Source organism: Acetobacter aceti (assembly GCF_002005445.1).
GTDB classification, from domain to species: Bacteria; Pseudomonadota; Alphaproteobacteria; order Acetobacterales; family Acetobacteraceae; genus Acetobacter; species Acetobacter aceti_B.
Map to the genome: position 1 here is coordinate 1,613,142 of NZ_CP014692.1, position 115,343 is coordinate 1,728,484.

Here is a 115,343-nt window from a genome sequence, read left to right on the forward strand (position 1 = left end):
ACTCCCATCAAGCATATTGTTGTGATCTATCAGGAGAACGTCTCCTTCGATCATTATTTCGCAACATACCCCAAGGCGACCAACCCGACCGGTGAGCCGAGCTTCCGTGCGCAGCGCGGCACGCCGACGGTGAACAACCTGCAGAACAGCAACCTGCTGCAGCAGAATCCTAACACCAACACAGCCAACGGCACGGGTGCAGCGCTTCCGTTCCGTCTGGATCGTACCCAGGCCAGCACGGCCGACCAGAATCATGCTTATACGGCCGAGCAGATGGCCTATAACAATGGCGCCGCAGATCTGTTCCCGCTTTACACGGGTTCTGGTTCGTCCGGTGGTGTCGGTGCTTTTGGAACAACTGGTCAGGTTCTTGGTTATTACGACGGTAACACCGTAACTGCTTACTGGCGTTATGCTCAGCGTTTTTCCATGAGCGACAATGCCTTCACTGATACCTATGGGCCGTCCACACCGGGTGCGCTTGAAGTTGTGTCGGGGCAGACCAACGGCCTGAAGCTGATCAAAACCACGCAGAAACCGTCGACAAAAGAAAATCCTTCCTCCTATATTTCTGATGGTCAGGGTGGATGGACGATGATCAACGACATCGATCCGGCTTATGACGTCTGTTCGTCCAAGAACAATCAGGTCATGATGACGGGCCGTAACATTGGTGACCTGCTCAATGAGCGCGGCATCACATGGGGCGGCTTCATGGGCGGCTTCGACCTTGATCTCAGCAATACCGACGGATCGGCAGGCTGCAAACGTACGACTTATTCCACTATCGTGTCCCAGAATGTGACGGATTACATCCCGCACCATAACTGGTTTCAGTATTACGAGAGCACTTCCAACCCGCAGCACGCCCGACCTCACTCAATCAAGTCGATCGGCTACACCTATATTCCGGGAACGTCGAAGAAAGACCCGGCGAATCACGAATACGACCTGAAGGATTTCTACAAGACTGCCAAAGAAGGCAACCTTCCAGCTGTTTCTTTTGTAAAGATGCCAGCCTATCAGGATGGGCACGCCGGCTATTCCGATCCTCTTGATGAGCAGGTTGGCGTGGTTGATGTAATCAACCTCCTTCAGAAGCTGCCAGAGTGGAAAGATACAGCTATCCTGATCTCTTATGATGACTCGGACGGCTGGTATGACCACGCTTATGTTCCACCGACACATGGTTCGTTTGACTCATCAGTTGATCAGTTGAACGGCGCCGGTATCTGTGGTTCGGGTACGGCTCCAAAAGGTCTTGAGGGCAAGCCTGTCAATGGGCGTTGCGGACCAGGAACGCGTATTCCTCTGCTTGCAATTTCTCCTTGGGCGAAGACGAACCACGTCAGTCATACTCTTGTGACGCAGGCTTCCATCATCCGCTTCATCGAAGACAACTGGCTTGGCGGCAAGCGTCTTGGCCAGGGATCATTTGATGCGACGGCTGGCAAGATCGACGATCTTTTTGACTTCAACGGTCGTTCCAACACTGAAAATCTGATCCTTGATCCGGATACAGGTGACATTCGTTCAGGACAGATGTCAGGCCACAATCACAACGGTTCGTCTTCACATGGTGATGATTCTCCGTTTGGCGGACACGGTCACGACTCTTCCTCCAACGAGAATTCTTCAAATAGCGGCCTTTCCGGTCTTCTGGCTGCAATCTGGGCGTTCCTTTCGCAATATGTCTGATCTTTCTCGTTCGATGCAGCCCGTTCTGGGCTGCATCAGTTTGCTTACGCTCTTATGGGCGACACCTGTTCTGGCTCAGGCCGGAACGGGTTCCTGTCTTCCTGCGTCTGACGGCAGTAATCCCTGTCCTGTGGAGATGCTGAAGCCAAAAGTGCAGCCGCTTTCGCAAATGGCTTTGATCGGCAAGCAGATATTCAATGATCCGCTTCTGTCCGGCTCAGGAAAGCTTTCCTGCGCTTCGTGCCATGAGCCGACAAACCATTATGCTCCATCGGGAGATTCTCCTGTTTTCTCCGGTGGAATGCAGCTCAACAAGCAGGGCAGACGGGCAATTCCAACGCTGACCTATGCGGAAAGACGTCCGAATTTCAGTATTGGTCTGGATGATCCTACAAGCGAGGCGGCTCCTGCTATCGTCGCGAATGTGGGTGGTGTTGAACGTGGGGGTAAAAGTGCCGCCAATAACGCTGCATCTGCCGGAAACCTTGTTCCACAGGGTGGACTTTTCTGGGATGGGCGGGCCGACACCTTGCAGCAGCAGGTGCTTGGTCCTCTTTATGATCCTGCCGAAATGGCTTCGTCACCAGAAAAGGTGATAGAGCGGATCAACGCTGCTCCCTATACTGCCGACCTCAAGCAGTTGGCTGGTATTGCTGGTCAGGCGTCTCCAGGATTCCTTCTGGCGGAAGCAATGTTTGCTCTCGCTAGGTATCAGATCGAAGATCCTGCATTTCACCGATATAACAGCAAGTTTGATGGGTGGCTTGAAGGCAGGGAGAAGCTCACGCCGATTGAGCGGGCTGGCTATCTTGCATTCAATGATCCTCAAAAAGGGAATTGCGCGGCCTGTCACGTCGATACAGTCTCAGGAAACCGACTGCCTCCAGTCTTCACCGACCATCAGTATGAAGCTCTGGGCGCTCCAAGAAACATGCAACTCGCAATAAATCATGATCCTGCCTATTATGATCTGGGTGTATGCGATCGTCAGCCGGATGGACGAACGAGCCTCAGCCTGTATTGCGGTATGTTCGCGACACCGACCTTGCGAAATTCAGCAACACGCCATGTGTTTTTTCACAATGGTGTTTTCCATTCCTTGAAGGATGTTCTGGATTTCTATGCTTTGCGTGATCTGGAACCGGCCAGATTTTATCCGATAGGAAAAAACAAAAAGATTCAGAAATACAACGATCTTCCAGAAAAATATCGCAAGAATCTCGATACGATGGATGCGCCATTGGACCGTAAGACTGGTGAGAAACCAGCCATGACAGAGGATGAGCGGGCTGCCATTATCGCATTTCTGAAGACGTTAACAGACAGGTAGTCTGTTAACGCGACAGAGGTGGCCCCGGCTTTTTGGACTGGGATGTAAGCTATAATCCGACCTGAGAGAGGGCGGGTTTTATGGCAAGGTTACGCGCAAGAGATATGCGGCGGAGTTCAAAACACGAGTTGCGCTGGAGGCGCTCCGCAGGGAACTGACGCTGGCGGAGCTGGCGTATAAACATGGATGCATCAGACGATGATCGCCCATGATAACGAAAGGCGTCCGCATACGGCGCCGACTGGACGTGCGTCCGATGAGGTGTATCATGACGGGTCAACGCCCTTTGGTCCGGGGTTAATCCAGGACCAAAGGGACAACAGCAGCACTGTCAGAATGGCGGCATAACAACAGCCGGATATAGCTTATTTAACCCCAAAAACTGTCCAAAAGGATGGGACCATCTCAATTTGGAAGTGAAAAACATAATGTCTGAAGGAAATAAGGCCAACACGATACCTACATTTCATGATGGATACCTAAATGGTATAATATTAAATGATAACATTGTGACATTACACATAAGACGTGTTGACGGTGACGACTACGAAGTCAGAATGTCTGAGGTTGAGCATCTGCGTCTCGATGATTTTCGACAAGGAAATATTATTCTCGACCTTAAGGTATGGAGCGGCAGACAATTTTCTCAATATGCAGATATTACAAAATTATATGAGCCTTATCATCCGTCAGCAGACCAAAAATATCACGACCAATATACGATTCTTTTAAATAAAATTACGGTAGAGGTCGAACGTGGTGAAAAAAGTTTTGTCGTAATTACCCCGTCTTATGGAGCAGAATTGTATGCGCTTTGTAAAACAATAGAATATAAACGTATTGTTGTACTTTAATAGCGATATTAACTTAATTTTTATCTATTTTTGTTAATTTTATATGTTCTTAAATCGGAGATTTCTGTATGATTAGACAGTCAGTTAACTCCATTTTTGCTGTTTCTGCTTTTATTGTGCCAGGAATTGCTTTTGTTTCTGGTTACCTTATCGCAGGATGTTTTCTTATTTTTCAGGCTTTTTTCTGTTACTATTACGCGAAAAGAAACCATCAAAATATCAATATTAGAAATCGAATTCTAAAAGTAATGGACGATAAAAATTCTTTTTTTGTTATTGTGTTCAGTGTTCTTGATGTTACTTTCCGCGTGTTTTTTATGCGCCAAAACAACCTCCTTTCATTTTCTTGCGATATTTTTGAAATTTCACTTATTGGAGTTTTATGCTTTGCTATTGTAGATGGAAAAACCACAAAAAGGGTGCAACGGTCATTCGAATAACTTCGAGATTTGAAAAGATTCGGGATATTTAATTCTGTTGATTGTTTTTCTCAGGTTTTTTGTCCCGATGTTATGTAGATAAGTCGTAATGCCTTGAGATTTTTTGAGCTATCACCAATATGACCAAGGACAGCATCAATCCAGACTTCTCGAATAGTATTGTCTTCGTTTCTCAGGATGGTGGATACGCTATGGCGGAATGAGTGGAAGACAGTATCTTCCGAAATGCCCGCACTGATTTTGTGTCTGCTGAAAGCCTGTTGAAACTTTGGGGATAGCAGATTCATTCTGCCGGAAGGTTTCAGGTCTTCAAATACAAACGTCTTACCAGCGTTCCTCATACGTTCTACGTGTTTAATAAGTCCTACCTTAACCAGTTCAGGATGGACGGGAACAACCCGCTCGCCTGCCTCGCTTTTAGGAGAGAATGTGACCTTCCTTCCATCTACCTCAACGGGGAGATGTTCGCGGATATACATCATCCAACCGTCATCAGTATGGACGAAATCCTCACAACGAAGGTGACAGATTTCTCCCTGTCTCATTCCGCTATAGGCAGCAATTGAGGTGATAAAGGCATATGTCTGTCGAGAGACAGCACTGCGTCCAAAACGATGATTGGTCAGTTTGAGAAGATTTTCCTCGCTCCAGTCCGAAATCGATCGAACGGAATCTGTTTTTAATTTAAATCCTTTCCAGACGTTTCGGCTTACCTGTTCAATGGGGAGCATGTAATCCCAAAAGCCTGAGATGAACGTGACCCGCTTCTCGACGGTAACACTGCTCATTCTCTCGATTTCTGTTCCTGATTTTTCTCTGAAGTCCGCAGCGGCAATCGCATCCTTAACGGGTGTATAGTGGATACTTTTACCATAATTTTTCGGAATCTTTTTCAGGATTTCAATAAATTCAAATGCGTCTTTTCCGCTGTATTTCGCAACGGGTTTATCTCCGATGATTTCCACGAACATAGCGAATGTATTTCGCAGAACTCTCACATCTTTCTCGTTCTTATAATCCTTGCTCTTCTTTTCCAGATACGACTCACTCACCTCAGAAAATAACGGACTGGCTGGAGCCACGGGAGCAGGAGAGGGGAGGCCGTTCGGCGTGTGATTATTCAGGACAATCTGAGACAGGCTGGACGCGATATTGGTTACTTGCCTGAGGGTTTCAGTCAACTCGTGCGCTGACTGACGGGATTCTTCCAGCCGTCCCTGCTGGTGAGCATTTTTCAGGCCCAGACGTTGAATTGTGAGAGCAATGTCTTCCAGTCGGACGGATTGGTCCTGAATGAATCTCCTGAAACGCTCATAATCGGACAGGCTTGAAAGCAGATGCTGCAATTCCTGTTTTTTCGACAGGACGGCCCGAAGCGTATCTTGTCCAGCGATTACCTCGTCAGCCGCCTGCAAGGCTTCTTCGAGAGTAGCAATATATTCTTTGTCCTGACTCATCTGACGGCAGTCTTCAAAAATGGCTTCGACCTGTCCGTAGACCATACCACCCCGTGCCGTGGCCGTAACCCGATTGGACGTTTTCAGAGAGAACCAGACTTCCTGCTTGCCGAGCAGGGGACGAATGGCAAAAGGAACTTTTCTGCGAAAATGGTAAGCCCCATTGACCCTGTGTAACATCTCCGACCAACCTCTGGTGGAGAAGGAAGTGGAGAGCTTCTCCACCGACCCTCTCGGATAGTGGACATTTTCTCCAATGATTTCAATGGGTTATTGAGACGAATGGCTGGGGGGGGGGGCTGGAGCCTCCTAGTGGTTCACATATAACTATTTGAAATCATTTAAGAAAAGTCTGAAAAACCCATCGGTGAGGACGTGTCCCCATTTTTGTCCCCATCGGTTCAATATGCTCAAGCAAAAACATGGCTCTTTTCATTTTCGTAAAATTGTTCCCAAGGCATTGCGGAAGACGCTCGGAAAGCGGGAAATCTGGTTGTCTCTGGGAACCAATCGGAAGCGTGAAGCTCTTTCGAGAGCGTGCTACATAAACGGATATGTCACAGAAATTTTCGAGCGTGCCGGAAGAATGACTGAAAAGTGGAATATCTCTAATTATTTCAGTGAATTAACAAGAATTATTAGAGAGAACAAAACAAGCTACAGAGACGAAATCATCGAACTCAGATCAAAGTATCTCGTTGATGCACCGGCTCCGATAGTGGCCGGTTTCGTATCTCAAGTCTCAGAACGACACCAAAATACATTAAATAAAATTAATGAACTTGCGTCGGAATTAGAGCAGGCGAAAAAGGAGGGAAATCCCGAAAAAGAAGTCACGCTCTTGGGTATGCTACGGGATGCAATCCAAAGAATTCCCACTCCCGGAAGCGTTCCAATGCCGGTGATGGCGGTTCAGCCAACGCCAGAACCACAGGAAAAATCTGAATTATTTTCCAAAGCTTCCACACAATATATCGAAATCAAGCGGGGAAGCGTCGGCGTCGAAGAAATCCAGCAGATTCAGACAGCTTCAAAGCTTTTTCTACGATTTATGAGGGACAAACAGCTTCACGAATACACAAGAAAAGACGCAAGGAATTTCATCGAACTGATAAGAAATCTACCGGTCAGATATGGTAAATCGCCCGGAGACAGACAAAAAACACTCTCTCAGATCATCGAAGAAGCCAAAAAACAAGACAACGAATACGCAACATTATCGACAAAAACTATCAACAGACACATACGAAATCTGGCGAATATCTGGAAATATTCAATATCTTCTGATGATTTGGAAGACAAAAAAGACAACGACATATGGACAAATCATATCATCACGCCGGTAAGAGAGGAACTCACAGACAGACGGCCATTCACAGACAACGAGTTAAAAATATTAGAAAATACCCCATGGCAACCTCGTGTCCATATCAATACCGTGCGTCAGATTTTGGCCGTTGCCTCTTACACCGGCATGAGGCTTGAAGAGATTTGCAGACTCAGGCCATGCGATATCGAGAAAATAGACGGAGTTTGGTGTTTTAATATCCAGACGCATAAAGACGAAAAAGGTCGCATAATTTGGGACCCAAAAACCGAGGCGGGTGCAAGAATTATCCCACTTCATCCATTCCTGAAATCTCCTGACCTGGGATTGATTGAAAGGGCAGAAAACTGCCGAAAATCAGGAAAAGATATGATCTTTTTCGATCTGTCATATGATAAATCACGGAAAAAATATGGCGTTCAATTCTCAAAAAGGTTCTCAGATTTTAAGACGTTAGCAGGGCTACCGGCTGAAACGGTTTTCCACTCGTTTAGACACATGGTGAGAACAAAGCTCGGTCATCGGACAGGTGGTGAAAAATATCCGACAGAGTGGATTGATCAGATTTTAGGACATGAATCGGCAGGGCAGGGGTCAAGATATAACCAAGGAACAACAGTTCAGAATCTATATTCAGTCGTAAAAACTCTGAAATATCGGGACTGGAACCCTATGAAAATCATGAGAAAATAGCAGAAACGAAAAAAGCCAGGAGATTGTCCCGGCTTTTCTCTTAATTACTGTGCTATAATGTTAACGACCAAGAAAACAACGGCACAGGCTTCTTTATATACTTATAATAGCATAAGTCTCCGCCGTCAATAAAGTTCTTTGGCGAAGGAGAATATGAATTATGAACAAATCGAGATAGTCATACGACAAAACCACCCCCGCATTTGGCAGGACTTATTATCTCTTCATTACACATATAAAAATCAGATAACAGCAAAAACCGCAGAAAACTGCGCCTGTCATGATGTCCATGAGGTAGCCGAACAGGTCGCCGGATGGGTCATATCATGCCCTGAAGATGTCAGGGACAGCTTTTCTCTGATGTCTATGACATATGACGAAATCAAAGAACGTCAACGAATCACACAGACAAAACTAACCCGCAAAGCGAACTTGTTACGTAGAAATTTCAGACGATATCTGAACATCCGACCCGATCAGGACCAGTTCCAACAGCAGTTCAATAGAGATAAATTAGAGTCTGAAAAGACATATATTGTCCGGTATGATTCCAAATCGGATAACACAGGATGGACAGCACATGATGCCAAGAAACGCGAACAGCGGAAACGATACAGGATCAATCATGACATCGCGGAACATTTAGACGATTTTTGTCTGAACTTCCTGAATTATTCCGGACTTTTCCTGTCTCTGACACTTCCGTCTGAATATCACGGCTGTTCATACGAAGAGGCAAAGGAAGAGATATCGAGACGTTGGACAAACATTCGCAGACGCCTGAAATATCGTAATATTCTTCATCTCGGGATGTCTGTCATTGAGTTGCAGAAGGATGAAACGCCACACTATCATATTCAGTTATATATCAATCCATCCGAGAGAGAATATGTTGAATCAGTCATATTGCATGAGTTTCCGAACGAGCAGGGCAGGCAGTATAATGCCATTCAATCAATATGGGATGCCATTAATTGCATCGGATATTGTCTGAAAGACTCAGGGAAAACAGATAATTACGTGAGCTTTATCGGACTGACAAAAGATATCAAATCAAGATACGATAACGTCTATCACAACAGAAAACATAAAGACTTGAGTGACTGGCGGATATCAAAATCCCGCCGCATGATGAAAAAGAACCAGTCGGATGGGCAGATATTATTGATGATCCGTGGGTTCTCTGACGACAAGCTGAACTCATTGAGTTCCAGACATCCTGATATGACTTATATCAGGAATGATATCCAGCGCCTGCAAGTGTCTTATATCCATGCTCTTCACTTCGGAGTGTTCAACAACGTCTGTAATTCTAATGAACAGATAGACACTCGTTGTCATGCAATCAAAATAACGGCAGTTTTCTCACGTTTTTATACTTTTGTCACAACTCAGGTATATGTATACCAAGAAGGTATATTACCTGTCTGCTACTTCTGGGAATGTGAAAAATCGAGAGGTCAGCCTCCTCCTTCAAAGAAGGAAAAGGCTTAATCAAACTCATGCAGAGACATCATAGCGATAATTTCAGCAGATTGGCACAAAAATCATAAATATTATTGGAAAGGTGCGGAATCTCATGAAAATTAATAATAATGATAAGCTGAAAAAATACAATTAAATCAGAAACATAAGGAAACCTACCGGAACAATCCTGTGGGACACGAGATATAATAGAAAATTATCTTTTATCATACGAAAACGCAAGAGAACGCCCTGAATGTCTATACTTTTTGGCTTTCTCTTGCTGTTCTGATTGCTTCAATTCTCTCATCTGTTTCATTGCGTGGACTGGGTTCTGTAGGGCTGTCTGCAATAGATCAATATTCTCAGTTTTATTTATATATTCAATTAATTCATCAAAATTTTTCTTCGCTTTCAAATAACTCTGAACAGTCAAGTCAGAAGCCCATTCTTTCCGCGTTCTTTCACGTCCAGAAACATACAAATCAGACATATAATTGAGAGAATAATTGAAATGATCATCATTATTCAAGATATCAAGATTATTGAAATTCTCTCTGTCATATTTTATATTTTTGAGTGCATCATTGAATTCTTGAAGGGTTTTTCTTGTCGAAGAGCCATTAAACCACGACGTTTTTGCCTTATGATATTTATTTCTGAGCGGTTTTAATATGTTTTCGTGTTTCTGACGAACAAGAACGGGATTGCGACTATCTGGATCAGAGAAAGGCTCGGGCTTAATATGACGCCATCGGGCCATGAATTTTTGTTCAAGCTCCGCAAGTTTTTTGTGAAATGCTTCCTGCCCGGCAAGAGCCTGCTGTATCGTCTGACGCGCTTGCATTCTATCGGAATTTTGTCTGTTAACCGCCGTTTTTTCATCCCGGCTCATCGCTTCTGTTGTCTCGCTCGTATCATTAGCAAGATCAGCATGAATGTGGCTGACAGGCTCGGGAGAAGGAGCCAATTTCCGGGGCGCTGAAGCTGGTCTGTTTTCACGACTTGCTTCAGGTCCATTTTTACTAAAAACCGTCTGTAGGGGTTTCTCAGAAGAAGTTTTCGGTTCAGACGTTACAGACTGAACCGGTGTCAAACTGGCTTCATAAGCATGATATTGCTGATTAAAATCAGATTTTTTCATATCGAAAAGACGATGGGCAGAACCGAGAAACTGATTGTCATGATTCACAATGATGTATGTGTCTTCTTTGTCTCCCTTTCTGATTTTCAGATTATCCAGTCCTTCAATCATCTGGCCGAATGTTTCCGATGTGACACGTAAGTCTTTCAATGTCTGGCGGATTTCATTCAGATTGATGCCATTTGCCTTCGCACGTCGAAATTGCCTCTCTGAATATGATGCATCCGGGGTATTTTTGGGATCTAATGATGGTGTGTTTCTTCTGATGGTATCAGCATATGATTTCCGGCCTGCTCGCTCTAAGTCGTTGATAACAGATAAATTATGCTTGCCAACAACATGAACGTGACCAAAATCAATTTCAGCAATGCGGGCAATTTTCTCTTCTCGTATCTTTGAAAATGATGAATCCATAATTTTCCCATTTGCCAACACTTCGGGAAAATATACATGATAATGGTGAGATGAAGCTTTGTTATCTGCTCGTTGTTTATCATGCCGGATAATGGTTGCCGTTTTTGGGTCAGCTTTGAATTCATGAGCATACATACGAACGACATCAAGCGCCTGATTGTCAGTCATATCTTCATATGATGATATCTTTACGTGCCTGACTGCATACTGAGAACCGACCGCTTTTGCTCTACCCAATTCTGATTTTACGTCAAATTCAAAACCTTGAAGAACCTGAATATCGTCATTATCAGAACCATGGAAAACATGACGACAAGTCGATGACATGCCTTGCGATGATGTTTTCATGCGTGCCGATTTAATTATCACCGGAGTTATCTCCGGATAGTAGCAATTATGCTATCAATATCGGATAGAATTTTAAGACATTGTTTCATGTTGTTCTGTGTATCGTTAAAACTCTGACCAGAATTCAGGCGATGAGCAATCTGATTCAGATTGTTGCCTATCCGGCTGACTTCTTCTCTTGTCGTTTTCAATTCCGTGAGTAACGAAATCTTATCAGCCTGGAGCATTGGAGCAGAGTTCATCAGCGACCTGAAATAGTTTGCAAGGGTCTTATATCCCGCACTCCGGGCAGATGAATTCCAGCGTTGCAATTCATCTCTGGAAGATCGGACGGATAGACGGGTCTGTGTTCTGTTCAAATTCGGCTTCATAATAATTATCCTCAAATTGTAGAATTCTATAAGCAGGTCCACGGGTGCAACCCTGGCCAGATGGCATTGGATAGCCCTGAAAGGGGTAGCCGGATGCCATCTCTGGCAATACAATTGTAATACAGATTTCAGATGATGGCTGATTAACGGAATAAAATTAATTTAATACATTAAATTATAAGAATTATACCGAAATTATTATTGTGTTAATTTCTTCAATACACAACCTGACTGACCATAATTAAATTAATCAAGACGGGTATTAATGATACCTTCCGAAACCAATTCCTGAACCCATAGGCCAGTAGATTTCAACTTCCACCATTCTTTTCTTCGTGTATTTGGGAGCCATCACGGGCTACGTGACCGGACGCTCTGCCACTGGTCTCAGGCTTCCTACCATTGGAAACATCCTTCTGTTCGTCGTTGTCCTGATACTGGCCGATGGTCTTCTGTGGCTGATGACTTTCAATTACGTCATGCTTGCCATAGCTGTGCTTTTCACCCGATACGCATCGGCATCTCTTTTTAAATCACGAAATAGCCACGCCATCAGCTTTCAGTTTTTTAACAATCAGTTTTCTCAAACTCAGGAGCATGTTTTCAAAATTTTCATCGTCAGGCGTGAAAGCACAGCCCATTTTTATCATTCTTTCTTCAGTAATACCTCTTCCGTCATTCATCATTTTATCAATTTGATTGACAACAGCGATAGCATAATCATTTCCACGGATACAATTGACTATATTTTGATACATTACCTCATCTTCTTCATCATATTCATTGGATAAGTCATAGTCTTCATGAAAATAGGCACCAATAACATTAGATAATTCAGGGTATAATTTATCATCATCTTTACTCCGCAACATCTGGAAAAGACGTGATAAGAAGGTATTTTTTTCCATTGACATTAGTTCCTTTCAGAGTAATTTTTACTTTTGTTGTCTTCTCAAATACTGCGCTACCACGTTTTACTCCATAACCAACACTGTAATCTTCAAAAAAATTAATCCCTTTATTGTCGTATGTTAATTTTAAATCAGTCTGACACCCTGATTTTATCCATGCATTGATTTCTGATTTATTTTTCCTGAGTGCTGCTGACGTGAAAATTTCAGCCTCTTTTAGATTTCGGTATGTTCCAGCCCCTGGGACTCCTTGTTTTGTTATTACCTTTCCACTCTTCTTTGTCTTCTGATAGGATTGCACTCTGCCTAAAAGATACTCATCACTCTTGCCAACGTGTCTGGCAATAGCATGACTTTCCAACGCCTCTTCTTCCTGTAGGTCAATCAAACCACCACGAACTCGATAGATTCTGACCGCTTTCAGGTAGCCCGCTATCGAAGTCGGGACGGCTATGTCAGCAATCACACCAGCCATTCCGGCCACTTCAGGTCGGCACCCAAGGGCTTCACACCCTGCTTTTACCGTGCCGTAAGACAGCGTGTTCGCAGTTTCTCCGGTCCATGCCTGTGCGACACCGACATAGAAATCATCAGCACCATGTCCACCCAGAAGACTACCGGCAACCTTAGTCAGTAGCGTAGGGTCTGGTAGAGCAACCAAAGCAATCCCGGAAACTATCTGGACAGCCCCGGCTATGATTTCCAGAGTGCCAACAGCCCTGTTGAAAAATCGGCCCCCAATAGTCTCGGGTTCACTGATGGATTTCCCCTGTAAAATCGCTGAAAGCTGGATGGGAGAGAGGACTATTTTCAATCCATTCTCATCGTCATCAGGAGACGCATCGTGAGCGTGGGAAGCAGACATACTGACACATAATCCTTTTGCTTTTTTTTAGCCTATCAACACCAGGAATGCCAACGAATACTGGTTACGCCTTCCGAAACCAGTCCCAACAATTTCGTTCCGAAAATTGTTAGAACCTATCGGTCGATGAATTTCCCTTGAATGTCGTGATGTATCTACGTTATGAAAATGTATCTACACGCGCAATCCGGGAGGATGATATGCAGGTCTCGAAATGGGGAAACAGTCTGGCTGTCCGCATTCCCAGTCACATGTTGAAGGAACATGGTATCCAGGAAGGCGACAATGTGGAGATTACCATCAGACGGGTAAAATCACGCAAGGAAGCCCTGGCTGATCTGAAGGAACTGGGGAGACAGTTGCCTGCGGATTTCCGTATCGAACGGATTTCTGATGCTTCTTGATTCCAATATCATTCTGTATGGCATCATTCAGGATGACAGAAAGACGCCCATTGCTGACAGACTGATGGAGCAAGGTGGCTTCCTCAGTATTCAGACACTGAATGAAGTCACGAATGTCCTGAGAAAGAAAAAGAAGGACTGGGAGTTCATCAACAGGCTTCTGGAAGACCTGTATATCTCCTTTTCCGTTCTGCCTGTGGATATCGAAGTCCATAAGGCAGGCGTGAAGATAGCCGGACGTTATGGACTGTCCACCTATGATTCCATGATTATTGGATGTGCGTATGTGAACGGGATTGAGACCGTGTTGTCCGAGGATATGCAGGATGGACAGGTCATCTTCGATGTCGTGAAGATCATCAATCCGTTCTCATGACTAAACGGATGATGATTTCAAATATTGATATCCTATAAGCCCGGAAAACATTTACTAACCCCTTTATGTGACTCACAAAATTATTCACGCTTGGCGAAATGTAATTTCACTGGCCCACTATGGTAGTCCCATAAGAATACACAGCATTCCCGGAATCCGTGTCCCTTTTGAATTATAATCAGTCACAGGGAACGGTGAGAACCGTCATCTCTATGATTCAAAAGGAACGAAAAGGATGCGATATGGATACGCACGGGTAAGCACGACTGACCAGTCCCTGGAACTCCAGGAAGAAACACTCCGGAAAGCAGGATGTGAAATCATCCGGGGAGAGAAGGTTTCCGGTTCATCACGTCATGGCAGGAATGAACTCGATATTCTGCTTGAATTTCTGCGCCCTGGTGATTCCCTTGTCGTTACCCGGATTGACCGCCTTGCGAGATCAATCAGTGATCTTCAGGACATCATGAGAACGCTGGAACAGAAGAATGTCTCACTGGTCTGCACAGAACAACCCATCGACACCAGTAACGCGATTGGCAAAGCTTTCCTGAACATGCTCGGAGTCTTTGCACAGTTTGAAAATGAACTCCGGCGGGAACGACAACTGGAAGGAATAGCCAAGGCAAAAGCCAAAGGCGTTTACAAGGGTCGGAAACAGATGATTGACCATGACAGGGTGAAAGCCCTGAAGGCCGAAGGGCTTGGTGTCGCTAAAATCATGCGACAGACAGGCATTTCAAAAACCCATGTTTACCGCATTATCAATGAGAATTCCGAGAAAAATCACGCTTAAGAATTTCGTGCTACACAAAATAATAAATATCGTGTTACACAAAAATCAGAATTATGTGTAACACGATATTCCTATGTATATACATGATGTTTCGCGCAATTTTCACAAATATATCACACATTTCCGCGCAGGATTTGCCTGTCATCTGGAAAATTCACAACATGGATAATGATAGAAAATAGCTGGTTTCTGCCATATTGTTGGCATCATAAAGAAAAATTCCAAGTATTTTCTTCGCGCAATTTTCATGCAAAAACAACACTGTTGCGCGCAATCCACATTTTTATGTTTGCATAATACAAATAGAAATCGAATATTGTGTCACACAAAAATATCGAATTTCGTGTAACACGAAAAGCAGGAATTCTGTGTCTCACGAAATTCCATGTCATACAGTGTATGACAAAGTACCTGCCTATGTCTGACAGTTTTTACGAATTTGTCTGACAGGATTCCGTATTATGTCCGACATTTTTCATGAATTGTCATACATTTCATATTTTCTGTAATACAGTTTATTTTTATTTGTGTGTTACACAAAATATATGATATAGTTTATTTATTATAGGAATTTTATTATGAGAAAAAGGGGTCGTCCACCAATTCATTCCCGAGCCATGACAAATCAGGAACGTCAGCAACGCAAGGCACAGAAACAACAGCGTGAATGGACTGACGCCATTTTTGCGCTTTCTGAACTGGGTGGCATCATTGAAAAAACAGGCATGCTGAATCTATCCGATGATGATGTGACGGATAGACTTGCTGAAATCCAGAATGAAATCAGGGACTCTGTCTATGGTTTCCGTGCGATAGCCCTGCACAGGTCGATGTCTGCACCAAAGGAAACAGAAAGCTGGACGCTGGTGCCCTGAATGTATGACGTGTCAGGGAAAATATCGGACATTACACATATAATGTCATACATAAGGCGGAGAATGTATGACAATGATAGAGGATAGTAATACAGAACGAGGTTCATGGAGCATTCGGGGCATCTCCCCCGATGTACGACAGGCTGTAGGAATACAGGCAAAAAAAGCTGGCATCCCGGTTGGTCAGTATATTGAGCAGGCTATCCGGGAAAAGATAAAATCAGATAGGTCCAGCGGTCGCTCTCTGACTGTGACAGGGAAAACATCTGTCAGCCTTCAAGATACCAATGAATTCATTGGTATGATTGCCAGACTGGCAGATGCTGGTGTGGAAATTCCGCCAACGCTGTCAAGGAATGCTGTTTCATTACTGAACCGCGTTGGGCGGGATGTGAAGAAGGGAAAAGCCAGTTATTCAGAGATAACTTCACCCTGAAGCTTCCCTTTGTCATCACGATGAAAGCGGTATTTCGACGTGTGAGGTTCATTCATGACCATCACGTTCACCGTGCAATCCCAGACATTCTTGAATCCTTTGGTCGCTGAACAATCCAGACTCTGGATATCCAGCGCCTTTTTTATTTTGTCTATGGTATTATCCCGCTCCAGCTAACTATGTTTCTGAAAAGGATTCACGGAGTAAACTTCGGAAATGGATTGCATGGCCATAAAATCTCTGACCTCATCTTTACCGGGAGCATTATCGCCACACGCGGTCAGACTGACGAGCATGGTCAGTGCTGTGGCTGTTCGAGTTATCTTCATTCTGATTTCTGTTCCTATCAGGGGAAACTGTGTTTCACTTTTCAAGTGATTTCAGAAAGTCAGGATTGTTCCTGACTGCTGTTTCAATCACGGCCAACGCTTTTTTCTGATTTCTTCTGACCAGAAAATTCAGGTGAATGAAGGCGATAAAAGGCGTGATAACCGTAAAAACAACGATATCTGCGGGAGTAGCGTGGACAATCACAAGCATCAGGATACTCACGATCACCAGACCGGCCAGATAGGACAGAAACAGCTTTCTCCATCCATAACGATTGATGACTCCAGGCAGGCCCTCATCATTCGTCCATCCGGTTGCGGTCGTCAGATTACGCACAAGAAGATGACCCGTTGCGTTAGCTCCTTTTACACTTCCCCAGACGACAGCGATCTTTTGTCCTTCCCGAAGTGGATAATTTCCGCTGATCTGACGTTCATGTCCTGACGGAGTCACCACCCAGAATGTCTGGTTCTGCGTGGTGGTGGTTGTCACTTTTGGTCCCTGAAACTGGTAGTTACCGCCCCCGAGGTGCGTAGCCGTGCCATTTCCAGATGACGTAACGCTGGTCGTGGACCAGTTCTGAAGTCCCCGGACCTCTCCCTCGATTCCATCGATCCAGAACGGAATTCCGAAAATTTCGATGTTCATCTGACTACAGATTCGGAGAGAGACGCCGAAAACCGGCAGTTATACTGGAAATCATGACGAACAGAGTCCCCGAGAATAAGATATGTTCTCCGGATGTTATCTCTGAATCACCTGATTTTGTTACACTGTTCTTACAGCATCCACTGACCACTCACGGACAGCAGAGTATGAGCAAAAGAACGGAGCGAAATTTATGGAAAGGTATGGATATGCACGGGTGAGCACGGGCAAACAGACAACAGACAGCCAGATCACCGATCTGACGCGGGATGGCGTCTCTGACTGCCATATTATTCAGGAAACAGTATCAGGAGCTACGGACTGGAAATCCCGGCCTTTGCTTCGCAAACTCATTCGGAAACTCAGGACAGGAGATACACTGACCGTAGCCAAACTGGACAGGCTCGGTCGTAATGCTGTTGATGTTCTGTCTCTGATTGAACGGTTGAAAAAACGCGGAATTTCCGTGCGTATCCTGAATTTTGGCGTTGATACTTCCGGCTCTGGAGGGGCGCTGTTTCTCCTGTTACTGGCCGGATTTGCGGAATTCGAGCGCAACCTGATCCGTGAGCGGGTGATCGCTGGACTTCAGACTGCCAGGGAAAAGGGGGTCCGGCTTGGCCGACGCCCCAAACTGTCCAGAGCCAAGATTGCTCGCGCCCGGCATCTGAGAAAACAGGGCTTCTCCATCACTAAAATTGGCCTGATCCTGAATGTCTCCAGGATGACGGTCTGGCGATCTACAAAAGAGGTCACTCCTGGTTCAGACGCCTAACATTTATTGCACAACACGCATAACAATCATGCATTAAACACATATTCCGGAATCAGGTGATTTTGGGACGAATTCTGAACCAGACAAGCAATGCCATTCATTGCTACTGAATTCTCTCCCCACATGTTCTCCTTTTGTGCTATTAAACAATCTATGAACGATTCGCTTTCCGACATGCCCGTCATTGGCAATAACAAAATTGCAAATCTAACCGATGCTCAGCTTCTTATCATCGAACTGGCCACAGACGATCCACGACGAGAAGTAACGGTTTCTGGAAAATTTCCAGAAAACTGTGAATTGACTTCTATCTTAAAAACATATGACTACCGTGAGCAAAAATTGCCATGCTCTATTCGTGGATGTAGTGCCAGACACCATAAGGGATTTGTTGTCCAAGCCGGTTCTGAAAAAGGACTTGTTGGAAAAGATTGCGGAAAAAAGCATTTTGGTGACTCTTGGGATGAGCATCAAAACGCCTACACGGATGCGAGAAACAGACAATCCTCTCTGTTATTAAGAGACAAAATCTCTTCCGTCCTGACAAATGACGCAATTAAATCCATAAGAGCTTGGAGAAGCTATTTCCAAAATGTCGACTCAAAGATAAAGAGTGTCAGAGATTTTATTCCAGATATTTATAAAATTATTTTGAAAAATACAGAGAAAGGGAAGTATTACCTTTTTACCGTAGAAGAAATAGACAAAAACATCCTTCAATATACAGATGAATTACGCTCTCGCGCACCTCAATTTAGAGAAAAAATAATTCACAGATTACCGTCAAGTAATATATATTGTATAATTTTTCGCCAGAAGGCCGAAAAAGGAATTAGTCTTATAGATGATTACCACAACATAATACACAAAAATCCCGTATCAACTTCTGAAATGCAACGTGCAACAAAAAAATTGAGGGATGGAATAAAAATACTAAATGAGATTTTTTCCCTTGTCCCCGTAGTTCAAAATTTTCTCTCTGTAGAAAATTTGAGAGGCATTGCAAGGTGGGCGCAATTAGAAGGTGATGTAGAAAATATATCCATTACTGACTCAAAAAGTATTTCAAAAATCAAAATTGAATGGGGAGAGAAAGAAATTCAAAAAATTATGATACCATTTATTGTGGAAAAAAATCATGAAGTCCTAAATATACTGTCTGAAAATGCTGACGTGCATCATACATGAAGTCGTTGGCCTAATTCCTAAAAGGAAAAACCGTCACGAAATTGAGCAGGAAATTCAGTGTCGGCAGAGCCAGTATACAATGCATATTATCAAACGCAGGCGTGTCAGCTTTATCCCGCGAGAGTATGTGAGGCGAAAGCCTCACATATATAAAAGCAAATCTACAAAAATTTACAAAATACTAAAACAGACAAAAACGGCAGATATCCGCTGTTTTTTTGTGTTCGGTCAATCATATTCGCGATATCATAAGTCTGGATAAATCAAGCGTAAAAACTGCATATCAATGCGTTCAAAACACATAACGAAGAACCGGACGAACACGCAGAAGCAGACTAAACTGTCTCCGTGTTTGTCCCCATCTTGGGTTTTTCGGTCTTCTAAATAATTGATTTTTAAGGGCTTTTATGTGTTGGCTGGGGGACCTGGATACTGGCGGTCTCCACAGATTTCAGATAAAACCCATAAAAAACAAATACCTAGCAACTTCCCTGTCTGCTTGTTTGGAGAAGATTCTGTAGAAGTTCTCCAATGTCTGGGGTAGGATTCTATATGAAAGGGCGATAATCGCCAATCGATAATTATCCAAATATGGGCTTTGACCTACTTTCCAACGGCTCCAATAGCGTCGAAAATATTGCTTTGGATCTCAAGCTGGCCCTGTTCTTTGGCTTGCTTGGCATATTTCCCGATAGTGGAGGTCGGGACACCAGTGGCGCGAGATGCTTGCCGGTAGCTCTTCCCTTGAGCAATCAGGTCCAGACAGAGACGAATACGGGGACTACTCGCGGTAGGGCGTCCTATGGGCTTTCCTGAGCGTGTTCCATGCTTCTTGGCGTATGCGATTCCGAGGTGGATGCGCTCATGAATCATGCCACGTTCAAACTCTGCAAAGGTGGCCATCTGCTGGAATAACATACGACCCACAAGATTATTCGGGTCATACGTCAAACCGTCAGAGATAGAACGAACAATGATTCCGCGCTCTCTGAATTGCTCAATCATTTCACATATATGAATGAAAGAGCGACCAAGCCTGTCAATCTTCCAGATTGTGAGGGTATCGCCATCGTTTAACAGGCTGAGCAATTTGTTTAACCCTGGCCTGTCATCTGTTGAACCGCTGATAATATCCTGAAAAATATGGTCCGCAGAAATCCCGGCTTTTTTCAGGGCGTCAATCTGCTGATTAACGTCCTGCTTACAAGTGCTTACGCGGGCATATCCGTAAACAGTCATCAGTATTTTTCTAGAAAAGTCTGGTCCAGTTCGAGCAATTCCATGACATCTTCAGGGGCAGCAAAATTAGCCTCAAAGCGGAAGCCACTCACGTCTTTTGGAGCGGTGTCGACAGCATTATTCTGAACTTTTTCGCAGGCTTCAAAAATATCTTTATTTGTCACATCGCCATTATAATTATTTTTCTCAATACCGATGGCCCTGAATGTCCGTAAGCCAAACTTCTTTGCTTCAATCTGCCATTTTTGAACAGATTCAGGATTAGCCTGGGCTGTATTCATTGCGATGATAGCGAATGTAAATGCATCCTTCCCATTATTTGAAGGAAGTGCTGATGTAATAAATGCAGTCATAGAAAAATACTCCTTTAGTTCATGCTTTTTTGGTCCTTTTCGCATGGTGATTGATAGACAGGGTTTGGAGACGCCGAACCCTTTGCATTTCCAATATAACAGAAACTGAACAAAAAACAAGTCTTTTATAGACATTTAGTTGTAATTATTCAATAACAGTTTCGTGAAGTTACTTAATATACCATTAATATGCAATGATTACATGATATGTCGCACGAACATACTTCGTCTGTTCTATTGTCTAAGCGCGACTAATAAACGGCTGTAGACAGCCATTTATTGTGTGTAATCAAAAAGAAATTATAGCCTGACAACATATATATAAAATGTGAAGCATGAGCATTTTATGCCAGTCGCTTTACATCGAAAGAGCGTAGCTATTGAGATGATGGGCACAAAGATAAAATATAATATTGTTGTCAACGTCTGAAATGATTTCCGATTTCTATGATATTATCATCATTGTGTTTAATGGTTTTTTCATTTGCGATAGGTGTGATATTGTCACCATACGCTTCATAAAACTGAGCCATTTGCCTGTTTAGTTCTTCATTTATTTTTTTTGTTTTCAATCTCTAGTTTTTTATTATTTTCAATCTCTCCCCTAATACTATTTATGAACATTTTTAAGTCATCATGCGTATAAGGATAATCAGAAGATTCATTTTTCATAATCTTCTTAAGTTCAACAGCGACTTCTCTATCCATTTCGTTTTCTGATTTTTCAAGCTCTTTGATATATTGAAAGGGATACATGTTAATAATCTCATCTGCCATATAATCCCCAGAGAACGACTGCAAAAATGCTTGGAAACTGGGGTATCTTCCATCCATATCGAACTTTTTCATGAAGTTATCGTGCTTCGTGTATGATGCTCTCAATTTTACAAAAGTAAGAAATACGATGGATTTCTTGTCCTGTTTGCTCATGCTGTCGAAAGTTTCTTTATCAACAGGGCTTTCAAATCGTGGATAAGTGATAGGCTCGGGCATAGCCTTGACTTGTCTAATTGAAACACCAAAAAGCAAACGCATGATAGCGTCAATAATAAGCGCAATGACATCATGGTCAATAGATTTATTATATTTGTATATTTCCTTATTTTGTTCTTTTAGATTCTTATAAATGCCGAAAAAAATACTCTTTATCATCTTTTCCGTATGATTTCACACGCTCTTTTATTTCCTGAATATATTCAGGGGTTATCGGTCTAACGTGTGAAATGTCGCGGATTTCAACGGTATTGGAAAAATGAAATTTTATTTTTGCGGACGCGACAACATGCTGAGCATGACGGATATTGCTTTCGTTAATTCCTGCTGGTTCTGTAATATCTGATTCAGGCTCTCTTGTATCTGCTCTATCGGGTTCGGCCCGTCCGTTGGTGTTTTCTGTATCAGTTCCAGAATCTGCGATGTTCCCGCGTGGGCTGATTTCGCTTCTGAGTAAGTCGCTCTCTGCATTTCCATTCTCTTCTTCTGCTCGGAAGACTGGAAACTCTGGGAAGGATTCAAGTCCTTGGTCTGCGTAGTCGTCGGCTTCCTGTTTGGTGGATTTTTTGATGAGTCCACCGACTGCTTTTTTTGTCGATTGTCTAACGGCTGTCTTTTCTTCTTTTCGAATAATCTCATTATTAAAATCCTCCATCATTATAAAAAAATCATTTTGTCTCACGTCTTTAAGTATGCGTGAAACAGAACCGATTTGGGTATTATCTTCATCATATATAATATATGACTTTTTGTTTTTGGTTCCTTGTTCGATACGGAACCCACTGTCAGACATAGCAGAAAGAAAAGCTTTAATGCCATCTGACTGGCTCCAGATATTGTTAATATCTGTTTTTATGTGTGGCATAGACTTGCCTTTTCTCTTCATCTCCTGAAGTTTTCCAGAAGAGTAAGAGGCTCTTGGGCGTTCAATCGCACAAGCATCAGACATTTTGTCTGCATACTCGTACAAACCTTCTGCCCTGAAAGCCTTGGCAACTGCGTGATTCCACTTGCCGGGAATAATTTTCAGACCTTCTTCAATCTCAAACCGTCTGCATACTTTCTCATTGCGGAGCCTTGATGCGCGGTTGTCTAATACCTTTCCGTTATCTTGGATCTCGGGTTCCAAAAGATGATAATGATATTCCCATCCCGCATGATTTTCTCTCTGTTTCCTATGTTCAACAATCGTGGAATTATCAGAAGAGAAGCCATATTCATCACCGAACATGCGGAACATTTTATAAGTCTGCTGAGTGTTTAAAGGTTCTTGTGATGAAAGAGTGAAATGTCTCACCGCATATTTTTTACTCATCCCCGAAGCAATATCAAAAGCCTGACAAACTTCCTCCCTGCTACCCTGGAGGACATTGATTTCCTCATTCTCGTGATGCTTATCAAAGATATGATTCACAAGATTACGGGGACCGCTCTCGGTCTGTATACGTGTCGACTTACCTATCATGGTCCTTTTTCTCCATGATGTATGGTATGGGTCGAATGTCTGTAATAATATCAGACAGACCCAACACGGTTGAACGTATCTCCTTTAATTCCTCAGAAACATCAACGGACTGACCAGAGTTATGACTTCTGGTTAATTGGTTGAGATTATTCCCAATCCTTTGGAGTTCGGTTTTAACATCAGTCAGACCTTGACGAATGTTACCCTTATTCTCTCCTGTCTTTGCATATTCATAAGCAAACGAACGGAGCCAACCAGCTACAGAACTAAAGCCAGCATCCTTGCGGGCTTGTTCAAATAGGTCTCTCTCATCGGAAGAACATCTGATTTTAAGTGTAATATCTCGCATGATGGTTCCTCCTTTCTTATGGGGTTCACGGGGCAAAGCCCCTGACCAGTTTGGTAATTGGTTCGCGTAGCGGGCCACATTTCCAATGACTGGCTAATAATAGAACTATAATAATTACAATAATGGAACCACAAGAAAATAACAAATAAAACACGACTTTATTGAATTAAAGATGTCTGTTTATATATAATTTAATTATCGAAACATTTTAGGAGAAATATTATGACTGTAAGCTTCAGACCCAATACGAAAGACGAAAGCACCTATTCGGTCATTCAGTGGAACTATGATTGCCAGACGAAAACTGCAAAACCCGAAGGTCTGGGAAAGATATACATCTGGGATAAGACCATACCTGAAGAGATACTATCCAGACTGGATGTGGTGGAGCGTGGAGACCTTGAGGCATGGCTGAAGGCTACCAGAGAAGGAAAGGAAATAAGGCACATCCACGAACAACTTATGCTCGTGGAACCGTTAAGCAGAGACCTGATTGCGGGCGTCCAGCGGGGAACGTGGGAGGCAGAAGAACTGACCTACATGATACCCCTGCTGGATAAGGCTCTCCGAGCACTCAGACGGGCTGAGAAAAAGATGAATACACCTTAAAAATCTGCTTTGCTTTTTCTTGTTACTCGGCAGTTAATTCGTTCACATTATCCTCTTCATTGTCAATTGCATCTTCAAACTGGATGGATTTAATTTCTTGTCCATATTTTTCCAAATATGGGCGGAATACAGTTTGAAACTTTTGGATTTCTTCGGCCATCCAGTCAACCATTGCTGGCCAGTTGCTTTTATCATACCCATCATAAGGATGAGCCAGAACAATGCGACTGGATTTCTTGTCGCTCAATCGCTTCCATTCCAATTTCGCACCTAACCTATTTTCTATATCGTCCTTGTGTTCATGTATTTTGTCGAACATCCACTTATTCCAGGATGCAGAGCTTCGTGAAAATGTGAGTTCGACCCGAGCTTCTTTTCTTCCGAAAATCAGACTGTAAGGGCAACCGCTCAATCCAGAACCAGCAGTCAACCAATGGTCATTACCCGGGCTGACATTTGCGTAAAGACCCACACCTTTTTTTCTGAAGGCATCGAGCATGTAGGTCCAGAACTGGAAGCGTGTCTGATGTCGTTCTTTCTGGATACCCTGAACTGTCGCCTCTTCGTTTTCTTTAGAAGAGATGCCAATCATATAATCACTAGCTTCAGGAGGTGGGATTATTTGGTCTATATCCACCAGTATTTCTTGTTCAAGGGAATATGGAGTAAGTTTGAAACACTGGATTACGATGCCACGACTGATGAGCCAAAGAACTGTGGCGGTGACTTCCTTTCTGAAGTAGGAAGCAATAAGCATGATGCGCTGACTGTTTCCTGAATTAAGGACAGCCTCATCCATGTCGTCAATCTCTAGAAACTCACAAACCTTCTCACTGGCAATACCTCCCCCTTCATATCTATTGAGATAGTCCTGATATATCTGGATAATCTGCATCTTTGTGAGACTGGAAACATATGCGGTGTATTTTAAGGACTGCCACACCACATCCCGACCAGAGTCATCCAGCTTGTTCTCGATGATAACCAGGTTACCACTCTTGTCTAATGCAAGAAGGTCAAGCCGTTCCCTCGTGTCGTCAAACCCGTCAAACTCTTTCTGTATGATAAGAAGCTCTTCTCCCAGTGCGTCTGGCTGATAAACAAGCCATTCCTGAATGTGGTCGCGCTCTTTGAAGCCTAAATCACTGAACCTTTTTTTGACTAATGGCTGTATGCGGTTTGTGTTGCGGTCCACCTTAAACACACTGAAGCTCCTGCTACTTTGATGTTGCTACCTTCTATCGGACAGAAGATGTCGACAAGTCAGGGCTAGTGTGAAGGGGCAAAAGTGATATCTTCCGAAATATAGAACCGAGAAAAAACAAAAACACTCTAAAAAGTCATTTAACGCCCGTGAAAAGACGATTCATCCCCCCAGATGATACAAACTATGGAAAAGAAACAGAAAGCCACTCAGCGTGGCTTATTTCGTGTTGACGGGGTATTATCACTCTGATTAAACATCCTACACAAACGTAATTATAGAAATATCTTTTCGTTGGGGCTTTCGCTCCAGACATCTCCATCTATGATACGAACAGATACATTTGTACCATTTTGCCTGCTGGCTAAAATACATCTTATATACTTATTTTCTTTTTTTAGAAGTATCCTATGGTGATTTAAAAGATTGATAATTCCATTGATGGTATCGTGAATAAATTTTACATCTATATTAAAAACTGTTTTGTCTTCTATTCTTTCAAAACCTCCCATGTGCAGTATATCTCCGCACCTTCCGTAGGCTTTTATTAGTTCTTTCTGGCTAATGGCTCCATCTACATCAAATGTATGTTTTATTGTTGTATTTTCATTTTTTGTATCTGTATGTTGATTTATTGGTATGGGGAAAAAATTTTCGTTTATTTTCGAAAGGGTTTTTATAATATCTCCTGCGTGAAACTCTTTTTTTAATTTATTTATTTCTGAGGGATTTATATCTTTATGAACTAACAAAGAGAGTAAGGCTATGGTTTCTATTATCATTCGTATTTGAAGAGCGCAGGATTCCGTTCCTATAATACAATCAAAAATCCCCTCCCTATTATTCATAATGGTTTCCTGAGGTGCTTCGTTAAAACATTTGGCGTATAGCATATTTGCTATAGCAATTTTTCTTGTATGATTTATCCGGAACTTTATTGTTTCCATGAATAAATGATATTTCATTATTGTATCTTGATAGTCCATTTTTTCCTCTGTTGCCGTGTAACTCGGTACGTATGAGACAGAGATTCTTTTTATAATCTTTGGTCAATATGCGGAGCCTCGACTGCTCTTTCCGATGGTCATTCGCATCCAGGTTCCGACGTAACCCCCTCTTAAACAGGTTTCTTATTCCACTCCTCACGTGTGCGTATACTCCCTAATAAGAATCATCCTACCAGCGCGTTCCTTGGTAAGACCCTGATAGACACCGTAATGCGACTCCTTTTTTGCAGGGTCTCAGTCATTAGTTATGCCCTGAGCGCGTAGCTTTAACTTCTGGTTCGTTCCATTTTTTCTGGATGGTTCTGAGTTGAATGCCGGATATTTTTGATAGATTTTTTTGATTTAGCTTCAACTCGGGGTTCCATGACTCAAGAGCCTGAAAGATAAGTGCTTCGGTCTTTTCTCTCTTAATATCGTTAGTGCGATGGGCGGAGAGTTTCTGCTTCTTTTTTATATCAAGCTGAGAGGCTTCCAGTTTCATGATGCCTCGATTGATATGCCTCCCGCTATCTTTCTTGCCATTGTAGCGGTTCTGCATGAACCTGCTGATGCTTTTGGCTATACTGGCAAGCTCCTTATGAGGAAGAGGGTCAGAGAAGGTCTGATTGACGGTCTCGGCTTCATCCAGAAGAGCGGCATAATCAGTTTCATAATGGTCATAGGCATACCATCGAACGAGGTCGAAAACCGCGCAATTCCGTCCTAAAGTCGATGGATCTCCACGCTTTACAAACTGTCTGCGGGTTCCTTTGGAACAGACTTCTCCATAATCGGCTTTCAGATGATTCAGAATGTCCTTCAACTCCACATCCTGCGCACCTGGTATCGTGTGCCAGCATTTCCTCTGGTCATGCTGAAACCATATTGCAGGCGTGTGAGGCTCACCGATGCGTGGCAGATACCCAATTACATTATCCATCATGCCGAATGGATTCTTGACGACTGAACCATGTGGAAGAGGGGTAGCGTTCAGATACTTTGCCATCATCTGGTGACACGCTTCAGCAAGTTCCACCGGCTTCGTATGGCCATTCAGAAGAACGGGTGTCCTGAGTGATATAATCCCCAGAGCCGTGCCTTTGTGCGGGTCCATGACAATATGGGGACGAATACAGGCTGGAAGTTTCTTTATAAGGTTCCAAGCTTCTTTATGGTCAATATCATAAAGTAGGACGTTGCGGGCATCCTTCGAATCAAAGGAAACCCAAGGCAACAAAATGCCCTTGGAAAAATTATAAAAATCAGTGTGACGGCTGATGCTGATAGACCGAAGGTTCTGGGAAGCTCGAATCTTTCTCGGCATTTTCGGAAGAAAATACTGAGCCATACGGGATAACTCTGGAAAGATTTCCTGAATCACCATGAATGAATTCACGAGCATGGAGCAGTCACGCTTCCACCATTTTGGAAGTGTTTCATGCTGTAAATCTTGGCTTGATTGTATGCTTTCTTTTTCTAATACTAATCCCATTATCATTTCTCCCAGTTTAATCTGGAGAAACCATCAGGATTTTTTAAACTTTTTTACTTTATTTTCTTGACTAATTCTTTCATATAATGCATAATCAAAATTACAGCGTGTAAGTTAAGTTAAAAAACTGATGGTTCGCACTTCCAGAAGTTTGTTAGGTCAGATGTTTTCCGCATCTGGCCTTTTTTATTATTAAACATCAAAATGTGGAATAATTGCAAGTATATTATCTATACGATAAAATATATTGGATAATTATCGTCAAACAATTTTTCTGATGCTGTTTAACGTCTTGTCTGTTTTCTTTTATTTCTTGCCATTTATCTCGTTAAACTTGTTTTACGTGGCCCGTTTAACAAGGGAGAACTGAATGGAAGAAAATGAAAAGATATGGGGCGTTCGTGGTGTTCCTGCTGATGTCCGTCAGGCCGTCCTCACGCAATGCCAGAAAGAAGGGACAAAGGTCGGGGAATGGCTGACCATGGCTATCCGCGAGAAAATCAAACGGGACAGGAACCAGAGCAAGGCTGTCGCCCTGTCTGAAGGCATTAAGCCACTGGTCCGGCTTCAGGGCATGGGAATAGATGCTCCTGACAGCATGAGAAAACAGGCAACCACACTGGTCAGGAAATGCATGACATCAGTGAGAAAGGGGCACACAGTTAAACAGGAAGAGGAGTCCGTTTAACCAGATGGCTCCTTTGTTCAACGGTCCTATTCAAACAGCTTCGCAATCTGGAAGCTCTCAGGATAATGAATCCTGTTGATGGTCTTCTTCAGGTTCTTTGCTCCAATCTGATGCAGATAGGTGGTGACGCCCTGAGACTTGCGGGAAGTATCCCCGATATGTCCCAAAACTGCGTCAATCCAGACTTCCCGGATGGTCGCGTCCTCGTTTCTGAGAATGGTCGAAACGCTGTGACGGAACGAATGGAAGACATTCTCGGGAGTGACACCCGCTTTGATTTTATGGCGGCTGAATCCATGCTGAAAATTATGGGAGAGGAGATTGTCCAGTCCTGCGGGTTTCAGGTCATAGAAAATGAATGTTTTTCCAGCCTTTTTCATCCGCTCCACATATTTGATAAGTCCCAGTTTGATTAGCTCCGAATGAATGGGGACCACTCTTTCGCCCGCTTCGGATTTGGGAGAGAACTTCACTTCTTTACCGTTAACCATGACGGGAGGATGTTCCTGAATGTAAATCATCCAGCCATCATCCGTGTGGACAAAATCCTCACATCTCAGGTGGCAGATTTCGCTCTGTCTCATTCCTGAGTAAGCGGCAATCGCTGTCACAAAGGCGTAAGTTGTTCGGGAGAAGGTGCGGGTGGTCCATGGATAATTCATCAGTCTGGTGAGATTTTCTTCTGACCAGTCTTCAACAGCCCGAACTTTTTCCGACTTGAACTTGAAGCCTTTCCAGATGTTTTTCTCCACATGACCGATGGGGCGCATGTAATCCCACAGGCTTCTCAGAAAGGTGACGCGCTTTTCTACGGTTGCATCACTGAGACGGGGAATGTCTTTTCCCGCGTGTTTCTCCTGAAAATCAGCCGAAGCGATGGAATCAAGAATGGGAACAGGAGTGATTGAATTCTTGCCATAATTATTGGGAAGACGCCTCATGGTCTCAATGAATAAATGGGCATCTTTGCCTTTATAGCTGGCAAGTGGTTTGTCTCCGACAATCTCCAGAAACTGAGCAAGAGTCACCTTCATGACCCTGCTGTCTCTCTCGTTCTTGAGTTCCTTGCTCTTGGACTCCGCGTAGGATTCCATAATTTCCGAAAACTTTGGAGTTTCGTCCACGGGAATAGACGGGGAGGGAGGAATAGACTGGGCCTGATTTGCCATCGTCATCATGCCCGTTGCCATGCTAGCAATCTGCTTGATGGCTTCTGTCAGTTCGTTCCTTGTGTCACGGGCTTCAGCCAATCGTCCCTGATTGAGGATGGCCTTGTGATTCAGGTCTTCAATCCGACGACCAATGTCGCGCAATTTCTCTGCCTGTGTCCGAATAAAAGCGGAAAACTCGGAATAATGGGTAAGAGCATCGGTTACACGTCTGAGTTCATGCTGACGCTTCAGGATGGTGATTAAGTCGTCTTGACCCGAGATAATTCCATCCGATGTGGTGAGGGCATCCTCAAGAGTGCGGATGTATTCCTCGGTTTCTGACATATCCCGACAATCCTGAAAAATCTGTTCAACCATCCCATAGACCATGCCAGCCCGAGCGGTGGCCGTGACCCGACTGGTGGTTCTCATGGAAAACCAGATTTCCTGTTTTCCGATGAACGGACGGACCATGAGAGGAACAGCGCGACGAAAATGCCACGCTCCCTGAACCCTTGTGAGCATCAAACTTCAGCCCGATTGGAGAAGTCTTTGGAGAAGTTCTCCAATCGACCCTCGATTAGGGGAAGATTTTCGCCAATGATTTCAATAGGTTATGGAGACGAATGGCTGGGGGACCTGGATTCGAACCAGGGCTGACCGGGTCAGAGCCGGTAGTTCTACCGCTAAACTATCCCCCAGCAGGAGACCGGAACCCGGTTAAAACCGCGTTCCGTCGGTATGAGCGGCCTAATAGCATCGCATTTTTCGCGGCACAACCCCTGTTATCCATTTTATAAAAGATGAAATTTTTTTGCTTGCCGGACCCTTCGGTTTCCTGAAATAGTGTCTTAAATTTGTCTCAACTTTTGTCTCAAAAAGGAACCAGACGATGGACCGTTCAGGCGCCTGGCTCCGAAGCCAGAGGGCGCTCAATACTTCTTCTCCAGCGCCGATTTTTCCTGCACTGCCCAAAATGGACAGAACGAAAGCTGTTCCTGTTAGCCTGCGTCCGGCTGGAGGACAGCAAAGGAGCTATCCGGGCGGGTGGGATCAGAGTGGATCATGCGCCGCTCTTGATTTGGGAACCAACAACTGTCGTCTCATGGTGGCTGCCCGAACGGAAGGAGGCTTTCGTGTGCTTGACAGCTACAGTCGTATCGTCCGTCTGGGCGAAGGGTTGCAACTGACTGGCGAACTTAATGGCGCCGCCATGGACCGCACGCTTGAGGCATTGCATACGTGTGTAGACAGGCTGGGGCGTCATCGTCCGATCCGTTTGCGGGCCGTTGCGACGGAAGCCTGTCGTCGTGCTCGTAACGGGCAGGCTTTTGTCGAGCGTATCCGTCAGGAAACCGGTTTCGAATTCGAGATCATTTCCGGCAAGGAAGAAGCCGAGCTGGCTGTCGAAAGCTGCTCAGCCCTTCTTTTTGATCCAGTGCGCAGACGCTCCACGGATTTCGTCCGGGAGTCCCGGTCTGGGCAGGATTGGGGGCTTCTGCTTGACGTTGGGGGCGGTTCGACAGAAATCGCGTGGGTGCGACTGGATCAGACAGCGCGAAAACACACCCTCGTCGGCTATATCAGCCTGCCGATCGGTGTCATCACACTCGCTGAACAGTTCCCTCATCGTCGCCCGGGCACCTATCGGGCCATGCTTGAGATGGTGAAAGAGCAACTCGAAGCGTTCGAGCAGACACATCAGATCAGCCGTCATATCGAAAGTGACCGTGTGCGCGTAGTGGGAACAAGCGGCACGGTGACAACACTCGCCAGTCTGGATCTGGATCTGCCTCGCTATATCAGGCAGGCAGTGGATGGTTATAGGCTACAGCCTGACAGCGCCAGAAGAGCCATTGGTCGTCTGCACCGTATGGGCATGGAGGGGATGAGAGTTCACCCGTGCATCGGTTCGGAACGGGCAACTTATGTCATGCCCGGCTGTGCGATCTTTGAAGCCTTTCTATCACTCTGGTCCGCCAATGTCGTGGTGGCGGACCGTGGTCTGCGTGACGGATTGCTGTTGCGTATGATGCGGGAGGAGAGTGGCTTGCATTATGGTCGAACCTGGCCACATGTCGGTCATTCTGATGAGCATCAGGTCACACCCGACTGAATTTCAGCCGACCCAACAAGCAAAGTGCAGTCAGACGTGACATCGAAAACTCCACCATCAGGCCCCAGAAAACCCGCTTCGACACAGGCATCCCGTGTGCCGGGACGTCGTGCCGTCAGGGTGACGGCTACCCCGGGCGCCAGGAACAACGACTCCGATAGCGTCGCTGTCCGGTCGGTTCGCTCGAAAACCGTAACCGTGAAGAATACCCGCAAGAAAACAACGGCACAGCAACGCTGGCTGGCGCGTCAGCTCAATGATCCCTACGTGGCGGCCGCCCACAAGCAGGGATGGCGTTCCCGTGCCGCCTTTAAACTGATCGAGATTGATGACCGTTTTCATCTTATCAGACCCGGTCAGCGCGTGGTGGACCTCGGCGCTGCTCCCGGCGGCTGGACGCAGGTGGCAGTGAAACGTGGGGCTTCCCATGTCATTGGTGTTGACCTTCTTCCGGTCGATCCCGTTGCCGGCGCGGAAATTATCGAGGGCGATTTCACTGATCCGGAACTTCCCGGTCGGCTGATCGAGATGCTGGGTGGCAAGGCCGACCTTGTCCTTTCTGATATGGCTCCGAATACCACGGGTCACGCTCCAACCGACCACATGCGGATCATCGGCCTTGCGGAAGGCGCGCTGGATTTTGCGTTCGACGTTCTGGCGGAAGGGGGTGGTTTCATCGCAAAGGTCTTTCAGGGTGGTTCAGAGAAACAGATGCTTGAGCCCATGAAAAAACTTTTCACTTCTGTGCGTCACGTCAAACCACCGGCAAGCCGCAAGGATTCCAGCGAGTTGTATGTCGTGGCGACAGGATTTCGTTCTGAACGGCTGGCGGAAGTCAGGGCTGAGCGAAACGAACGTCTGTGACATGATTTGAAACCATTCCTCTTTTGTCCCGTTGGAAAAAGGACAGAAGAGGAGTGAAATCATGCGAGCAGCAACACCCTGAAAAGAAAATACGTTTCTTACCGAGTTCGAAACATTGCGGGCACGCCCGAAGAAATCGATTGGTGACGGGCGCTGACGCCAGCCTATGTGGGTCATGTCGATAAGACGATCGAGTTGCGTCAGGCTGTGGTTGCAACCGAGATTGTCTGTACCCTGCGTTATCAGATGAACGCCATTGCCGCTTCAGGCATTAATAGCGAGAGCATCGCCGCAGAATTTGCCAAGCATGCGCAGGAAGAACAGACGCATATACTGTGGGCCGCAGAGCGGATTGATCATCTGGGCGGTATTCCCGATATGAGCCCGGCCGGACTGGCGACACGTTCCGCCACCGAATATGGCAAACCCGGTAATCTGGTCGAGATGATCAAGCAGAACCTTATCGCTGAACGGATTGCGGCGGAGCATTACAGCGAACTGATCCGCTATTTCAGCGACAGGGATCCGACGACACGGATCATGCCTGAAAAAACTCTGGCGCAGGAAGAAGAACATGCCACTGACATGCATGACTTCCTCGTGGCGCATGAAGGAACGACGTTTCTGCAAGACTGAGATTGGGCAGACTTTACTCCAGAACGGGTAACGCCTTCTCCGTTAGACGATCTGGTTGATGAGCGGCTTTCCTTCAGCCAGTCGTCTGATATTATCATGCAGAATATTCGCGACACGACTTTCATAAGCCACGGTATCGCCAGCGGCATGCGGCGTGATCAGAACGTTCGGCATGGACCAGAGCGGCGATGTTTCAGGGAGCGGTTCCCGCTCAAACGTATCCAGAGCCGCCATGCCGATCTGCTTCTGCCGTAAAGCCGTGATCAGGTCAGATTCCACCACTACTGAACCGCGGGCGACATTGATCAGACAGGCTGTGGGCTTCATCAGGCTGAGAATTCTTCCGTCAATCAGTCCTCTGGTCTCCGGCGTTGCGGGGCAGGCGAGGATCAGGTAATCCGCATTGCCTACTGCTTCCGGAAGCTGATCGTCAGCAACAGTGGTGATGGCGGGCCCAGTCCCGGCAGTCGCATTTTTGCGGACAACAGTGACCGTCTGGCCAAGTGCAAGACACACAGTCGCCAGCCTCGCGCCGATTGCCCCAAATCCGACAATCACGACATGCGTGCCAGCGACTTCATGACGCCGTTCACCCTGGGTGCGAGCGAGTTTGCGCCAGAAGGACTGGCGCTGGTCGTCTCTGGCTTCCCATAATCTTCTGGAGTGGCTGAACATCAGGGCGACGGCATGTTCAGCGACCGCATTGGCGTTCACGCCTCGTGCGCTCGCCAGATGCACTCCGCGTTCACGAAAAGCTTCCGTGTCATACTGTTCGACACCGGATGTCATGGTCTGAAGCAATTTCAGGTGGGGAGCGAGCGCAAGATAGCCGGGCTCCCAGAGGGTCATCGTCACCAGGATATCCGCATCAGCCAGTGCGGGGACGAGGTCGGTCTTGGTTTTTGCCCAGACACACTTGGTTGGCTCATCCCATGCGTCCACCATTGATTTGATGTCGAACGACGAATGGGCGATGACGATGTTCGGTTTTTCATTAAGCCAGAAAGACACAGGCATTCCCCCGTCATGACACAGGAGATGAGTATCTCTGCGTTATCAGCTCAAACGCAACAGACGTTGTTGCGATCAGCGTTTCCCGGACGGGGTTGTTTCAAGAAAGCATCGCGCCAGACGATCGAATTCCGCGATATCCAGCGTCTCCGCCCGGCGGGAGCCATCAATCCCGGCAGCCTGAAGAAGGCGTTCGCCTCCGATGCCCTTGAGCGATCCACGCAGCATTTTCCGGCGTTGCCCGAATGCTGTCGCCGTCACACTTTCCATGGCACGAAACAGTTCGGGGGATGGTTGCTCGCCATGAGGCGTGATTTCCACAACGGAAGACCAGACTTTGGGGGGAGGAGAGAAAGCGCCCGGCGGCAGACGCATCACCTGTGAACAACTGGCGCACCACTGGGAGATGATTCCCAGTCGCCCATAATGCTCGCTGCCCGGTTCAGCGCAGATCCGTTCCGCGACTTCAAGCTGGAACATCAGCGTCAGCCGTTCCCACTGAGCTGCCTGCCGAAGCCACCCGATCAGAAGGGGCGTCGCGACATTGTAGGGAAGGTTGGCAACAATCCGGCGCGGAGCCGGGCAAAGTGTTGCAAGATCCAGTGCAGTCGCATCGGCCTGAACGATTTTCAGACGGTCAGGGGCTTCAGCAACCAGTTCCTCTATCACGCCAATAGCACGGGAATCGACCTCGATGGCCGTGATGGAAGCGGCCTGACTGTCGAGAAGCGCCCGTGTCAGGCCGCCCGGTCCGGGGCCGACTTCCACGACATGACGACCCTCAAGCGGGCCGGACAGTTCGACAATCCGTTCGGTGATCCCGGGATCGAGGAGGAAGTGCTGCCCCAGAGAGTGACGCGCGGCAAGATTATGGCGGTTGATAACGGAAGAGAGAGGCTCCCGGGGAGAAATATCTGTCACTGATCAGGGCGCCGCCGTCCGCATGTCGATGACGGCGCGGCGGTGCAGGTCACGATCCAGCTGGCGGGCCGTCTGCTCGACACGCTCGTTCAGTAGCTGATCGGCGATCTCGCTGGGAGAACGGTCAGCGAAATTCTTGGTCTTCTTGCCACAGACCATCAGGATGTCGATGCCTTCCTGGGAAACCAGAGGACGCGTGGGTTTTCCGATCGGCAGTCCGGCGAGAATCTGCTGCATCTGGGGATTCAGTCGCTCAAGCTGCAGTTCGCCCGGATTGGACGGGCGTACTTCCCCCATCTGCTTGTTGACGGCGGCAAGTTCGTCACAGGAGTGCACCGTCTGTGTCAGGCGTACCGCCTTTTCCAGCATCTGGCGCTGCTGGTCCGTCGGAGCCTGTGGATTCAGAGGCACGCTGAATGGAAGAAACGCCTGTCTGGCGTCAAGCAGCGTTCCCGGCTGATGTCCGATGACCCGCTTTCCCATGACTGTCGCGATAACATAGCCACCCGCAACCTTGATGGGATTTGAAATGGCTTCTTCAGGCATCTGGCGGACCATTGCGACCACTTCCGGGTCGAGGCTGTCTTCCTGAACCCAGCCCAATGAACCGCCATCAAGTGCGCTCTGCGCCTGCGAGAACTGCGCCGCCACAATGGAGAAGGGCGCTCCACGACGGAGTTCCTGAATGATGGTCTCGGTGAATTTCAGTTCGTTTTCGCTGTGGCGCGGATCGGCAACAGGAACGAAGATCTCGCTGATCAGGTATTCCGGCCGCCCCTGCTGTCTGCTCAGAGCCTCCTGACGCTGGGCGATTTCAAGGGAGGTCATCCTGGATTTTGCGCCAAGCTCCTGGCGAAGAACCTGCATCCAGCCGATCTGGACCCGGATCTGGTCGATCAGCGTGGTCAGGGAGACGCCATCCTGCGACAGCTTGTTGCGGAGCGCGTTGGGCTCCATGCCGTTGCGCTTTTCGATATTGCCGATGGCGTCGGCAATCTGTTCGGGAGAGACGTTAATGTGACGGGACAGGATTTCCTGCGTGCGCAGACGTTCATCGATCAGCTGACGTACGATCTGTGGTCGCAGCCGCTGCATGATGTCCTCACTCAGGGGCAGTCCAGTGGAAAGCACGAACAGGCGACCGCGGTTATCAACGTCGCGCTGTGTCAGCGGCTGGCCGTTGATCACGGCGATGATGGCGTCCTGCTTGCTGCCCAGCGGTTCAAGCTTCGGCGTATCGGCCGCCTGCTTTTCTTCCTGTTCAGGAGAGGAGGCGGACGCATCATCCGTCGCTGCCTGTGGCTGCTGGTGGTGGTGGCGCGGCGTGGCTGCGTTAGCTTGCAGACTGGCGAAAGAACCCAGCGCGACTAAGAGGGCCAGGGCGGAACCTGTCACGGAAAGGCTCAGTCGCATACAGCTTGGTCTCTCACCTGATCGATTGGAGCTGTCATCATTATCCAATCGTGTAAATTTTTGAAGTGGACCCGGGCGGCCAAACAGAAGGTTCATGATTTTATTTGATGCCAAACGCGCCGATTGTCTTGAGCGTCAGTGTGAACAGCACCGTTGAATAGCGCTGCTGGCCGCCGATCTTGGTGTATTGCTTCAGATACATAAGATCGAGCCCGAAGCAGTCATTCATGTAGCCGATATTGCCGCCAACTGACGCGAATTTGTGTCGTGACAGTGCGCGGCGTACGAAAAACGATCCGTGCCAGTTCCGCCAGTTTGCTGAAGCGCCACCACTCAGTTCGTTTGTCGGAGCGTAATAGAGTGAAGGCGGCGAGCCACCGTTGCGGAAGTCGTTCACGTAATAATAGTACGGCGTCACAGGCTCTCTGACATACCCGCCGAAGAAGCTGACACGGGGGAGGTTCCCGGCGTGAGGCAGAGTGACGTTGAAGAGCGCATCAGCGAAGTCCACCCGGCCTGTGTAAGGGCTGATCCGGGTACGTCCCGTAACACTGAAATAGCGGAACGGATCAATCTTCGCACGGGCCACGATATCCGAGAGATGGTGATCAAGGCCGGAATAGGGCTGGCGGTTGTGCTGGACATGCTCCTGGAAGCTTTCGCCAACCAGCATGTCAACGGTGTGACCGTTCCACGTCCAGTTGCCGTGGACGCCGACATTGGCGCGCAGGCCGCCGTCGATCCGGTCTGTGCCCTGATACCGGTTCAGCGCGAACAGTGTTGAATCCGTGAATTCGTAGTTCAGACTGTCTTCGTTGGGCATGCGACGGTTAACGCCCGCTCCCTGATTCGGGGCATAGATCGCCTGCACGATCGGTTCCAGAATCTGGCTTCCGTGGCCTTTCATGAACTGACGGACAAACGGCCAGTTCATCTTGACCGCCAGGGTCGGAACAACCTGACCGGCAGTCGTGCTTTTCATGTAATTATAGTAGTTCGGCTGCTGGTAGAGCTGTGACGCATGATACAGCATGGCGTCCAGCCGCGCCGTGACAAGGAATTTCTGCCCCCAGCTGCTGCGGAACGGCCGGTCCCAGTTCAACTGGACTTCTCCGCGTTGATCGCGCGTGCCCTGATTACGATAGACATAGAAGTCATTGGTGTTGACGGCCAGTCGTCCACCAAGAATATCTGGCTGGTTGAGGAGGCTGTACTCGTAATGAGGCAGTACGAACGGCAGTTCGTTGTTACGAATGACGCCCCGGTTCAGGCCCTGATAGAACTGCGCGTCGAGCTTTGAATAGGAACCTGTGCCGAAGCCTTCGATAAAGGCGTCGGAGTTCAGAGTGTCGCCGCCATAGCCCGGCACACGGTAGTCACGCATGTAGTTTGCGCCCGTTGCGACACGCGCATTGAAGCCGGCGCGCCATTTGGGCGTGAGCGAGAACATCCCTTTTGCAAACAGGTAGCCCTGTATGCCGTGGTCGTCCTGGGAGCCGACAGAGTCACCAAATCCGTTTGTGTAGGCGCCGGACTTGTGCGTGTCGTAGGCTAGGCCGCCCATGACGCGAATTATGCCGAAATTGAACGCTTTTCTATACTGGGCGCTGATCTGCGGGCCTGTCTTGGTGGAGAAAAGGGCCTTCACCGTCAGATCGGAAGAATCATCAATCACCCAGTAATAGGGAACAGTGAAATAGGTTCCGAGATAACGGTCATGAGGTGTGATGCCGGGAATCAGGAAACCGCTGTGACGCTTGGCCGACGGGTCGGTCATGGAGAAGAAGGGAAGATAGAAGACCGGAACTCCCAGAATATCCATGTAGGTATCACGGAAATCGATCTTCTGGTGCTCGATGTCCTGCGTCGCTCCATAGGCCCGGAGCTGCCAGAACGGCGCGCGGGTCGGGTCCTTCGCGCAGATTTCGCAGGCCGTATAGACGGCGCGGGTCATGTCGTTGACCTTGCCGTCCGTGCGCCGCATGCCGTTGGCTGCCAGCTTGGCGTTATCGACCATCATCGCATTCACATGCGTCATGATGCCGTTCTTCATGTCACCGCTCAGCTCGGCATAATGAGAGAACAGAACGGACCCGTCCGGCTGGCTGGAGGCGACATTGCCGGTCGCGGCAATGATCCCTGTATTGCGGTCATAGGTAATCTTGTCGGCCCGAAGAATATGGTCGGACTGCCAGACCTGCACATTGCCGGTCCATGTCACGACGCCCGCATGATCGTCGTAACTGACATGGTCAGCCTGAAAGGTGGCCGGTTCACTCTTGGAGCTGGGATTGCTGCTGCCCGGATTGAAATGCGTGGGAGACGGCCTGAACTGCGCGTGCGCCTTATGCGCGAATAGGCCGCAGGCAAGCGCTACGGAGCCGAGACCCAGACTCACCCACAGGAAACGGTGGCCGATGTGGGCCGTCTCACAGCGCAGGTCTGTGCTTCCCGAACGTCGCATAAGGGCAGCCCTCATGCGCCGCATACGACGCGAAAGCTGTCTCTCGGAACGAGGTGCGGGAAAGGGCAATCAGCCGTCCTCCAGATGCAGTAAAAGCGAGACAGCCAGACAGAGCCCTGCGCCCGTTGGTGCCCAAGCCGCGAGCAGAGGCGGCAAGGCTCCCGAGTTACCAAATTGTTCAGCAACTTTCGAGACCGTGAAGAGCAGAAACCCTGCGCCGACCCCGGAACCGATCATTTTGGCAACACCTCCGCGACGGGTTGGCCTCATGGAAAAGCCCGCCGCCACGAGAGACATGGTTCCTGCAAGGATGGGAAGGGCCAGCAGGGACTCAAAATGCAACCGGTGCCGAATCGAGGAAAATCCTGACCTGTCCAGCATCGCTATGAAATTCGGAAGCGCCCAGACAGACAGGGTTTCAGGGGAGGCGAAGCTTTCCTGCACGCGATTGAGCGTAAGATCGGTCGGCAGGGTGATGGTCCGGGTGGCGCCAGGTAATTCGTAGGGATGAAGCTCGCTGGCGTTGTCGAGTTCCCAGTGTCCCGGAGCAAGATGCCCGGAGGGTGCTTCGATGCGGAGAAGCAGATTCCCGTCATGATCCAGACGGAAAACGCTGATATCATGAATCATCAGAAGTGCGCCGTCGAGATGGGTATCGCGCGAATGCAGGATGGCCACGCCGTGCGCGTCGAGTTCCGTGTCGAGCTGACGCAGCCACAGCGATGCCCCCGCCATGGTGAGGGGGCCGCCGCCTGACCGGAGATACTGCTCGTCCAGCGCTTCTGCGCGTGCGTACATGATCGAGGACAGAGGCGAGACGCCGGCTGTGGTCAGCGCGCCCATCGCCAGTGCGCAGGCGAGGGGAGCCGCCAGAAACTGCCATGCGGAAATCCCCGCGGCGCGGGCGACGATCAGTTCGGAAGAGCGGGTCAGGCGCCAGAAACAGATGATCCCGCCCAGAAGCACGCCGAACGGCATGATCTCCATGAAGAAGTAGGGGATATGCAGGCCCGCGATCTCGGTCACCAGACTGGTTGGCACGTCGGTCTTGGTGGCGACGCGCCTCAGCAGGTCGATAAAGTCGAACAGGCAGACGATTCCGGTCAGAAACGCCGTCATCGACAGGACGGAAAACATGAACTGACGCGCGATATAGATGGACAGAGTCACGGGTACGGTCGTGAAAAACATGATCAGCCTTCCTGCGCCTGCCGGGTGACCACAGCAGTTTCACGACTGGCCCTGATTTCCGGACCGAACAAAAGAGCCGCGCAGATGAAGGCGGGAACAGCTGACTCGAGCACAATCAGCGGGATCAGAGCCATGTTCCGTCCTGCCAGATTCTGCAGCATCAGATTGAGGGCCAGCAGTCCGACAACACTCATGATGGCTCCCAGGGGACGGGTGATGTTTCCGTGACGGGAAAAGGCGCCCCGCAGGATGGCGACAAGAGCGATCATGGCGAAGGAAAAGGCGGTGAACGGGGTGGTGATGCGCCGCCATCCTTCCACGGCCAGTTTGCCCCGGTCGCGTATATTGATCTGCGTCAGATCGGGATGCAGAAGTTCGGCAAGGGACATCTCGGAGGCGTCTCTCGACCGGTTTTCCTGATTCTTGCTGGAGGTCAGATCGATGGTGTTGCGATCAAACAGCAGCATCGTCAGTCGCCCGGTGCGGTGGTCGATTTCCTGGCGGGAGCCATCATACAGCACCACACGCGGCTGATCGTTGAACACCAGCATCGTGCCTCTTTCCGCAAAGATCGTCGCACGGCTGTTCGCCACCCGGTCATCCTCGATCATGATGCCTTTCAGGGAGCCGTCATGTCCGCGTTCGCGCACATAGACCGTCAGCGCGTCCGAGACCTTGGTGAAAACGCCGTCCTGCAACATGAAGGCGGCCATCTTGTTGCGGATCTGGAATTCGTACTGCTTGAACTCGTGATAGGACGCCGGAACGATCCACAGATTGAGAACGAACGTCACGACCATGGCGACGGTCGCGCAGATCAGGCCGGGTCTGGCGAGCGCAAAAGGAGATTGCCCCGCAGCCTGCATCACGGTCAGTTCCCGGTCACCGGACAGGCGGTGATAGACAAACAGCGTGACGACAAAGGTCGTGATCGGCAGCACCACGGCGACGAAGGACGGCACCATCAGGCTCGTCAGTTCGAGAAAGACCCGAAGCGACAGGCCGCGCCCCACCACGAGCGAGACGAAGCGCAGCGACTGGGTCAGCCAGATCAATGCTGACAGGCCGCCAGTCGTGGCGACGAGCGCCAGAAAGAGCTGGCGCATCGTATAGCGGTCAAGAGTGGTGAATTTCAGCACTGGGCAGACGGTTCCTCATGCTCCCGACGCCGGACAGGCGGGGAGACGAAAAAAACGCCTGCCAGATGGTTGCCCACGGCTGGGAACGACGCACAGGTCTGGAGCGCAGGGCTGTCCGGAAAAGAAGCACGGTTGACCATGGGGTCTGTTTACTCCTTCGACGACGGATACGGAAAGGTCTGCAGGAATGAGCCTATAGGATCAATTGTAACGGATTGTCATCTCTTGTGATCAATCTCCACTTCCAGACGCTGGAGCTCCGCCAAGCGAGCCCGTGGAAAAAGCCAGACTCGTCGCGGCGATCAGGGCGGCGAAGTAGGCATCTGATTGACTGATTGTGGCATCCAGCAGGCCGTTCTGGGCGATCGTCGCCTGCGTGATGGAACCGACGCCGCTCCGATAGGCCGTAAAAGCGGCGTTGAAGCTTGTCTGGGCAGCGGTTTTCAGCCGGGTCGAGGCGGTGTAGGCGCTCAGGCTGGTGTGCACGGCGTTTTCGGCAACCACAACCTGACGCACCGCCTCGTTGACGGTCTGCTGCAACGTGGCGTTGGCGCTGTCCGACTGGTTCTCGGCCTGCTTGAGAAAAGCCGCCCGCATCCCGCCGTCGAAAACCGGCACCGAGATGCCCCCCAGAATCAGACTGCTGAAACGGTTGCTGGACAGGTTCAGGGTGGGATTCGAATCATTGCCGATACCCGGCACAGACGAGAGAGCGAGGCGACCGGTCGTGTAGGCGACGTTGCCGGAGACAAAGACCTTTGGAAGAAACTCGCTTTTCGCCGCGGAAACCCGACTGTCGGCAGCCCGCGCCGCAGCATAGGCCGCAAGGACATCCGGACGTCGCGAGACGGCGGTCCTGACCATCTCATCCGTCAGCCGCCCGTCATCCGGCGAAAGAGGGCGACCGGACACATCCAGCGTTGCAACGTCCGACTGGCTCGACACGCCCATGGCTGTCATCAGGGCCAGACGGGTATTCTGGTCCTCTCCTTCAGCCTGCACGACCCGTAGTTCATCCTGCGACGTGATCTGCCGGGCCTGCGTGACATCAACGATCGTGCCCTGTTCCTGTTTCAGGCGCGCTTCCGCGGCAGCCTGCACATGACGGGCGTTGGCGAGCGCTTCCTTCAGAAGACGCAGACGGGTTTCGGCGGCTGCATGCATGTAAAAGGCCGTCGTCACTCCATAGATGATCTTCTGGTGAGCGGCCGTGAACAGAATGTTGGAGGCAACCTGCATCTGCTTGACCGCTTCGATGCTGGCTTCCCGTTTTCCGAAGTCAAAGAGCAGCCACTGCATGCCGAGAGTCTGCACTTCACCCGATCCTGACCCGCCACCGCCATTGTTACGTGTATAGTGGTCGAGATTGCCAAGACCGTCATTGATGAGGGCGCTGATTGGGCCACCAGCACTGATGGATGCGTTCGAATCCGAAGAATGGCTGTGGGTGTAGCCGCCGACCACCGTGGCTGTCAGTTGCGGAAGGTAGATGCTTTTGGCGATCCCGACGGCAAGGGCCGCATCCCGCGCGGTGTTCCAGGCGCGCCGTGTTTCGGGATTGCGGGATTGCGCGACGTCAATCAGTTCCGCCAGCGAGTAGGGATGATCCTGCCGTGCGATCAGTTCGGGAGACTGCGCGTGCTGGAGGACATCCTTGTTGGATGGAAGGGTGAATCCCTCAGGAAGAACCAGCCCGTGGCGCGGGTGGATTTCTCCCTGATCAGAGGGGATGATGGCTCCCGATGCGGACGTTGTGGGAGCCCATGGCCTGTCCGGGTTTTGGGGGGCGGTCGCAAGCTCGGAGGTCGCGCATCCGGTCAGAAAAACGGTGCAGGACAGGGCGAGCGCAGTGCGACGATTCATGAAAGGACGCTTTCCAGATGAGCAAGGCGGGTTTCCGCATGCGGTCGGGCAGCGGGATCAAGCAGAGTGGTGCTGACGATTTCGGCCTCATGAAACAGACCGTCCAACTGTTCGAGATGGTCCATGTCGGCGCGCATGTGGTCCGGTTCCACAAAGGCGTATTCACTCTGCCGCTCGGCAAGTGAGATGGCTTCCTGAACGCTGACTGCGCAGGCGAGCCGGTCTGAAGACGTCACCGCGTCCCGCTGTTTCCCCAGCCGCTGCACGATGGTCTTCAGGCGGGCGTCGATACCGTTAAAGGCGCTGCTGGGCCAGAAACTGGTGAACATCGCGTAGGTCACGAAATTGCCCAGCATGATGCCAAGGATACGATCACGCGCCGTGGCCATGTCGCTTGTCGGTCCATAGCCCTTCAGGTCGGTGAGATAAAAGGCGATACCGATCTGAAACCCGGCATAGGCGATGCGTTCGTCACCCGTCTTGACCCATGCCGCCAGCAGGGAGACCACGAAAACCAGACACAGGAACGATGTGATGTCATTGAAGTGAGGAATCACGAAAACAATGGCGCCGATCCCGATTGCGCCGCCGATCAGCGCGCCGACAATGCGGAGCGTGAGCTTGGAGATCATCTCGCCCATTGTCGGCTGGGCGACGATGAAACAGGTGATGATGCAGGTATGGATACCCGGCCAGTCCAGAATGCTGAAAATGAAATAGCTGAGCATGACCGCCGCCGTCCCCTTGACGGCGAAGCGGGTGTGATCCGGATTGGTGAAAGCATCCGCTGAAAAAAAACCGCTTTTTGGTGCTTTCTTGTCAGTCTTCTCGCTGGTTTTCTCGGGCGGCGGAACGGTGAGTATTTCTAGAATATCCGCCATTGCACGGTATTCAGGCTGTCGATCATTCAGCAGGGGATTGGCGGCGCTTTCCGGGCAGACGCCTTTTTCGAACCGGGTGGCGGAAGCGTTCAGCGCATCGATCAGGAGAACGGGTGGCTCATGGCGCGCGTCTTTTTCCGACTGCCACTTCACCAGTGCCAGAGAAAGAAGCCCTTCGCTGGCGTTGGCCGCCTGCTCCAGACGGGCCAACTCGTTCGATGACCACATTTTTTCCAGCCGCGCCATTTTGAGGGACTTGACCAGCCCGGCGGCTCCTTCACGCAGAAGATCGGTGGCGCGCTCATGCGTGACTTTATCGGCGCTCGAAAGCAGGGTCGCGCTCATGCGCAGACGGGCGGCAATCCCCTGCATGACTATTGTGCGCGGCGATGGGCAGATCAGCAGGCCGATCACCAGCATCACAACGCCGGGTACGGCGAGGAAAAGGTCGACGTAAAGAACGGCCCGGGTAATGATCTCGCCGACCGGCACCTGATCGATGGCGATGAGACCGTATACAACAATCAGGCCGAGCATATAGGCGACCGGCTTCAGCTTGCTGGCCGAGCCGAGGAAGAAGAAGCAGAACGACAGCCCGGCGATGGCGGCTGTCAGAGCCATCGGGTTATCCAGTGTGAGCCGTATCCAGAGATAAACAAAAGCCAGCAGCAGAACGATAAGGATATTGATCGCAATGCCCGCCAGCGCGTTGGTCACACGGTCCTTCTGCCACAGCGCCATGGTGACGAGGGCAGGGACGGCGAGGTCCGGAACCTGCCAGATCTCGCCGACAAGCACAGTCACCGTGCATCCGGCCGCCATACCCAGCGCGTGGCCCTGACGCCCCGGCGAAGGGTTGCACACCATTCGCCACAGACGTGGGAGATCGGGTTTTCTCAGGGAAAACTCCGGTTTAGTGGCAGGACGCGCCATGCCGTATCTCAAAAGTCGCCGTCGCGCCCATCCTGAGCAAAGTCGGGTCGGCATGGTCCAGCCTGACGCGGACGGGGAATCTCTGTGCGACGTGGACCCAGTCCATCTGGCGCGGCACGAGCGGCAGCCCGCGTGCCAGTCCGGCCGAATCCAGCGACATGACGCCGAAGCCGATACTGTCGACCACGCCGTGAATGGCATGCGTGCGGTCGATCATGGAATACACCGTGGCGCAGTCACCGGGATGGACGGTGGCCAGATCGGTCTCACGCAGGTTGCCGACAGCATGCCATTCGTCGTCCGCGATCAGGGTGAACAGAGCCTGCGCCGGGGCAAGGACCTCGCCCGTCTTGACATGCAGACTGGTGACATATCCGTCCGCAGGCGCCCGCACCTCTGTCTGCGCCAGTTCATAGCGCACACGGGCAAGGGCGGCGTTGCTGGCGTCACGGGCGGCAATGGAACTTTTCAGGTCACCAATGGCCGTCGTGGCCGCGACAGACTGCTGTGTCGCCTGCGTCAGTGAAATCTCCGCATTATGCGCCATGACCTGCGCCTGGTCATATTCCTGCATGGGAATGTAGGAATTCTGTGCAAGAGGAGCGAGGCGTCGGACCGTGCGGGCGGTCAGGTCGCGGTTGGTGGTCGCGCGATGGACCTGATCCTGCGCGGAACTCGCTTCGATCGTCTTGATGGTTACCAGACGTTGCTGATGTTCGACTTCGGCCTGCGTCAGAGCCGCGCTGGCTTCCGCCTGCTTTAGTGTCAGTTGGTAAGGTTCGGAGTCGATCCGGTAGAGCAGATCACCTTTATGAACGTGCTGGTTTTCCTGCACATGCAGTTCGACCAGACGGCCACCGACGACAGACGCCACATGCACAAACTCGGCATCGATGGAGGCGCTGTCCGTGGATGGATACGCTGTGTCCTGATGCGAGATGTGAATCCCGAACAGGATGGCGGCCGTCACACAGACAGCAGCGATCACGATGCCCGGTCTGTTCGTATTTTTTTGTTTTTCAGGCGTAGCGGCAGTCTGCATGGGTCAGGGTCCGAATGCCAGCGCCCACACAAGCAGGGCTATGAGCACGCCAAGAGAGACGTATGTAAAGAGGCGGAATCTCAGGATGGCGTCAATCCCGAGCGCAAGGAAAGCCACGCGAAAACAGACGGCGGCCAGAATGCCGATGATGGCGCACATCATCCATGCCGGGAAATAGGCTCCCACCAGAGGAAAGGAGGGCGCGCCACGGAGGGAGCATCCCGTGAGCATGAGGAGGCTGGCGGTTGTTGTCAGCGGCTTCACGCGGAAAGGCCAGAAAGAAGACGTCACGATGATATTCTTTCCCGCATGAAGGGCCGCAGCACCACTCACAAGTCCTTTTCCTGAAGATATTTGCATGAAATGTCTTTTGAAGAACGGCAGATGAATAAACAAGTTCACTGGATGGAAAAAGCCTCGATCAGGCACATGATCGTAACGCAGGCTGCACGCTCCTGTCATAGTCCTGATTGCGGTCTGTTCTCGCAGAAACCGTTATTTTCTTGACAAGAGAAGAGGCGGGGTGTCTTTCATCCGCAGTCGCACGCGGTGGTCGCGGGCGACAGGTAAGGAAAGCAGGCCGGCGGGTGCTTCAGGCACTGCGGGCAAGTCGTTCAGCATCCTGTATGCAGGGCGCAGACATGTCGGGGTCTCGGCCCTGACAGGGAAACAGTTTCTACATGGCTTCAGCCACACAGACAGCCACCGATCATTTTCGCGGTGAAGATTTTGCAACGCTGCTCGATGAAACACTCGGGCAGGATAGCGGCTTTGAAGGATCGGTGGTCAAGGGCTGCGTTGTCCGCCTGACCGATGATTTCGCGATTGTTGACGTTGGCCTGAAGAGCGAGGGCCGCGTTGCCCTGCGCGAGTTCGGCCCTCCGGGCGCTGCCTCGGAAGTCAAACCGGGCGATGTCATCGAGCTTTACATCGAGCGTTACGAAGACCGTGATGGTTCCATCGTTCTGTCGCGTGAGAAAGCTCGCCGCGAAGAAGCATGGACCAACCTGGAGAAGGCTTTCGAGGCCAACCAGCGCGTCAACGGCACGATCTATGGTCGCGTCAAGGGCGGCTTCACGGTTGATCTCGGCGGCGCCATGGCGTTCCTGCCGGGCAGTCAGGTCGATATCCGTCCGGTTCGCGATGTAACCCCTCTGATGGGCGTTCCGCAGCCGTTCCAGATCCTGAAGATGGACCGCGCTCGCGGCAACATCGTCGTTTCGCGTCGTGCGGTTCTTGAAGAGACCCGCGCAGAGCAGCGCAGCGAGCTGATCCAGGGCCTGAAGGAAGGCATGATCCTCGACGGTGTGGTCAAGAACATCACCGACTACGGTGCGTTCGTGGACCTCGGCGGCGTCGATGGCCTCCTGCATGTCACCGACATCGCCTGGAAGCGCATCAACCATCCGTCCGAAGCTCTGCAGATCGGTCAGCCGGTTCGCGTGCAGGTCATCCGCTTTAACCCGGATACGCAGCGCATTTCTCTCGGCATGAAGCAGCTTGAGGCTGACCCATGGGAGAACGTGGCGCTCAAGTATCCGCCGGGCGCACGCTTCACGGGTCGCGTCACGAACATCACCGATTACGGTGCGTTCGTCGAGCTGGAGCCGGGCGTCGAAGGTCTGGTGCACGTTTCCGAAATGTCCTGGACGAAGAAGAACGTCCATCCGGGCAAGATCGTCGCTACTTCGCAGGAAGTCGACGTCATGGTTCTGGATGTGGACAGCACGAAGCGTCGTATCTCCCTCGGCCTGAAGCAGGTTCAGCGCAATCCCTGGGAGCAGTTCGCGGAAGAGCACAAGGTTGGCTCGATCGTGGAAGGCGAGATCCGCAACATCACCGAGTTCGGCCTGTTCATCGGCCTGTCCGCGGACATCGACGGCATGGTTCACATGTCCGACCTGTCATGGGACGAAGCTGGCGAAGAAGCCATGAAGAACTACGAAAAGGGTCAGGTCGTTCAGGCCAAGGTCCTCGACGTGGATGTCGAGAAAGAGCGTATCTCCCTCGGTATCAAGCAGCTTCAGGAAGATCCTGCCGCTGACGTCCTGACGGGCGTGCAGAAGGGCGCGATCGTGACCTGCGTGGTGACGGCGGTTCAGACCAACGGCATCGAAGTCAAGGTCGACGACGTTCTGTCCGGCTTCATCCGTCGCACGGAACTGGCTCGTGACAAGGCTGAGCAGCGTCCGGAGCGTTTCGCCGTCGGTGAGCGCGTCGATGCGAAGGTTGTCTCGGTTGACCGTGCAGCCCGCAAGCTTGCCCTGACCATCCGTGGTCGTGAGCAGGACGAAGACAAGCAGGCCATCAACGAGTATGGCTCTTCTGACAGCGGTGCGTCGCTGGGTGACATCCTCAGCGCAGCCATCCGTCGTCGGAGTGCTGACGCCTGATTAAGGCTATCTTAGTCTGACTATGGAAAATGGCATCTCGATTGAGATGCCATTTTTTTTGTACACGATCGGTAAGTGATTGAAGCGCAGGTCTTTTGCCGGGCAGGTGTTTGCGGTAAAGTCTCAAAAAGAATTGATGTTCGATCTGTGTAGTTATTCAGGGAAGGCGAAGACGGAAACGTCGGCGTAGGTCAATGGCAGTCATATACAATACGAACTACACGCATAATCCGAACTACTACCTTACGCTTGCCTTTGAACGAGCTGCCAAAACAGTGCTTGGTGACAGCAATGTTGTCGTTGCTGATAATATGTCTCTTGCTGGTCTGGCTGCGCAGGGCGAACATGACGTTCTGATCTGCATTGACGGCCAGCGCATCAACCTGGAGTTGATGCGTCGGGTCAGGCCTGCCTTCAAGACAATGATTTTCTGGGCGTTTGAAGACCCGTTCATGGTGTCCTTCAATGTCGATAACATCGGTCTCTTCGACTACGTCTTTACGAACGATCCTTCCTGTGTCGATTTTTATCAGGGCAAGGGGCATTACCTGCCTCTGGCGGCCAGTCTTTCACTGCATGAACGCAAGGTGAAGACCGCAGCCGATCTCGATTACGATATCTTCTTCGCCGGTACGATGTGGCCGAATCGCGTCGAAACCCTTCGTCGTGTCATCACGGCCTTCCCGGACGCCAGAATCAAGCTTGTCTGCCCAGGTAACGAATATCTGCCGCCTCTGCCTGCCGACCTTGTGGATCTAGCGATCCAGCGCCCCATCAGCCATGAAGCCTTTATCGACTTCGCCAATGCCAGCGCGGTGACGCTCACCATGTTCCGTGACTACGCCAGTCATGGTGACGTCGGGCAGGCCACAGCCCCTGGACCGCGATTCTACGAGCTTGGGCTTGCCGGCACGGCTCAGGTTGTCGAAGCGGGCGAGCAGCTTGATGAGCGTTACATCCATGAAGTCGCCGGTGCGAGCATGTCGCGTTCGGTCGAGGGTGTGATCGAGCATATTGCCGCCCTGCTGGCCAACAAATCTCTTCGCCGCAAGCAGGCGACGGCCGCCCAGAAAGCCGTTCTGGATGCTCACCTGTATGATCATCGTCTGCGGAAGATGATGGAAGTGACGGGTGCCGATTTTGGCCGTCATGTCGTTTCCAAAGAAACATCCGTTCCTGCGCGTCGTGGCCGTCTGCGTGTGCTGATGTGCACTCACTCCACAATTCATGAGCAGGCCTGGGGCGGGGTTGAGGTCTATCAGCAGACCATCGCCTCCATGCTGTTGCGTGACGTTGAATTCTTCTACTGGCTGCACCGTGACGGTATGTGCCGCCTGACAGATGCCAGCGGTCGTGAGATCGAGAGCTTTGATGTGCCCGACACGGGCTGGCTCGACACGATGTGCGACGGTCCGGAGGAGATGGCGTTCTCAGCCGCGATCAGTCAGTACAACTTTGACATCGTGCATTTCCAGCATCTGGGGCATCACTGTCTCTCTCTTCCCATCATCGCCAAGGCGAATGGTGTCGGCGTCGTGTTCTCGGCGCATGACTTTTTCCTGCTGTCGTCCCGCTACAACCTGCTGAACCACGAGCTTCGCTATTGCGAGGAAGAGGTGAAGTGGGTGCTGGCCGCCGATATTTCCATGAAACGCTCTGACAATGTCGAGTTCGGTGGCGAGCAGACACGTCGCGCGTTTGTTTCGAAAATGCTTGAGTCGGTGGATGTGATCCTGTTCGGGACGCGACACTCACATGACCTGACCCACGAAATCTATCCGCACCTTGAGAAGAAAGTCAGCCTGACGCTGGGTATTCCTTCTCCGGAACCCACGTCTCCCATCGCGCCAAAAACCTATGAGCCGCTGAATGGCCGTCGCCTGGGTGTTGCCGTGATTGGTAACTTCCTGCGCACCAAGGGTGCGGATGCTGTTCTCAGCATCATCGAGATGGCCAATTCCGATCTCTTCGAGTTCCATATCTTTGGATATGTCCATCCGGAGTATGAAGGTATTCTCAACAATATGCACAAAACCAATGTGCATGTTTACGGGCGTTATTCCGCTGGTGATGTCGAGGCTCTGAAGATCGCGGATGTGGCGCTCAACCTGTCGATCTGGCCCGAAACCTACTGTATTTCACTCTCCGAATCCTGGCAGAGTGGCCTTATCCCCATTGTTACGGATGTTGGTGCGCTTGGCGACCGTGTCGAAGACGGCGTCAACGGATTCAAGGTTCCTATCGGCAGCCCCGCAGACGTTCTGCAGCGTCTTGAACTGATCCGCTGCAGCGAAGCGGTTCGCAAGGATCTGATGGCGAATATCGGACCGCATCTGTGGACTGACGCCCGCGAGTATGGCGATGCGCTGCTTCAGCTTTATCGGGATGTGGCGCCTCGCCGCGACATGGGCAGCAGCAATGTGCAGTTCGATGTGGGGCAGGTGCATCTGCTGCCGCATGCTTCCTGGAAAAATCAGGCTCCGCCGCGCCATATCTTCGATCCACCGACAACGCGTGATCTGTCCATCGAGCTTCCGGAAACGGTCACGGACTGGTATTCGATTCAGGGTGCGGAATATTACATCGACGATGTCTGCCGCCATGTCTTCGCCGAGTATGAAGATGAAGATTTCGTCGCGGCAGGAGAGTTCCACATTCGCGGATGGTATGTGGTGCCGGGTGTTTCCGGTTCCGGGCACCTCTATACGGTTCTGATGGGTGAGGAGGATATCCCGCCGATCTTTATCCCGACGCAACGTGAAGTCCGTTCGGATGTTACGGGTCTGTTCCCTGGCGCGCCCCGCCGTTCAGGGTTTTCCGCACAGGTTGCCCTGCGTGGAAAATGGTGTGAGGGGGTCTTCCGCATCGGCCTCGTCAATGTCGTGCATGGCAAGGGCGCATTCCAGCTGACGTCCGTACAGATCGAGGTTGAGGGCGGCCGTATTGTCAGTATCGCTCGCCTGCCCCCTTCGAACGGTCAGATCCTGCGTGATTTCGAGCGCGTCTCGGAAAGCGATGGTGTGCTGAGAGGCGTCAAGCTCTGTGCGCTCGGCAGCGTGGTTGGCCAGCAATACAAAGGCGAACTGCAATATTACATTGATCACTTCAGCGGCCTGATCGAGGACGGTGGCCACCATGAAAGGGATCTGCCGGAAAGCGACCTGATCATTCGGGGCTGGGCATTCCTGCGTGGTCTTTCACGTGCGGGGCAGGTGTATGTTGTGCTGGTGAATGAGGAAACCGGAGCGCCGATCTTCATGGCCACTTCGCGCCTGATTCGTCAGGATGTGCAGACCATCTTCCACGATGCGCCGCTATGTGTCGGTTTTGTTGGTAATCTGAGCCTGAAAAGAGGCTTCAACGAAACCCTGAATGGCTGGCATCGTATCGGCCTGCTGAACGTGGTCGGCGACGAGGTCGGCTTCCAGGCGACAGGCATTCGCATACTGTGTGAAGACAATCAGGTTCGGACTGTAGAGGAATCGGCGCCTGTCAAAACGGTTGTCGAATACTGTGCTGAAACCGTACGTGACCTTGTTGAACACTGAGCGGTAGTCTGGATAAGCGCCGGCAATGCAGCTCAGTGACGCGATATTTAGTGGTCCAGCCGTTTTTGAATGGCATGGAGGCGAGGCGGCACGGATACCCGCGTGGCATCATTTCGATGGTGACTGGTATGTCGCCACTTATCCTGGCGTGAAGCGTGATCTGGCTGCCGGTATAGGAGCCAATGCGCTCGGTCACTATAGGGCCATCGGTCAGAGGCGGGGCTATGCGCCCAACCGATGGTTCGATGAAGGCTGGTATCGCTCTGTTCATGAGGATGTTGCGGCATCCATCGCAGACGGTGAGATACAGTCCGGCTTTCAGCATTATGTGCAGCAGGGGTACCGTAACCATGCTCCTCACTGGCTGTTTTCTGAACAGTTTTATCGGACCCATGAGCCTGATCTGACAGGGGCAGTTCTCAAGGCGGCAGGTCTTGCGAATGGCTATGACCACTATCTCTCCGAAGGAGATGGAGGTTTTCGTGCAGGCAGCCTGTTCTTCGATCCCTCTGTATTTGGCGCCTCTGTCGCTCGACAGGGGGGAGCGGATTTTTGCGTATTCAGATGTTTTATCGACAATCTGGACGGTGAGGCAGATCGCTTCCGGGCGTCGTGGTATTTCGATCCGGTCTGGTATCTTGAGCGGTATCCTGAAGTCAGGACGCTGATTGCTGACCGGTCCTTTTCCTGCGCCCTGCATCATTATCTGACCAAAGGTGAAGCTGCGGGTTATTCGCCACAGGCGGCTTTTTCCGAAGAATTCTATCGGGAGCGCTATCCGGATGTTGGCGCGTGCGTCGCAGCAGGGCAGTTCCGGTCCGGCTATGATCACTTTCTTGCGGCGGGCGCATTTGAGGGCAGACAGCCTTCACCGGAGATCGCTCTGGTGGATTATGCCGCCAAACCGATGGTCCGGGCCGATGTGGGCTGTGGCATCTTTCGAGATCCGTTCGCACACTGGGTCGCAGCCCAGCACCGGCAGGAGGTCGGCAGCGACGACGGCGTTCTGGACGAAGCCCATTCCAAGATGATGTTCTGCCGGGAAGCGGCTGGTCTTCTGGTGGAAGCCGGTCGCCGAACGCTGGATTTCAGTTACACAGGAACGCCTGCGGTCAGCGTCATCATGGTGCTGTACAACCAGTTTCCCTTGACCCTGATGGCGCTGGCCTCCCTGCGCGACTGCTTTCCCGGCGCGCTGGAACTCATCATCATCGATTCGGGATCCCGTGATGAGACGCGACGGCTGCAAGAGTATGTTTCAGGGGCCACAATCAGGCATCTCGACTACAATGCGAGCTTTCTGCTGTCCTGCAACATGGCGCTCGAAATGGTCTCGGCGGATGCTGTCCTGTACCTGAACAATGATGTGAAGCTGGCGCCGGGAGCCGTGCAGAACGCGCTGGATCGTTTAACGTCTGACCCGAAGATCGGTGCGGTTGGCGGCAAGATCATCCGCACAAATGGACGGTTGCAGGAAGCTGGATCGATCATCTGGCGTGACGGCAGCGCGTATGGCTATCTGCGTGACGCTGACCCCAACTGCCCTGAAGCCAACTTCGTTCGGGACGTGGATTACTGTTCGGGTGCGTTCCTGATGGTCTCGACAGCCATTGCCAGGGCGCTAAATGGCTTTGATGTGGCCTACGCTCCGGCTTATTTCGAAGAGTCCGATTTCTGTGTGCGTATCATCCAGAACGGATACCGGGTGGTCTACGATCCGTTTGTCGTGATTGAACATCTCGAATTCGGTTCGTCCTGCTCAAGCAGTTCGCTGGCGCTGATGCAGAGGAACCGTCGTATCTTCGTGTCCAGACAGGCCGAGTTCCTGCGCGGGCAGTACCCGGCCCATGCAGGAAACGCCGTTCTTGCCCGGTCACGTCCGACAAACGGACTGCGCATCCTTTTTGTTGAAGACCGTATCCCGTTGCGAAGCCTTGGGTCGGGCTATGTCCGGTCAAATGATATCGTACGCAGCATGGCCCGTCAGGGATGTGCTGTGACCGTGTTTCCGGTCGATGCGCATTATCATTCGCTCAGCCGCGTCTATGGCGATTTTCCTGACACGGTTGAGGTGCTTTTTGATCGTTCAGCCGAGGATCTGGACAGATTTCTGGAAGAGCGGGCAGGGGCGTTTGATCTGGTGTGGGTCGGGCGCACCCATAACCTGGCCAGACTGTTGCCGGTTCTGCACAAGAACAGTCGTTATCTGCCGAAAACCGAATTCATTCTTGATACGGAAGCCGTTATCAGTCCCCGTCGCATTCTCCGGGATGAAGTGCTGGGGCTGGCTGAACCGTCTCTGCCGAATGCTCTCGACCTGGCGCTCCGGGAGGAATTCGACTGCGCCTATTTCTGTCAGAAAATTATAGCGGTTACCGACAGGGAGGCCAGATTTATCCGGCGTGCCGGACACCCGAATGTCGTCGTGATCGGCCATTCACTACAGGCGCGTTCCACCAGAAGGAGCTTTTCTGAAAGAAAAGACCTTCTGTTCGTGGGTGCAATTGTGGACGAGGCTTCCCCCAATCTTGATTCGCTGATCTGGTTTGGCCGTGAGGTCATGCCGAAGGTGCAGGCCGAACTGGGAAGCGAAGTCCGGCTGACCGTAGTGGGTTCGCGCTCCCGCAAGGTCGATCTTTCATGCCTGAATGAGTTTGAAGGATTGGATCTTGTCGGCGAAGTGGAAGATCTGGAGCCGTTTTATGATGCGCACCGGGTGTTTATTGCGCCGACGCGCTTTGCGGGGGCATCCCTTACAAAATTCACGAGAGCGCTTCCTTCGGTCTGCCTGTTGTCGCAAGCGATCTTCTGATTGCTCAACTGGGCTGGACGGATGGAGAGGATATTGTATCCGGTGGAGCGCCAGACGCGGGCGTGTTCGCTGATGCTGTTATCCGGCTTTATCGTGAAGAAACATTCTGGAGCCACATCCGTGAGGGAGCTCTGAAGCGGCTTGCGGAAGACTGTGCTCCGGACCGGTTTGACGCTGCGGTGGCGGCTGTGCTGGAAGGCGCACGCCAATGAAAACGCGACGTTGCGAACGAGATCAACCAAGACCCGATAAGGACTGGAGAGACTGATGGCGAAGACAGGCGAATATTCCGGGCGGGTTCTGATCTGCAGTGGCGGACGTTTTGAATCGCAGGCCAATGTTCAGATCCGTGAATCGATCATGGCGGGCTGGGCCGAATGCTTTGGCGAGGAAAATGTCACTGCGGCCAACATCAGCGGCGCGGCGGCGGCGATACGTTTTCTGAAACCGACCGTGGTGTTCGGTATCGGCTCGTATCTGCCGGAAAGCACCTATTTCGGTGAAATCAATCGCGAAGCCAAGAAGATCGGCGCCGCGACCGTTTTCTGGGCGACCGAAGATCCTTACGAGCAGGATGCGAACTATCGCATCGGACAGGACTTTGACGCAGTGTTCTCCTGCGAGCGCTGGGGTTCGAACTTCTATACCCGTGACAATGTCTGGCATCTGCCGCTCGCAGCCTGCCCGAAGCTGCATTATCGCCCGATCGATGAAACCGTTGAGCGGAACATCGACGTACTGTTCTGTGGCGTGGCTTTCACAAACCGCAAGGACATTGTCCGCGGTCTGCTGCCGACCCTGCGCAATCTGAACATCAAGATCATTGGTCCGGGCTGGGGCGAACTGGGCATCGGGTTCTCGGATGCCCGTCTGGAAAAAGAACAGCTCGTGCAGTTCTATCAGCGGTCCAAGCTGGTCCTGAACCTCGGTCGCAGCCTGAGTTTCGAGAACAAGCGATTCCTGATTTCCCCATCCACACCGGGTCCGCGCACCTATGAAGCCGCTGCGGCTGGTGCGTTGCAGGTGTTCCATGAGGATACCTACGAAATCCGGCGCTATTATACGAAAGAGGAAATTCCTTCCTTCTCGAACCGCAAGCAGTTCGAGGAACTGGTCGACAGGTATATCGACAACGGTGACCTCCGTATCGAGACGGCGAAGAAAGCTCAGGCCCGGACGATGGCGGACCACACTTATGGTCATCGTATCCGGCAGGCTCTGGGAATTCTGAAGGAAAACGGCATCCTCAATAGCTGATGCAGTCGAGTGAGGTGGGGACTGCCGCATGACAGGCCCCTGCCATTTTTGTGGCGTAGGGAACCTTTGCAAATTCATCCGATTGGCAAGTTCCGACTGAGCCGGTAACGTGACACTATGGCTGACCAGACCGTTTTCACCACCCCTGATCCTACTGTTCGCGAGCTGCTGGCGACTCACTCGAACCTGTCGCTTGATGTGCGCAGTGGTTTGATGCTGGATGGGGTGCCCCTGCAGGCGATAGCTGACGAGATTGGCACGCCGTGCTGGGTCATGAGTGCTGACACGCTCAGAAAAAGAGCTGCAAAACTGCATAATGCGATGAAGTCGGCGGGACTGTCGGTTTCGACGCATTTCGCGGTGAAGTCGAACGACCACCTCGCCGTGCTGAGTATCGTGTCACAGGCAGGGATGGGCGCTGATGTTGTCAGCGGCGGCGAACTGATCAAGGCCCGAAAGGCTGGCATCCCGGCATCGCGGATCGTGTTCTCCGGTGTCGGCAAAACCGACGCCGAACTGAGGCTCGCTCTTCAGGAGGGCATTGCCCAGATCAATGTCGAAAGTGCTGAAGAGCTGGAGATTCTGTCGGGTGTGGCGTCGTCCATGGGACGTGAGATCGACGTGGCTCTCCGCGTGAATCCTGACGTCGATGCAAAGACGCACGCCAAGATCACCACTGGCGTCGCGGGCAACAAGTTCGGGATTCCATATGATGAGGCTCTTGGACTGTATCGTCTGGCTTCGGAACTGTCTGGATTGAGACCTGTCGGTTACGCGGTGCATATCGGCAGTCAGATTCTGACGATGGAGCCTTATCGGGCGGCGTATGGCCGGATTGCGGAACTCGTGCGCGTGACGCGTCAGGCCGGATTGCCGGTGACGGTTGTGGACTGTGGTGGTGGTCTCGGTATCTGCTACCGTGATGAGGGTGAAGGTTCGCCTGAGGCGCTGGCCGGCGTGATCCGCTCCGAACTCGGTGATCTCGACGTGCATCTGGCCATCGAGCCGGGACGTTGGATTGCTGCCCCCGCAGGCGTTCTGCTGGCAAGCGTGATCCTGCGCAAAAAGGTCACGGAGGGTTCACCGTTCATCATTCTTGATGCGGCCATGAACGATCTGTTGAGGCCTTCGCTGTATGAAGCCTGGCATGGAATTCTGCCTCTCTCGGCGCATGACGCCGTCCTTGCCCCGGAAGAAGCCTGTGTTGTCGGCCCGGTCTGCGAAACCGGCGATACATTTGCCCAAGACCGTAGCCTGCCGCCGCTGCAGAGGGGAGCACGGGTCGCGATCCTTGATACCGGTGCTTATGGCGCCGTGATGAGTTCCACCTACAATGCCCGTCCGCTGGCTGCTGAAGTTCTGGTCGATGGCGATCGCTGGTCAGTGATCCGGCCTCGCCAGAAAGTCGAGGATCTGTGGGCGAATGAAATCCTGTCTGAAGGAATGCGTGTCGAGGCATGAGCATCGCCCCGCCGGAACAGATCAAAAACACAGGTTTGCCTGACGAAACAGAGCGGGCGGCGGATCTCGCTGATGTGCGCAGGAAAGCACGTTCTGTTCTGGTGGTGGAAAGAGTTGCGGTCCTCCTCGCCCCGGCAGCCTCTGTCGCGGGTCTTTATTGTGTCGCCGGGTTCCTGCGTATTCCGCAGACCATGCCTGACTGGCTGCATGCGGTTGTCGAAGTTGGCAGTCTTGGCGCGGTCGTCTGGCTCGGACGGCGTGGACTGAAGCAGTATATCCCGCCGTCCCAGATGGAAGTGGATCGGCGGATCGAGCAGGTGTCCGGTCTGCGGAACAGGCCGCTGGGTTCCATGATGGACCGCTCGTCGGGGGTGGGTTCAGAGATTCTCTGGAGCGCTTATCAGGAGCGGTTGCTGAAATCGTTGGGGCCGCTTCGCTCCGGTTGGCCCGAACTCTCTCGTCTGAATAAAAACCGTTTCCTGCCCGTTGTGGTGCTTGCCCTTGTCGGCACGGGTGTATGGGCCGGAAGCCATGCTCCCGGACGTCTGACCGCCGCCTTTATTCCGGGCATTGACGATCCCGATGTCCCGCTACCGCATGTCGAGGCCTGGATCACGCCGCCACCCTACGCGCTGTCGGCTCCGGTCTTTCTGGCTGACGGGGCTGCGCATGTTCCTGCCGTGCCTGAGGGCTCGGTTCTGGTGTCAACGGTCACCGGCACGCAATCGAGGCCTCACCTGAATGGTGGTTTCAGCCACGAAACCATGCAGGCTCTCGGTCAGCATTCATGGCGGATTCAGGCTGAGCTCGATCAGTCCGGGTCCTTTGTGGTGGGCAGCCGTGGCCGTACGCTGGCTTCCTGGCAACTGACGGTCACGCCGGACGCTCTGCCGCAGGTGGCATGGGGGCCAAATCCCGGTGGAGAAAAGGGCGGTCGTCGGACCCGACTGCCGTACGATGCGCATCACGCCTACGGGCTTGCTTCGCTGGTCGCCGAAATCAGGCTGGCTCATCCGGGGCTACTGACCAAAAGCCGGGTTCTGACAGTGCCTATTTCTCTGAAAGGCCGTCCGATCAGTGCAAAAGGTGTAGCTGGCCCGGATCTGTCGGATGATCCCTGGGCGGGTGAGGAAGTGTCCGCCACACTGGTTGCGACCAGCGTCAGCAAGAAGGTTGCCCGGAGCAGGATTGTCACATTCAGGCTCGGGTCCCGGACGTTCAAGTCTCCTGTGGCGAAGGCCGTGCTTGACCTGAGGCGACGTCTGGCGCTGGGAGATGAGCGTCGTCATGCCGCCGCCGAGGATCTGGCGGCAATTGGAGAGACGCCCGGGCCGATCGATGAGAACACCGGCACGTTTCTCAATCTGACGAGCATTGTCGCTCTGCTCGATAACCGTGACGTGGAGGATGGTGACGCCCGCAATGAAGCCGTGGGACGGCTGTGGGATCTCGCGCTCGATATTGAGGATCAGCTGCGCGGTGGAAAGCAGTCTGCTCAGGCGTCCATTGATGTCCGGGCGGCTCAGGAAGCTGTTTCCGGGCAACTGCGACATATGCGCGAAGACAATGCTCATGGGGCCGAGGATCAGGCGGAACTGAAACGGCGTATGGATGCGCTGCGTGCCGCCATCGACCGCAAGATGCAGGCGCTGGCCGAACAGGCCATACGTGACGGGACCGCCATTCCCGATCTGCCCGGCCTTACGAAATCCGGTGACCGCGCTTTTCAGAAGCTGATGGAACGGTTGCAGGGAGACGCGGCGGAAGGCCACGAGGATGGCGCGATGGACAAGCTGCAGCAGCTTGAGGATTCCATCGAGAAGATGCGCAACGCCACGCCACAGGATATGGCCCAGCTGGCCCAGCAGATGATGGCGCAGCAGAAGCTGAAGGAGCAGGCTGAAAGTCTCGGTGATCTGGTGAAACAGCAGAGTTCGCTTCTGGATCATGCTCAGGCGCGGCTTGACCGGGAGCAGAGGCGGCGCGACCAGAGTGCCGCATCGCAACCCTCCTTGGAGGACAGTGATCTTGGGGCCATGTCCACGTCCGAACTGCTGCGGAAACTTGGCCTCGTGCCGCCTGACGGTGCTGGTGGACCGCCGCAACAGCCTGAGAGCGAAGCGCAGCCTCCCGCCGCTCAGGAACCAGCCCGGCCACCGGATGCCGATAAAAATGACCGGGCCGCTGCGGATGCTGACCAGAAAAGGTCGGATGGAGCTGCCCAGCACGCCCTGATGCGGGCGACTGAAGAACTTGGGAGTGAATTCAAGGAACTTTCAGGGAAGGAGGTTCCTGCGTTTGGCGAAGCTGGCAAGGCCATGAAGGATGCCCGCCATGCTTTGGCGGCGGACAATGATCCGGATGCCGTGAAAGCGGAAACAGCCGCGCTCAAGGCTCTGCAACAGGGACGCAGCCAGATGCGTAAGGCTCTTCAGGGAAAGGGAGGCGGCTCGGGCAGCACGAGTTTCCTGCCGTCCTTTGGTGAAGGCAGCAGTCAGGGCAAGGATGGGAAATCCGGCAGTGGCGACGAGGAGAATGGTGATCCGGGTGAAGGCCAGTCCGGTGACGGGCAGAATGCTGACCGTGATCCGCTGGGTCGTTCTACGGGTGAGGGCGCGGATACCAACCCGAATGCGGGAGATCGTCTGCCTGAGAAGATGTCACGTGAACGGGCGCAGGCTATTGAGGAAGAACTACGGCGCAGGGATTCCGATCGGACGCGTCCGAAAGAGGAACTGGATTACCTGGACAGGCTATTGAAGTCTTTTTGAACTCTCTTTTTTTGTGCTTGCGCGGTCTTCTGAGAGTTTCCAAAAGCGGGCCCTAGTGGCGCTCGATACCGCTGCACGTTTTAGGCCAGACACCAGCGTCTGTGCGGTCGGATAATCGGGTTGATATCTTCCGTGGCGGTGGAACCGGAAAGGTGGATGCGAACGGGCTGGTGATGGAGGCTTCGCTGATGAAAAGGAGAGAGCGCATCACGCACGGCAGATACTGTGCTGGCGATCCCTCAAAGGGAACTGGGGAGCAGGCTGTAGATGAAACGGCAGGGAAGAACTGATGGATACGGATTACGGAAAAAAACGTGCTAGAGCATCCAGCGCGTTCGTCGTCGTTTTTGTGGTGCGAAGGACAGGGGATTCTGATCATGAGGTGCGGCAGGGATAAGGAGGCAATCACCCGATGACGCTTCCTATTATGGGAATGATCATGTTCCCGCTCTGTCTGCTGCTGTGGTCCAGACCGGACCGTCTGCTTCAGCTTATTCTGATCGGTGGTATTTTCCCTGCCGCCGCTGCGTTGATTCTCGGCGGTCTTTGTATTCAGCCGTCGCTGGTGCCGGGACTGGCTTTTCTGTCGTATGTATCCCTGCAGAAAATGCTTGGCGCACGCTATCCCGGGCAAAAGGAAGTGATGTATCTGTCTGCCCCCATGATTTTTAATGGGGCCTGGGCCGTTTTCGGATCTCTGGTCATGCCCCGGCTGTTTCATAATGAGGTGCTTGTCTGGCCTCAGAAAGCTGATGCGGCTGGCGTGCAGGTCCTGCTGGCGCCGAGTTTCGGCAATATCAGTCAGGACGGTTATCTCGTCGTCAATATCATCCTCATGATTTTCGGGGCGCAGTATCTGACCCGGCCACTGATCGACATGAGGAAATTTTACGGTGCGTTCGTGCTGGCTGGCTGGCTGGTAGTGTTTATCGCCTTCTGGCAGTTCGCGTCCCGCATGGCCGGCGTGCCGTTTCCAAAGGAATTTTTCTATTCCAATACGGCGTGGACTGTTCTCGACGGGCAGATGGCGGGTCCGGTACCCCGTATCAACGGAAGTTTCACGGAGCCATCCGCCTGCGCGACGTATCTTGCTGGTGTAATGTTCTCCTGCATCTGGCTGACAATCAAAGGTTATACATTTCCGACCATTAAACCTCTTATTATCGCTTCCACTCTCGGTCTTTGTCTCACCACTTCCACGACCGGATTTGTCACCGTAGCAATCGGTATGATCCTTCTGCCGTTCATGGTGGTCGCAACCGGAGCAGGCCGTCTGCTGGGGCGTCTTGCCCAGTTCGCCATGATTGGTGCTGTCGTCGTGGGGGTCAGCGGTCTGATGGTAGTCACATTTGCACCGCAAGTTGTCGCTGGAGTCCAGAGAGTGAGTGAGGGGACGGCGAGCAAAAAAGATTCAGCCTCTTACAAGGAACGGACCCAGGCGGACACCGATGCCATGGCTGCTTGCATGGGAACTTACGGGCTTGGCACCGGATGGGGTAGCAACCGGTCATCCAGCCTGGTGCCCGGTCTACTGGCCAGTGTCGGTATCATTGGATGCGTTGCTCTGCTGATGTTTGATATACGCCTTATGCTGGCAGCTAAAGCCGCTCTGAATGCTGCTCCTGGGGGAGATTATTCTCTAGTCATAGAAGGCTTCATAGCCGCCATTCTGGGGCGGCTTATTGCTGCCCTTACTTCCGCGCCAACGATCGGCATGCCTGATTTCTATGTCATGATCGCCATTACGATTGCGGCGATTGCCCGTGTGCGGATGATGACCCGTCAGCCTATGGCCAAGGTGGCATCATCCATTGCTCTTGCCACCTGACCCGGCAGGTCGTTTACGCCAGAGGAATCTTTGGCAGGAACGGAGGATCAATACGCCTCATCTGTCCAACACAGAAGCCGAGCCGTGTTTTTGCTTTGATAATGATGTTCTTGAGAATGTACGGGCCTCAGTTCAGATATGTATCGGCAAGCACTTTGTGCAAAGTTAGCAAAGCTGCTTTGGAAGCGCCAAATCTTGCTGAATCGATCACGTGCTTCTGGAGATAGGACTGATATTTCTTTTTGATCAGATCGACAATCAGTCTGTCGGGGTTGTCATTCCGTGCAATGTGAAAATTCAGCAGATTTTCTGCCGCTTTCAGAAACTGTCGGGCCGGGATGTCCAAGTTCGAAAGAGAGTCTGGACTCACCGTATAGAAGTATAGTGCGTCCGGGATAACGCAGAATTTTGCGGCTGTGATATGAGACACGACTGTCCGCTTTTCGGAAGTTTCAGCAATTTCTCTCTGGTGTCGCCAAGCGATGCATCATTCACGATAATGACTTCAAGCGATCCCATTGGCTGATTCAGAATGGAATAAACAGCCTGTTCGATAAAAGCTCCTGTATTACTCGACGTCTTCACGCTTCGCGCCACGAAGCTGGGCACGAGGTTGTCGCCAGCCTCACCGCGGTCAAGCGGCTTGCGAGATATTTCAACGCCGGTCACTGCCGTCTTCGTCGTCGGACGGATATCAACGATTTCAACTTCGTCACCCATGCTGACAACGCCACGCTCGACACGACCCGTGACAACCATTCCACGACCGGAGATCGAAAACACGTCTTTGGTCGGCATCAGGAACGAACGGTCAACCAGACGCTCCTGCTGCGGGATGTAGGAATCAACAACGTCCATTAGATCCTTGACGCGGTTTTCACCAATCTCCGGATCACCATCTTCCAGAAGAGTCATAGGCTGGCCAATGAAGGAAACCAGGCGGTCGCTCTTTTTAACATCGTTCGTGAAACAACACTCCCGTCATGTTCGGTGAGTAAACCACATACTGACGAAAATCTTTACCGCCACAGGCGAGACATGCAAGACTGTGAGGGAAGCAGATTCATTTCCAGACTGGAAGAGATCGTCAACCGGGCGGATGTCTTGCCGGTCATGACTGTCTTCCTGCCCGCGCAATACAAACGCACTTACATGACGAAAACATGAAGCGCTATGTAGTTCAGTAGTTTATTCGGAACAGAAAGCGTGAGGCAACCCCGAAATTTCCGGTTACAGCCGGAAAAAAAGATTGAGTGAAAATATCATGGACTATCGCTTTCTTCTGGCAGCCTTGGGACTTGTGACCTGCGTTCAGGTGGCATGGGCTGACGACAGCCCTGCCATCCAGTCCAAGCTCAACGCGTGTTATGCCGGAACCGGGTCATGTAATATCGATTTTCAGGGAGCGCGTAAGACCATCGGCGCAACGTTGAAAGTTGACCCTGAATACGTCACTCTCCGCAATGCCGTGTTCGACTGTGTGATGACGTCCGGCACCTGCCTCTACGTTTCGGAGGAAGGGTTTCCTCGCGCCCGCCATCCCGGTTCCAACCGCCTGGAAGGTCTTGCGGTTTATGGCAGCAAATCCATCGACGGAATCACCATGAACTATCCTGGCAATGATAATGTGACGAACGCGGCGACGACCCTGTTCAATATCTCCTTGCAGGGATTCAATCATGGCCTTGTTCTGGGGAGTGGGGTCTGGGGCGCGGATATGCATGGCGTTGTCATTGGTAATGGCAATGTTGGCATCTATATTCCACCCGACACAAAAAATGCCGGGGAACTCTCAACCTTTGTCAGCGGCACTGTTTATAACAATGCTGTCGCCGGTCTTGATGAGGAATCGAATGTCGAACTTTCCTTTCTGGGAACGCGCTTCGACTTTAATAATCAGCAGATGCTTCTTAGTGGTCCAACCTCTTTTTCCGGCCATATCGAAAATTTCCAGAACGGCAAACCTGAGATCGTCCTCAAGGCTCTTCCGGGTGTTCCCGCAGGATCGATTTACATGAGTCCCGGCACGACCATTACTGTCGATCAATGGAATGCAGCTTCTCCTCAGCAGCCCTGTTATATACAGACTTCTCTCCCATGGAATCGCATTGTTGTTCCGGCTACCTTGTGGGGCTTCGGCGGAACTCAGGGTGCAGTATGTGGTCCTGGCAAGGTTGTGACGTGGGATCGTCAGGCTCCTGATTTCCAGTAACTGTCGGGCAGGGATGTTGCCGACGCTGAACTGATTTTCCGCCTTGTCCTGCTGCCGCGTATTTTACCGCTGTCTGTGTCGATGGCATGTAAATGGCGTGACCGAGCGGATTTTCCGGCATCTGGTCGCAGATCAAGACAATTCAATACATGGGCACGATTGTCCGGGCGCATCAGAATAGCACGAACGCCCTCCAAAAGCGGGCATGGATCAGGTCATCGGACGATCCCGGCCCGGTTAACTCTAGGCTCAGGACCTATTAATTTATTGAACTGAGCGGTGTGTTGTGATTCACAGTCTTACCGATGGAGGTGAGGCTGTGAGTGACGTGTTTTTGCTGTCTGAGAGGCAGATGGAGCGGATTGAGCCGTTTTTCCCTCTGGCGCACGGAGTGCCACGCGTGGATGACCGGCGTGTTCTGAGCGGGATCGTTTATGTGATCCGCAACGGTCTTCAGTGGAAAGACGCCCCGAAAGCGTATGGTCCGCACAAGACTTTGTATAATCGCTTCATCCGGTGGAGCCGCCTGGGTGTCTTCGACCGGATCTTCGTCGCGCTGACAGAGCAGGCTGGCCGTTCGAAGCACCTGATGATTGATGCAACACACCTCAAGGCACACCGGACATCGGCGTCCCTGCTCAAAAAGGGGCTTTTCCCCGCCATATCGGACGGACAAAAGGCGGCCTGAACTCAAAACTGCATGCCATATGTGATGGACAGGGACGCCCTGTCCGCCTTCATCTGACAGCGGGGCAGGTCAGTGACTTCAAAGGCGCTGATGTTCTGCTGGCGGACCTGCCGGATGAGACAGAGGAAGTCATCGGTGATCGGGGATACGACAGCAATAAGATCAGACAGTCTCTCGCAGACCGGAACATCACCGCCTGTATTCCGCCGAAGAAGAACAGGAAATCAAAGCCACCTTACGGCTGGCATATGTATAAGAAGCGCCACCTCATCGAAAACATGTTCGCAAAGCTGAAGGACTGGCGACGTGTTGCGACCCGATATGACCGCTGCGCTCATACCTTCATGTCCGCAATCCACATCGCAGAAAGCGTCAGCTTCTACCTCAAAGAATGAGTCCTGAGCCTAAGCAGAAGTAGCCATATCCAACCTACGGGTTCATCAGCTTTTTAAACAGTCTTTCTCACTCCTCGTTCAGTCGAAAACCGAACTCCATACCCGAGCAGTACCAGATAGGCGGGAACCGCAAGCACAAGAAAAGCAGCCTGAACGCCGATATATGGCTTGATCAGAACGAAAATCTGAGGCGTGCAGGCCCCTCCTGAAAACATCATCACCAGCAGGGCTGACGCAAGAGGAACATGGTGTCCCGCGTTCCGTATCGTCATGGGAAACAGGGCGGGCATGATCATGGCATTGGCCAGGCCGAGAAGAGCGACGCACAGGACAGACACGTAGCCGGTTGTCAGATAGGCAGCGACGGCGAAGAGAATACCAGCCGCGCAGGACAGGATCATGCAGCGTTCCTGCGAGAGAACGCGTGGAACAAGGCAGAGCCCCACCGCGTATCCGGTCATCATCGCAAAAAGAGTGAAAGCGGTGAAAAACCGCGTCTGGTCGAGCGGCATGCCGAACGCCTGTCCATACGTCCCGATAGCGTCGCCTGCGAGGACTTCAATACCGACATAAAGAAAGGTTGCGACCATGCCGAAGCCCAGACGTGGCGTGATATGAAATCCGGGCAGGGACAGAGCGAGGGGCGCAGGTGAGTCCAGGTCAGGGAGGTTCGACAGGAAAACTGCACAGGCTGCCACACCGAGAAGGGCCGCCATGCCGAGATACGGCCAGTAAATAGCGTTGGTAAAACCGGACAGTATGGCCTCACGCTCAGTCGGACTGGCAGCATGTTGCGCCTGTTCCGCCACACCGCTGATATTGTGCATGACTATGGCGGCCAGAACGATGGGCGCCAGAATGCCGGCAAATTTGTTGCACAGCCCCATTATGGCGATGCGCTGGGCTGCCTGTTCATGTGGGCCGAGCAGGCTGACATAGGGGTTGACCGTCACCTGAAGCAGGGTGAGACCCGCACCGATGACCATCAGTCCGCCCAGTGCGCCGGGGTAGGAGCGCAGGCCGACACATTGTCCGAACAGGGCGCTGCCGATCCCCATGATGGCCAGAGCCAGAGCAAGTCCACTTTTCAGGCCTGTGCGGCTGACGATACGGGCCGCTGGCAGAGCAAAAAGAAGATAGGCGATATAGAACGCCAGCGGCACAAGGAATGCACCGACATCCGAGAGAGAGAACGCCACTCTCACAAAGGAGATCAGTGGTCCGTTCAGCCAGGTGACAAAGCCGATCAGGAAAAACAGGCTGGCAGTGCTTGCCAGAGGAGCCCAGCCAAACGATCCGGCGGGGCAGCGGAAGAGAGAAGCCTTGGGCAAGTGGGTCAGACTGGACACGATGGCAGGGTTTCCAAGGGCTTAAATCAAGGTGAGTGCATAGCGAAGGTTAAAGATGTTATTGGTTTGCACGTATTGTGGTAGGCTGGGGTGAATAGTGGATGAGGTCAGGTTGCGCTGCGACAAGGGAAGTGAAACCCAATGCGGCAGCAGGAATTCTTGTTAGCAGAATCTTTCAGTAATGAAATGATTCGACCTCATTCGGGATGGATTTTCCGGAACATGGCGTGGTCCGGCAGTAGCGTTGTGAAAGAATGCATTGAAATGAAAAATCGATTTCTCGTGACGGGTGGAGCGGGTTACGTTGGCAGTCACATGGTTCTGGCTCTGCTTGATGCAGGCCATGACGTTACAGTTTTCGACAGTCTGAGAACAGGCCATCGCGCCGCAGTTCCGGCCGGAGCACGCTTCATCGAAGGCGACCTCGCGGATCTGCCGCTGCTCGACAAGGTTCTGGCGGATGGTCCCTGGGACTGCGTCTTTCATTTTGCAGCGCTCTCGCTTGTGGGTGAAAGCATGCAGAAACCCATGATGTACATGTCAGCCAATGGTGGACTGGGTTTTGGCCTGATTGACGCCTGCGTGCGTCACGGCGTGAAGAAATTCGTGTTTTCCTCGACCGCTGCCCTGTTCGGTTCGGCAGGTGACAAGCTGATTGACGAGGATACTCCCGTTCATCCCGGCTCGGCCTATGGCGAAAGCAAGCGTGTAGTGGAGCAGGCGCTCTACTGGGCTGACAGGATTCACGGTCTCCGCAGTGCCTGCCTGCGCTATTTCAACGCGGCAGGATGTGACCCGCAGGGGCGGGCGGGCGAGGACCATCGTCCGGAAACACATCTCATGCCTCTGGTGATCGACGCGGCACTGGGTCGCCGGGATGCTTTGACGCTGTTCGGGCAGGATTACCCGACACCGGACGGAAGCTGTGTGCGTGATTATATCCATGTCACAGATCTGGCTCAGGCTCATCTCGCCGTCCTGCCACTGCTTGATGAGAAGAGCGTCACGTTCAATGTTGGAACCGGCAAGGGAAACTCCAATCTGGAAGTGATCCAGGCTGTGGAGCATGTCAGTGGCAAGCCCGTGCCGTGGAAAGCAGGACCGCGTCGGGCAGGTGATCCTGCCATGCTGGTGGCAAGTCCCGCCCGCATCATGCAAGAAACCGGCTGGCAGCCGCGCTTTACGGATCTGAATGAAACGGTCAGGACAGCGCTGGACTGGCGTCTCGCGCATCCTCAGGGCTACGCGGACTAAGCTGTGGCAACCACCGGTCTACATGCAGATGTAAAGCTGCCCGATGTAAAGCTGAGTGAAGCGGCATCCGCCGTTCGGGAGCGGGCCTATGCTCCCTATTCAGCTTTTAAAGTCGGAGCGGCGTTACGCTGTGACGACGGCTCCATTCATGTCGGATGCAATGTCGAAAACGCCGCTTATCCTGAAGGAATCTGCGCGGAGGGCGGAGCCATCGCTGCGATGGTTGCTTCGGGCGGACGAAGGATTGTCGAAATTGTCGTCTGTGGTGGTGAGCGTGGTCCCTGTACCCCATGCGGCGGTTGCCGACAGAAGCTGAGAGAGTTCGGTGCTCCCGGGATGCCGGTTTATATGATTGACCCTGCTGGGCAGGTGCTGCTGGTGAAAACGCTGGGTGAACTGCTGCCTGAGAGCTTCGGGCCTGAAAGTCTGGGTTGATCATCGGGGTGAATAACCCGGACATCCCGCTTATCGCCGGATGTCCGGGCTTTCTGGTGTGCAATTCTGGAGGAATGCTTCCTCCAATTGAAATGCTCTCATGCAATGAAGACAACCTAGCGGGAAAATATTTAAGAATGAGTGAATTTCAGAAGAAGATTTTATGTTTCAAAGGATTTCGAAAGCATTTCCCGCAGTTCATGATCGCTGTTTGCAGCGTCCTGACGACTGTCCTGTGCCAGCATTCCCATGCGGCCGTCCCGCAACGGCCCGGTATCGGCCAGGTTGACCATCGTCAGGCTGTTGACATGACCTCGTTGCCATGGAGCGCCATAGGGAGGGTCCAGACGGAACTGGGTGGGCGTTGCACAGGTTTTCTGGTCGCGCCGACGGTCGTTGAGACAGCGGCGCACTGCCTTTTCCTGCCAAGAACAGGCCGCTATATCCAACCGCAGGATGTCCATTTTCTGCGCGCCTACAGCAAGGGACAGTACGCTGCCCACGCCCGGGCGATTCGTCTTCTGGTGCCTCCAGAATACGATCCTCGTGACGAAGCGCGGACGGCAGCTTTTGACCGGGCGACCCTGTTTCTCGCAGAACCTGCCGCGACCATGAAAGACGTGCTTGCCGTGGCGGACAGTCTCCCTGCACCCGGAACAGATGTGGTTCTGGGAGGGTACGAGCAGGATTTCAGTGAAATTGTGCGCTCCGACATGGGGTGCATGACGGGTAGACTGGCGGTGGATGGTGGAGGCAAGACTCTGATCACACATGACTGTTCGGCCACCAGAGGAAGTAGTGGCGCGCCATTGCTCAGTTTTCAGGACGGGAAGTGGACTGCTCTGGGAATACAGGTTCTGGCCAATTACGGACGCGGGGGAGCGGCGGCGCCTTTATTGCCTCTGGTGGCGGCAGACAGCGGACGCAGATAATCTACACTGTAACGTGATATATATCGGATGCATCTTAGTTATTATTTTAATTGTTAAATCGAGCAGAGCAGACAAGCATGTCTGAACTGGAGCGCAATGGAAAAGTCGCTTCGTTCTCAACTCCATGTATTACGGGAGTCTCTGGTTATGGGTCGTCTAGCCAATCCTGGCCCTCTCGGTCTCGCCGGTTTCGGAATGACCACTATTCTGCTCAACGTCTGTAACGCTGGTTTCGTGCCGCTGAATTCTTCAGTGCTGGCCATGGGACTGGCTTTTGGCGGTTTCGCCCAGATGTGCGCGGGTCTGCTGGAATATCCAAAGGGCAATACCTTCGGCCTCACCGCCTTTACATCTTATGGGGCGTTCTGGATTTCTCTGGTGCTGCTGATTTTTCTGCCGAAATTCGGTCTTGTCGCACCGGCGACACCCGCTGCGATGGCGGCTTATCTCGGCGTCTGGGGAATTTTCACGGTCTTCATGTTTGTCGGCACCCTGAAAGCAAATCGCGTTCTGCAGTTCATCTTTGGCTCACTGACTGTGCTGTTCGGCCTGCTGGTGGCGGGTGAGGCAACCGGGAATGCAGCCATCACGCACTTCGCAGGCTTTGAAGGTCTGATCTGCGGCGCTTCCGCCCTGTATCTTGCCATGGCGGAAGTTCTGGAAGAACAGTTTGGACACCCGATCCTGCCGATTGGTGCGCAGCATCAGCCGGTTGCTTCAAACAATCCGGTTCATTCGGTACGTGTCGCCGCTGAGTAGAATCTTTTAGTTACCAATAAACAGGCAGGAGGGGCTTATGTCCTTCCTGCTTTTCTGTTTTGCGTAAATGTAAAAAATATATTTAGCGTTAAATATCCAGCGGCGCATACTGTTGTTGGTAATTTTTCCGGCAGGTGCTCTCTGGTTTAAAGTCACTACTCTGTCTGGCAAGCAACGTCTGATTCTCACCTCGCAAATTGGAAGCGCCATTTAACGTAACCCGGAACATTTCTGTTTGGACTGAAAGCTTTTGACTTCTCTCTTGATCCTTCATTGTCTTCACGCTTGAAATTTTCCGTCGAGGCTCTTGTTAATCCCGAGTTCTGAATGAGGACAAAAGGCGTGACGGAGTTGCAATCACCGGCTTGAAGACTTCCTTATTTCCGGCTGCTGGTAAAAGACCAAAAAAAGTAGAGTTGCGAGCCAGCTTATATAAAAAAGTGCTGGTATAAATGGCCCAGCAATCCTTCTCGCGAATGGTGATTAAATACGTAACATTTGCAGGGAATTCAGCAGTGGACTGGTTGTTTAGTAAATTGCCTGGACCGGCGTAAGTGCTGTAATTCACACGCGCTACAACGGTTCCGGGTGTCAATTTCCCAACCATGGAACGGCCATTTGTATCGTGATAAAAATGAAGGCCGGAATCTGTCTCGTTAACCTGAAGGCTGCATCCATTCATTGCTCCGGTAAGGACAAGCGTGCCGATGGGAGCATTTTTGGGGACAACACATGTGCCAACGCCACCATACGGAGTCTGGATATAGGGGTAATAATAATCTCCCTTACCTTCCGTTACCTCCAGTTCATATATAGCCAAGCCATTCTTGTCGGCACCGTAATATTTACATTGAACAGAGCATTCTCCACCAAAAGAATCATGGCCATCATTATAAATTCTTGATTGCACGAAATAAAACCCGGTCCTGAAAGCGACGCCTGGATTAGCCCGTAGGTCGTGAAGCATATTTTTTTCCTACCACAATTAAGTTATCATAATTCAATAAAGGTTTTTGTCAAAAATGAGAGGTGTCACTATACATTCATGTAACATTGATCTTCTGCCTCAAGAAGTAAGTCTTGGGACTCTCTAAAAATTTGAATTATTATAAGCAGCAGAGAGAATACCGTTTATTGGTTTTGCCGGTATTCTCATAACAAGGATTGATTACACAAATCGTCCCGGCGCGCCGCGTTGCAGCACTTCGATCCGATACCCGTCGGGGTCGGCAACAAAGAAAAACTGTCCGATCACGCGCCCTTCATGCGCCAGTTCCCTGACTGGTTCAGGCTTCAGATCTTCCTGTTCAAAGCGGGTATGTTCAGATCTGATGTCACCAACCGACACAGCGAGATGCCCGTAGCCATCGCCTCGATCATAGGGACGGTCTCGATCATGATTGACGGTCAGTTCCAGCTCAAAGGTCTGCTCGTCGTTTGACAGATAGATCAGCGTGAAACTGTCGAACGCAATGCGATCAGCCACATGAAGACCAAAAGCCTTTTCATAGAAGGCCAGTGACGTTTTTTCGTCCCTGACGCGGATCATGGAATGGATCATCTTCGCCATGAAGCGTTTCCTGTTTATTTCCTGTGAGTGGAAGGACTCCCATAATCAAAGGTCCGGGATGTCGAAAGCCTGCAACTCCAGAAATTCGCGATAGGGGCCATCCCGCCGTTCAAGTTCGGAGGGAGAGCCGTCTTCCACGATCTTGCCTTTCTGCATCACGACAATGCGGTCAAAATCCTTCAGCGTGGACAGGCGATGCGCGACAGCGATCACTGTGCGGCCCTGCATCAGCCTGTGCAAGGCTTCCTGAATGTGATGCTCGCTTTCACTATCGAGAGCACTGGTTGCCTCATCAAGAATCAGGATCGGTGCGTTCCTTAGAAAAGCACGGGCAATGGCGAGGCGCTGGCGCTGGCCACCCGAGAGCTTCACGCCGCGATCACCGACTTCGGTCGCAAAACCTTCCGGAAGCGCCATGATGAAATCGGTACATTCCGCGGCATCGGCTGCTGCCCGGACATCCTCGTCAGACGCATCAGGCTTGCCGTAGCGAATATTGTCGGTGACAGAGCGGCGCAGCAGGGACACATCCTGCGGTACGACTGACATGCAGCCCCGGAGCGCTTCCTCGGACAGATCACGGATATTCACACCATCGATCATGACTGCACCATCCTGAACATAACGCTGCCGCTGAAGCAGGGCCAGCACGGTGCTCTTGCCGGAGCCGGAACGTCCGACAAGCCCGACGCGCGTGCCGGGTGTGACATGCAGGTTGAAGTGTTCCAGCACATTCGGGCCGGTGGGATAGTGAAAGATGACGTTCTGGAAGGATACCTCCCCCTTGGGGGGAGAAGCAAACCCGTGTGCGTCGGCCTGATCGCGCATCTCGTGAGGGATCAGGATCGTTGAAAGCGTCTCGCCCAGACGGGCCGTGTGCTGCACCGTTTCGACAAGGGCGACAGCCAGATCGCGGGTGCCATGCAGGATCATGAAGCCAAGACCGACCACCATGACCACGTCGCCGACCGTCGCCGCGCCGTTCTGCCAGAGCCAGACGATCCAGACGAGCAATCCTGCTGTCAGAACGGCAGTCAGGACTGCATGGACAAGCCGCAGGATTTCCATGTTGCGCAGCGAAACGCCACGGACCGCCATTTCACTGTCGATCAGTCCGGCCAGTCGTGTCCGCTCGAAACCGAGCATCCCGAAGGTGCGGACGAGCGGCAGATTGCCGACCACATCCTGCATTTCACCGTCCATGTCGGCGGCTGAACCGGCATAGGAAGAGTGCAGTTTTTTGCCGCCTCGCGCCATGCGGAACATCAGGGCGGCGAGAGTGAAGGCGAGAGCGGTGATGACGCTGCCCATCAGGGGACTGACGCTGATCATCAGGCCAATCGAAAGAAGAACATTCAGGCAGGGCGGCAGGATATTCCACGCCAGCAGGCTTTCCAGCGTGAAGGAAGCGCTCCCCGCCGTCGAAATACGGGCTGCCAGAGCAGCGGGCATCCGATCGGAGAAATAACCGGTCGAGTGGCCGGTGAGATAACGGAACAGATCCCGCCTTACGTCGCCGGTGACAGCTACAAACGTCTTGGCGGCGTACCAGCCCGCCACACGCCAGGACAGATTGTCCACCGCGATGATGCCGGCCAGCCAGATGACGGCTGTCCAGACCGGCCGTACGGACGTGCCGGCGACATGCTGGTTCATCGTGTCCACCAGATATCTGATGTACGATGAGGAGAATACGGCGCAGGAGACGGCCAGCCCCACAAAACCGAAGACCATCACGTGCGGAACGGCACGATTTCGTGCATAGCGCATGAGAAAACGCACGGGATGGCCAGCATATTGTGGAAGATCGATGTCGGGGACAGTCGTTTCGCTGTCCTGGCTCACGCGGCTCTGCTCATGCGTCATTTGTCCTGTCAACTTTTGGGTGAGTTTAAGCGTTTGTGGCATGAGTGAAAAGCTCGCACAGCAATACGGAAATCGTATGTCCTGTAGGGTTTAAAGTCAGTGAAGCCGGAAAGGTTCACTCTGATCCGGATGGCGAGTGTCTGAAGAATAACAATAAACATGCGGAGTTACCGGTCATGCGTATCGCCCAGATTGCCCCGCTCCACGAAGCCGTACCTCCCAAACTCTACGGGGGCACGGAGAGAGTGGTAGCCTTTCTCACTGATGAACTGGTGAAAATGGGACATGATGTCACCCTGTTCGCCAGCGGTGACAGCGTGACATCCGCTGCGCTCGATGCCGTATGGCCGCGGGCCTTGCGGCTTGATCCGGCCATCCGCGATCCTATCGCACCGCACATGCTGCTCATGGAACGGGTCGCACGACGGACCGATGATTTCGACATCCTGCATTTTCATATGGACTACTGGCCTTTTACCTATTTCAGCCGCCAGAAGATCCCGTTTGTCACAACCATGCACGGACGGCTCGATCTGATGGAGTTGCAGCCGGTTTTCGACGCCTTCCCACAAATACCCATCGTCTCCATTTCCGACAGCCAGCGTCGCCCTCTGCCACAGGCGCGTTACGCTGGAACCGTCCTGCATGGACTTCCGGAAAATCTGCTCACGCCTCAGCCCGGCCCGAGAAATTATCTCGCCTTTCTGGGGCGCATCTGTCCTGAAAAGGGGGTGGACAAGGCGATCCGTATCGCACGCGCGGTTGGTATGCCGCTGAAAATCGCGGCCAAGGTGGACAAGGTCGATGTCGAATATTTCGAGCGCGAGATTCAACCGATGCTGGGCGACGGTGTCGAACTGGTCGGCGAGATCAATGACGCACAGAAACCGGCTTTCCTGTCAGGAGCGCGCGCTCTGCTGATGCCGATCGACTGGCCCGAACCCTTCGGGCTGGTCATGATCGAAGCCATGGCCTGCGGTACGCCGGTCATAGCCTTCCGTCACGGGTCCGTGCCCGAGGTGATCGAGGATGGTGTCACGGGTGCGATTGTCACGAGTGAAATGGAAGCCATCGCCGCTTATCCCCGTGTCGAAAAACTCGACCCCGTCCGCATCCGTCACGAATTCGAAAAACGGTTCACGGCCCGTCGCATGGCTGAGGATTATCTGGGCATCTACCGGACGCTGATTGAAGAACGGTCCTGAAAGACTGGTCCCCAGAAATGTCGGTTCTGAACAAAACGGACCCTGTGCAATAACAGGAGCCAGACATGTAGAAGTCTGGCTTGTCCTGCAGGGAGGTGTGCAGCAAGGTCACCTCCTCGTGTCGGAACAATGGCTTTTATAGACAGACGAAACAGGACGATCATGAAAAGCCGCCATATCTGGCATCCTCTGAGCTGGTTCTACACCGATCGGCGTCGTGACGATTCCACTCCCGCAACGCCGGGCTGGCTCGATAAATTCAATGATCGTCTGGCAATCCGGATGACCATCATTTTTGGCAGCATCTGGTGCGTCTATGCGTTCATACTGTTTTCGCTCCTTCCGGTCTTCAAACCGCAATGGCAGGACGGCCTGCTTTATGTCAGCAATGCAATCCAGTTGGTGGCGCTTCCGGCTCTGATGGTGGGCAGCGCCATTCTTGCGCGCGGCAATGACCAGCGGGCGGCTGAAGATCACACGGCTCTCATGGAAATCCTCAGCGATGTGCGCGAAGAGGTGGGTCGTCTGCGTGCGATGACGGTGAATATCGCGGAGCAGGAGATACAGAACAGCGAACGCCCGACAGATGTGGTGTCTATTTCTGATGATGCTGTCATCGCCGTGAATGAACCATCATCTCCGGTGACTGGAGGGATCAGGTCTGGTGCCTGAAAGTCAGGTCAGGTTCCGAAAAGGTGAAGCACGATCTCTCTTCTGTGTGGCGTCCGCCGATGCTCGAAAAGGTAAAGGCCCTGCCAGATACCCAGCACCGGCCCGGAATCCATGACCGGAATGGTGAGGCCAGATTGCGTCAGCATTGTCCGCAGATGGGCGGGCATGTCGTCAGGCCCTTCCGTGGAATGCTGGTATCGACCGTGTTCTTCCGGAACGAGGGTTTCAAAAAAAGCGGCGATATCGGCGCGCACTGTTGAATCCGCATTTTCCTGCACGGTGAGCGAGCAGGACGTGTGTGGACACCAGAGCGTCAACAGCCCGGTGAATATGCCTGTTCCGCTCACCCAGTCCAGAACAGGCCGGGTGATGGGGACAAGTCCCTTGCCCTGTGTTCTGAGCGTCAGGCGATGGGTGTGCTGTTTCATGATCTTTCTCCCTGTCAGGTCAGTCGGATGGTGAGGATCAGGAAGACCTGTCCATCCTGTCGGCGGGTCTGCGGGCTGATTGTCGGAACAGCCTTTCTTCTGTCCACCGAACCGGTGCGTGCCGCGGAAAGTCTGGACTGGCTGACGGACCCCGGTGGATGGAGTGATCTGAAGAAACAATGGCAGAAAGCCGGCGTCGATGTCAGCATTGAGGATATCGAGGAACTCTGGTCCATTCCGACCGGTAGCGCCTTGGCCTCCCAGCACTATATCGGTCTGACAGATGTGGCTGTTGCGCTTGATCTGGCAAAGCTTTCCGGAAGCCACGCACGCGACGGGTCCTGGGGTAAATTCGAAGTCAGTGCTCTTGATCTCAGAGGGAAGCCTTTCAGCAACTATCCGCTATATGCCTTCAATCAGACATCATCCAGCGAGTCCGATCCGAACCTGCGGCTATATGAGCTGGCTTACAACTGGACCAGTCCAGATGGACATATCGACACGCGGATCGGCAAGCTGGATCTGAGTCAGGACTTCATGATCAGCACAACGGCGCTGATTTTCCTCAACGCTTCTTTCGGTTGGCCAATGTTGCCGGACAACAATCTATATGGACAGGGACCATCTTCTCCAACCGCACCGCCAGCCGTACGGTTACATTACACTTTTTCAAAAAAATGGCTGGCTCAGATTGCTGTTGCCGATGACAATGCGACCGGCGCTCGATCCTTCATCAATAATACCGATCCATGGAACCAGAATCAGGACCCGGGCGGCACACGTTTCAATTTCAGAACAGGTGCCTTCGTGATCGGTGAGGTCGCCCATAACGTCAATCACGGCGGAAAGACGGGGATATACAAGGCCGGATTCTATGTCGACACCGGGCGCTTTCCGTTACAGGCCAATCAGGATGTCAGCCGACGTGGCAACTGGGAAGTCTATATGATCATGGATCACACGCTCCTGAAGAATACAGGAGCGGGCGAGTTGCAGGGCTTTGTGCGCTGGGAATATACGGGACTGGCAGACCGCAACCAGATTTCCTCTTCGCTGGATGCGGGCCTGGTTCTTGATAGCCCGTTTCATCGCTCCGGTGACAATGTCGGGATTGGTTTCGGTTACGCGGCTCCCAGCCATTACCTGATGCTCCAGCGTCCGGACGGCACGGCGAAGCATCACGGCAATGAATACCATCTGGAGCTGACCTATGCGGCGCAGGTTCTGTCGTGGCTGGCGGTGCAGCCGGATGTGCAGGCGCTCATCAATCCCAGTGGTGGAGCTTATGATAACGGCAGGAAAGTGAAATCCGCGCTGATCTTCGGTCTGCACATGGGGGCGTCTTTCTGACCCCTGAAATCACCCTGATGTTTTTCCCGTGCTGTGCAGACGGTCGCGATGTGGCACAAGTCGGTCCCTGATCTCGATAACGCGCAAGGAACGACATGATCACGCGCCTTTTTCCTGTCTGGGCCGTGCTGTTTTCTGGTGCGGCGCTTGTCTGGCCAACAGTTTTTACGGCGTATGGCTGGGCCGTGACGTCTCTTCTGGCGTTTATCATGGTCACGATGGGCGTGACGCTCACGCCCGGCGATTTCCTGCGCATTGCCCGCAAACCCAGGGCGGTCATTGCCGGGATCGGCCTGCATTATCTCGTGATGCCACTGGCCGCATGGCTGATTGCAACGATACTTTCCATGCCGGAAGATCTGAAAACCGGCATGGTTCTGGTGGGCTGCGTCGCCAGTGGCACGGCGTCCAATGTCATCATCTATCTGGCTGGCGGCGATGTGGCTCTGTCCGTCAGTATCAGCATGGTTTCGACACTGGTCGGGATTGTCGCAACACCGCTGCTGACCCGCCTGTACTTATCGGCGGACGTGGTCGTGGACAGTTGGGGACTGTTTCGCAGCCTGCTGATGATTGTAGCGTTTCCGCTGATCGGCGGACTGGCGATCAACACGTTGTTTCACAAGGCGGTCCGTCGGATTGAACCCGCTCTGCCGCTCGTGGCCATGCTGTCGATCCTGCTGATCATCGCGAGCATTGTCGCCAGTGTGAAACCTTCTCTGGCTGCGGTTGGTCCGCTCGTGCTGATGGGCGTCGTTCTTCACAACGCGACCGGCCTGCTGGGCGGATACTGGGGTGGGCGTCTGCTGGGGTTTGATGAGGCGGTCTGCCGGACGCTCGCCATTGAGGTGGGGATGCAGAATTCCGGTCTCGCGGCGACACTGGGGCGGCTTTACTTCGCGCCGCTCGCAGCCTTGCCGGGCGTGATTTTTTCAATCTGGCATAATATCTCCGGTTCGATTCTGGCGGGATACTGGAATGCGCATCCGGCCAGAAAAACCGAAGGAAAAGGCTGAAAGGGCTGCAACCGGCCTGCGTCAGTGCAGGCCAAGTCCTGACTTCAGGCCCGCTGCATCCGTCTGCATTTCGAACCCGGGATGGCCGGGCTGAAAAAGCACGGCCGATGCAAGTGACCCTGTCACGACCGGGTCAAAACCCGCTGCTTTCACAAGTTCTTCCACGCGCTGAAGCGAAGTCGCGTCATCTCCTGCCACCGGGATGGCCAGACGGGGAGATGGCCTGCCCGCCTCGGACGCCAGCACGCTCATATCGATGGAATTGAAACCGCGAACGACATGCGCGCCGGGGAAATAGCGCTGTGTGGTCAGTCCGGCGCCGTCCCGCTCGGCGACGGACGCGATAGAGCCATCACGGAACGGATAAAAATTGGTGGCGTCAAGAACAGTCTTGTCCCTGAGCAGAGGCGCCAGTTTTTTTCCGACAGCGGGGATGGCGCGATAGGGGACCGCAAGCAGAACGACAGTTCCAAAGTCGGCGGCGTCTTCAGGTGTGCCCGCCGAGGCATTCGGTCCGAGACTGGACGCCAGTTCTTTGGCGCTGCTTAAATCCTGCGCTGAAAACATCACATGATAGCCTGCCTTGATCCACAAACCGCCGAGTGTGCCAGCCACATGCCCGGCACCGATAACGCCGATTGTCGGGAGAGTATCCGCTGCACGGACAGGGCGTCCGGTTGCGGCAAGCCCAGACAGGGCTGTCAGACCAGCCAGAAGAAGGTTGCGTCGCTTCATGCCTGGCGTCACCTTTTTTCCTCTCCGGAACCAGAACTTTTGAGACCGAAAACAGGATCGGACTGAGGAAAGGGCAGGGTGGTCAGGCGGGCCATCTGCTCCGGGGTGGGGGCCTGACGCACAATGTCGAAGTTCTGTTCGGGAGGATAAGCGCCGACAACCAGAAAATCCCTGTCCGAAGAAAGTTTCATGTGGCCGGTTCCCGCTGGCAGCAGGGCAATATCTCCGGCCCGGACTTCGATCTGTCGCCCGTTCGGACCGCCAAGCATCAGATGCGCAGCTCCTCCCGCAAAGCCGAGCACTTCATGGCCTTCTGTGTGGTAATGATGGAAGGAATAGACGCCATTGCGCCATTGAGGAGGCCAACCGTTCTGCTGGAACAGACTTTCAAAATTCGCGGCTGGGTCCGGACCGTCGATGGAGAGTGCGTTGCGGTAGAGAACGACCGGCAGCGACTGATTGTTCGGAACCCAGTCGTTTCTCTGAAGCAGAAAGCTTTCGGTCCTGACTGGTGTGGCCGCCGCCGCTGACCGGACGCCGGTTTTTCCCAGAGACAGCCCCATTCCCGCCAGAATGGAATTGAAGACACGCCGTTCCATGTCGGTCACTCCCGTTCTGAATTCAGAACACCGATATGACGCCCTCAGCTTATGGCCACCAAATCAAATAATATTGTCTGACAGCGGGTATGCCTGGACTGGATGCGGGTCTCAGCCCTGTTTGACTGCGTCGGGCGTCTCGTGCCGACGTGGCATTTCCGGAACACTTTTAGGGTCTATATTACGCAGGAATCGTTCGGCAAGAGCACCATAAAGTGGCTGCTTGCAGATCATTCTGGAAACACCGAAGGCCAGAAACGAACTGGCGAGCAGGGCAAGTGTCACCTGCTGGTTGTCACACATTTCCATGACAATCACGGTCGCCGTCAGTGGAGCCTGAACGACGGCTGAGAAATATGCCACTGTGCCGAGGAGAACGACCGCGCCCGGTGTTGTATGTGGCAGGAACTGCGCGATCCAGCCACCCATGCCCGCTCCCACGGACAGGGAGGGAGCGAACAGGCCGCCGGGGATGCCGGAGCAGTAGGATACGATGGTGGCGATGAATTTCAGCACGAAATAGGAGGCTGGATAATGTTCTTCGCCATGAATGATCGAGCGGGCCTGTGAGTAGCCGGTGCCGTAGGTCATCCCGCCGGAAGCCAGTCCGATGAGCGCAAGGACAAAGCCGCACAGGACCGCGAACGCAATCGGCCGCTCAGCCACAAAACGTCCGGCCCGACCCGGTAGTCCCCTGGACGCACGGATCAGAATGGCGGAAAAGGAGCCGCCGGTGACGCCGCCGAGCAGGCCGCAGGCAATCACGGCCAGCCAGCTTACGCCGAGTGGCACGACGGAATCCGTGTGACCGAAATAGCTGTAATTACCCATCAGCGCGATGGCCGTGACGCCGGACAGCACCACTCCGGCCAGAACTACACCACTGGTCCGCTGTTCGAAGGAGTGGGCGAGTTCCTCAATGCCGAACACGATGCCCGCCAGTGGCGTGTTGAAGGCGGCAGCTACTCCGGCAGCGCCACCCGTCAGGACAAGAGCCCGCCGGGAGATGATTTCTCCCATATTCAGGTAGCGGCCCACGGCGTTCATGATAGCCGCTCCGATCTGCACGGTCGGGCCTTCGCGACCGATGGAAGCGCCAGCGATAAGCCCCAGACAGGTCAGGCCGACCTTGGCCGCGGCTATCCTGAGAGACAGGATACGGTCAACGAGTTTCTGGTCGGAGAGATGCATGCAGGCGATGGCCTGCGGAATGCCGGACCCCTGCGCGCCACGGAAAAAGGTCCGGGTCAGCCATATCGAGAGCGCCAGACCGCCGGGGGTCACAACCAGCATCAGCCACGGGCTGTAGGCGATGATGATGTTGCGCAGATGCGCGGCCTGATCGGCGAGAGCCGCGAAACTGATTGCCGCCAGACCGACTATGATCGAGCCGCCCCAAAAGATCAGCTTCCGCCGCCATTCATCTGTGGTGATACGGGCTGTATCGCGGAAATGTCGGATGCGACCGGTGGGGGAAACCATCGTGTATTAGTCAACTCATGTCTTGCGCCAGAAGTCCGGTGTTCGACTCTGCGCAGTAAAGGGGTATGCGTCACGGCTTACGCCCGACGCCTGCCTATTCCAAGAGTAAACGCCGCCGATAGTTTCATTCCGGCAGGTCAGTGTGAGATTTTAATAACACCTTGTGGCGTGAGCGAGGACGATGCCGCTGTCCTTGGCCTTGTGTTCCGGTTCAACATGAATGTTGATCACACAGCGTCCGAGCGCGTTGCGAAGTCCGGCTTCGATGCGGTCACAGATGTCATGCACGACAGCAACCGTCATGGTGCCCGGTACCACCAGATGAAACTCGATGAAGGTAATCGCCCCCACTTCACGGATACGGATGTCGTGAGCTTCGAGAGCGCCCACGGCCTTTTCCGCAATGACTTCATTGAGTCTGGAGAGAATGGCTGAGTCGGGCGCCTCGTCCATCAGGCCGGATACGGACTGGCGCAGCATCTCCCAGCCTACCCGGAGCACGTTGACTGCGATGAGCGCCGCAATCGTCGGATCGAGCCAGTGCCATCCGGTGAGAGGGATCAGAGCCAGCCCCGCCACCAGTCCAAAACCGGTCCAGACGTCAGAGAGAACATGCTGGCCGCCGGCGACAAGAGCAGGCGAGCGGATGCGGCGACCAATGCGAAGCATGGTCAGACCCCATGCAAGATTGACGGCGGTCGCCACACCATTCAGGACGAGACCGAGCCAGGGAGCATCGACATTCTGAGGATGGACAAAGCCCTCGTACGCTTCACGGGCGATCAGGAGCGCCGTGACCAGCACCATGGCGCTCTCGATAATCGCTGAAAGATATTCGGCCTTGTAGTGTCCGTATGTGTGGTTGTCGTCAGCGGGTCTTTCCGCGAGGTGAATGGCCCACAGGCCGCCGATGGCGGCTGCGACATTGATGACGGTTTCAAGAGCATCCGACTTCAGGGCGATACTTCCCGAGACCGCCCATGCTGCATATTTCAGTCCAAGAGCGACAAGGCTGACGCCGAGACTGACCCACGCAATGAGGTTTTTGCGCCGGTTAACTGTCTCACCTTCCGACTCAGGCATGGATTGCTCCTGTGCAACTGACATCACAGGCGACGGTTTCGATCTGGATCGTCGTGTGGACGATGCCAAACCGCGTGCGCAGCATCTGGTTGGCGGCATCCAGAATCTGGTCGTTACTGCCTGTTGTTCCATCGGTTGTGCGGACCAGATGCGCTGTCAGGGCCGTTTCCGTGGTGCTCATCGCCCAGACATGGAGGTCATGCAGGTCGGTGACGCCGGGCAGCGTGCGGAAAAATCTTTCGATTTCGGTCATGTCGATCCCCTGGGGAACCGCATCGAGCGCCATATCGAGAGAATCCCGGAGCAGCGACCAGGTTGTCAGGACAATCAGCGCCGAAATGAGCAGACTGATCGCCGGGTCAAGCCATTGCAGACCTGTCAGCAGGACCAGCCCACCGGTAATGACGACCGCCAGCGATGCAACCGCATCGGTCGCCATGTGCAGGAAGGCCCCCGGATATTGAGGTCGTCCTTCTGCCCTTTCATGAGCAGAAGGGCCGTTCCGCCATTCACGAGAATTCCCACAGCCGCCACGATCATGACGGTCAAGCCGGAGACGGTTTCCGCAGGATGGAGCAGCCGCAGGACAGCTTCCCAGGCAATGCCGCCGGTCACCAGCAGCAGAATGACCGCATTGGAAAGCGCGGCGAGGATGGAGGAGCGGCGAAGGCCGTAGGTGTAGCGTTCGCTCGGGCTTCTTCTGGTCAGGCTGTGAGCCAGCCATGCGGCTCCCAGAGCAAGAATGTCCGACAGGTTGTGTCCGGCGTCCGCAAGCAGCGCGAGGGAGTGGGAGAGAACGCCCCAGATCGCTTCAATCACCAGATAGACGCTGTTGAGCACCATGCTGACGGCGAAGATCCCGCCGAACGTATCCGGCGCGTGATGATGGTGACCGAAAAGACCGTGATCATGGCCGTCATGCCCATGATCGTGGTTGTGATCATGCCCGCTGCAACTGCTCGCGTGATGGTCGTGAGCGTGCGCTGAATGGTCGTGATCCGCGTGATCATCATGCGTGTGATCGTGATCGTGGGTGTCGTGTGAACACTCTGGGCCATGCATGAAATCAGCGTCCTCGTTTTTCTCTGGTGATGTCAGGAGCAGAGATCCTGCACGCTCGCGGACGGGAGGTTCACGTTTTTTGCCTTCAGCGCATCGCGGACGATACGCAAGGAGTGGGCAAGAACCTCATCGGCAGTCAGCGTATCTGTTTCGATCTTTACGGCGTCATCCGCCATGCGGAGGGGCGCGGAAGCGCGAGTGCTGTCGGCATGATCTCTCGCGATCAGCGCCACTTCGACTGTCCGGACAAGCTGGTCCCGGTCAGGCGCATCGTCACTGCCGCCATTCTGGATATAACGTCGGACGGCGCGTGCATAAGGACTTGCCGTAATGAACAGTTTCACATCGGCGTCCGGAAAGATGACCGTACCGATATCGCGACCGTCGAGCACGGCGCCGTTCTCCCGGGCGAACAGGCGCTGCATGTCCACAAGAGCCTGCCTGACGGCATTGTCGCGCGCAACGAGGGAGGCTGCGGCATCGACATCCGGAGTGCGGAGATCCGTGCGCTGCAGGTCCGCCAGTGAAAGCGAGCGCGCGATGCTCTCTCCCGATGTCGAGGCTGGATCGAGCCCGGCATTGATCATCAGACGCCCCACGGCGCGATACAGCAGACCGGTATCGAGGTGGGGCAATTCCAGCGCTTCAGCCAGACGTTTGGAAAGAGTGCCTTTGCCAGCCGCTGCCGGACCATCCACAGCAATGATGGGTGCCGATCCTGTCACCGGTCTTGTCATGGAGAAACATCCTTTGGTCTGGTGCATCTGCGTTGTGGGCGATACGCGGACGGGACTCTGGCGTCAATCTGCCAGTGGATGTGAGGGCCTGTGAAATGGCGAGGTCGTCTGTGTCGCGTATTTTATATCCGGGCTTTTCCCCCGCTGCCACGCTGAAATCGGAATTTTTGCTCAATCGGTTCGGGAATGCGGGGCAATTGAAGGTATGAGCGTGAAAGACCATATCCAGATGAACAAGGGAGCGCCGCGTGGGACGTATATTGATAACCGTTGGTGCGGCGATCATTCTGGTCGGACTACTGTGGCCTTACCTGCAGAAACTTCCCATTGGGCGGTTGCCGGGCGATATTCTGATCCGGCGGCAGGGCTTCACCCTGTATATGCCGCTGGCGACGGGGCTTCTCCTGAGCCTTCTGTTTTCTTTTATTCTCTGGCTTGCGAGGCGCTGATCTCTGGTAGACGCAGGGAAGGGCTGATAGGGATAAACGACAGACAAGAGACCGGATTTCAGGTTGGGAAGACAATATGATGGTCGCCAGCGATCATGGCCTGCGATGATGAGCACTGAAGACGGAGCGCGCGCGTCTGCATCCGCAACCGGCTGGTCGTGGCGCTTTCGGTGGCGTGCTCTTGCGCTCTGCGGTGCTCTGGCGGCCTGTCAGGCCTCGCCGGTCGTCAGCACCAGACCCACCCCTCATACACTGGTCTACAGCTACATGATCGCTCACGGCATGGCGCGTGGCGCGGTGATGTCCGGCGGCATAACACCGCATAGGCTCACGGAAATCATCGTGCTGGACCATGCGGCTCTTCTGGCCGTGGCGCGGGAGGAAACGTCACCCGGCGACAGTAACATGCAGGCGGCGAACAGCGCGATTGAACGCCTCATTGCCGTGACGGAACCGATGGACGGCGCCCCCTCAGAGCCTTCTGTCCAGACAAGATCAGCAGCAGGGGCGCGCTGAAAATATCAGTGAGCGAAACTGTCTTTTCTCACTGATATCTGGCTGTCTCGTCAGATTTCCTGCTTCTCAGATTTCCTGCTTCACTGCGGGCCGCGTATCCTTACGCAGACGTTTTTCGCCCAGCAGCAGGAGCAGTGGAGCTGCGATAAAGATCGACGATGACGTGCCGACCACAATGCCGAACAGCATCACCCAGGCAAAACCGGACAGACTTGCGCCTCCAAAGAAAGCCAGCGGCAGGGCCGCCAGAAAGACCGTGGTGGACGTTCCCAAGGTGCGGCTCAGAGTTTCGTTGATGGAGAGGTCAAGCAGTTCCCGCAGCGGCATGGTGCGATAGCGGCGCAGGTTTTCGCGGATACGGTCATACACCACCACCTTGTCGTTGGTGGAGTAGCCGAGAATCGTCAGGATCGCCGCGACCATCACCAGATCGAACTCGAAGTGGGTCAGCACGAGAAAACCCACCGTCTTCGTCAGATCAAGCACCAGTGTGACGACCGCCGACAGAGCGAACTCCCACTCAAAGCGGAACCAGATATAGCCGAGGATCATCAGCAGGCTGATGCCGAGCGCCAGCAGACCATTGCGGAACAGTTCGGAGGAGACGGACGCGCCGACGGCGTCAGCCCGCACAATGGTCGCACCCGGCTGAGCCTCGGCGATGGCGTGACGGACTTCATCGACAACCGCATTGGTGTTTGTCTGCTCGTTCGCGCCAAGCCGTATCAGCACGTCATCCGGCCCACCGAATGCCTGCACGCCGTCAGTCTTGATGTTGTGCGCCGTCAGAGCCGTACGGATCCTGCCGAAATCGGCGGGCCCACTGGTTTTGGCTTCCACGACGATGCCGCCACGAAAGTCGAGTCCGAGCGTCAGGCCGGGGTGAAAGAACAGAATGACCGAAGCCAGTGACAGCACGGCGGAGGTTGCCAGACCTGCAAACCGGCCACGCATGAAGTTGATATGCGTATCCTTGCGGACAAAGCGCAGAAGGGGACGTCCGAACATGATACGCCTCTCAGACCGGAAGTGTGGACGGACGGGTGAGGGCATACCAGCGCACCATCAGCATCCGAGAGAGAAGAAGGGTGGAGAACAGCGTCGTGGCGATGCCAATCGTGATCGTGAGAGCAAAGCCGCGCACAGGGCCTGTTCCGAACACGAACAGCATGACGTGAGCCAGAAAGGCTGTGGCGTTACTGTCGAGCACGGTCGCTGTGGCGCGCTCGAACCCGGCCTGCATGGCGGCGAGCGGGGTACGACCACGCTTCAGTTCTTCACGGATACGCTCGATAATCAGGATGTTGGCGTCTACCGCCATGCCGAGGGTCAGCAGCATTCCGGCCATACCGGGTAGCGTCAGCGTTGCCCCGAACAGCGACAGGATCGCCAGCATCAGCACAAGGTTGGCGAACAGGGCGACGTTCGCATACCAGCCGAAACGACCGTAGAACAACGCCATGAAAATGATCACGAGCACAAAGCCGATCAGCAGGCTGAGGGCTCCGGCCCGGATGGAGTCAGCGCCAAGCGACGGACCGATCGAACGCTCTTCCACGACTGTCAGAGGCACCGGTAACGCGCCAGCGCGCAGCAGCAGGGCCAGATCCGTCGCCTGATGGGCGTCGAAGTTGCCGGTGATGATACCACTGCCACCCGTGATGGCCGTGCGGATCACGGGCGCTTCAATGACCTTGTTATCCAGAACGATTGCAAAGCGACGACCGACATTGGCCTGCGTCACGTCACCAAAGGCGCGGGTGCCGACTGAGTCGAGAGAGAAGCTGACAGCCCAGCCACCTGTCTGATCGTCGGTTGTCGCGCCGGCATTGGTGAGGTTCACACCATCAACATCGACGTGATTACGCACGGCGAGCATGCTGCCCGGATGATCGGTCGATGGCAGGAGGGTGTCACCGGGAGGCGCGATTGGCGTGCCGGGCGGCAGTTCATCGACAAGCCGGAACGTCATCTTGGCTGTGGTGCCGAGTAGGGCTTTCACACGCTCCGGATCACTGATACCCGGAAGCTCGACCACGATGCGGTCTTCACCCTGTCGCGTAATCTGGGGATCAACAGCACCCGTGGCGTCGATACGACGTCGGACAATTTCAATGGCCTGAGAAACAGCATCGTGTGTCCGGACCCGCATGGCGCCACTGTCGAGCGTTATGGCGATGGTGTCGTCAGGGCGTGTGGTGACTGAAAATTCGTTTGGAACTGTGCGGGGCAGATCGTCCAGCACTTTCAGATCACGGTCCTTCTCTGAAGGATCGCGAGGCTGAAAGGTGATTTCGGCCCTGTCCGGATTGATCGCAATGTTGCGATAACCAAGATTGGCGCTGATCAGTGACTGCCTCAGTGAATCAGACAGACTTTGCAGGCGGTCGCGAGTGAGGGAGGACAGATCGACCTGAAGGAGAAGATATGAGCCTCCCCTGAGATCCAGCCCGAGATGAATCTCAGGCCAAGGGATGGACGCCGCAGGTTTGCGAACGAAATTGGGCACGCAGAGCAGTGCGCCGAGCAGGCACACAGCAGCCACGGAGAGCAGTTTGATCCGGCTGTAATACATCATTGCGTAGGCGACCGTTCTCCGTCGTGTCCGAAACAGGGAGCTTCTGCCATGACAATGGCTCGATCCTTTTTCGTCCGGTACGTCTTATAAAAGCGCGCGGAAGATGCAAGGCATCAGGTCTGAATGCAACCGGCTGACACGGCTTTCCTGCACCATGAAAGGCCGATGTTTTGCGTCGGCAGAGAGTAAATTTTTCTGAAAAGGTGGGGTAATAATTATTTTATGTTTTATAATCAATGTATTATATGTATTTTTTAATGTGTTTTATATAATAAAACATGTTGTGGCGGTACAAGACATTTCCTTCAATCCTCAGCCCACCAAAACGAGGGGGATGAAAAGGCAACTGTAATTTGATAAATAAATTAAGAAATAAATATAATGTTTTTATTATAAAAGATTATATTTTATATGGAGAATTTTTTAGTTATGTCGCCCGCATAAGCCCGAGACTCCGGTCAAGCGCTGATCGCACACGTTCTGCCGAGTGACGAATGCGGATATACTCACGCCCGGCCTTCGCCAGAGACGCGGCCTTTTCCGGATCGTGGTAAAGTCCGGCGGTGAGCTGCGCCAGACCGGCAGCGCTGCTTGTAACGGAGCTTAGTAATTCCTGAGGAAGGTTCATGCCTTCCGTCGCGATCGGCGTGGCGATACAGGGTATGCCCGCGGACCAGCTTTCCAGAACCTTGCTCTTGATGCCGGCCCCGAACCGTAAGGGCGCGATTGTCAGACGCACAGAGCGCAGGAAGCTGTCCAGGTCCGCGACATGCCCAAGCACTCGCACGCCGGGGATTTCACCCATCTGAATGATCAGGTCCGGCATGGCGCTTCCAACCAGCAGGATTTCTATGTCTGGGGCCTTCTCCCGCAGAAGAGGAAGGATATCGCCGACCAGCCACTTGGCTGCATCGATATTGGGAGCATGGCCATAATGCGCGATAAAAGCGACGCCGTTCCGTCGTTCAAAAGGAAGAGGCGGCTCTTTCAGGGATAGATGCCAGGGAACGACGTGAATGCTGGCCGTCGGCACGGCGGCAGCCAGCAGGTCAGCTTCGACGGGCGAATGGGTGATCACGCTGTGTGACGCCCACGTCGCCATATGTTCCCGCACTTTTTCCTGTCCGGACGCCGTTCGTAGCTCGGGACGATTTTCCGCGATCGCCTGCCGTTCCAGCCGCAGCCACGCAAGATCGGCGACGCTTGAGATCAGGCGCGCGCCCGGCATGTAAAGTCTTGCCAGATCGAGGTATCGACCCGCATTGGACAGACGATGGAAATAGATGGCGTCAAAGCTGTTTGTCTGGGTTCGGAGCAGTGATTCCACTGTCGGGTAAGCAGGAGCATGCCAGCAGGAAAAGTCCTGTTTTTCGAGCTCCCGGATCGCTGCAACGCCGGGTTCCATGACCGAGGCGATAAAGCTGACTTCGTAGTCAAGCGCCTGTGCGGCCTGCATGTGTGAGAGGATGGCGCTGGAGCCGGCGTCGCGGGTAGGGTCTGGCGCACGATCATCGACAAACAGGATTCTGAGCGCGGTGACGCCCGGCTCTGCCTCCTTGCGGCGTTGGGCAAGGCGATGATGTTCCGTTGCCGCCTTGCGCGAATCTTCACGTCCCTGTTGGCCGCGAAGCTGGTGTGTCTGATCAGCCAGAAATTCCAGGGCGGCTTCACGCTGGCGTGCCGTTGCTATTCCCTGCAGAGTTTGCCGGACGTGCTGACGAAATGTCTCGTTGAAACGGCGCGATGCCGGAAAATAGAGAGGTGAGCCGGGTAGAGGCGTATTGGTCTCCGCGCAGAGAACGGAAACCACATGATCGCTGTCCAGTGAAAGCGGTGGAGACAGCATGATATCAAAGCCGTAGCGCCCGTCGCTCAGACCATTATCACGGAGATCCGGTCGGAACTGATTGGCGAGCATGCGATGCTGGAGCGCGTCATCGACCATGATCGCCACGCTGAGGCGCATGTCAGGGTGAGTATCGCTCCGAAGCCAGCCTGCAATCCGGTCGCGACCGACGATATCGATCGAGGCGCGCATCGTGGCGGGTATGGTTCCTGCAAGATGCTCGACAAAGGGCAGAGGCAGGCGGTCAGGGAGCAATAGCACGTTGAAAGAGCTGATGGTGGCGGCAGGAACGGCGTCATCAGGAATCAGGATCGAAAAAGCATGGTGCCCGTCGGCGCTGCCCGGGATGATCAGATCCTCCCGAAAGCGATCGGCCATGGTGTCGGCGATCTGGTTGCCGTGACACACTATGCCGACCTTATAGCGGAGCGATGGATCAGCAAGATTTCTTGCCCAGCCAGCCACCGTCCAGCCTTTGCCGGGTGTGTGACTGATGACGTCGACAAACCCGGCAAAGGCTGATGCAGCTATGACGGCTGATTTTTCTGACACGCTCATGAAGAGCAGTCTCGGATATAATCCTGAAAGTTTTACGAACAGAAACGCTCAGGCGGCATGGCCATGCGTCGCCCTGTTCGCCGGATTGATGAGGCACGCACCCGTGTCCGCATCCTCAACGCGGATCAGTTCCGCCATAACGGGTGTTTCGCAGGTAAAGCAGAAGGCGTGCTGTCCCGAGTAACGTCCATCCTCAGTCAGATCCGCTCTGAAGCAGTCCGCTGTGACGCGACCCAGTTCGGTATCCCGGCTATAGATGACCAGTTCACGTGGCGTATCTGACGTGGCGTCACAGCGCGCCCATCCTTCGATCGTTGTGGATGTCACGGCGTCCACATAACCATTGACGCGGTTACGTTCCATAACGCCGGGAGCCCGCTCCATCAGGCGCTGCCTGATGGCTTCAAGCTGCGGGCCGTCTTCGATCCGGGGCAGGCAGAACCGGGCCGCCTGACGCTTCTCCTCCGGATACAGAACCTCATATTCAGAGGCATTGTGGAACATGGCGCGGCTGTCGTCATCGACAAACGTTTCAGAAGCCGCGCCTTCCGCCAGCAGGAGGTCGTGAGAGTCAAGTTCGATATGGATGTAATCCACACGGCGTGGGGTTCGCATCTGGGTGATGCTGGAGCCATTGATCAACAGGCTGACGGGGATGAGTTTGCCGTCCAGCGCCATCGCATGGAGGGGGGATACCCGCAGGGTACGCCGCGGGAGGTCTCCCTCCAAAGCGCCAGCCTGGATGACGACGGGTAGGATATCCGGATTACCCGCGGCAAAGCGCCCGTCATAACTGCGTCGGCCAATCCAACGAATCGGACGGCTTTCTCCTGAGGCCGTCAGAATGATGTCACCAATCGACAGCGCCTCGATGGGTCGCTCTCCATCCGGTGTGGCGATGAGCGTGCCGGGACAGTAGCAGGGCACGCCGTATGTGATCCGGGTTCCGCCGTCTGGCGCCCGCTGAAAGTAGAAGGGGGAGCCAAACGTGCCGCCCAGATGGATGGACACACTCTGGCTGCCTTCCGTTACGGTCAGAATGCCGTCAGCCCCGATCATTCCGGAATCGACCTCGTTGGCGGCTCCGTTGAATGTCAGGTCGGTAATGACAATCTGGTTGATGGTGCTGACGCTCTGGTTGCCCGGCGTGCCGTAAAGGGAGTTCAGGCCCATCGAGATGACGGATCCGATCGCGTCAAACCCCTGAATCGTGATGGATGCAAGCTGACTCATGGTGATGTTGAGCACTGACTGGGTCGTGTGGCTGCCCGACATGCCGTAAACGGTATATCCCGGATCGCTGTTTGGCAGGAAGGTGAGGGTGCCTGTGTAAAGAGCTCCGTTTTCGAGAGTCAGTGTGCCGCCATCCAGAACGATGTCGGAGGCGGCGCCCCCGGCCTTCACATCGATGATGGCGTTGGCGTGGGCTGTCGTGTGAACAGCACTGCCGCCAGACATGACGATCTGCCGGGCATAGCCATCCGCCCACAGGGGGGTGGTGTGATAAAACCAGCCGAGATGCAGCCCGGTCAGCGTGGTGTTGACGGCTGTGCCGCCATTTTCAACATATTGAAAGCTGTCTGAGATGGCCTGCCCCAAAGGCAGATAAGTATTGCCCGCGAAGGCGACGTTGACGGTTGTGTCACTGGCCAGCCCCCCCGAACCAACGACCTGCGTTCCGTCGATCATCATGTCGGGACCGAGCGTGCTGGCGTTATACCGGCCTGTCATGGTGGTGCCGCTGACTGTGCCGCCAAGGACTGACTGCGTGCCGCCGAGAATGCTGGTCGAGGACGCCATGCCGCCGCTCAGAATTTCTTCAGAACCGTAAAGCATGGTCTGTGCAACCCGTCCGCCGCATTCGACGACTTCGGTGCCATGTACTTCGTTCTGTACGCCAAGGCCATCGACATACAGCCGTCCTCCTGCTTCCACCATCGCGTTGATGGCCACGGAGGCTGCTGGAATGATGGCGGTCTCACCTGTAGCAACCACTGCGCCCACATCGCCGTTGGCTATGACTGTATCAATCTGCGGGGAAATGGTTCCTCCAAACGATAATGTCGCGCCTGTGCCGTTCGTATTTTCAACGAGTGTCAGATTCGCGCTGCTGTAATCGGTTCCACTGTCGAGAAAGATTGTCTCAAGAACAGACCCGCCCGATTCGAGCGTCAGTTGGGAATTATTGCCGAGCGACAGTGACGCGCCTGATGTGACGCCTGAAAGGAAAACACTGTCATTTGCTCCGAAACCGGAGAGGGTAAGGTTTGCCGGAAGGGAGCCCAGTGACAGTGTTTCGCCTCCGGAAGTGGAGAAGATGAACTGGACATGACTGGCTTCAGCGCCATCGGCCACAATGACAGTGCCGCCGGAAAGGGAAACTGTGCCCGAAAAATGTTCGAGAGCGCCCGAGATGAACTGCAACGTCGTGCCGGAGGCGGCCTGACTGATCGTTCCCGCTCCGGAAATCTGGCCTGCGATCGAGCTTTGCCCATCAAAGATAAGCGTGCCATCATTTGTCACAAATCCGCCAGCTTCGACGATGTCATTGACGGCAGTAGCGCCGGAAGCGATGGACTGGGTTCCTCCGGAGGCGATAACAATCTGCCGGGCGGAAGCGCCGCTCAGCAGTGTCTGGCTGCCTCCTGATGCAACCGTCCCGTTTTCGACGGTGGTTCCGCTCCAGACCTGCTGTGAACCGCCATCCAGAATGAGAAAGTTCTGCTCTGTTACTCCCCCCGACGCTGCCGGAGTCATAATCCGCTCCAGAGAGGACGGGCCACTGATCACTGTGCCGGAAGCGCTGCCGCCATTGAGAATCAGCGTGCCGCCTGAGCCTGTTTGCAGTCCTGTGGCGAAGGTTCCGCTGCCCAGCACCAGTGTGCCGGATGACACTGCCTGCACGGGGATCGCAGCATCAATGACATTGACTGTTCCTCCCGTGAAAATCACCGAGGAAACCTGCGCTGATGATATTGTGAGCGTGCCTCTGCTTCCTGCAACGAGAGTGTCGGCCACAGCGCCACTGGAAAGTGTTATTGAGCCTCCGGCCAAGGCTACACCCATGTTCAGCAGGCCGCCGCTCATGACTTTTACTGTCCCGGACAAGACAGTAGCATTCTGCTCTGTGCCGCCGCTGGCCACGACTTCCTGCGCAAAGCCTGCTGTCGTGCCCTGCAATCTGGTGCCGTTGGCGACACCACTCACGACGAGCGTTCCTCCACCAGCCACGGTGACGGCTGACGAAATGCTTCCCGAAGCAATGATTAGGGTCTGACCGCTGAGAACGAAGGCGTCTGTATCAGAGAAGCTGGAGGAGGTTGTCATGACAGCACCTTCATTGACCGGTCTGGATGTAATTTATTGCGGGTGTCGGCGGAGAAAGGCTGATCTGTCTGAGTCAGATTCGTTCTGACCGTGCCGCCAGTTGTTACACACTGTCGCACCAATCGTTTTTGGTTGGCTGTTAAAAGGACGGCAACGCTCGTTAAAAGTCCGTTTAAAAGGGCCTTTTTTCGCGAAAAGAGCATGGAAAATGGATTTTATCCGCATCCGGGACCGGCATTCCGCATGATCATCTGATTACAGAAGTGTCACGCTTGCTTGACAGGGAAATGCAGGGTCGTTAGCAAGCCGATGCACCCACTTGGGAGGTGCAGGTGACCGAGGACAGAACTTCTTTTGACGAACGTCTCCGGGCTGCGCAGAAGCGAGTCGCGGGTAAGCCGATCACTGACCAGAAGCCGGATGCTCAGGACAAATCGCTCCTGTCGCTGGCTGCAAGGGCAGGAAGTGAAATGCTTGGCGGGCTCGTCGTTGGTGTGCTGGCAGGGTGGGGACTGGACCGCTGGTTCCATTTCAGAGCCCTTTTCATCGTGATCCTTGCGCTTCTTGGTGGTGGTGCCGGTATCCTGAATGTCTGGCGGCTGATGCAGTCGCTGGAACGGCAAGAATAAGAAACCGAGCGACCAGGTAGGGTCGGGGAGAATAGCGTTGGCGGGCGGTTCAAGTATCAACGTGCTCGAGCAGTTCGAGCTGCATCCTGTTCTGGGTGGACTGGGCGAGGCTCTGAGCTTCAGTCAGGCGCCTGTTTTCATGGCTGTGGCGTGCGTCCTTGTTCTTGCGTTTCTTCACTTCGGAATGAAGCCGGCGGCTGTCGTGCCCGGTCGCCTTCAGGCGGCGGCGGAAATTTGCTACGAATTCATCCATAATCTGGCTGTGGATACGATCGGATCTGAGGGGACTGCTTTCTTTCCTTTCATTTTCGCCCTGTTTTTCTTCATCCTTGCCGGTAACTATCTCGGTCTCATCCCGTTCTCTTACACCTTCACCAGCCATATCGCGGTGACATTTGCCCTCGCTATCATGGTCTTCCTGATTGCGATTATTGTTTCGTTCAAGGTGCAGGGGTTCAAGTTCTTCGCGCATTTCATGCCTGCTGGAGCGCCTGTGCTGCTTGCTCCGCTGCTGGTGCCGATTGAGATTCTTTCCTTTCTGTCACGTCCTGTGAGCCTGTCGATCCGACTGTTCGCCAATATGGTGGCTGGCCACGTGATGTTCGATATCTTCGCAAGCTTCGTTATCATGCTGGCCGGTCTTGGCTTCATTGGTGATGTGCTGGCGGTTGGCCCTCTCGTGATCAACATTGCGCTGATGGGGCTGGAATTGCTGGTTGGTGTTCTGCAGGCTTATGTGTTTGCGATCCTGACCTGCATCTATCTGAGGGAGGCTGTGTCCCACTAACTGGGGCAGACCCCGTCGGTTACGTTTTTTCGTTAATAGGGAAAATCAAAATGGACCTCGCTTCAGCCCGTGAAATCGGTGCCGGTATCGCTGTAATCGCCCTCGCCGGTGTCGGCATCGGGCTCGGCAACATCTTCTCGACGCTGGTCAGCAGCATTGCCCGTAATCCTGCGGCTCGCCCGCACGTGTTCGGTCTTGGTATGCTTGGCTTCGCGCTGACAGAAGCTGTTGCGCTGTTTGCCCTTCTGATCGCCTTCCTTATCCTGTTCGTCTGAGGACGGAGTAGCTTCGTGCGCAATCCGGTTTCACTGATTCGTCACTCTCTCGTTGCAGGGGTCTCGAGTCTGCCGCTTCTCATGGCGGCGGCGCCCGGCGCGCACGCGGCGGGTATGCCTCAGCTTGACTTCAGAAACCCGCTCCTTGTGGGGCAGGTTATCTGGGGTGCAGGAATCTTTCTGTTTTTTTATCTCGCCCTGCGTGGCTGGGCTTTGCCTAAAGTTGATACGGTTCTTGCCAGTCGCAGCCAGCGTATCAACGGCGATCTCGATCAGGCCCGGGCGGCAAAAGTCGATGCTGACAATGCTGTTCGTGAGCTGAATGAGACAAAAAAGGCTGCTGCTGCTGAAGCTCAGGCTCATCTTGACGCAGTTCTTGATGATGAGCGGAAGCAGGCGGCAATTCGCCTTGCCGATCTGGGCGCAAAGCTGGAAGCGGAAATTGCCTCAGCCGAGAAGGCTGTTGCGGAAGAGCGGTCCAAAGCTCTTGCATCTCTCAAGCCGATTGCATCCGATGTCGCTGAGGCTCTGGTGCAGAAGCTTACCGGAATAAAACCTGATCGCCTTAAGATTGAATCTGCAGTCGCAAAAGTGACAGCCGAGAAATCTGCGCATTCGGCAATCGCGTGACGGGGAGATAACGTCAGTGACAATTTTTCAGCAAGCTGGCTTTTGGTACGCGATATCATTTGTTTTGTTTTTTGTGATCTTTGGTCCAAAGATCTGGAAACCACTTCGGGAACTTCTGGATGCTCGGGCTGACCGCATTCGGATTGAACTTGAAGAGGCTGCCCGTCTTCGGCGTGAGGCGGAGCAAATGCGTGAAGATGCAACGCGTGAGCGTGAGCAGGCTTACGCAGAAGCGAATGCTGTTGTTGAGCAGGCACGCAAGCAGGCGGAAGACATTGCAGCTAAGGCGCGTCTTGAGGCTGAAGAAATGTTGAGTCGTCGTGAACAGATGGCTCGTGACCGTATTTCTGCTGCTGAACGTGCTGCGGTTGAGGAAGTCCGTGCTGCTGCAGTAGATGCCGCATTTAAAAGTGCTCGCCTTGTGATCGAGGAGACTGTGAACGCACAGTCTACTGTCTCCATGATCGATAAGGCGATTGCGGATCTGCCCGCTTCCCTGACTGCCCGCGCAGCCTGATAAGTCTTTGGCTGGAATTAAAGAAATAGCTTCCTTGGAGAATGAAAATTTCTCTGAGGAATGTCCCGTTCTGAGCATTGTTGTAACAGTGCTGAATGAACGGGAGAATATTATTCCTGTCTGTCAGGAATTAGCCGCCGTACTGCCTCATCTCCCTCCCTGTGAAATTGTTTTTGTCGATGATGGGAGTGTTGATGGGACTTTGGGGATGCTGCGCCAGGCTCGGGAAACAGTTCCTGGTCTCGGGGGGCTGCGTATTCTCAAACATGACAGGCGTCGTGGTAAGTCAGGTGCGTTACGCACAGCTATCAAAAACGCGAAAGGTTTCTGGATAGCGACCATAGACGGGGACGGCCAGGACGACCCATCCGAAATCCCTGAACTGCTTGCACTAGGACGTTCTGGTCAAAAAACAGGTCGCGCGCCACTTGTGGTTGGTACCAGACTGAAGCGTAGTGATACGATATGGCGTCGCCTTGCTACACGATTTGCAAATGGTCTTCGGCAGCGTATTTTGGCGGACGGATGTCCTGATACCGGGGCGCCGATGAAGGTTTTTCTACGGGAAGACTTTCTGAATTTACCGCAGTTTGAAGGCTTGCATCGTTTTCTGCCTGCTCTCATGAAAACTTACAAAATCCCGTTGGTATGCAAGCCGGTCAGGCATCGTTCCCGGCTTCACGGTGAGTCCAAATACACTAATTTCGGACGTGCCGTTGTTGGTGTGAGAGACTTGCTTGGTGTCGTGTGGCTAAGAAATAGAACCAGATTGCCTGAAACAGTCGAAGAATGTTGAAAAGCAAGCTGACGCGCACATTTTTCAACCGTTTGCTATTTCTTGTCTTTAGCGCTTTTTTACTTTTATTACCGGGGCGGGCAAGTATACCTCCCTTTGATCGGGATGAGCCTCGCTACATGCAGGCGACAGCGCAGATGCTTGAAACCCGCAATTTTATTGATGTAAGATTCCAGGACAAACCGAGATACCTTCAACCAGCAGGTATTTACTGGCTTGAAGCCGCGGCCGTTGCCCTGACTGGCACATTGCCCGATAGGGCGGTCTGGGCTTATCGCATACCTTCCCTCGTTGCGATGACTGCCGCCACCGGTCTGACAGCCTGGATGGGAGCTATACTATTCACTCCGGCGGCAGGGCTGATTTCTGGAGCCTTGCTGGCGACTTCAGTTCTTGTTGAAGCTGAAGGGCGCATGGCGACGATTGACAGCATGTTGTTGCTGGCTGTTCTTCTGGCTGAATTCTCGCTTCTTCTGGTTCTTGAAGATAGAAGCAAGGATCGTGAGACCCCGATTGTAACATCGTTGCTCTTCTGGAGTGCGCTTGGCTGCGGTCTCATGCTGAAAGGGCCTGTTATCCTGATACCCGGCCTCGGAACGCCATTATGCCTAGCTCTGGTCGAAAAAAACGGAGCTTGGTTGCAGCGTTTGCGCTTTCGGTGGGGTTGGGTCGTCATGCTGGCGATTGTCTTGCCCTGGTGCGTTGCTATCGGGATGGTCAGTCACGGTGAATTTTTCCAGCACTCTGTAGGACGAAATTTTTTAGGAAAAATAGGGCAAGGGCAGGAAGCTCATGGAGCGCCGCCTGGTTTCCATCTTCTTGTCTTTATATTGGCTTTTTGGCCAGGATCATTTTTTGCGGCAGCAGCCCTGCCTTTTCTCTGGGCACGCAGAAAAAGTTGGCAGATACAGTATTTACTCTGCTGGATGATCCCTCATTGGGTTGTCTTCGAGTTAATAGCGACCAAGCTTCCGCATTATGTGCTGCCAATATATCCAGCTATAGCGCTTTTTACTGGCGCGGCATTGTGTTGTTCAGGCGATAAATGGAATTGGCCACAAAATAAATGGGGAAGAATAGTTCTCTTCAGTTATGGCGGTCTTTATCTGGCTGTGGGTATGACGCTCTCCGTGGCGGGAATAATCATCAGTGAAATCGTGCAAGGAAGTGTTCCAGCTGAAGCGTGGTTGATAGCTGTCGGCAGTTTTCCTCTTTTAATTCTGTCTGCGCAAGCGGTCATTAAAATGCATATGAAGCGAGCAGCTATCTATGCGATGAGTTCTGCTGTCCTGATTTATACAGGATTATTTTTGGGAGTTATTCCTCGTTTACAGGCTATCTGGTTGTCTCCCAGATTAACAACATTGGTTGATCAGCATCTTCTTTGTCCAGATACAGAAGTAGTGTCGAGCTCTTTTTCTGAACCAAGTTTTGTATTTCTGATGCATGGACATGTGAAATTTGATAACTCCAAAAATGCCGCTTTGATGTTGGCGAGCAATAAATCCTGTGGTCTTGCTTTGGTCGGACGGCGTGATGAGAAAACATTCAATGAAGCGCTGTTGGAAAAATCAATTCAAGTGATCGAGTATGGACGAGTAAAAGGATTTAATTATTCAACTGGAAAGTGGTTGGATATAGGTCTCTATGGAGTTTCCAGCAGATAATTTCTTATGATTTGTTGTGAGGTTTTCTGTTTTGAGAGAAAGAGCCGAAGGAAGAGGGCGATAGTCAGGGAGGCAACGTCGCACGTGGAGTGGGGCTCTCCGCTGCACGAGGGCTCGGCAACGGGTATCCATGGCGCTCCAGGCTGTTACAGGTGTTTTTGCGTTGCGCGGTAGGTAATCAGGCCTGCCAGCAAGAAGAGCAATGGTGATACGCTCTGCAGATGTTGTGATCTCCCACAGAATTTCAGGACTAATACGACCGGTGGTAAGCAGTCGGGCAGCCTCAACGATACGCATATGGTTGTCCCTTCATTCAGTAGATATTTTTGTATATAGAGATGATCAGAAAAATTGATTTATAAATAATTAAAATCTTCGTATTATGTGTGGAAATTAATCTTCTCACTGTGAAAAATAGGGGGCTGACATCGGTAAGCATTGTTTGCGCCGGTTCACGCGGGCAGTTTATACCAACGGTTATAGTTCCTGACCTGTGTGAGCCCACGTTCTGAGACCGATGGATCGGATGGTTTGTGGCATGGCGGCAAGGTTGTTCCAGGCTGAGCAGGCGGCATCGATGATGTGCTCGATGCCGTTGAAGACGGTATTGGACAGCCAGTTGGCGCGCAGGAACTGCCAGATATTCTCGACCGGATTCAGTTCGGGGGCGCGCGACGGCAGAAAGATCAGGCTGACGTTGCGCGGCATTCTGAGCCTGGGGGTGGTGTGCCATCCTGCTCGATCGAGCAGTACGACAGCGTGGGCGCCTCGTGCCACGCACCGCGAGATTTCCTCGATGTGCAGTTGCATGCCGGCCGTGCCGGTGAACGGGAGCGCCAGGCCAGCGGCCTTGCCGCGCGCCGGACAGATTGCCCCGAACAGCCAGGCATTGTCGTAGCGCTGATCAGCAGGCTGGCGTGGCCGCGTGCCTCGCCGGGCCCATTGCCGGACGATGCCGTTCTTCTGGCCGATCCGGGCCTCGTCCTGGAACCAGATCTCGATCGGCCTTCCCTTCGGCAGATGGCCGGTATGGGCGCACAGGATACGAGGGAAGTTTTTTGAATGCCTCCATGACGCCAGTGTCCTGACCCGGATGGCGCGGCCGGGTGCTGACATGAGAAAAACCAAGCCGTTTCAGTAGAGTAGATACGTGACGCTCATGATAGACGACGCCGAAGCGCTCTTCGATCACACACTGCAGATCGACACGGCGCCAGCGCACCACGCCATCGTGCTGCCGATCCGGACCCGCCTCGACCAAGGCTTTCAATTCGGCTTGCTAGGCGGCATTCAGACGGCAGGCCGGCCCCGCGTGCTGATAGTCGTGCAGGCCATCGGGTCCTTCGGCATTGAAGCGGTGAATCCAGTCACGCAATGTCTGGCGGTCCATGCCGCCCACGCGCGCAGCGTTCGCATGCCGGCTGCGCGCCGCAAGTCGCCTCAGGTCAGAGGCAGAATAGTCATCCCGTAGCTTCACCGCCCTCGTCATCAGCCGGTTCCTCCTCAAATCAAGAGAATCAGAATCGACACCGTTCGTCACTTCACACACGAGTCAGTCGCTACGGCCTTTGGTATTAGCCCATTGAGTAAGGATTTTCAGGAGTTTTGCAGGCGAACAGATGTTGAAGCGCCACCCGCACCCGGCCAGGAAGGGATGGAAGTTCTTGCGTGGTATTCCATTGTATCGCCGCAGATGCTGCTTCGCCTGGCTCCAGAAATTCTCGATGCCGTTGATATGGTTCCCGCCCAAGGCAAGATGCCTGCTGTGATCAATGCGTTCGTGATGAAATTCCGAGACATCCGGTTTATCGTAAGCGTGCTACGTCGTGTCGTCAGTTAAGCAGGCTGATGATTGAAGCGAGCTGAACGGCTGCGAGGAAGATCGATTTCAATGTGTCATAGCGGGTTGCAATGGCGCAGAACTGTTTGAATTTATTGAAGAATCTTTCGATCAGATTTCGCTCCCTGTAGAGAGCGAAATCTGTGTTCCGTTGTGTCGTTCTGTTGCGTCTGGATGGAATGACCGGGGTAATCCCGGGCTCTGTCAAACGGTCGATCAGCCTGTCTGCATCATACGCCCTGTCGGCCAGGAAGGCATCCGGGTCGATGTTTTCCAGCAGCGGTTCTGCCTGGGCGATATCAGCATCCTGCCCCGGTGTGATATCAAGTTCCACCGGATTACCCAGCGCATCGCAGATGGCATGGATTTTTGTAGTCAGTCCGCCTCGTGAGCGTCCGATGGCCTGATCCGTACCCCCTTTTTGAGCGCTCTCGCGCTGTGCTGATGCGCCCGGACAATCGTGCTGTCGATCATCATGTATTCGTTGTCGCGATCTGCCGCCAGAGGGCGAAAGATCCTTTCAATTACACCACTTTCGCACCAGCGGCGCAGACGGCGATGTGTGTTTTTCCAGTCGTCAAAGCGGGCAGGAAGGTCACGCGGGACTGTCAGGAGTTTCGTGTGCGAGGCGTTGTGCACATTGTTGATCAGACGGTGGCGCGCACGAAGTGTTCACCGAAGAGAATGGCGAACTGCGCCTTTGCCATGGACCATTCCCTCGGGGGCATGATCCATTCTTTCTCGGCACGGTTCAAGGCCAGGAAGAGGAGCTTGAGGGCCGCGTCGTCATTGGGGAAATGCCCCCTGGCCCGGACGGCCCGCCTCAGCCTGGCGTTCAGCTCCTCTATGGCATTGGAGGTGTAGATCAATTTTCGGACTTCGGCGGGAAAGGCATAGAACGGAATGACCTCTTCCCAGGCCCGCTCCCAGGACTGGACGATCGCCACGTATTTCCGGCCCCAGGAGCTTTCGGCAAAGGCGGCCAGGGCAATATGCACCGCCTTGTTGCGTACCACGCTTTCGTCGCGGATCTTCACCCGCAGGGCATCGAAGAACACCACGGGATAGACTGCCTTCAACGGCCGACTGTGCCAGGCGGCCACCTCGTCCAGCACGGCGTCGATGATGACGCCGATCAGGTCGGCGAGGTCTCCACCCCATAGATTTCAAGAAGATGGCCCTGGATCTCGCGCACGCTCATGCTGCGCGCATACATCGAGATGATCCGATCGTCGAAACCGGGAAACCGCCGCCGGTAACGCGCGGTCAGTTGCGAATCGAACGTGCCGGCCCGATCGCGAGGGGTGTCCAGCCGCACCCGACCAGCATCCGTCAGCACGGTATTCCGCCCTTAGCCGTTGCGGCAGTTCGGGCACCGGTCGCTGCCTCGCCGTCCAGATGGTGGTCCAGTTCGGCGTTGAGCAACCGCTCCGCCAGCGCCTTCTTCATATCCCCAGAAGGGCGTCCGCGTCCGACATCGTGCGGACCACGCGACCAGCCAGAACCTGGTCCAGGATGTCGTCAGGGATCACGGGTTTCTTGCGTCGGGATATGATGCTTCTCCTTCTCCAGCATTACACCAAACACACGAAATTCAGGATAGGCCCCTGTGTCACGAGCGCCACGTTTCCACCCTGCTGAAGAGACTGGGCTTCAGTCATGTCAGCGCACGGCCCCGCCATCCGGGACAGGACCCGTCCGTCATGGACGCATTCAAAAAACTTCCCGACAATCCTGAAGTCCCACACCGGCCATCTGCCGCGCGGCAAACGGATCGAAATCTGGTTCCAGGACGAAGCGCGGATCGGGCAAAAGAACGGTGTCGTCCGGCAATGGGCCAAACGGGGAACCCGGCCACGCCAGCCGGCCGACCAGCGCTATGTCAACGCCTGGCTGTTCGGGGCAATCTGTCTCGCAGGTGGCAAGGCTGCGGGTCTCGTTCTCCCGTTCACCGGCACGGCCAGCATGCAATTGCATATCGACGAGATTTCATACTCCGTGGCCCGGGGCGCTCATGCCGTCGTTCTGCTCGACCGGGCGTCATGGCATACGACCGCCAAACTCGGACTGCCGCGTAACATCAGCCTGATCTTCCTGCCATCGCGCGCTCCCGAACTGAACCTGGTCGAAAATGTCTGCCAGTTCCGTCGCGCCAACTGGCTGGCCAACACCGTCTTCGATGACATGGACCACATCATTAATGCCGCCTGTAACGGGTGGAACAATCTCGTCGCATTCCCCGACACCATCCGTTCCATCGGCTTCAGAATATGGGCTCATAAAGGTCAAACATGATAGCCGGTGGTATAAAGCTTTCCTTCATCTGTCTGAACTTCAGTAATATCAATGTGAAAGAACCCGATCGGATAGCGCTTGAAGTACTGTCGTTTCGGCTTGTCCCCTTCGACATCAGGCAGGCGTGAAATCCCGTGACGCAGAAGACAGCGATGCGGCGCCGAGCGTGTCAGATGCGGAATGGTGGCCTGCAACGCGTAAAGGCAATCGTCCAGAGGCAGCAAACTATGTCGACGAAAGACCACGATCATCGCTTCGTCTGTCTCCGACAGGACCGTTGAGCGCGGCTCTTTTGGTCCCGTCTTCCGGTTTTCGACAGTCTGACGCTTTCGCCATTTCACCATTGTTTTGGGTTGATCCCGAACTCCTTGCTCAGCGCCGCGAGTGAAGCCTGCTATCGCTGTATTGCTGCTCGCACCGCGTGCGTGGTCGTGGCGCTCCCATGACGTATCTGTCCCATAAGGCTTCCTTTCCTCGCGTGAAAATATCACACCACCAAATACCGGAAATAAACAGATTTAAATATCTTATTAAATACATAAATTTATCTTTGATTATATTTTACAATATTTAAATTGAATATTATGTTTAAATTTTTTAAAATAAATTTAATTATATATTTAAAAAATAAGTGAATATTAAAATAAAACCCATCAGAGCATTCCGAGCTTATATCCAATATCGACAATAAGCCTACGTGGCCAGTTTGTGGCAATATGCTTGATATCAATGAAAGTCACACCTCCGGCAGCGGATAATGTATGCAGCCCTTGTGTAAAAGGTGCGAGACGTGCCGGTGTCTTAAGCGTAACGTCTGGTTTAAAAATGGAAGAAGGAGATAAAGGTAAAGCTGCTTTTATAAACTGAATTTCGTCATCACATGTATTCGTGCAATTTCTGGTAGGCAATATCACTCGTCCATCTTGTGCGAGGGGTGATCCAGCCAACAGATACCCTCCCTTGCCTAATTGTGAAACAATATTTTGCCACGGCCCAAAAAAATGCTTTGCGTGAGCAATCCTGAGTGCTCCAGAATCTGGCTCAGGAGAAGTATAAAACATCCACCATTGTCCATCGATATTTGCAGGTGTTGCATTAATCGCGGGCCATGGGAACGAAAACTCAGGCACGGGCTCCCAATGCCAGGGAAAATCAATAGCACGATAGAGCGCAGGTTTGGTTGAGCCGCACGCTTGTGGAAGCATCCAGATTTCACCATCGGCTTCAATGAGAACAGGATAAGACAGTAGCCAAGGTTCTGAAAGAACAACCCGTTCTTCCATAATCTGAAACATCCCGTTCAGGCGAAGAGCTTTTATAACGCCTTTACGTGTTCGGTAATCATAATATTGTGCGACGACATACAGGTCGCCTTTATACCACATACCAAACGGGTCAGATAAGGAACAAAAAGAGCCATGTGCAGGCAGTAAATGAATAGGAAATGGATCAATTGACCCTGCTGCTACTATGTGTTCCACAGGAGCAGTGATGACACCGCTTTTCCAGATGTCTGTTCTGAAAATATTCACACTACATCAATAGCTGTTTTCAGAGTGTCTTCCAATGTCACACACGCAGGGGACCATTGTGACCTGAGAGCCTGTTGCAGGCTGAAATCAATGGTCAGGTAGACAAATCCCGGATGAAAAAGGTCGTATTTTCACGTCCCTGCCACGTATCAACACGGAGCCATCCCACAATATTCAGTGTAGGCCGGGCAAGATTTTCCAATGTATTCATTATGGCGTCATTTTTGACGTTAAACATGACTGCGTTGATTTTGCGATTGCCGTCCCCGGACAATGTCAGGCGCACAGAACGTTTGTTCGCGCCGATCCGAAAGAAACGGTCGACCTTGACGTCTGCGATAGCAAGAACCGGTTCCTCGTTGCCCTGTCCAAAAGGCGCCAACACACCCAGTGCTTTTGCAAGTTCTGGCGTTGCGGCACTGGGTGGGATGATTGCATCCACCGAGAGAAAAGGTTTTTTGGGATAGGATCTTACCGCTTCGAAACGATTATTCAGGAAAGTTTGGAATGCGGAAAGGTTCTCCTGTGCAAGTGTAAAGCCGCAGGCAGCAGCATGGCCACCAGCTGCAATGAGCAGGCCGTGTTCCTTGGCGGCGATGACGGCGGCTCCCACGTCAAAGCCGGAAACTGAGCGCCCGGACCCTTTGAGTTTTCCGAGTTCGTCTTCGGAAGCCACAAAGGAAGGACGATTGAATTCATCTTTGATACGACTGGCAACAATTCCGACGACACCGGCATGCCAGTCAGGACTTGTCACCAGAAGCGCCGCATTCCCGGCCTCGAACTGGAGGCTGGCCTGTTCCATTGCAGCATCCAGAATGCCTGCTTCCACATCCTGCCGCTTGCGGTTGACGTCGTTGAGTCGTTCAGCCATCTGACGAGCGGAATAGTCATCTTCGGCAGCCAGCAGCCTGAAACCGAGATCCGATTCAGCGATCCGTCCGCCTGCATTGATCCGCGGTCCCAATGCAAAGCCGCAAGAAAAAGCATTGGGTTTTTCAACAACACTTGCAACGTCCATCAGAGTGCGTAGTCCGGTGCGCTGACGCTGACCCATCACGCGCAACCCCTGATGCACAAAGGCGCGATTGAGATCCTGTAAGGGCATAACGTCGCAAATCGTCGCCAGTGCGACCAGATCCAGACAGGCAAGCAGATCTGGCTCTGGGCGATCTTCGGAGAAATATCCGTTGCGACGCAAGGCTCTCGTCGTTGCAATCAGCGTGACAAAGGTGAGAGCCGCAGCGCAGAGATCATTCAGGCCGGACGTGCATTCAGGCTGGTTGGGATTGACCAGAGCATGAATGTCGGGAAGTGACAGTTCTGCCTTGTGATGGTCGATGACAACCACATCAGCTTTCTGATTCAAGCATGCCAGAATGGCGGCGGCGGCCGTGCCACAATCCAGACAGACGACGAGAGACGCTCCACGTTCCACCAGACCAAGAAGGGCTGGCTCATTAGGGCCGTAACCTTCCTTCATCCGGTCAGGAATATGAGTATGAACAACACATCCAAACTGACGGAGATAGTTTGTCAGGAGAGCAGAAGAGCAGGCTCCATCGACATCATAATCACCGAGGATGCCGACTGTTTCATGGTTTTCTACAGCCCGGGCCAGACGTGTGGCGGCGGTGTCCATGTCTTTCAGGCTGGAAGGGTCGGGCAGAAAAGTTCTCAGCCGTGGCTCAATGAAAGCGGACACCGTTTCCGCTCTCAGTCCCCGCATCGCCATGACGCGGGCCACAATTTCGGGAAGACCACAGGACTGGGCGATAGCGCTTCCCAGTCGGCGTGTGGCGGCGTCATCAGCGCCCTTTCGCCACACCCACCGATGGCCCAGAAGGCTTTCTGTCACCCCAAGAACAGGTTCTGGAAGAGCGTTATCCCCGATCTTCTTCAAGGCGTTTTCTTCCAGAATCATCTTGCGAACCGCGAAGAAAGAGTCAGGAAACGCTCCAGGTCTTGGTGTTGTAGTTGTGGAACCCTTCAATAAAGCGAAGAGTGCCAGACTTCGAACGCATGACCAGAGAGTGTGTCACTGCACGGTGCGGCATACGCTTCACGCCCTTCAGCAGGAACCCGCTGGTCACACCCGTGGCGGAGAAAAGCACATCTCCTGCAGCAAGATCATGCAGCCCCAGCTTGCGGTCGGGCTGCTTGTTCGGGTTCATCTTCTGGGCGCGCTCACGCTGCGTATCGTCTTCAAACATCAGGCGGGCCTGCATCTGGCCACCCATGCAACGGACAGCAGCGGCGGCAAGGACACCCTCAGGCGCGCCGCCGGAGCCAGCGTAAATATCAACTGACGATGTCTCAAGACAGGCTGCAATACCTGCCGCCACATCGCCATCGGAAATCAGGCGAACGCGGGCGCCCGCTTCACGGGTCTTGGCAATCAGCTCTTCATGACGCTCACGCTCGAGCGCGCACAGCGTGATGTCACCGATATGCCGACCGCGCGCCTTCGCAAGGTTGCGAAGATTTTCACCAATCGCCCCGTCAAGGTCGATCACATCGTCTGGGAGACCCGCGCCGACAATCAGCTTGTCCATGTAGACGTCAGGCGCATGCAGGAAGTTCCCACGCTCGGCGAGCGCCACGACCGTAATCGCGTTCGGCATATCCTTGGCGCAGAGATTGGTGCCTTCCAGCGGATCGACAGCAATGTCCATCGCAGGGCCACCAGCGCCGACTTTTTCACCGATATACAGCATCGGCGCTTCATCCATCTCGCCTTCACCGATGACGACCGTGCCGTCAATCGCGACCGTATCGAACGCCTTGCGCATGGCTTCCACCGCAGCGCCATCGGCATCGTTCTTCTTGCCGCGACCGGTCCAGTGCGCGGACGCCACAGCGGCGGCTTCCGTGACACGAACAAGCTCAAGGGCCAGATTTCGGTCCGAGACGACGTAGGACTGGGAATTCGTTTCGGTCGACATATCTGTTTCTCCGTTCAGAGGATTTACGTGCCTGAATGCTGTGTTGGAAGTCGATGGTACCACCCGCTGGAGGTGGGGTCGAGAGGAGGACGAAATCAGAAGTTTTCGATGCGGATCAGCACAGGCTCGGCTGACACGACATCCAGAGCAGCAATGCGCTGGCGGGCGGCCTGCATCGCACTTTCTTCCGTCGGATGCGTGACCAGCACCAGTGGCACGTTCTGAGCCTGCTTCGCCGAAGGGTGCTGAATCATGCTGCTGAGAGAAACGCCACAATCACGCAGAATGGCGGTGATGTCGGCAATAACGCCAGCGCGGTCAGCAACACTGAGGCGCAGATAGAATGCTCCATGCCATTCAGAGGCCGGACGGCTCTGAGTGGCCTGCAATGTGGCAACATCCGTGCCCCAGACCGGAACAGTGTTACCGCGTGCGATGTCGATGATGTCGGCAGCAACCGCGCTGGCAGTCGGTCCTGCCCCCGCACCACGGCCTTCGACCATCAGACGACCGACAAAGGTGCCTTCCGCGATAACGGCGTTGAACACGCCATCGACCTGAGCGATCGGCGTTGCTTCCGACACGAGGCAGGGTGCGACGCGGGCTTCCACGCCGCGATCCGACTGGCGAGCCAGACCCAGCAGTTTGATGCGATAGCCAAGCGTGCGGGCAAAAGCCAGATCAAGCGCGCCGATGCTGCGGATGCCTTCGACATGAACGCTGTCAAATTCGACGGGCTGACCGAAGGCGAGGGAGGCGAGGATCGTCAGTTTGTGAGCTGCGTCGATGCCATCAACGTCCGTGGAAGGGTCTGATTCCGCATAGCCCAGCTCCTGCGCCTCGGTGAGGACATCGCTGAAGTCACGTCCGGTCTCCCGCATCGCCGTCAGGATGTAGTTGCAGGTGCCGTTCAGGATGCCGCCGATGGACAGCAGGCGGTCGGCAGCCAGACCTTCACGGACGGTCTTGATAGCGGGGATGCCGCCAGCCACAGCGGCCTCAAACAGCAGCGGCGCAGTATTGGCGGCACTCAGACGGGCGAGTCTGTCGCCATGTACGGCCAACAGCGCCTTGTTGGCCGTAACAACAGCCTTGCCCGCTTTCAGGGCGGCTTCGACAAGAGCGCGGGCGGCGCCTTCAGACCCGCCGATCAGTTCGACAACCACATCGACATTCGGGTCAGCAGCCAGATCAACAGCGTTGCTGTGCCAGGTGAGGGCACTGAGATCGATACCGCGATCACGTGCCCTGTCACGCGCGGCGACGGCCGTAATTTCGATCGGACGGCCAGCACGGGCCGTAATGATATCCGCGTTGTCACGCAGGAGAACAGCAAGACCGGCACCCACTGTGCCGAGACCCGCCACGCCAAGGCGCAACGGGGTTTTGGAAGCGACGTCTCCTTTAGACGGACTCACGACGCGGTATCCTCCAGTGTGGACTGTTTCTGTTGCGAGCCCTGATGGGCAGGGCCGTTAATTCCGTGGGCGTTCAGGAAGCTCTTGATGGCGCGGGTCGCCTGACGCAGACGCTGGGTGTTTTCCACCAGCCCGATACGCACGAAGCCTTCACCATGTTCACCGAAGCCGAGACCCGGAGCGACGGCGACGCCAGCCTCCTGCAGCAGCAGCTTGGAGAACGCTACGCTGCCCATGTCGCGGAATTTCTCCGGAATGGGAGCCCAGGCGAACATTGAGCCTTCAGGTCTGGGGACATCCCATCCCGCAGCGTCGAGCCCACGCAGCAGCACATCCCGTCGATCCTTGTAGAGCTGGCGGATCTCCGCCACGCAATCCTGCGGACCGCTGAGAGCGGCGACAGCGGCGACCTGAATCGGTGTGAAAGCGCCGTAATCGAGGTAGGACTTGATCCGCGCCAGCGCGTCGATCAGGCGTGGATTGCCAGCCGCGAAACCCATCCGCCAGCCCGCCATCGAATAGGTCTTGGACAGCGAGGTGAACTCGACGGCAATATCCTTGGCGCCCTCGACCGCCAGAATGGAGGGTGGCACGAGATCACCGAAATAGATCTCGGCATAGGCAAGATCGGACAGGATAAAGATTTCTTCACGGCGACAGAATTTCACGATTTCCTTGTAGAAATCGAGATCCGCCAGATACGCCGTCGGGTTGGACGGGAAGTTCACGATCAGCGCGGTCGGCTTGGGTACCGAATGACGCACGGCACGCTCAAGGGCGCGCAGCATCTCGTCATCGGGATAGGCCGGGATCGAACGCACGGACGCGCCCGCAATGATGAAGCCGAACTGATGGATCGGGTAGGACGGGTTCGGAACCAGAATGGTGTCGCCCGGGCTCGTGATGGCTGACGCCAGATTGGCGAGACCTTCCTTGGAGCCCAGCGTCGCGATGACTTCCGTGTCCGGATCAAGCTTCACATTGAAACGGCGGTCATAATAACCGGCCAGAGCCTTGCGCAGGCCGGGAATGCCACGGCTGACCGAATACCCATGACTGCGTGGGTCCGCGACGGTCTCCACAAGCTTCTTCACGATATGCGAGGGAGTCGGGCTGTCCGGGTTTCCCATGCCGAGGTCAATGATATCCTCGCCCCGCGCTCGGGCCGCGGCCTTGGCTTTGTTGACCTCCGCGAAAACGTAGGGAGGAAGGCGACGGATACGATGGAACTCTTCGGTCATGACCGGACTGTCCTGAGTGGCTCTTACGGCTCTTGTTGCCGGAATGGCGGGGGAAAAAAGGTATAGGAAGGGATGAAGGTGGTGGCAAGGTGATGCGTCTCACTGAGATCACACTTTCCGTATCACGGATGTCAAATTCCATCTGATGATGGAGATCTTGAAAATCTGTGTATCCGCGATTTATTGTTTTGAAATCGAAATATTATTTTCCGGTTTTTCCATGATGATCGAGGAATGCCCATGTTCCGCAACACTCCCTTCATAAGGCGGCTGGTCTGCCTCGCGGTTGCAGCAATGTGTTCCGGCTGCGGGACATCCTCACTCCAGGCAGCTTCTCCTTCATTCAGTCACGTCTATGTTTTTGGCGACAGTTACAGTGACAACGGGGCCGCTCTGACAATCTCCGAAGAAGCCGTTAAAGCTAAAATCCCGGATGCGGCTGTACTGCCCGCACCGACCGAGAGCGGGCTTTACTGGCAGGGAAGATGGAGTAACGGGCCGACAGCCGTGGAACTGCTCGCCCGGAAGATTGGAGCCGGATTGAGCGATTATGCTGTTGGTGGCGCGCGATGCGGCAGCGGCAATTACTATAGCTGGCTGGATGAGTGGCGTGACACCGGCTTGCGCGGGCAGGTGCTGGGTTTTCTGTCAGGACGTCCGTCTGTTGATCCGCGTGCCCTCTATATTGTCGGGGCATCGGCAAATGACTTCTTCCAGAAAGTGGATTTCGCAAAACCTGTCTCGATTCCGGATGCAGCCAGTCAATGCGCAACCGATGTCATGGACGCCATCACGCTTCTGAAAGAGCGGGGAGCCCGGCACTTTCTGGTCTTTGGTGCTTACGCTCTTGATCGGGTGCCTGCTGTGGCGGCTAACCACGAAACCGTCATGCAGGCTCGGGAGTTCGAAGATGTCTTTGACCGTACCATGCAGGCGGAATTGACAGGAACATTCAAAGGGACGGGTGTGACGACTGCGTGGTTTTCCTGGCGGCAGGTTACGGAGGAACTTGTTCATTCGGGGCCGTCTTTAAAACTGGTCGATGTTGAAACGCCCTGTCAGTCTACCGTGCCCAAGCCCCGAAAAGCCTGCTCTGACCCCGACGCTCATCTCTGGTGGGATGAATATCATCCGACGCGTCACGCTCATGCCCTTATTGCCACACGAATGGTTGAAGCTCTGGAACATCCATGATTTTTCGAAAGTTTTCATGAATTCAGAGACTGTGGCCAGTTTCCTCTTCACCGGAACGGTTGTTTTGCCTGCACGTCTCATGCTCTGGATGAACATAAGAAAAACAATAAAAGCTGGTAACGCCTCATGTCTGCGCAAAATGTCGGTGAGGCGCATGCGTCTCGGGACAGCCGTCTGAACCCTGTATTCAGAAAGATTACCCTGCGGCTCATTCCCTATATTTTCGTCTGCTATCTGTTCAATTATCTCGACCGTGTGAATGTCGGGTTCGCCAAGCTGAGCATGCTGGACAGTCTCCACATGAGCGAGACCGCCTATGGGTTGGGGGCGGGGATTTTCTTTCTGGGCTATATCGCCTGCGGGGTGCCCAGTAATCTCATGCTGGCGAAAATCGGCGCCCGACGCTGGCTGGCGCTGATCATGGTGGTGTGGGGCTGGCTTTCAACCAGCCTGATGTTCGTTGAAACAACCTCGGGCTTTTATATTCTGCGCTTTCTGACTGGTGCCGCGGAAGCGGGTTTCTTTCCGGGCATGGTGCTCTACCTCACACAGTGGTTTCCAGCTCAGCGGCAGGGCAGGGCGCTCACCCTTTTCATGGCGGCTATCCCGCTTTCCGGTGTTCTCGGAAGCCCGCTTTCCGGGATCATCATGAATCTGTTCAGCAGTGGCAGTCATGGTTTTGAGGCGTGGCAGTGGCTGTTCCTGCTTGAAGGCCTGCCAACCGTCCTGCTCGGTGCAGGCATGTTCCTGTTCCTTCGTGATTCTGCCGCCGAAGTTGCATGGCTGGATGATACAGAGAAAAAGCTGTTGTCGGACACACTGGAGCAGGACCGGAAAAATCGTCCCAAACAGGCATCGGCCAGCTTTTCCGATGTCGTGCGCACTCCGGCGATCTGGGCTCTCGGTCTGCTGTATTTCTGTATCCAGAGCAGCGTGTATGCGATCAATTTCTGGCTGCCGACCATTATCAGGACTATCGGTTTTCACGATGTGAGCGTCGTTGGCTGGGTGAGCGCCATTCCTTATCTCGGCGCCTGTATCTTCATGATTGCAGCGGGCCGCTCCTCGGACCGCCACCGGGAGCGCCGCTGGCATCTTGCGGTTCCGCTCCTCATGGCAGCTTTCGGGCTCACCTGCTCCGCTGCGTTTCACGATAACGCGTTGCTCTCGGTTACGGGCTTGACCATCGCCACGGCGGGTGCGCTGACCGGCCTGCCGCTTTTCTGGCCACTGAGTAATGGCTTCCTGAGCGCCGAAGCCGCTGCCGGGGGCGTGGCGCTGATCAATTCGCTCGGGCAGCTGGCGGGGTTTCTGAGCCCGTATTTCGTGGGCTGGATCAAGGATGCAACAGGCAGAACAGATATGGCTCTTTACGGTCTTGTGGTGCTGGCTTTGCTCGGGGTGATGGTCGTTCTCAAAATTCCGGCAGAGCGCGTCAGCCGTTGAAATCGGGATTGGATTGATCAGTTTTTTTCGACGGCGAGCGATTTCAGCGAAGCAAGGGTCTGTTTGAGATCGGCGTCGCTGAAACCGGCTTTCTTCGTCAGGGGATCAGACTGCGCAACGGCAGCAAGAGCGATTCTTTCCTCCGCTCTCAATGACAGGCTGGCGTCGTTATATTCCAGCCACCAGACATTCGCTGCTCCCGCAAGTCGCCTGAGCATGAAGAGGATGTCGCCGCAGGTCCTGAGATAGTCAGACCGCCGCAAACCTTCCAGACGTGTCTGCTGATACAGAACCTCGGCTTTGGTGGAGAATGTGCCAGCCTCACGCCGGGCGTGCTCGATCTCATGCCAGAGCGCTTTTTCTTCTCTGGCGGCCAGCATGGCATAGCGAAGATTGGCCGTGACTGCCGCCATGATCTGCTCCGCCAGAGAAGGCGCTTTCGTTTCCGGCCAGAGCAGGATACAGGCGGCCAGTCCCACCAGACTGCCTATGGTGTTGTTGGCGGCGCGTGAAAGCGCCACGTCCCAGCCATGAGTCGTGCTGACAAGGTCGGTGACGAGCACGAACAACTGGGTCATGAACATGACGCACAATGTGTAATTCACACTCCGCAGGGCAATCGTCACAGCGGCCAGCGGGAAGATGAGTAGCAAAATCACCGGTATGGGCAGCGTCACACCCATGATGGCCGCAAGAAGACCACCAGCCATGCTGCCCGCCACACGCTCCAGTGCGCGGGGCAGGGTCACGTTCACACTGGGCTGGATGACCACGACAACGGCCATCATCGCCCAGTAGGCGTAGGGCAGATCAAGCCAGAGGGCGATGGCGTAGGCAATCAGCACCGCGACGGAGAGGCGCGCGGCATGCCTCACGAAAATGGCAGTTGGCCAGCGCTGTCCCTTGGCCATCGCCGGGCTGATTGCACTCTGTTCGCCTTCAGGTGCGCTGCGCCACGTCTGCTGAAGATCTGTGAGGGCGTCCGCGCACAGATGCGCACAGCGGGCAAACAGGTCGCCATCGCGTGGGCCTGCGGTGCGCAGGAAACGGATCTGGCGTGTCAGGCACTCCGGTCGCGGTTGTGGGCTGGCGATTTCGCGCGCCGCACGCCTCAGGGTAGCAGCCATCAGTCCGGCTGTCCGGCGAGCGATCGGGGGCAGGGATGCGGTGAAAGCCGCATGTTCCAGGCCCATGGCAGCAACGAAAATCCGGTCACCCGCTTCCACTGTGCGCAGGAGCGTTCCATGAGTGCGATTATTCAGTACATCCTCTGAAAGCATCTCCACACGTTTGCGGGCCTGCTCGATCCGGTTGCGGATATCGCGTCTGTAAGAGCTGATCTCATGATAGAGCGTGTCGTGGTCGAGCGCGTTATGTTCGGCGATCAGCAGCAGCCGGCTGATCATGTTCGCCTGCTCGCGAAAAATCGCGGCACACGCCTGTCTCTGTGGAACATACGGATCGACGGGCCATGCGAAGACGCAGATCAGGGCCGCCCAGACAGAACCACCGACAAACATGCCGGCAAGATGCACGCCTCCCGGCGGTGTCTGCGGATAGCAGACGGCCACCACGGCAACGATGGCGGCAAGAACGCTGATCTGCGTGGCGACCGGTCCCCGTTGTCTTGCCAGTCCGCAGATGAAAATGCAGACGCCCAGAGCGATAAAGACCGGCGCCCGACCATAGCCTGAGGCGACGGACAGCAATCCCGTGATCAGGGTGCCGGAAGAACCGAATTTCAGCAGGGTCGCCAGTCTGAGGCGGATCAGGCCACCGGGATCGACAAGACATGTCCAGAACGCCGCAAAGGCGGACCAGGCCATGATCGGGAGATTCAGATACCACGCCAGCAGCATTACCGAACCGACGGCTACACCCGCCCGGAGCCCTTCGCGCACGCCGATCTGTTCCGGCGTGATGCTGATTGCGCGCACATCAAGCCAGTGCGTGACGGCTGGAGGCATCATGCCACCGGCCAGTTGCATGGTGAAACGGTTGATGCGTCGGCGAAGAGAGCGAGGGCTGGTTTTCATCGGACCGAACGCAATATAAAAAAGTGAACTGTCACGATAGTGTGAGGTTGCCACAAACGCGAGAATTATGTCGCAGAACGACTGGCGAGAGCGCCTTTTACGAAGAATATGGACTTCTCACGCCTTCTCCTCTCCCCATGGAAGTGGCAGCGACTCAGGCGGCGTATTGATTTTCTGCCGCCCCGGCGCTTCGCAGCGTGAAAGCGCGACCCTTATCGCGTAGCCCAGTTCCTCGTCCGGAACAGACAAAGGAACATGCATGTGCTTGTCGGCATATTTCCTGTCTTCGGGCCACGCGCGATGAGTGCCGGTCAGCCGTTTGCTCGCCCGTAGAATGACGAAATCATCGACAAGATAATGCCAGGACGAAAAGACCAGATCGCATCTCCGTCCGGCCTGATCCATATCCTTATAACCGTAACTCCGGGCGATATCGTCCTCGAAGGCCAGACGCCTGCGATTGGAGACTTCTTTCATGGCCGCAATGGCCTCAGGATCAAGAGAGGGCACTCCCGGCTTGTTGAAATATTCGCTGCTCATCAGGGCCTTGCGGAAGTTTTCCCCGATCCATGCGTCTGTAGCATCGCCCGGCGCATGGACGCACCAGCCTGTCCGGGAAAATACTGTCCTCCCCAGATTTCCATCGATTCAATGGAAATATATTTCGGAGACAGAATGATGGCTGCGCTTTTGTAATGAAGCCAGCGAATCCGCTCCGGCGTGAGATGGGTCTGGCTCATGAGGTGGCGTCGATTCCAAAAACAGGAGGCTTGCG

General features: G+C 53.5%; 93 protein-coding genes, 1 tRNA gene and 11 pseudogenes (1 of these 105 only partly in view). 50 read left to right on the plus strand and 55 right to left on the minus strand.

The genetic code is table 11. From position 1 onward, the window contains the following. From A0U92_RS07250 to A0U92_RS17275, 5 genes and pseudogenes are all read left to right on the plus strand, one after another. Positions 1-1,698: the 3' portion of a phospholipase C gene (locus A0U92_RS07250; protein WP_077812642.1), read on the plus strand. 204 nt of this gene lie to the left of the window's left edge; the window shows 1,698 of its 1,902 coding nt (coding positions 205-1,902); the start codon falls outside the window, past its left edge; the stop codon is at positions 1,696-1,698. Then, positions 1,691-3,028 carry a cytochrome-c peroxidase gene (locus A0U92_RS07255; RefSeq protein ID WP_187668888.1) on the plus strand — a complete coding sequence of 446 codons (1,338 nt, stop codon included), beginning with the start codon at positions 1,691-1,693 and terminating at the stop codon, positions 3,026-3,028. The genes A0U92_RS07250 and A0U92_RS07255 overlap by 8 nt, the downstream gene beginning before the upstream one ends. A gap of 61 nt (positions 3,029-3,089) precedes the next feature. Next, positions 3,090-3,235 (plus strand): annotated as a pseudogene (locus tag A0U92_RS18705) (transposase); the annotation flags it as partial. Between the two features lie 221 nt (positions 3,236-3,456). Then, on the plus strand, positions 3,457-3,882 hold the full coding sequence (locus A0U92_RS17270; RefSeq protein ID WP_149026409.1) for a hypothetical protein: 426 nt from the start codon (positions 3,457-3,459) through the stop codon (positions 3,880-3,882). Positions 3,883-3,950: 68 nt separating this feature from the next. Next, positions 3,951-4,322 carry a hypothetical protein gene (locus A0U92_RS17275; RefSeq protein ID WP_149026410.1) on the plus strand — a complete coding sequence of 124 codons (372 nt, stop codon included), beginning with the start codon at positions 3,951-3,953 and terminating at the stop codon, positions 4,320-4,322. 50 nt (positions 4,323-4,372) lie between these two features. Here A0U92_RS17275 and A0U92_RS07260 read toward each other — a convergent pair whose 3' ends face one another. After that, on the minus strand, positions 4,373-6,004 hold the full coding sequence (locus A0U92_RS07260; RefSeq protein WP_149026411.1) for a DUF6538 domain-containing protein: 1,632 nt from the start codon (positions 6,002-6,004) through the stop codon (positions 4,373-4,375). Between the two features lie 181 nt (positions 6,005-6,185). Here A0U92_RS07260 and A0U92_RS18630 point away from each other — a divergent pair. The 3 genes and pseudogenes from A0U92_RS18630 to A0U92_RS07270 form a co-directional block, all read left to right on the plus strand. Then, positions 6,186-6,341: pseudogene (locus A0U92_RS18630) on the plus strand (DUF6538 domain-containing protein); the annotation flags it as partial. A 24-nt stretch (positions 6,342-6,365) separates the two neighbouring features. After that, positions 6,366-7,799: a tyrosine-type recombinase/integrase gene (locus A0U92_RS07265; protein ID WP_187668889.1), complete on the plus strand. Its 1,434-nt coding sequence runs from the start codon at positions 6,366-6,368 to the stop codon at positions 7,797-7,799. A gap of 153 nt (positions 7,800-7,952) precedes the next feature. Next, complete coding sequence (locus A0U92_RS07270; RefSeq protein WP_077812645.1) at positions 7,953-9,293, plus strand: rolling circle replication-associated protein; 1,341 nt, start codon at positions 7,953-7,955, stop codon at positions 9,291-9,293. A 187-nt stretch (positions 9,294-9,480) separates the two neighbouring features. Here A0U92_RS07270 and A0U92_RS07275 read toward each other — a convergent pair whose 3' ends face one another. From A0U92_RS07275 to A0U92_RS07290, 4 genes are all read right to left on the minus strand, one after another. After that, positions 9,481-11,190 carry a hypothetical protein gene (locus tag A0U92_RS07275; RefSeq protein ID WP_149026412.1) on the minus strand — a complete coding sequence of 570 codons (1,710 nt, stop codon included), beginning with the start codon at positions 11,188-11,190 and terminating at the stop codon, positions 9,481-9,483. 5 nt (positions 11,191-11,195) lie between these two features. Beyond that, on the minus strand, positions 11,196-11,540 hold the full coding sequence (locus A0U92_RS18635; protein ID WP_149026413.1) for a MobC family plasmid mobilization relaxosome protein: 345 nt from the start codon (positions 11,538-11,540) through the stop codon (positions 11,196-11,198). A 533-nt stretch (positions 11,541-12,073) separates the two neighbouring features. After that, positions 12,074-12,448 (minus strand): hypothetical protein, encoded by a 375-nt coding sequence (locus A0U92_RS17280; protein WP_149026414.1) that lies wholly within the window; start codon positions 12,446-12,448, stop codon positions 12,074-12,076. Next, complete coding sequence (locus tag A0U92_RS07290) at positions 12,399-13,316, minus strand: RNase A-like domain-containing protein (RefSeq protein ID WP_077812649.1); 918 nt, start codon at positions 13,314-13,316, stop codon at positions 12,399-12,401. Before A0U92_RS07290 ends, A0U92_RS17280 begins: the two co-directional genes overlap by 50 nt. Before the next feature lie 200 nt (positions 13,317-13,516). Between A0U92_RS07290 and A0U92_RS07295 the strand changes: the two genes are divergently transcribed. From A0U92_RS07295 to A0U92_RS17285, 5 genes are all read left to right on the plus strand, one after another. Continuing rightward, positions 13,517-13,720 carry an AbrB/MazE/SpoVT family DNA-binding domain-containing protein gene (locus A0U92_RS07295; RefSeq protein WP_077814306.1) on the plus strand — a complete coding sequence of 68 codons (204 nt, stop codon included), beginning with the start codon at positions 13,517-13,519 and terminating at the stop codon, positions 13,718-13,720. Next, positions 13,710-14,096: a PIN domain-containing protein gene (locus A0U92_RS07300; RefSeq protein WP_077812650.1), complete on the plus strand. Its 387-nt coding sequence runs from the start codon at positions 13,710-13,712 to the stop codon at positions 14,094-14,096. Before A0U92_RS07295 ends, A0U92_RS07300 begins: the two co-directional genes overlap by 11 nt. A 235-nt stretch (positions 14,097-14,331) precedes the next feature. Continuing rightward, complete coding sequence (locus tag A0U92_RS07305) at positions 14,332-14,892, plus strand: recombinase family protein (protein WP_077812651.1); 561 nt, start codon at positions 14,332-14,334, stop codon at positions 14,890-14,892. A gap of 617 nt (positions 14,893-15,509) precedes the next feature. Beyond that, positions 15,510-15,767 (plus strand): hypothetical protein, encoded by a 258-nt coding sequence (locus A0U92_RS07310; protein ID WP_077812652.1) that lies wholly within the window; start codon positions 15,510-15,512, stop codon positions 15,765-15,767. A 67-nt stretch (positions 15,768-15,834) separates the two neighbouring features. After that, positions 15,835-16,203 carry a type II toxin-antitoxin system HicB family antitoxin gene (locus A0U92_RS17285; RefSeq protein WP_149026415.1) on the plus strand — a complete coding sequence of 123 codons (369 nt, stop codon included), beginning with the start codon at positions 15,835-15,837 and terminating at the stop codon, positions 16,201-16,203. Positions 16,204-16,566: 363 nt separating this feature from the next. On the opposite strand, the gene A0U92_RS07320 is transcribed toward A0U92_RS17285, so the two are convergent. Beyond that, positions 16,567-17,181 carry a hypothetical protein gene (locus A0U92_RS07320; protein WP_077812654.1) on the minus strand — a complete coding sequence of 205 codons (615 nt, stop codon included), beginning with the start codon at positions 17,179-17,181 and terminating at the stop codon, positions 16,567-16,569. 193 nt (positions 17,182-17,374) lie between these two features. Here A0U92_RS07320 and A0U92_RS07325 point away from each other — a divergent pair, with 193 nt between their 5' ends. Together A0U92_RS07325 and A0U92_RS07330 are read left to right on the plus strand one after the other, a co-directional pair. Next, positions 17,375-17,956, plus strand: coding sequence for a recombinase family protein (locus A0U92_RS07325; protein WP_077812655.1), 582 nt, complete (start codon positions 17,375-17,377; stop codon positions 17,954-17,956). Positions 17,957-18,046: 90 nt separating this feature from the next. Further along, entirely contained in the window at positions 18,047-19,144 is a 1,098-nt protein-coding gene (locus A0U92_RS07330) for a hypothetical protein (RefSeq protein ID WP_077812656.1), read from the plus strand. A gap of 603 nt (positions 19,145-19,747) precedes the next feature. Here the strand turns inward: A0U92_RS07330 and A0U92_RS07335 are convergent. The 5 genes from A0U92_RS07335 to A0U92_RS07355 all read right to left on the minus strand — a co-directional run bounded on the left by A0U92_RS07335 (position 19,748) and on the right by A0U92_RS07355 (position 23,543). After that, entirely contained in the window at positions 19,748-20,383 is a 636-nt protein-coding gene (locus A0U92_RS07335) for a recombinase family protein (RefSeq protein ID WP_077812657.1), read from the minus strand. After that, a complete protein-coding gene (locus A0U92_RS07340) occupies positions 20,383-20,736 on the minus strand; it encodes a hypothetical protein (RefSeq protein ID WP_077812658.1) in 354 nt (117 codons plus the stop codon). Before A0U92_RS07340 ends, A0U92_RS07335 begins: the two co-directional genes overlap by 1 nt. Before the next feature lie 549 nt (positions 20,737-21,285). Next, positions 21,286-21,888 carry a hypothetical protein gene (locus A0U92_RS07345; RefSeq protein WP_077812659.1) on the minus strand — a complete coding sequence of 201 codons (603 nt, stop codon included), beginning with the start codon at positions 21,886-21,888 and terminating at the stop codon, positions 21,286-21,288. After that, positions 21,857-23,194: a relaxase/mobilization nuclease domain-containing protein gene (locus tag A0U92_RS07350; protein ID WP_077812660.1), complete on the minus strand. Its 1,338-nt coding sequence runs from the start codon at positions 23,192-23,194 to the stop codon at positions 21,857-21,859. The genes A0U92_RS07345 and A0U92_RS07350 overlap by 32 nt, the downstream gene beginning before the upstream one ends. Beyond that, on the minus strand, positions 23,184-23,543 hold the full coding sequence (locus tag A0U92_RS07355; RefSeq protein ID WP_077812661.1) for a MobC family plasmid mobilization relaxosome protein: 360 nt from the start codon (positions 23,541-23,543) through the stop codon (positions 23,184-23,186). Before A0U92_RS07355 ends, A0U92_RS07350 begins: the two co-directional genes overlap by 11 nt. A gap of 222 nt (positions 23,544-23,765) precedes the next feature. On the opposite strand from A0U92_RS07355, the gene A0U92_RS07360 reads away from it, so the two are divergent. Further along, the gene (locus tag A0U92_RS07360) at positions 23,766-24,152 is read left to right on the plus strand and encodes a hypothetical protein (protein ID WP_077812662.1); all 387 of its coding nucleotides are present in this window, start codon (positions 23,766-23,768) and stop codon (positions 24,150-24,152) included. Positions 24,153-24,174: 22 nt separating this feature from the next. Here A0U92_RS07360 and A0U92_RS07365 read toward each other — a convergent pair whose 3' ends face one another. The 3 genes from A0U92_RS07365 to A0U92_RS07375 form a co-directional block, all read right to left on the minus strand. Beyond that, complete coding sequence (locus A0U92_RS07365; RefSeq protein ID WP_077812663.1) at positions 24,175-25,356, minus strand: DUF4268 domain-containing protein; 1,182 nt, start codon at positions 25,354-25,356, stop codon at positions 24,175-24,177. A 275-nt stretch (positions 25,357-25,631) separates the two neighbouring features. Beyond that, positions 25,632-26,342, minus strand: a complete 711-nt coding sequence (locus A0U92_RS07370; RefSeq protein ID WP_077812664.1) for a hypothetical protein — start codon at positions 26,340-26,342, stop codon at positions 25,632-25,634. Between the two features lie 262 nt (positions 26,343-26,604). Further along, positions 26,605-27,834, minus strand: coding sequence for a primase C-terminal domain-containing protein (locus tag A0U92_RS07375; RefSeq protein ID WP_187668853.1), 1,230 nt, complete (start codon positions 27,832-27,834; stop codon positions 26,605-26,607). Positions 27,835-28,204: 370 nt separating this feature from the next. On the opposite strand from A0U92_RS07375, the gene A0U92_RS07380 reads away from it, so the two are divergent. After that, positions 28,205-28,522 (plus strand): hypothetical protein, encoded by a 318-nt coding sequence (locus tag A0U92_RS07380; RefSeq protein WP_077812665.1) that lies wholly within the window; start codon positions 28,205-28,207, stop codon positions 28,520-28,522. Positions 28,523-28,548: 26 nt separating this feature from the next. On the opposite strand, the gene A0U92_RS07385 is transcribed toward A0U92_RS07380, so the two are convergent. Together A0U92_RS07385 and A0U92_RS07390 are read right to left on the minus strand one after the other, a co-directional pair. Beyond that, positions 28,549-30,198, minus strand: coding sequence for a tyrosine-type recombinase/integrase (locus A0U92_RS07385; protein ID WP_077812666.1), 1,650 nt, complete (start codon positions 30,196-30,198; stop codon positions 28,549-28,551). A 102-nt stretch (positions 30,199-30,300) separates the two neighbouring features. Next, a tRNA-Gln gene (locus A0U92_RS07390) sits at positions 30,301-30,374 on the minus strand. A gap of 191 nt (positions 30,375-30,565) precedes the next feature. On the opposite strand from A0U92_RS07390, the gene A0U92_RS07395 reads away from it, so the two are divergent. The 3 genes and pseudogenes from A0U92_RS07395 to A0U92_RS07405 all read left to right on the plus strand — a co-directional run bounded on the left by A0U92_RS07395 (position 30,566) and on the right by A0U92_RS07405 (position 33,289). Further along, positions 30,566-31,789, plus strand: coding sequence for a Ppx/GppA phosphatase family protein (locus A0U92_RS07395; protein WP_236748310.1), 1,224 nt, complete (start codon positions 30,566-30,568; stop codon positions 31,787-31,789). Positions 31,790-31,909: 120 nt separating this feature from the next. After that, positions 31,910-32,653 carry an RlmE family RNA methyltransferase gene (locus tag A0U92_RS07400; protein ID WP_408736115.1) on the plus strand — a complete coding sequence of 248 codons (744 nt, stop codon included), beginning with the start codon at positions 31,910-31,912 and terminating at the stop codon, positions 32,651-32,653. Between the two features lie 115 nt (positions 32,654-32,768). Further along, positions 32,769-33,289, plus strand: a pseudogene (locus A0U92_RS07405) (ferritin-like domain-containing protein). 42 nt (positions 33,290-33,331) lie between these two features. On the opposite strand, the gene A0U92_RS07410 reads toward A0U92_RS07405, so the two are convergent. From A0U92_RS07410 to A0U92_RS07455, 10 genes are all read right to left on the minus strand, one after another. Then, complete coding sequence (locus A0U92_RS07410) at positions 33,332-34,306, minus strand: D-2-hydroxyacid dehydrogenase (RefSeq protein ID WP_077812667.1); 975 nt, start codon at positions 34,304-34,306, stop codon at positions 33,332-33,334. A gap of 69 nt (positions 34,307-34,375) precedes the next feature. Then, positions 34,376-35,221, minus strand: a complete 846-nt coding sequence (gene rsmA / locus A0U92_RS07415; protein ID WP_077812668.1) for a 16S rRNA (adenine(1518)-N(6)/adenine(1519)-N(6))-dimethyltransferase RsmA — start codon at positions 35,219-35,221, stop codon at positions 34,376-34,378. Between the two features lie 3 nt (positions 35,222-35,224). Further along, positions 35,225-36,634: a peptidylprolyl isomerase gene (locus A0U92_RS07420; protein WP_077812669.1), complete on the minus strand. Its 1,410-nt coding sequence runs from the start codon at positions 36,632-36,634 to the stop codon at positions 35,225-35,227. A gap of 100 nt (positions 36,635-36,734) precedes the next feature. Beyond that, positions 36,735-39,098, minus strand: a complete 2,364-nt coding sequence (locus tag A0U92_RS07425) for an LPS-assembly protein LptD (protein ID WP_077812670.1) — start codon at positions 39,096-39,098, stop codon at positions 36,735-36,737. Between the two features lie 69 nt (positions 39,099-39,167). Next, complete coding sequence (gene lptG, locus A0U92_RS07430; protein ID WP_077812671.1) at positions 39,168-40,289, minus strand: LPS export ABC transporter permease LptG; 1,122 nt, start codon at positions 40,287-40,289, stop codon at positions 39,168-39,170. Between the two features lie 2 nt (positions 40,290-40,291). After that, on the minus strand, positions 40,292-41,428 hold the full coding sequence (lptF, locus tag A0U92_RS07435) for an LPS export ABC transporter permease LptF (protein ID WP_077812672.1): 1,137 nt from the start codon (positions 41,426-41,428) through the stop codon (positions 40,292-40,294). A 231-nt stretch (positions 41,429-41,659) separates the two neighbouring features. Beyond that, a complete protein-coding gene (locus A0U92_RS07440) occupies positions 41,660-43,291 on the minus strand; it encodes a TolC family protein (RefSeq protein ID WP_077812673.1) in 1,632 nt (543 codons plus the stop codon). Continuing rightward, positions 43,288-45,105, minus strand: coding sequence for an FUSC family protein (locus A0U92_RS07445; protein WP_077812674.1), 1,818 nt, complete (start codon positions 45,103-45,105; stop codon positions 43,288-43,290). Before A0U92_RS07445 ends, A0U92_RS07440 begins: the two co-directional genes overlap by 4 nt. Further along, positions 45,086-46,147: a multidrug transporter subunit MdtN gene (mdtN, locus tag A0U92_RS07450; RefSeq protein WP_077812675.1), complete on the minus strand. Its 1,062-nt coding sequence runs from the start codon at positions 46,145-46,147 to the stop codon at positions 45,086-45,088. Before mdtN ends, A0U92_RS07445 begins: the two co-directional genes overlap by 20 nt. A 3-nt stretch (positions 46,148-46,150) precedes the next feature. Continuing rightward, the gene (locus tag A0U92_RS07455; RefSeq protein WP_236748312.1) at positions 46,151-46,480 is read right to left on the minus strand and encodes a YtcA family lipoprotein; all 330 of its coding nucleotides are present in this window, start codon (positions 46,478-46,480) and stop codon (positions 46,151-46,153) included. A gap of 347 nt (positions 46,481-46,827) precedes the next feature. Between A0U92_RS07455 and rpsA the strand changes: the two genes are divergently transcribed. From rpsA to A0U92_RS07490, 8 genes are all read left to right on the plus strand, one after another. Further along, positions 46,828-48,540, plus strand: coding sequence for a 30S ribosomal protein S1 (gene rpsA, locus A0U92_RS07460; protein WP_077812676.1), 1,713 nt, complete (start codon positions 46,828-46,830; stop codon positions 48,538-48,540). 194 nt (positions 48,541-48,734) lie between these two features. Next, entirely contained in the window at positions 48,735-52,088 is a 3,354-nt protein-coding gene (locus A0U92_RS07465) for a glycosyltransferase family protein (protein WP_077812677.1), read from the plus strand. Positions 52,089-52,113: 25 nt separating this feature from the next. Further along, positions 52,114-54,900, plus strand: coding sequence for a glycosyltransferase (locus A0U92_RS07470; protein ID WP_236748313.1), 2,787 nt, complete (start codon positions 52,114-52,116; stop codon positions 54,898-54,900). Positions 54,901-54,962: 62 nt separating this feature from the next. After that, on the plus strand, positions 54,963-55,112 hold the full coding sequence (locus A0U92_RS18260; protein ID WP_236748314.1) for a hypothetical protein: 150 nt from the start codon (positions 54,963-54,965) through the stop codon (positions 55,110-55,112). A gap of 55 nt (positions 55,113-55,167) precedes the next feature. Further along, the gene (locus A0U92_RS07475; RefSeq protein WP_077812678.1) at positions 55,168-56,157 is read left to right on the plus strand and encodes a CgeB family protein; all 990 of its coding nucleotides are present in this window, start codon (positions 55,168-55,170) and stop codon (positions 56,155-56,157) included. A gap of 117 nt (positions 56,158-56,274) precedes the next feature. Beyond that, positions 56,275-57,618 (plus strand): diaminopimelate decarboxylase, encoded by a 1,344-nt coding sequence (gene lysA / locus A0U92_RS07480; protein ID WP_077812679.1) that lies wholly within the window; start codon positions 56,275-56,277, stop codon positions 57,616-57,618. Further along, entirely contained in the window at positions 57,615-60,389 is a 2,775-nt protein-coding gene (locus tag A0U92_RS07485; RefSeq protein WP_077812680.1) for a DUF4175 domain-containing protein, read from the plus strand. The genes lysA and A0U92_RS07485 overlap by 4 nt, the downstream gene beginning before the upstream one ends. 412 nt (positions 60,390-60,801) lie before the next feature. Beyond that, entirely contained in the window at positions 60,802-62,217 is a 1,416-nt protein-coding gene (locus A0U92_RS07490; protein WP_077812681.1) for a hypothetical protein, read from the plus strand. A gap of 571 nt (positions 62,218-62,788) precedes the next feature. Here A0U92_RS07490 and A0U92_RS07500 read toward each other — a convergent pair. After that, positions 62,789-63,126 (minus strand): annotated as a pseudogene (locus tag A0U92_RS07500) (EF-Tu/IF-2/RF-3 family GTPase); the annotation flags it as partial. A gap of 340 nt (positions 63,127-63,466) precedes the next feature. Between A0U92_RS07500 and A0U92_RS07505 the strand changes: the two are divergent. Together A0U92_RS07505 and A0U92_RS07510 are read left to right on the plus strand one after the other, a co-directional pair. After that, entirely contained in the window at positions 63,467-64,429 is a 963-nt protein-coding gene (locus A0U92_RS07505) for a hypothetical protein (protein ID WP_077812683.1), read from the plus strand. A 319-nt stretch (positions 64,430-64,748) separates the two neighbouring features. Further along, positions 64,749-65,512, plus strand: a protein-coding gene (locus A0U92_RS07510) for an IS5 family transposase (protein ID WP_149026418.1) whose coding sequence is annotated in 2 segments (ribosomal slippage) — positions 64,749-65,082 and positions 65,082-65,512 — 765 coding nt in all. Because the reading frame shifts where the segments join, the coding sequence is not laid out codon by codon here. 53 nt (positions 65,513-65,565) lie between these two features. On the opposite strand, the gene gluP is transcribed toward A0U92_RS07510, so the two are convergent. Then, positions 65,566-66,861: a glucose/galactose MFS transporter gene (gene gluP, locus A0U92_RS07515; RefSeq protein ID WP_077812684.1), complete on the minus strand. Its 1,296-nt coding sequence runs from the start codon at positions 66,859-66,861 to the stop codon at positions 65,566-65,568. Between the two features lie 264 nt (positions 66,862-67,125). Between gluP and galE the strand changes: the two genes are divergently transcribed. The 4 genes from galE (at position 67,126) to A0U92_RS07535 (ending at position 70,241) form a co-directional block, all read left to right on the plus strand. Further along, complete coding sequence (galE, locus tag A0U92_RS07520) at positions 67,126-68,115, plus strand: UDP-glucose 4-epimerase GalE (RefSeq protein WP_077814310.1); 990 nt, start codon at positions 67,126-67,128, stop codon at positions 68,113-68,115. Between the two features lie 36 nt (positions 68,116-68,151). Continuing rightward, positions 68,152-68,550, plus strand: coding sequence for a cytidine deaminase (locus tag A0U92_RS07525; RefSeq protein ID WP_077814311.1), 399 nt, complete (start codon positions 68,152-68,154; stop codon positions 68,548-68,550). Positions 68,551-68,750: 200 nt separating this feature from the next. Then, positions 68,751-69,482 (plus strand): trypsin-like serine peptidase, encoded by a 732-nt coding sequence (locus A0U92_RS07530; RefSeq protein ID WP_236748316.1) that lies wholly within the window; start codon positions 68,751-68,753, stop codon positions 69,480-69,482. 147 nt (positions 69,483-69,629) lie between these two features. Continuing rightward, positions 69,630-70,241 (plus strand): acetate uptake transporter, encoded by a 612-nt coding sequence (locus A0U92_RS07535; protein WP_077812685.1) that lies wholly within the window; start codon positions 69,630-69,632, stop codon positions 70,239-70,241. 310 nt (positions 70,242-70,551) lie between these two features. Here the strand turns inward: A0U92_RS07535 and A0U92_RS17295 are convergent, their stop codons facing one another. From A0U92_RS17295 to A0U92_RS07550, 3 genes are all read right to left on the minus strand, one after another. Next, entirely contained in the window at positions 70,552-71,208 is a 657-nt protein-coding gene (locus tag A0U92_RS17295; RefSeq protein ID WP_149026419.1) for a hypothetical protein, read from the minus strand. Between the two features lie 201 nt (positions 71,209-71,409). Next, complete coding sequence (locus A0U92_RS07545) at positions 71,410-71,811, minus strand: VOC family protein (RefSeq protein WP_077812687.1); 402 nt, start codon at positions 71,809-71,811, stop codon at positions 71,410-71,412. A 45-nt stretch (positions 71,812-71,856) separates the two neighbouring features. Further along, complete coding sequence (locus A0U92_RS07550; protein ID WP_077812688.1) at positions 71,857-73,677, minus strand: ABC transporter ATP-binding protein; 1,821 nt, start codon at positions 73,675-73,677, stop codon at positions 71,857-71,859. 176 nt (positions 73,678-73,853) lie between these two features. Here A0U92_RS07550 and A0U92_RS07555 point away from each other — a divergent pair, with 176 nt between their 5' ends. Beyond that, a complete protein-coding gene (locus A0U92_RS07555) occupies positions 73,854-74,882 on the plus strand; it encodes a glycosyltransferase family 4 protein (RefSeq protein ID WP_077812689.1) in 1,029 nt (342 codons plus the stop codon). Positions 74,883-75,164: 282 nt separating this feature from the next. Beyond that, positions 75,165-75,554, plus strand: coding sequence for a hypothetical protein (locus tag A0U92_RS07560; protein WP_236748353.1), 390 nt, complete (start codon positions 75,165-75,167; stop codon positions 75,552-75,554). Between the two features lie 8 nt (positions 75,555-75,562). Here the strand turns inward: A0U92_RS07560 and A0U92_RS07565 are convergent, their stop codons facing one another. Beyond that, entirely contained in the window at positions 75,563-75,982 is a 420-nt protein-coding gene (locus A0U92_RS07565; protein WP_077812691.1) for a secondary thiamine-phosphate synthase enzyme YjbQ, read from the minus strand. A gap of 27 nt (positions 75,983-76,009) precedes the next feature. Between A0U92_RS07565 and A0U92_RS07570 the strand changes: the two genes are divergently transcribed. Both A0U92_RS07570 and panS read left to right on the plus strand, forming a co-directional pair. Beyond that, positions 76,010-77,332 carry a carbohydrate porin gene (locus tag A0U92_RS07570; protein WP_077812692.1) on the plus strand — a complete coding sequence of 441 codons (1,323 nt, stop codon included), beginning with the start codon at positions 76,010-76,012 and terminating at the stop codon, positions 77,330-77,332. Between the two features lie 95 nt (positions 77,333-77,427). Further along, on the plus strand, positions 77,428-78,348 hold the full coding sequence (gene panS, locus A0U92_RS07575) for a ketopantoate/pantoate/pantothenate transporter PanS (RefSeq protein ID WP_077812693.1): 921 nt from the start codon (positions 77,428-77,430) through the stop codon (positions 78,346-78,348). Positions 78,349-78,369: 21 nt separating this feature from the next. Here the strand turns inward: panS and A0U92_RS07580 are convergent, their stop codons facing one another. The 6 genes and pseudogenes from A0U92_RS07580 to A0U92_RS07610 all read right to left on the minus strand — a co-directional run bounded on the left by A0U92_RS07580 (position 78,370) and on the right by A0U92_RS07610 (position 84,046). After that, the gene (locus A0U92_RS07580) at positions 78,370-79,083 is read right to left on the minus strand and encodes an NADPH-dependent F420 reductase (RefSeq protein WP_187668891.1); all 714 of its coding nucleotides are present in this window, start codon (positions 79,081-79,083) and stop codon (positions 78,370-78,372) included. Positions 79,084-79,091: 8 nt separating this feature from the next. After that, positions 79,092-79,682, minus strand: coding sequence for a cupin (locus A0U92_RS07585; RefSeq protein ID WP_077812695.1), 591 nt, complete (start codon positions 79,680-79,682; stop codon positions 79,092-79,094). A 111-nt stretch (positions 79,683-79,793) separates the two neighbouring features. Next, positions 79,794-81,164 (minus strand): chloride channel protein, encoded by a 1,371-nt coding sequence (locus tag A0U92_RS07590; RefSeq protein ID WP_077812696.1) that lies wholly within the window; start codon positions 81,162-81,164, stop codon positions 79,794-79,796. Between the two features lie 150 nt (positions 81,165-81,314). Next, a complete protein-coding gene (locus A0U92_RS07595) occupies positions 81,315-82,247 on the minus strand; it encodes a cation diffusion facilitator family transporter (protein WP_077812697.1) in 933 nt (310 codons plus the stop codon). Beyond that, positions 82,240-83,309 (minus strand): annotated as a pseudogene (locus A0U92_RS07600) (cation diffusion facilitator family transporter). Before A0U92_RS07600 ends, A0U92_RS07595 begins: the two are co-directional and overlap by 8 nt. Positions 83,310-83,341: 32 nt before the next feature. Further along, positions 83,342-84,046 carry a (d)CMP kinase gene (locus A0U92_RS07610; RefSeq protein ID WP_077812699.1) on the minus strand — a complete coding sequence of 235 codons (705 nt, stop codon included), beginning with the start codon at positions 84,044-84,046 and terminating at the stop codon, positions 83,342-83,344. Between the two features lie 248 nt (positions 84,047-84,294). On the opposite strand from A0U92_RS07610, the gene A0U92_RS07615 reads away from it, so the two are divergent. Continuing rightward, positions 84,295-84,495, plus strand: coding sequence for a DUF2905 domain-containing protein (locus tag A0U92_RS07615; RefSeq protein WP_077812700.1), 201 nt, complete (start codon positions 84,295-84,297; stop codon positions 84,493-84,495). Between the two features lie 63 nt (positions 84,496-84,558). Then, the gene (locus A0U92_RS07620) at positions 84,559-85,011 is read left to right on the plus strand and encodes a hypothetical protein (RefSeq protein ID WP_236748317.1); all 453 of its coding nucleotides are present in this window, start codon (positions 84,559-84,561) and stop codon (positions 85,009-85,011) included. A 66-nt stretch (positions 85,012-85,077) separates the two neighbouring features. On the opposite strand, the gene secF is transcribed toward A0U92_RS07620, so the two are convergent. The 4 genes from secF to A0U92_RS07640 form a co-directional block, all read right to left on the minus strand. Continuing rightward, positions 85,078-86,019, minus strand: coding sequence for a protein translocase subunit SecF (gene secF / locus A0U92_RS07625; RefSeq protein WP_077812701.1), 942 nt, complete (start codon positions 86,017-86,019; stop codon positions 85,078-85,080). A gap of 10 nt (positions 86,020-86,029) precedes the next feature. Continuing rightward, positions 86,030-87,586, minus strand: coding sequence for a protein translocase subunit SecD (secD, locus tag A0U92_RS07630; RefSeq protein WP_475638754.1), 1,557 nt, complete (start codon positions 87,584-87,586; stop codon positions 86,030-86,032). A gap of 430 nt (positions 87,587-88,016) precedes the next feature. Then, positions 88,017-89,993: a glycosyltransferase family 4 protein gene (locus tag A0U92_RS07635; protein WP_077812703.1), complete on the minus strand. Its 1,977-nt coding sequence runs from the start codon at positions 89,991-89,993 to the stop codon at positions 88,017-88,019. Positions 89,994-90,041: 48 nt separating this feature from the next. Next, a complete protein-coding gene (locus tag A0U92_RS07640; RefSeq protein WP_149026420.1) occupies positions 90,042-93,320 on the minus strand; it encodes a Hint domain-containing protein in 3,279 nt (1,092 codons plus the stop codon). Between the two features lie 332 nt (positions 93,321-93,652). On the opposite strand from A0U92_RS07640, the gene A0U92_RS07645 reads away from it, so the two are divergent. The 7 genes from A0U92_RS07645 to A0U92_RS07675 are packed head-to-tail and all read left to right on the plus strand — an operon-like array spanning position 93,653 to position 98,621. Further along, complete coding sequence (locus A0U92_RS07645) at positions 93,653-93,949, plus strand: AtpZ/AtpI family protein (protein ID WP_236748318.1); 297 nt, start codon at positions 93,653-93,655, stop codon at positions 93,947-93,949. Positions 93,950-93,986: 37 nt separating this feature from the next. Then, a complete protein-coding gene (locus tag A0U92_RS07650) occupies positions 93,987-94,736 on the plus strand; it encodes a F0F1 ATP synthase subunit A (protein ID WP_077812705.1) in 750 nt (249 codons plus the stop codon). A gap of 50 nt (positions 94,737-94,786) precedes the next feature. Then, positions 94,787-95,011, plus strand: coding sequence for an ATP synthase subunit C family protein (locus A0U92_RS07655; RefSeq protein WP_010667433.1), 225 nt, complete (start codon positions 94,787-94,789; stop codon positions 95,009-95,011). Between the two features lie 15 nt (positions 95,012-95,026). Then, positions 95,027-95,641 carry a F0F1 ATP synthase subunit B family protein gene (locus tag A0U92_RS07660; RefSeq protein WP_077812706.1) on the plus strand — a complete coding sequence of 205 codons (615 nt, stop codon included), beginning with the start codon at positions 95,027-95,029 and terminating at the stop codon, positions 95,639-95,641. A gap of 22 nt (positions 95,642-95,663) precedes the next feature. Next, complete coding sequence (locus tag A0U92_RS07665) at positions 95,664-96,158, plus strand: F0F1 ATP synthase subunit B family protein (protein ID WP_187668926.1); 495 nt, start codon at positions 95,664-95,666, stop codon at positions 96,156-96,158. A 34-nt stretch (positions 96,159-96,192) separates the two neighbouring features. Beyond that, positions 96,193-96,954, plus strand: coding sequence for a glycosyltransferase family 2 protein (locus A0U92_RS07670; protein ID WP_408736103.1), 762 nt, complete (start codon positions 96,193-96,195; stop codon positions 96,952-96,954). After that, positions 96,948-98,621 carry an ArnT family glycosyltransferase gene (locus A0U92_RS07675; RefSeq protein WP_077812709.1) on the plus strand — a complete coding sequence of 558 codons (1,674 nt, stop codon included), beginning with the start codon at positions 96,948-96,950 and terminating at the stop codon, positions 98,619-98,621. Before A0U92_RS07670 ends, A0U92_RS07675 begins: the two co-directional genes overlap by 7 nt. Positions 98,622-99,098: 477 nt before the next feature. Here A0U92_RS07675 and A0U92_RS07680 read toward each other — a convergent pair. From A0U92_RS07680 to A0U92_RS07700, 4 pseudogenes are all read right to left on the minus strand, one after another. Further along, positions 99,099-100,110, minus strand: a pseudogene (locus A0U92_RS07680) (IS630 family transposase). Between the two features lie 63 nt (positions 100,111-100,173). After that, positions 100,174-100,437 (minus strand): annotated as a pseudogene (locus A0U92_RS07685) (IS1595 family transposase); the annotation flags it as partial. A gap of 16 nt (positions 100,438-100,453) precedes the next feature. Then, a pseudogene (locus tag A0U92_RS07690) lies at positions 100,454-101,061 on the minus strand (IS5 family transposase); the annotation flags it as partial. Positions 101,062-101,108: 47 nt separating this feature from the next. Then, positions 101,109-102,014: pseudogene (locus tag A0U92_RS07700) on the minus strand (transposase). A 60-nt stretch (positions 102,015-102,074) separates the two neighbouring features. Here A0U92_RS07700 and A0U92_RS07705 point away from each other — a divergent pair. Then, positions 102,075-102,756, plus strand: a pseudogene (locus A0U92_RS07705) (IS630 family transposase); the annotation flags it as partial. Between the two features lie 11 nt (positions 102,757-102,767). Here A0U92_RS07705 and A0U92_RS07710 read toward each other — a convergent pair. From A0U92_RS07710 to A0U92_RS07730, 6 genes and pseudogenes are all read right to left on the minus strand, one after another. Then, positions 102,768-103,216, minus strand: a pseudogene (locus A0U92_RS07710) (transposase family protein); the annotation flags it as partial. Between the two features lie 193 nt (positions 103,217-103,409). Further along, on the minus strand, positions 103,410-104,288 hold the full coding sequence (locus A0U92_RS17300) for a glucosamine inositolphosphorylceramide transferase family protein (RefSeq protein WP_149026421.1): 879 nt from the start codon (positions 104,286-104,288) through the stop codon (positions 103,410-103,412). Positions 104,289-104,382: 94 nt separating this feature from the next. Then, positions 104,383-106,212 carry a single-stranded-DNA-specific exonuclease RecJ gene (recJ, locus tag A0U92_RS07715; protein WP_077812713.1) on the minus strand — a complete coding sequence of 610 codons (1,830 nt, stop codon included), beginning with the start codon at positions 106,210-106,212 and terminating at the stop codon, positions 104,383-104,385. A gap of 22 nt (positions 106,213-106,234) precedes the next feature. Continuing rightward, on the minus strand, positions 106,235-107,233 hold the full coding sequence (glpX, locus tag A0U92_RS07720; protein ID WP_077812714.1) for a class II fructose-bisphosphatase: 999 nt from the start codon (positions 107,231-107,233) through the stop codon (positions 106,235-106,237). A gap of 95 nt (positions 107,234-107,328) precedes the next feature. Further along, positions 107,329-108,651, minus strand: coding sequence for a homoserine dehydrogenase (locus A0U92_RS07725; protein ID WP_077812715.1), 1,323 nt, complete (start codon positions 108,649-108,651; stop codon positions 107,329-107,331). Continuing rightward, a complete protein-coding gene (locus A0U92_RS07730; RefSeq protein ID WP_077812716.1) occupies positions 108,648-109,892 on the minus strand; it encodes an LL-diaminopimelate aminotransferase in 1,245 nt (414 codons plus the stop codon). Before A0U92_RS07730 ends, A0U92_RS07725 begins: the two co-directional genes overlap by 4 nt. Before the next feature lie 240 nt (positions 109,893-110,132). On the opposite strand from A0U92_RS07730, the gene A0U92_RS07735 reads away from it, so the two are divergent. Further along, complete coding sequence (locus A0U92_RS07735; protein WP_077814314.1) at positions 110,133-111,086, plus strand: SGNH/GDSL hydrolase family protein; 954 nt, start codon at positions 110,133-110,135, stop codon at positions 111,084-111,086. Positions 111,087-111,212: 126 nt separating this feature from the next. Beyond that, positions 111,213-112,532, plus strand: coding sequence for an MFS transporter (locus tag A0U92_RS07740; RefSeq protein ID WP_077812717.1), 1,320 nt, complete (start codon positions 111,213-111,215; stop codon positions 112,530-112,532). Positions 112,533-112,549: 17 nt separating this feature from the next. Here A0U92_RS07740 and A0U92_RS07745 read toward each other — a convergent pair whose 3' ends face one another. The 3 genes from A0U92_RS07745 to A0U92_RS18265 all read right to left on the minus strand — a co-directional run bounded on the left by A0U92_RS07745 (position 112,550) and on the right by A0U92_RS18265 (position 115,308). Beyond that, positions 112,550-114,568 carry an FUSC family protein gene (locus A0U92_RS07745; protein ID WP_236748319.1) on the minus strand — a complete coding sequence of 673 codons (2,019 nt, stop codon included), beginning with the start codon at positions 114,566-114,568 and terminating at the stop codon, positions 112,550-112,552. 117 nt (positions 114,569-114,685) lie between these two features. Further along, a complete protein-coding gene (locus tag A0U92_RS07750; protein ID WP_077812719.1) occupies positions 114,686-115,108 on the minus strand; it encodes a hypothetical protein in 423 nt (140 codons plus the stop codon). Then, entirely contained in the window at positions 115,108-115,308 is a 201-nt protein-coding gene (locus A0U92_RS18265) for a hypothetical protein (protein WP_077812720.1), read from the minus strand. The genes A0U92_RS07750 and A0U92_RS18265 overlap by 1 nt, the downstream gene beginning before the upstream one ends. Positions 115,309-115,343 lie beyond the last annotated feature (35 nt).

What these genes read in the sequence shown, in the direction of transcription:
- A0U92_RS07255 (WP_187668888.1), top strand. Translation starts at nt 1,691, where the DNA reads ATGTCTGATCTTTCTCGTTCGATGCAGCCCGTTCTGGGCTGCATCAGT.
- A0U92_RS17270 (WP_149026409.1), top strand. Translation starts at nt 3,457, where the DNA reads ATGTCTGAAGGAAATAAGGCCAACACGATACCTACATTTCATGATGGA.
- A0U92_RS17275 (WP_149026410.1), top strand. Translation starts at nt 3,951, where the DNA reads ATGATTAGACAGTCAGTTAACTCCATTTTTGCTGTTTCTGCTTTTATT.
- A0U92_RS07265 (WP_187668889.1), top strand. Translation starts at nt 6,366, where the DNA reads ATGACTGAAAAGTGGAATATCTCTAATTATTTCAGTGAATTAACAAGA.
- A0U92_RS07270 (WP_077812645.1), top strand. Translation starts at nt 7,953, where the DNA reads ATGAATTATGAACAAATCGAGATAGTCATACGACAAAACCACCCCCGC.
- A0U92_RS18635 (WP_149026413.1), bottom strand. Translation starts at nt 11,540, where the DNA reads ATGAAGCCGAATTTGAACAGAACACAGACCCGTCTATCCGTCCGATCT.
- A0U92_RS17280 (WP_149026414.1), bottom strand. Translation starts at nt 12,448, where the DNA reads ATGGAAAAAAATACCTTCTTATCACGTCTTTTCCAGATGTTGCGGAGT.
- A0U92_RS07290 (WP_077812649.1), bottom strand. Translation starts at nt 13,316, where the DNA reads ATGTCTGCTTCCCACGCTCACGATGCGTCTCCTGATGACGATGAGAAT.
- A0U92_RS07295 (WP_077814306.1), top strand. Translation starts at nt 13,517, where the DNA reads ATGCAGGTCTCGAAATGGGGAAACAGTCTGGCTGTCCGCATTCCCAGT.
- A0U92_RS07300 (WP_077812650.1), top strand. Translation starts at nt 13,710, where the DNA reads ATGCTTCTTGATTCCAATATCATTCTGTATGGCATCATTCAGGATGAC.
- A0U92_RS07305 (WP_077812651.1), top strand. Translation starts at nt 14,332, where the DNA reads ATGCGATATGGATACGCACGGGTAAGCACGACTGACCAGTCCCTGGAA.
- A0U92_RS07310 (WP_077812652.1), top strand. Translation starts at nt 15,510, where the DNA reads ATGACAAATCAGGAACGTCAGCAACGCAAGGCACAGAAACAACAGCGT.
- A0U92_RS17285 (WP_149026415.1), top strand. Translation starts at nt 15,835, where the DNA reads ATGACAATGATAGAGGATAGTAATACAGAACGAGGTTCATGGAGCATT.
- A0U92_RS07320 (WP_077812654.1), bottom strand. Translation starts at nt 17,181, where the DNA reads ATGAACATCGAAATTTTCGGAATTCCGTTCTGGATCGATGGAATCGAG.
- A0U92_RS07325 (WP_077812655.1), top strand. Translation starts at nt 17,375, where the DNA reads ATGGAAAGGTATGGATATGCACGGGTGAGCACGGGCAAACAGACAACA.
- A0U92_RS07330 (WP_077812656.1), top strand. Translation starts at nt 18,047, where the DNA reads ATGCCATTCATTGCTACTGAATTCTCTCCCCACATGTTCTCCTTTTGT.
- A0U92_RS07335 (WP_077812657.1), bottom strand. Translation starts at nt 20,383, where the DNA reads ATGACTGTTTACGGATATGCCCGCGTAAGCACTTGTAAGCAGGACGTT.
- A0U92_RS07340 (WP_077812658.1), bottom strand. Translation starts at nt 20,736, where the DNA reads ATGACTGCATTTATTACATCAGCACTTCCTTCAAATAATGGGAAGGAT.
- A0U92_RS07345 (WP_077812659.1), bottom strand. Translation starts at nt 21,888, where the DNA reads ATGATAAAGAGTATTTTTTTCGGCATTTATAAGAATCTAAAAGAACAA.
- A0U92_RS07350 (WP_077812660.1), bottom strand. Translation starts at nt 23,194, where the DNA reads ATGATAGGTAAGTCGACACGTATACAGACCGAGAGCGGTCCCCGTAAT.
- A0U92_RS07355 (WP_077812661.1), bottom strand. Translation starts at nt 23,543, where the DNA reads ATGCGAGATATTACACTTAAAATCAGATGTTCTTCCGATGAGAGAGAC.
- A0U92_RS07360 (WP_077812662.1), top strand. Translation starts at nt 23,766, where the DNA reads ATGACTGTAAGCTTCAGACCCAATACGAAAGACGAAAGCACCTATTCG.
- A0U92_RS07370 (WP_077812664.1), bottom strand. Translation starts at nt 26,342, where the DNA reads ATGGACTATCAAGATACAATAATGAAATATCATTTATTCATGGAAACA.
- A0U92_RS07375 (WP_187668853.1), bottom strand. Translation starts at nt 27,834, where the DNA reads ATGGGATTAGTATTAGAAAAAGAAAGCATACAATCAAGCCAAGATTTA.
- A0U92_RS07380 (WP_077812665.1), top strand. Translation starts at nt 28,205, where the DNA reads ATGGAAGAAAATGAAAAGATATGGGGCGTTCGTGGTGTTCCTGCTGAT.
- A0U92_RS07385 (WP_077812666.1), bottom strand. Translation starts at nt 30,198, where the DNA reads ATGCTCACAAGGGTTCAGGGAGCGTGGCATTTTCGTCGCGCTGTTCCT.
- A0U92_RS07395 (WP_236748310.1), top strand. Translation starts at nt 30,566, where the DNA reads ATGGACCGTTCAGGCGCCTGGCTCCGAAGCCAGAGGGCGCTCAATACT.
- A0U92_RS07410 (WP_077812667.1), bottom strand. Translation starts at nt 34,306, where the DNA reads ATGCCTGTGTCTTTCTGGCTTAATGAAAAACCGAACATCGTCATCGCC.
- A0U92_RS07420 (WP_077812669.1), bottom strand. Translation starts at nt 36,634, where the DNA reads ATGCGACTGAGCCTTTCCGTGACAGGTTCCGCCCTGGCCCTCTTAGTC.
- A0U92_RS07425 (WP_077812670.1), bottom strand. Translation starts at nt 39,098, where the DNA reads ATGCGACGTTCGGGAAGCACAGACCTGCGCTGTGAGACGGCCCACATC.
- lptG (WP_077812671.1), bottom strand. Translation starts at nt 40,289, where the DNA reads ATGTTTTTCACGACCGTACCCGTGACTCTGTCCATCTATATCGCGCGT.
- A0U92_RS07440 (WP_077812673.1), bottom strand. Translation starts at nt 43,291, where the DNA reads ATGAATCGTCGCACTGCGCTCGCCCTGTCCTGCACCGTTTTTCTGACC.
- A0U92_RS07445 (WP_077812674.1), bottom strand. Translation starts at nt 45,105, where the DNA reads ATGGCGCGTCCTGCCACTAAACCGGAGTTTTCCCTGAGAAAACCCGAT.
- mdtN (WP_077812675.1), bottom strand. Translation starts at nt 46,147, where the DNA reads ATGCAGACTGCCGCTACGCCTGAAAAACAAAAAAATACGAACAGACCG.
- rpsA (WP_077812676.1), top strand. Translation starts at nt 46,828, where the DNA reads ATGGCTTCAGCCACACAGACAGCCACCGATCATTTTCGCGGTGAAGAT.
- A0U92_RS07465 (WP_077812677.1), top strand. Translation starts at nt 48,735, where the DNA reads ATGGCAGTCATATACAATACGAACTACACGCATAATCCGAACTACTAC.
- A0U92_RS07470 (WP_236748313.1), top strand. Translation starts at nt 52,114, where the DNA reads ATGCAGCTCAGTGACGCGATATTTAGTGGTCCAGCCGTTTTTGAATGG.
- A0U92_RS07475 (WP_077812678.1), top strand. Translation starts at nt 55,168, where the DNA reads ATGGCGAAGACAGGCGAATATTCCGGGCGGGTTCTGATCTGCAGTGGC.
- lysA (WP_077812679.1), top strand. Translation starts at nt 56,275, where the DNA reads ATGGCTGACCAGACCGTTTTCACCACCCCTGATCCTACTGTTCGCGAG.
- A0U92_RS07485 (WP_077812680.1), top strand. Translation starts at nt 57,615, where the DNA reads ATGAGCATCGCCCCGCCGGAACAGATCAAAAACACAGGTTTGCCTGAC.
- A0U92_RS07490 (WP_077812681.1), top strand. Translation starts at nt 60,802, where the DNA reads ATGACGCTTCCTATTATGGGAATGATCATGTTCCCGCTCTGTCTGCTG.
- galE (WP_077814310.1), top strand. Translation starts at nt 67,126, where the DNA reads ATGAAAAATCGATTTCTCGTGACGGGTGGAGCGGGTTACGTTGGCAGT.
- A0U92_RS07530 (WP_236748316.1), top strand. Translation starts at nt 68,751, where the DNA reads ATGATCGCTGTTTGCAGCGTCCTGACGACTGTCCTGTGCCAGCATTCC.
- A0U92_RS07535 (WP_077812685.1), top strand. Translation starts at nt 69,630, where the DNA reads ATGGGTCGTCTAGCCAATCCTGGCCCTCTCGGTCTCGCCGGTTTCGGA.
- A0U92_RS17295 (WP_149026419.1), bottom strand. Translation starts at nt 71,208, where the DNA reads ATGCTTCACGACCTACGGGCTAATCCAGGCGTCGCTTTCAGGACCGGG.
- A0U92_RS07545 (WP_077812687.1), bottom strand. Translation starts at nt 71,811, where the DNA reads ATGGCGAAGATGATCCATTCCATGATCCGCGTCAGGGACGAAAAAACG.
- A0U92_RS07550 (WP_077812688.1), bottom strand. Translation starts at nt 73,677, where the DNA reads ATGACGCATGAGCAGAGCCGCGTGAGCCAGGACAGCGAAACGACTGTC.
- A0U92_RS07555 (WP_077812689.1), top strand. Translation starts at nt 73,854, where the DNA reads ATGCGTATCGCCCAGATTGCCCCGCTCCACGAAGCCGTACCTCCCAAA.
- A0U92_RS07560 (WP_236748353.1), top strand. Translation starts at nt 75,165, where the DNA reads ATGACCATCATTTTTGGCAGCATCTGGTGCGTCTATGCGTTCATACTG.
- A0U92_RS07565 (WP_077812691.1), bottom strand. Translation starts at nt 75,982, where the DNA reads ATGAAACAGCACACCCATCGCCTGACGCTCAGAACACAGGGCAAGGGA.
- A0U92_RS07570 (WP_077812692.1), top strand. Translation starts at nt 76,010, where the DNA reads ATGGTGAGGATCAGGAAGACCTGTCCATCCTGTCGGCGGGTCTGCGGG.
- panS (WP_077812693.1), top strand. Translation starts at nt 77,428, where the DNA reads ATGATCACGCGCCTTTTTCCTGTCTGGGCCGTGCTGTTTTCTGGTGCG.
- A0U92_RS07580 (WP_187668891.1), bottom strand. Translation starts at nt 79,083, where the DNA reads ATGAAGCGACGCAACCTTCTTCTGGCTGGTCTGACAGCCCTGTCTGGG.
- A0U92_RS07585 (WP_077812695.1), bottom strand. Translation starts at nt 79,682, where the DNA reads ATGGAACGGCGTGTCTTCAATTCCATTCTGGCGGGAATGGGGCTGTCT.
- A0U92_RS07590 (WP_077812696.1), bottom strand. Translation starts at nt 81,164, where the DNA reads ATGGTTTCCCCCACCGGTCGCATCCGACATTTCCGCGATACAGCCCGT.
- A0U92_RS07595 (WP_077812697.1), bottom strand. Translation starts at nt 82,247, where the DNA reads ATGCCTGAGTCGGAAGGTGAGACAGTTAACCGGCGCAAAAACCTCATT.
- A0U92_RS07610 (WP_077812699.1), bottom strand. Translation starts at nt 84,046, where the DNA reads ATGACAAGACCGGTGACAGGATCGGCACCCATCATTGCTGTGGATGGT.
- secF (WP_077812701.1), bottom strand. Translation starts at nt 86,019, where the DNA reads ATGTTCGGACGTCCCCTTCTGCGCTTTGTCCGCAAGGATACGCATATC.
- secD (WP_475638754.1), bottom strand. Translation starts at nt 87,586, where the DNA reads ATGTATTACAGCCGGATCAAACTGCTCTCCGTGGCTGCTGTGTGCCTG.
- A0U92_RS07635 (WP_077812703.1), bottom strand. Translation starts at nt 89,993, where the DNA reads ATGAGCGTGTCAGAAAAATCAGCCGTCATAGCTGCATCAGCCTTTGCC.
- A0U92_RS07640 (WP_149026420.1), bottom strand. Translation starts at nt 93,320, where the DNA reads ATGACAACCTCCTCCAGCTTCTCTGATACAGACGCCTTCGTTCTCAGC.
- A0U92_RS07655 (WP_010667433.1), top strand. Translation starts at nt 94,787, where the DNA reads ATGGACCTCGCTTCAGCCCGTGAAATCGGTGCCGGTATCGCTGTAATC.
- A0U92_RS07675 (WP_077812709.1), top strand. Translation starts at nt 96,948, where the DNA reads ATGTTGAAAAGCAAGCTGACGCGCACATTTTTCAACCGTTTGCTATTT.
- recJ (WP_077812713.1), bottom strand. Translation starts at nt 106,212, where the DNA reads ATGATTCTGGAAGAAAACGCCTTGAAGAAGATCGGGGATAACGCTCTT.
- glpX (WP_077812714.1), bottom strand. Translation starts at nt 107,233, where the DNA reads ATGTCGACCGAAACGAATTCCCAGTCCTACGTCGTCTCGGACCGAAAT.
- A0U92_RS07730 (WP_077812716.1), bottom strand. Translation starts at nt 109,892, where the DNA reads ATGACCGAAGAGTTCCATCGTATCCGTCGCCTTCCTCCCTACGTTTTC.
- A0U92_RS07735 (WP_077814314.1), top strand. Translation starts at nt 110,133, where the DNA reads ATGTTCCGCAACACTCCCTTCATAAGGCGGCTGGTCTGCCTCGCGGTT.
- A0U92_RS07740 (WP_077812717.1), top strand. Translation starts at nt 111,213, where the DNA reads ATGTCTGCGCAAAATGTCGGTGAGGCGCATGCGTCTCGGGACAGCCGT.
- A0U92_RS07745 (WP_236748319.1), bottom strand. Translation starts at nt 114,568, where the DNA reads ATGAAAACCAGCCCTCGCTCTCTTCGCCGACGCATCAACCGTTTCACC.
- A0U92_RS07750 (WP_077812719.1), bottom strand. Translation starts at nt 115,108, where the DNA reads ATGAGCAGCGAATATTTCAACAAGCCGGGAGTGCCCTCTCTTGATCCT.
- A0U92_RS18265 (WP_077812720.1), bottom strand. Translation starts at nt 115,308, where the DNA reads ATGAGCCAGACCCATCTCACGCCGGAGCGGATTCGCTGGCTTCATTAC.